Here is a 113,391-nt window from a genome sequence, read left to right as displayed (position 1 = left end):
CAGCCTCAGGCGCTGCCAAGCTGTCTGGTGGATCAGTTGGGCGCGCTGGATTACCTCTTCGTCGGTTCAAAAGCCTTTGCCGAGCGCTATTTCCCGAACGGTGTGACCCGCGCCGCGCTGCTAAAAGCCCCTGCCGTCGCGTTCGACCATCTGGACGATATGCATCAGGCCTTCCTGCAGCAAAACTTCGATCTGCCGCCGGGCAGCGTGCCGTGTCATATCGTTAACTCGTCCGAAGCCTTTGTGCAGCTTGCACGTCAGGGAACCACCTGCTGCATGATCCCGCATCTGCAGATTGAGAAAGAGTTGAAAAGCGGTGAGCTGATTGATTTAACTCCGGGGCTGTATCAGCGCCGGATGCTGTACTGGCACCGTTTTGCGCCGGAAAGCCGCATGATGCGCAACGTCACCGACGCGCTGCTGGCGTTTGGGCATAAGGTGTTAAGACAGGATTGAAAAACAAGCCGGGTGGCGGCTTCGCCTTACCCGGCCTACGGGTTACTGAGCTGGCTTTTCAGTCGGCTCCAGCTGGAACACCACATCAACCTGATCGTCGAACTGAATGGTTGGCTGCTCGTAGGTTTCCTGAGCAGAAACCGGCGCGGCATCCGCTTTCATCATCCGCACCATCGGGCTTGGCTGGTAGTTTGAGACGTGGTAACGCACGCTGTAAACCGGACCGAGCTTGCTCTTGAAGCCGGATGCCAGCTGCTGCGCCTGATGAATGGCATCATCAATCGCCGCTTTACGCGCTTCGTCTTTATACTTCTCCGGTTGCGCAACGCCCAGCGAGACGGAACGAATTTCGTTCAGCCCTGCCTTCAGCGCACCATCCAGCAATCCGTTGAGCTTATCAAGCTGGCGCACGGTCACTTCTACAGTACGCACGGCGCGATAGCCTTTCAGGATGCTTTTGCCGTTCTGGTAATCGTAATCCGGTTGAGTACGCAGGTTCGCAGAGCTGATGTCTTTTTTCGCGACACCGTTCTGTTCCAGGAAAGAGAGGTATTGCGCAACACGATCGTCTGCCTGTTTCTTGGCGGAAGCAGCATCTTTCGCCGCCACGTTCACTTCAATTGCCAGGGTTGCAACATCCGGTACCGCATCCACGCTTGCCGTACCTGAAGTGACAATGTGCGGGCCGTTTGGCAGTTCATTCGCCTGCACCGACACCGCACCTAAACTTACTAATGCCGCCAGGGCCATCACCTTAAACTTCACTGTCATTCCTCCATGTTGCGAAGAGTGCCCTGTTAACAGGGCTCATGCCAGCAAGCTTAGCGGGTCTTGTTCAGATGTCCATAAGACAACGCTTAGTTGAACAATCCCTGTACGTGATGAATGCCCTCTTTCGCCAGCTGGAAGGCAATAAACCACATCACCAGCCCCACCAGGGTATTGATAATGCGCTGCGCTTTGGCGGTACGCAGTCGTGGCGCCAGCCATGCCGCCAGGATCGCAAGACCAAAGAACCAGAGGAAGGAGGCGCTGACCGTACCGAGCGCAAACCAGCGTTTGGGCTCAACGTCCAGCTGTCCACCCAGGCTGCCGAGCACCACGAACGTATCAAGATAAACGTGCGGGTTAAGCCATGTCACGGCGAGCATGGTGACGATAATCTTCCAGCGCCCTTGCTTCATCACTTCGGCGCTCGCCAGCTCAAGATTGCTGCTCATGGCCGTTTTCAGGGCGCCAAACCCGTACCACAGCAGAAACGCTACGCCGCCCCAGGTAACCAGTGCCAGCAGCCACGGCGACTGCATCAACAGGGCGCTGCCGCCAAAGATCCCGGCGCAAATCAGCAGCAGATCGCTCACCGCGCACAGCAGGGCAATCATCAGATGGTACTGACGGCGGATGCCCTGATTCATCACGAACGCATTTTGTGGACCAAGGGGAAGGATCATGGCCGCACCTAACGCAAGCCCTTGAAAATAGTAAGATAACATAACGTAATTCTCGCAGAGTTGTCCTGGGGCAGACTATACTGCGGGAACGACATTAGAGGAAATGGATAATATTAATTGGGGATTAGCGAGGCTAATAAAAGAAAAGCCCGGTGTCGCTGATGCTTACCGGGCCTACGGAGACGTTACTCTGCTTCTTTGACTTTTTTGACGTTTACATCCATCTGCGGGTACGGGAAGCTGATGCCGTTGGCATCGAAGTCACGCTTAATGCGCTCCAGCACATCCCAGTAAACGTTTTGCAGATCGCTGCTTTTGCTCCAGATGCGCACCACAAAATTAATGGATGATGCGCCCAGTTCATTCAGACGAACGGTCTGCTCGCGGTCCTTCAGAATACGGTCATCTGAAGCAATGATGTTGGTAATCAGAGACTTCACCTGATCGATATCGGAATCGTACGCCACGCTGATGATCAGCTCGTTACGACGCACCGGCTCGCGGGAGAAGTTAATGATATTGCCGGCAATGATTTTCCCGTTCGGTACCACCACAATACGACCGTCGACAGTACGCAGAGTGGTAGAGAAAATCTGTACCTGCAACACGGTACCCGCGATCCCGCCTAAATCCACGTATTCACCGGAACGGAACGGACGGAAGGTTACCAGCAGTACGCCCGCCGCCAGGTTCGACAGCGAACCCTGTAATGCCAGACCAATGGCCAGACCGGCAGCACCGAGCACAGCGATGACGGATGCCGTCTGCACGCCGACACGCCCCAGCGCCGCAATCAGCGTAAAGGCGATGATGCCGTAACGCACCAGCGCGGAGAGGAAATCGGCGACCGTGGCGTCAATGTGTCGTGCAACCATCACCCGGTTGACCGCGTTCGATACGATACGCGCCACGATCATCCCGACAATGATGATGGCAATAGCGGCAACAATATTCACAGCGTAGCTCAGCAGTAGCGCCTGGTTGCGCACCAGCCAGTTACCCGCGTGATTGATGCTGTCTACAACATCAAGTTGTTCCATTTATTCTTCCTTTTGCTAAACCAAAACACAAAATCTATCCCTTAAGGGGACAGGCAGGTCAGTAAAGGGTAAACAAAAAGAGCGGGTAATGCCAAACAGATCACAAAATCAGGTATTGCAGGATATTGAAAAAGCATAAAAAAAGGCCCGCATTTGCGGGCCTTCTGATGTGCTGTCAGCAGTTCAAATTACAGAACGTCAACCGCGTTCAGTTCTTTGAAAGCCTGCTCCAGACGAGTAATCATAGAAGTCTGGGCAGCGCGCAGCCATACGCGTGGATCGTAGTATTTCTTGTTCGGCTGGTCTTCGCCTTTCGGGTTGCCCAGCTGACCTTGCAGGTAAGCTTCGTTGGTTTTGTAGTATTGCAGGATACCGTCCCAGGTTGCCCACTGGGTGTCGGTATCGATGTTCATTTTCACTACGCCGTAGCTTACGGAATCTTTGATTTCCTGAGCAGAAGAACCGGAACCGCCGTGGAAGACGAAGTTCAGGCTGTTGTGCGGCAGGTTGTGTTTCTTAGACACATATTCCTGAGAATCACGCAGGATGGTCGGGGTCAGAACCACGTTACCTGGCTTGTACACGCCGTGCACGTTACCGAAGGATGCTGCGATGGTGAAGCGTGGGCTGATTTTGCTCAGCTCGGTGTAAGCGTAATCAACGTCTTCTGGCTGAGTGTACAGAGCAGAAGCGTCCATGTGGCTGTTGTCCACACCGTCTTCTTCACCGCCGGTGCAACCCAGTTCGATTTCCAGGGTCATGCCCATTTTGGACATACGCGCCAGGTACTTAGAGCAGATCTCGATGTTTTCTTCCAGAGACTCTTCGGACAGGTCGATCATGTGAGAAGAGAACAGTGGCTTACCGGTTGCTGCGAAGTGTTTTTCACCTGCGTCCAGCAGACCGTCGATCCATGGCAGCAGTTTTTTCGCGCAGTGGTCAGTGTGCAGGATAACCGGAACACCGTAATGCTCAGCCATCTGGTGAACATGATGTGCGCCAGAGATAGCACCCAGGATAGCAGCGCCCTGAGGAACGTCAGTTTTCACGCCTTTACCTGCGATGAACGCAGCGCCGCCGTTAGAGAACTGAACGATAACCGGTGCTTTAACTTTTGCAGCGGTTTCCAGTACGGCGTTGATGGAGTCGGTACCTACGCAGTTAACTGCTGGCAGAGCGAAGTTGTTTTCTTTAGCTACCTGGAACACTTTCTGTACGTCATCACCAGTGATAACGCCAGGTTTTACGAAATCAAAAATTTTAGACATGTTGCTTAGTCCTGTATCTTCGGCCGTTAGAAAAGGTGCGAGCTCTGATAAGCGCGCTGAAAATTGGGCAGGTTTCCCTGCCCCTGAATGGCTTACTTCTTAGCGCGCTCTTCGAGCATTGCTACTGCTGGCAGGACTTTGCCTTCCACGAATTCGAGGAATGCGCCGCCACCAGTGGAGATGTAGGAGATCTTGTCAGCGATACCGAACAGGTCGATAGCTGCCAGGGTGTCACCACCGCCTGCGATAGAGAACGCTTCGCTGTCTGCGATAGCGTTTGCAACGATTTCAGTCCCTTTGCGGAAGTTCGGGAATTCGAACACGCCGACAGGACCGTTCCACAGGATAGTTTTTGCGTTTTTCAGGATTTCAGCCAGTTTCTGTGCAGAAACGTCGCCCAGGTCCAGAATCTGCTCTTCATCTTTGATGTCATTAACAGATTTAAGGGTTGCGGTAGCAGTTTCGGAGAACTCGGTCGCCACGCGAACGTCAGTTGGAACCGGGATATCACAGGTGCTCAGCAGGCGTTTGGCTTCGTCAACCAGATCCGCTTCGTAAAGGGATTTACCCACGTTGTGGCCTTGCGCAGCAACGAAGGTGTTCGCGATACCACCGCCAACGATCAGCTGGTCAGCGATTTTGGACAGGGAATCCAGAACGGTCAGTTTGGTAGAAACTTTAGAACCACCAACGATAGCGACCATCGGACGAGCAGGTTCTTTCAGTGCTTTACCCAGAGCTTCCAGTTCGTCAGCCAGCAGTGGACCTGCACAGGCGACGTCTGCGAATTTACCGATACCGTGGGTAGAAGCCTGCGCACGGTGAGCCGTACCGAATGCATCCATCACGAATACGTCGCACAGCGCAGCGTATTTTTTGGACAGGGTTTCGTCGTCTTTCTTTTCGCCTTTGTTGAAGCGAACGTTTTCCAGAACAACCAGCTCACCTTCGGCAACTTCCACGCCGTCCAGGTAATCTTTCACCAGGCGAACCGGGCTGGACAGTTTGTCTTTCAGGTAATTAACAACCGGCAGCAGAGAGAACTCTTCGTTGTACTCGCCTTCAGTTGGACGGCCCAGGTGGGAGGTGACCATCACTTTAGCGCCCTGCTTCAGAGCCAGTTCAATGGTTGGCAGAGATGCACGGATACGCGCGTCGCTGGTCACTTTGCCATCTTTAACCGGTACGTTCAGATCGGCACGGATGAAAACGCGTTTACCTGCCAGATCCAGATCGGTCATCTTAATTACAGACATGGTGAATCCTCTCGTTGATTCTTAAAGTTTTGCAAGCGCAAGGTGCGCTCTACCTGAAACCTTTTGCGGCCATGGCTAACGTGGTGTCGAGCATTCGGTTAGCAAAGCCCCATTCGTTATCACACCAGACCAGCGTCTTGATGAGGTGCGCACCACTGACTCGCGTCTGCGTGCCATCCACGATGGCGCTGTGCGGGTCGTGGTTAAAATCTACTGAGACCAACGGTAATTCCGTATAGTCAACTATACCATGAAATGCTCCCTGTGCCGCTTTTTGCAGCAACAGGTTGACTTCACAGGCTTTTACCGGTTTTTTCACCGTCACGCTAAGATCGATTGCGGTGACGTTTATCGTCGGGACGCGCACGGCAATCGCTTCGAAACGGTCGTTAAACTGCGGGAAAATACGCGTGATCCCGGCAGCCAGTTTCGTATCCACCGGAATGATGGACTGGCTCGCCGCGCGAGTGCGTCGTAAATCCGGATGGTAGGCGTCGATAACCTGCTGATCATGCATGGCGGAGTGAATCGTGGTCACGGTACCGGATTCAATGCCATACGCATCGTCTAACAGTTTAATGACCGGAATAATGCAGTTGGTGGTACAGGAGGCGTTGGAGACAATGCGGTGTTCAGCCTGCAGCTCGTGCTGGTTGACACCAAACACGACGGTGGCGTCGAGGTCGTGACTGCCGGGATGGGAGAACAGCACTTTTTTCGCGCCAGCATTCAGATGCGCTTCGCCATGTTCACGGTTACCGTACACGCCGGTACAGTCCAGCACCACATCCACACCCAGTTCGCGCCAGGGCAGCTCTTCAATACTGTTCTCATGCAGCACGCGGATGGCATCGTCACCGACGAACAGCTGTTCCCTTTCCTGGCGAACGTCCCAGGCAAAGCGACCGTGGCTGGTGTCATATTTCAATAAATGCACCATGCCCGCAGCATCCGCCAGTTCATTGATTGCCACCACGGTGATTTCCGCACGACGCCCGGATTCATATAAAGCACGAACCACGTTGCGCCCGATGCGACCGAAGCCATTAATCGCTACGCGTACGGTCATAGATCTCCTGCAAAGCTATCCCTGAGTTTGAGGTGGCTGAAAGAGTAATCCAGCGACGCCCGAAGGGGAATCCTTGCTGTCACAAACTGCGATTGATTGGTCAATTGTCGAACATTTAATCGACTGAAACGCTTCAGCAAGAATAAGCGAATCGGGGAATAAAAGGAATCTCTGTCCAGATTAAGAGCGATTTTATCTGATCTCCATCACATTTTTCCGGAATAATCCCTTTTCTTCCCGCCACGTAAAACGCGGCGGGTTGACCGCTGCACCCATGGAACGCCGCGAAAGATCAGACGAGTCGGTATTCGCCATTTGCCGACATCATCAGTTCCACATTGGCAGAACGGCTGTGACGCAAAACACGCTCCACGTTTGGCCCGTCGGTGCGCGCATAAAACGCGTCGGCGTCGGCCTGAGAGAGTCCCCCGGCCAGCTTACGCCCTACCAGGCGCGTACGTAACGCTTCAGCGGGCGCGCGAATGAACAATGAAAAATCGCAGTATTCCATCAGCGTTCGCCATCGTTCGTCATCAAGCAGCAGCCAGTTACCCTCAACAATCACGACAGGGGCCGTTACCACAATAGCCTCTTCGACAGGATCGTGCGTTTGTCGGTCATACTGCGGCCAGGTACTGTCGCCTTCTTTTATCTGCCGCAGATGTTGCGCAAGCCTGTCGACATCAAAGGTCTCGGGCGCGCCTTTGTACGCACGCAGGTTATGGGCCTCAAGCCACGCGTTGTAGTGATGAAAACCATCCATCGGCAACGTCTGGATCGGCGGCATCCCCTCCATCTGACGAGAGAGGAATTCCCAGAAGGCGGTCAACGTGGATTTGCCCGTCCCGGGCGGCGCGCTGAGAAAAACAATCGTACGTTTGCTGGCGCTGGCAGAATGCAGTTTCGCCAGTTGCCGCAGCAAAGGCTTATGAACATTTTCGATTTCGTCATCAGGGTAATGTGCTTCTACATGTAGCCCGTTAACCGTTAGCCCAATTTTCACGGCGTCAGTTCCTTTAAAATTGTCGTTACCGCCAGGGTGAGCGCCGTCTTGATCATTGCGGTAAAGCGCACCTCAGACCATGCGGCAAAGTCAGCAAATTTCATCGACTCCAGCGCGCTGAATAACGTCGCGTTACGGGTGATGCAATTAACGTTGCTGATAAAATCCCAGGTGATGTCATCGGCGAAGTCAGGGATCGTATCCTGCTCTTTCAGATACTGATAAAACTGCGAAAAATGCGTAATGTCGGCGTAGAGCCATTTTTCCATTTTCCCCAGCGCATAGATCAGTCGTAACGCCACATCAATGTCATCAAGCGGCCCACTCCGGGCGAGTAACGGCTTCACTGCATATTCCACGATCTCTTCATCGTTATCGACAAACAGCGACGGCAGAAAACATTTAATGCCCTGGAGCAAAAAAGACTGTGCCGTCGTCATGAATGCGAGGAGGTTATTCTGAGCATCCAGTTGCTCAAGCACATCGTCTTCTGTCAGCGTCGTCATTTGTATCTCGATAAATCACCGTGAATGCAGAGAGTCTATTATATTACACGTTCGATCTGCGCCGCCGATCAGTAAAGTTTGCGTGCGCACACCCTTCGCAACCTGTTGAATACCTTTAACCAGTTCGCCGCCCGTCACGCCCGTCGCGCTGAACAGGATGTCATTGCCCTTTACCAGTTCGCTAAGGGTATAGATACGATTGACTTCCACTTTCATCTCCGCACAGCGGCGGTGCTCCTGCATGGCGACCCGACGGTTCTCAGGACTCTCCCCTTTCGCTTCACAGAAATCGATCAGTTCCGCCTGCATATCGCCGCCCAGCGCTTTCACCGCGCAGGCGGAGATCACCCCTTCCGGCGCGCCGCCTGTGGTGTACATCAGATCATAAGGATTATCCTGTAAGCAGGTCAGTACGCTGGCAGCGACATCGCCATCGGGCAGCGCAAACACTTTCACGCCCAGCTGCGTCGCCTCGGCAATTGCATTTTGCAGGCGCGGTTTGTCCAGCGTCACCATCCGCAGATGCTCCAGCGGCTTGCCCAGCGCCCGGGCAACGTTGCGAAGGTTTTCTGCCAGCGGGAGATCGAGGCTGATTGCCCCGGCGGCCGCTGCGTTAACCACCAGTTTTTTCATGTACATATCAGGGGCATGAAACAGGCTGCCCTCAGGCGCAAACGCCATCACTGCCAGAGCATTGCTTTGCCCCATCGCCACCATGCGGGTGCCCTCTATGGGGTCGACGGCAATATCTACCGCCGGGCCGACGCCGCTTCCAACCTCCTCACCAATCCACAGCATTGGCGCATGGTCAATCTCACCTTCGCCGATGACGATACGCCCGCGAATCGCTATCGCGTTTAGCGCCTCGCGCATGGCGGTTACCGCCAGCCCGTCGATTTGGTTTTTATCGCCGCATCCGGTTTGCGGCCAGGCGGCCAGCGCCGCCTGTTCCGTAACGCGAAAGAGCGGCCATGCCAGAGACATCATGCTGCCGCCTCCCCAATATCCACCCCAAACTTCGCCAGCAAATAGCGCTCTGCTTTTTCATTCCAGATGCCGTGAGTCTCTTCCACAAGCCTTGCCAGCTCCCGGAAAAGCGGATCGGTTTTACCCTTTTCGGCAAAATCGGCAATGGCCGTTAACGGCATGGTGACACCGTTATAGATAAGCTTCTTGCCTCCAGGAATGTCCGGCAGGTTGAGTACCGTATGCGGCACCGCATCAAGGCCGCCGATGTGGGTCACCATAAACGACGGCTGAAGCTGGCCCGTCGCACTCAGCGCAATCGCCTCTTTCATGTCCTCCGTCGAGCCGCCGGAGGTGCCCACCACGTGGGTACTGTTGTAATGGACGTTGTAAAAATTAAACGGCACCTTGAAATTGCTGTCCGTTGGTCCGGCGAAGAAATTCAGGCACCCGTCCTCGGCGAGAAGATCGTCTGCCAGTTCAATGACCGCCGGAACCGCGGCATAGACAAACACGTCGTCAAAGCCTGCATTGTCAGTTAATGCGCGTAACGTAGCGGCCGGGTTCTCCAGTTCAGAGGTATTGACATAGATAAGCTCAATACCCTTTTGTGCCGCCAGCTCAACCGGCAGGAGTTTTTCCGCCTGCGCAAGGCGGGCCTCATCAATATCTACCACCACAACGCGCGACGGCTGAATCCCGCCGTTAATCGCATAATCAATAGCGCCAATTCCCATCGGCCCGGCGCAGGCCAGAAGCGCAATCTTACCTCCCGGTTTCACACCCATCCGGTGCTCATAAACATATTGCGTCGTATGATAATTGGCGTTATACGCGCCGATAATGCAGCACATGGGTTCCGCCAGCGAAGCTGCCGCAAAATAGGAGCCGTGATAAGGTAAAACGCAGCCCAGATTAATCGCGACCTCTGGAATAATCATATACGTCGCATTGCCGCCAAAATATTCGTAGCTGTATCCAGCGGAATAACCGCTTGGCAATCCCATTGCCGGTTGTAAAACAAAGCGCTGACCTTTTTTATATTTCCCGGTAAGGTTTTTTCCGACCTCAACAATCACCCCGGCGCATTCATGTCCGGTAATGACCGGATGATTTTCCAGATCGTCCGGCACACGTTTATGTTCACTGCCTAATTTGGCTGCCTTCCAGGTGGATAAACAAACGCTGTCGGAAATTACGCTCACCAGCAGTTCATTGTCGCTTATTTCGGGCAGTTCAAATTCGCGGATACGAACATCCTGCTTGCCATAAATGGCAGCCACTTTCGTTTTCATAATGACTCCAGGAACCAGATAGATTAATTCGCCGTTAGATGCTTAAATAATTCGTCAAGCTTCGGATCGCCGAGATAGTTTTTTATCAACACTAACGGTTTGTCACTGACCCGTTTAGCGCGCCCCTCCAGGCTGGCATGGGTAACAATAATGTCCGCGTCGTCAGGCACATTTTCGATGGCATAATGTTTTACTTCGATATTTTGTCCGGCTTTTTCCAGGCGCTTCCGGAATGTCGTCGCGCCCATAGCGCTAGAGCCCATTCCGGCATCGCAGACAAAAGCGATATGCTTAACATCCTGGTAAGAAAACTTGCCTTCCTGCTTCATGGCTTTTACGGCGTTGGCAGAATAATTGAAAGTATCTTCCGTTTCAGCTTCGCTATTTTTATCCATCTTCAGGATAAAAGAGGCGACCGCAAAGGTGACCAACGTGCCTGCCGTTACGCCAGCAATCGTGGCGAGGAATGCGCCTTTAGGCGTTAACGCGAGGTAGGCGAAAATCGAACCCGGACTTGGGCCAGCCACCAGTCCACCGCCTAACAGGTTAAATACCCACGTCCCGCTCATGCCGCCAGCAATCATCGCAATCAGCGTCAGTGGTTTCATCAGTACGTAAGGGAAATAGAGCTCATGAATGCCGCCCAGGAAGTGAATGATCATCGCGCCGGGGGCTGACTTTTTCGCCATTCCTTTGCCGAAAAAAGCAAAAGCCAGCAGCAGGCCTAAACCCGGCCCGGGGTTGGAGGCCACCATAAAGAAGATGGATTTACCCGTCTCGGAAGCCTGCTGCATCCCCAGCGGATAATAAACCCCCTGATCGATAGCGTTATTTAAAAACAGGATTTTTGCCGGTTCGTTAATCAACGACAGCAGCGGCAAGTAGCCTGCATGTACCAGTGATTCAATACACTCTTTGATAAAGTTATTGGCAATCGACACCGCAGGACCGATGACTTCAAACCCCAGCAGGCAGAGGATCATGCCCGCAATACCCAGCGAGAAGTTGTTGATGACCATCTCAAAACCCGCTGGAATGCGTTTATCCAGCATTCGGTCGATATGCTTAATCACCAGGCCGCCGAGTGGCCCCATGATCATTGAGCCGAGGAACATAGGAATATCCGCGCCGATGATCACGCCGATAGTGCCGATCCCCCCCATCACCGCCCCACGTTTGCCGCCAACCAGGTGTCCACCGGTAGAGCCAATCATCACCGGCAGTAAATAGGTGATCATCGGTCCGACAATTTTGGCGAAATGCTCATTTGGCATCCATCCGGTTGGTATAAATAATGCGGTAATAAATCCCCAGGCAATAAAAGCGCCAATATTCGGGATGACCATTGCAGTCAAAAAGCCCCCAAAAGCCTGGACCTTTGCACGAGCAGACTTGTGTTCCATAATAATATCCTGTTAAGGAGAGAATAATTATGCGCGAGCGATAATATCCGCCAGTTGCTTTTCTGACTTAGCGGTTAACAACGCTGACAGCATATCTTCTTCACATAATAATTCGCTTAATACCTGGATAGCGTCGATATGTGAATCCGCATCCGCCGCAGATAAACCAATGAGTAATTTTACTGGCTCATCGTCGTCGGCAAACTGCACTTCCTGTTTAAGAAGCGTTAATGACATACCTGTTTTTAAGGCACCGCACTCCGGACGGGCATGAGGCATTGCTACACCCGGAGCGAGAATGTAATAAGGACCATTAGTGAGCGTCGAGGTTTTAATTGCTTCAATATAATCAGCATTAATATAATGATTTTGCAGCAAAGACGACATGGAAAAATCAATGGCTTCCTGCCAGTCCTTTGCTGCGGATTTTATTGATATTGAGGATTCAGGGAAATAATCAATTAACCGCATATATCATCCTTATTTTATTTTTAAGGTACAACGTATCGCTAAAAACAAAATACGCCTGCGGTAAAATGAAATCAAACGGAGAGAAAATAGCGAGCATGTCAGAGTGGATTTTAATAAAACGAATAAAAACAGATCGTTAAAAACAAGAAATTAAAAAGCAAGTCTATATATGTGATATCCATTGCAAATTAAACATATTATAACTTTTCGTATTTGTGATGGAAATCACCAAATATATGTTGTTAACACCAAAGAAAATACCACCAAAATAAAAACGGGCCGCCTGAGCGACCCGTTTTGCCTCACTGGGAGAGTTACAGCAGTTCTTTCGCTTTAGCGACAACGTTCTCAACGGTGAAGCCGAACTCTTCGAACAGCAGCTCTGCCGGAGCAGATTCACCGAAGGTGGTCATACCGACGATAGCGCCGTTCAGGCCCACGTATTTGAACCAGTAATCAGCAATACCCGCTTCCACTGCCACGCGAGCGGAGACCGCTTTAGGCAGTACAGATTCGCGGTACGCGGCATCCTGCTTGTCGAACGCATCGGTAGACGGCATGGAAACCACGCGCCCTTTCACGCCTTCAGCAGTCAGTTTTTCCCATGCTGCAACGGCCAGTTCAACTTCTGAACCGGTCGCGATGAAGATCAGCTCAGGCTGGCCCGCGCAATCTTTCAGCACGTAACCACCGCGGGCGATGTTTGCCAGCTGCTCTGGGGTACGTTCCTGCTGCGCCAGGTTCTGACGGGAGAGGATCAGCGCGGTCGGGCCGTCCTGACGCTCAACGCCGTATTTCCACGCCACCGCAGATTCAACCTGGTCACATGGACGCCATGTGCTCATGTTCGGGGTCACGCGCAGGGAAGCTACCTGCTCTACTGGCTGGTGAGTTGGACCGTCTTCGCCCAGACCGATGGAGTCGTGGGTGTAGACCATCACCTGACGCTGTTTCATCAGCGCAGCCATACGCACGGCGTTACGTGCATATTCCACAAACATCAGGAAGGTAGAGGTGTACGGCAGGAAACCACCGTGCAGAGCGATACCGTTGGCAATCGCGGTCATCCCGAATTCACGTACACCATAATGGATGTAGTTACCGGCAGTGTCTTCGTTGATTGGCTTAGAGCCAGACCACAGGGTCAGGTTAGATGGCGCCAGGTCAGCGGAGCCGCCGAGGAATTCTGGAAGCAGAGGACCAAACGCTTCGATCGCATTCTGAGACGCTTTACGGCTGGCGATTTTAGACGGGTTCGCCTGCAACTTCGCGATGAACTCGTTCGCTTTCGCGTCGAAGTCAGACGGCATGTCGCCTTTCATACGACGGGTGAATTCAGCCGCTTCCTGTGGGAAGGCTTTCGCGTAAGCCGCGAACTTCTCGTTCCAGGCTGCTTCTTTCGCCTGGCCCACTTCTTTCGCATCCCACTGCGCGTAGATTTCAGATGGGATTTCGAAGGCAGGGTGTTTCCAGCCAAGCGCTTCACGGGTCAGTGCGATTTCCGCGTCGCCCAGTGGTGCGCCGTGGGAGTCGTGAGTGCCCGCTTTGTTCGGAGAACCGAAGCCGATGATGGTTTTGCACATCAGCAGGGACGGTTTGTCGGTCACGGCGCGCGCTTCTTCTACGGCACGTTTAATCGAGTCAGCATCGTGGCCATCAACGCCGCGCACAACGTGCCAGCCGTAGGCTTCGAAACGTGCGGCGGTGTCGTCAGTGAACCAGCCTTCAACGTGACCGTCGATGGAGATGCCGTTGTCGTCGTAGAACGCAACCAGTTTACCCAGCTTCAGGGTGCCTGCCAGGGAGCACACTTCGTGAGAAATGCCTTCCATCATGCAGCCGTCGCCCAGGAACGCATAGGTGAAGTGGTCAACGATGTCGTGGCCAGGACGGTTGAACTGTGCCGCCAGGGTCTTCTCAGCAATCGCCATACCCACGGCATTCGCAATGCCCTGACCCAGCGGACCGGTAGTGGTTTCAACGCCAGCGGTGTAGCCCACTTCCGGGTGACCTGGAGTTTTGGAGTGCAGCTGACGGAAGTTTTTCAGCTCTTCGATTGGCAGATCGTAGCCAGTGAGGTGCAGCAGGCTGTAGATCAGCATAGAGCCATGGCCGTTAGACAGCACGAAACGGTCGCGGTCTGCCCATGCCGGGTTCTGCGGGTTGTGGTTAAGGAAATCACGCCACAGGACTTCGGCGATGTCAGCCATGCCCATAGGGGCGCCCGGGTGGCCGGATTTGGCTTTCTGTACTGCGTCCATGCTCAGCGCACGAATAGCATTAGCAAGCTCTTTACGTGAGGACATTTTAACTCCAGATCGGACTGTTAAAGGCCATGCCCTTGACGACAGCGCGTTTTGGGCTACGCCGGAAAAAAGTGCCAACAATGTAACCCAAGCCGCAGGGCATGTACATGGACCATTCTTTTGCAGCTTAAGAAATCTCTGGATCATGCTCGCATGTTGCGCAATCTACTCGCCCGCCCCTGTAGATATTCCTTATACTTAGCCCGACACCGGCTTCGTTGACGGTGCATTTTTCGGAATTAATTCAGATTAACGAGTACGGAAGCAACATCATGAAAATGCGTGCAATTGGGCTGGCTGTGGGAACAACGCTCCTGCTAAGCGGCTGTCAGAATATGGATTCTAACGGCCTGATGACCTCAGGCGCAGAAGCTTTTCAGGCCTACTCATTGAGCGATGCGCAGGTGAAAGCGCTGAGCGACGAGGCCTGTAAGGATATGGATGGAAAAGCTACGCTTGCCCCGGCAAACAGCACCTACACGCAGCGTCTGAACAAGATTGCTTCCGCGCTGGGCGACAACATTAACGGTCAGCCGGTGAACTACAAGGTGTATATGGCGAAAGACGTAAACGCCTTCGCGATGGCTAACGGCTGTATCCGCGTTTACAGCGGCCTGATGGACATGATGACCGACAACGAAGTGGAAGCGGTGATCGGCCATGAAATGGGTCACGTTGCTCTCGGTCACGTGAAGAAAGGGATGCAGGTTGCGCTGGGCACCAATGCCGTGCGTGCTGCGGCGGCCTCTGCGGGCGGCATTGTCGGCAGCCTGTCCCAGTCGCAGCTGGGCGACGTGGGTGAGAAACTGGTTAACTCCCAGTTCTCCCAGCGTCAGGAGTCGGAAGCGGATGACTACTCTTACGATCTGTTGCGCAAACGCGGCATCAATCCATCGGGTTTAGCCACCAGCTTCGAAAAACTGGCGAAACTGGAGGAAGGCCGTCAAAGCTCCATGTTTGACGATCACCCGGCCTCCGTTGAACGCGCGCAGCATATCCGTGACCGCATGGCGGCAGACGGAATTAAATAAAACTTCGGCCCGGTGCGCGCCGCGCTACCGGGCAACAAGGCTCAATCAGTACAGCGTTTTCTGTGGCGGCCCGGCAAACTTCAGGGCGCCAATCTGCCCCATCCGCACTTCCACCACCGACGGCCCCGGCATCGCCAGCGCTTCCGTCATCACCGCATCAAAGTCCTCAGCCCGCTCAACGCTCCAGGCCTGTAGGCCAATCGCCTGCGCCAGCAGGGTAAAGTCCGGTGTATGCAGTTCGTTATAATACTGACGCCCGCCAAAATATTTATCCTGAATACCGCGCATTACGCCGTAGCCCCCGTCGTTCATGATGAGCAGCGTCACGTTGGCTTTCTCCTGCGCCAGCGTCGCCAGCTCGCCTAAATTCAGGCTCAGGCCGCCGTCGCCCACCAGTCCCACCACCCTGCGCTGCGGGTTAGCAATCGCGGTGCCGATGGCCATCGGCAGTCCCATACCAATCGCCCCGGCGAGGGAGTGAATGTTCAGCAGCGGACCGTTAGCCCTGAACAGACGGCTACCCCACAGGCTGCCGGACACGGTGATATCGCGCACCAGCAGGCCGTCTTTCGGCAGGGCTTTTTCTATGGCGTCGTTAAGCTTCGCATAGGCGCCGCACTGCTCGCGCAGCCCCTGCTCAGCTTGCCCGACCGCCTGCTGCACCTGCATATCCCACTGGGCGTTGCCCCACTCGCGGCTCTGCACTTTTTTAGCCAGCGCGCCAAGCAGCGCTGAACAATCTGCTATCAACGTGCTATCCATCAGGTAGTTACGGCTGGCCGCCGCCGGGTCGATATCAATCTGCACGCACGGGGACGGCAGCTCAAGCGTCCAGGAGCGGGTTTCGTTGCTGCGCAGACGTGAACCGGCCACCAGCGTAAAATCACACTGCGCAATCAGCGCCTCCACCGACGGCGAGTTGTGGAACGCCCGCAGGCTGGCGCGGTGGTCGTCCGGCAGCACGCCGCGCGCGTGGGTGCTGGAAATCACGGTGATGCCCGCATCCGCCAGTTTTTTCACCGCCTCAGCGCTTCCCAGCGCCCCGCCGCCCAGCCACAGCAGCGGCTGTTTCGCCTGTTTGAGCTGCGCCCACAGCGCGTCAACCATCCCGGTATCCACGGCTGGAACCGATGCCGGTTTGACCGGGGCGGTTACCAGCGACAGCGGAATTTTGGCGCCCTGAATATCAATCGGGATTTCCACCGAAACCGGTCCGCACGGCGGGGTCTGCGCGTCCTGGATGGCTTTATGCAGAATGGCTATCGCCTGATTCGCATTGCTGATACGGTACGCCCGTTTTGAGCTGGCCTTCAGGAAGGTCAGCTGATCGCGGGTTTCATGGATAAACCCGGTGTCGGCGTCCAGCCAGGCTTTCTCTACCTGCCCGGTTAAATGCAGCAGCGGCGTGCAGGCATTCATCGCTTCCACCAGCGCGCCTACCGCGTTCCCGGCCCCCGCGCCGGTGCTGGTCAGCGCCACGCCGAGGCCGGAAAAGCGCCCGTGAGCATCGGCCATGGTGACGGAACCGGCTTCACCGCGCGCGGGTACAAAGCGGATATTGCCCCGCTGCCCAACCGCATCCGCTATCGGCAGGTTGTGAATGGAGATGACGCCGTAGATGGCCTCAACCTGATACTGCTCCAGCGTTCTGGCGATGGCGTCGCCGACGGTTATCATTTCGCTCATTGCTCACCCTTTCTCAGTCGCACCAGTGGTTGACGCTGTTACCCGTCGCCAGATAAATGCTCTTTTGTTGCATCCAGGCTTTCAGCCCCTGGATACCCTTCTCGCGGCCCAGACCGCTCTCTTTAAAGCCCCCGAACGGGGTCGAAATCGCAAAAACCTTGTAGGTGTTGATCCACACCGTGCCTGCCTCCAGCTGCTCGCTGAGACGCAGGGCGCGCCCGGTATCGCGCGTCCAGATCCCCGCCGCCAGGCCGTAAACCGAGTCGTTCGCCTCGCGAATAAGCGCCGCTTCATCGCCAAACGGCATCGCCACCAGCACCGGGCCGAAGATCTCTTCCTGACATGCGCGGGCGCTGTTGTGTAGCCCTTCGATAATGGTTGGCTGGAAGAAGCTACCGTTTGCCAGAGCGGGATCGGCGGGGATCTCGCCGCCGCACAGCACGCGGCCCCCTTCCCGCTTCGCCAGTTCGACGTACTCGATCACGCTCTGGCGATGTTTCTCGCCGATCAGCGGTCCGACATGCACGCCGTCGGTAAACGGATGCCCGACGCGCAGCCCGCGAGTTAATTCCAGCAGCCTCGCCATCAGCGGGGCGTAAATACTCTCGTGGATAAACAGCCGCGATCCGGCGATGCACGCCTGCCCTGCCGAGCTGAAAATGCCGTAGCAGATCCCACGCACCGCCTGTTCGATATCGGCATCCTCCAGCACGATAGTCGGCGATTTGCCGCCCAGCTCCAGCGAGGCCGGGATCAGTTTTTCCGCCGCCACGTGCGCCAGATGACGGCCCGTAGTGGTTCCGCCGGTAAAGGAAATTTTGCGCACGCGAGGATGACGCGCCAGCGCATCACCAATCACCGAGCCTTTGCCCGGCAGCACGCTCAGCAGCCCGGCGGGCAGCCCGGCCTGTTCAAAAATCCGCGCCAACTCCAGCGCCATCAGCGGCGTGGCTTCGGCGGGCTTGAGGATCACCGCGTTCCCGGCGGCAATCGCCGGTGCGACCTTCTGCATTTCGCTGGCAATCGGCGAGTTCCACGGCGTGATGGCCGCTACCACGCCAAGGGGCTCGTAGCGGCTCAGCGTCAGCAGATCCGGCTGGCGCGGTGTCGGAAGTTCCCCTTCCAGCAGCTCGCAGGCGGCGGCAAAGTAGCGCGCCGTTCCCGCCGCGCTCATCACCAGCCCGCACGCTTCCGCCAGCGGCTTGCCGTTATCCCGGCTCTGCATCTGCGCCAGTTCATCCACACGGGATTCAATAAGATCCGCCACCTTGTGCAGGATCTTCGCCCGCACGTGCGGAAGGCTGTTACGCCAGGCGGGATCGCGCCACGCGCGCTCTCCGGCGTCTACCGCCTCCTCCAGGTCATCCAGACTGGCGGCGTTCAGCGTCGCGTTGATCGACCCGTCTGCCGGGAAGTGGCTCTGCATCGGGTTACCTCCGCCGTGTCGCCACTGGCCGCCGATAAAAATCTTCAGATCGTCCATCGTCACTCCTCAGCTCAGGGCCAGCTCGCGGCAGGCGCGCACCGCGCTCAGTGCCGCCAGGGTGGAGGTTTTAGGGTTAGACGCCAGCGGCAGCCCGCTCAGCTCCAGATGGAATTCGCCAAACAGCCCTTCGACGTGCAGCGTGTGGGTGTTACGTTTCGTTGCCGGGTCAACCATCAGCTGCACGCGGGTGTCATCCATCCCGACGCCGCCGAGCGCCACGGTCGCCGCTACGTTGGCGTTCGCCGGGAACAGCCGCGCCGCCTCGCGAGCGCTGCCTTCAAAAAAGACCTTTGCCTCAGCCACTGAATTCAGATCGATAAGCTGCTCGGCATAGCTGCCGCGCCAGCTGGCCGGGCTTTTGCGCGACTGATAGGTGACGCGTTCAAGCCCACCCTCTTTCGCTGCCGCCAGCCCGTCGATACCGGCCACTGCACCGGAAAGCAGAGTCAGTTTTCCGCCCGCGGCGAGCAGACGCTGCTCCAGCGCGCTGTCCGCCAGCGCGCCGGTGGAAATGACGGCCAGATGCCAGCCGCGACGCAGGATCTCTTCCCCGTACTGGGCCACCGCCTGCTGGCTGGCGCATTCCAGCACCAGATCCGGCGTTTGCGCGCACGCCATTGGCGACGACAGCGCCTCGACCGCATCGCCAAACTGGTCGTGAATGGCGGCATGGTGAGACGCGCGCGCCACGATCCAGCCGATAGCCACACCGGCGGGCAGGCGCTCAATCACCGCCTGCGCCATGGCACCAAAACCAATCAACATTACCTTTTTCATGATGCGTCCTTACAGATGGCGACAGAAGCCGCCGGAAACGTCCAGCGCGGCGCCGGTGGTAAACGAGGCCAGCGGCGAGGCGAGGAACAGCAGCGCCTGCGCGGGCTCCTGCGGCTTGCCGAGGCGCGCCATTGGAATGCCGCGCTTGCGCGCGATATCCGCCGTCCACTCCTGCCAGCTCTGGCTTTTGTCCGCCCGGTTTTCAAAGCGGCGCTGCCACTGGCCGGACTCCACCATGCCGAGCAAAATGGAATTGACGCGAATGCCTTTACCCACCAGTTCTTTCGAGAGCGTCAGCGTCATGTTCAGCAGCGCGGCACGAGCAGCGGAGGTAGCGATCATGTGCTCCTCCGGCTGTAGCGCCAGCAGGGAGTTGACGCAGGTAACAGAGGCAATGTCTGACTGCTCCAGCAGCGGCTGAAACGCCTGCACCGGATTGATGACGCCAAACAGCTTCAGCTCTGCCTCGTGCAGCCACGCCTCGCGCGGGGTGTCATGGAAGTGCGCCACGTAGCCCTGCCCGGCGTTGTTGATCAGCAGATCAGCCGCGCCAAAGCGCGCCTGCACCGCATCCGCAAAGGCCTGAACCTCGTCGGCGTTCAGCACGTCGCAGCGGTAAGAAAAAATCTCCCCGTGGGGGAATTCGTTTTGCAGCGTCGCATGGGCGCTGGCGAGCCGATCCGGGTCACGGCCGCAGAAGGCGACTTTCGCCCCTTCACCCAGCAGCAGGCGCAGCGTTTCAAAGCCAATGCCAGAAGAACCGCCGGTGACTACCGCTACGCGCCCGTCAATTTGTGCATTCATCGCGCACCTCTTCGTTAATGCGTAAAAGCTGTTGGTTGAAAAACACGTCGTTATCGAGATAGCTGGCGTGCCCGGCCTGCGGAATGGCGGTAAACGGCATGCCGTAGCGCAGCGCCAGCCCCTGCACCAGTTCGGGCTGCGTTATCGCGTCCTGCTCGCCGCACCAGACTTCAAACGTGCCGGAGTATCGTTTAAGCCAGCCGTGAATGTCGTCATGCGCCAGCATCCACGCGGCGGCAAGGTAGCCTTCCGGGCGCAGCGTGCGCATGCCCGCCGCGACGGTGGCGATATCTTCCGCGCGCGCGCCGGGGCGCAGCAGCTTCGCGGCACGGGTCTGGGCGAGGATTTCGCCGCCCAACGCCATCTGCTGCTCGCGGTTGCGCCAGACCTGCTCCCGCTGCTCCGGCGCGGCATTGCCGTAGCCCTGCGCAGCGTCGGCCAGTACAAGATGAATGACGCGATCCGGGAACTTCGCCGCAAAGGCACTTGCGACCAGTGCCCCCAGGGAATGGCCCACCAGCACCGCCTGCCAGACACCGGCGCGATCCAGCATCGCCGCCAGCACGTCGGCGTAATCCCCCGCGTTTGCCCGCGCGACGGCCAGCATCGGGCTTTCGCCATAACCGGGCATGTCCCACGCCAGCACGCGAAAACCGTTCAGCGCCATCTGCTTGTGCCAGGACGCAGCGCCAGAGCTGATCCCGTGTAGCAGCATCAGCGGAATGCCGCTTCCCTGTTCACGAAAACCCGTCATGGCGCCCCCTTAGTTCCGCTTCACTTTCGAGAGCGGATGGTCGGACGGATAGGTCGGGATTTCCGGCTTGTTGGTTCCCAGCATGACGCACATCAGCGCCTCCTCTTCCCCGTGGTTAAACAGGCCGCGATAGATGCCCGGCGGGACGGAGATCAGGTCACGCTCGCGCAGCACGGTTTCGGTGTAGTTGTCGCCGTCCTGGATCATCAGCGTGATCTGCCCCTTGAGCATGAAGAACACCTCTTCCACGTCGTCGTGCAGGTGCAGCGGCCCTTCGCACTTCGACGGCAGTACCATGGTGGAGAAGGTAAAATGGTCCGCCTGCACGGTATTGGTGTCGTTCGCCACGCCGGTTGCGCCGGTGCCGATGTAGCGCATCTGCGCCCGGCGGTATTTCGGGTCAAAATCGGCCTGGAACTTCAGCGCGTTCCAGTCGTATTTACGGCCTTCGAAGCGCGCGATGCGCGACTCGACCCACTCTTCCATCGTCAGATGGTCAGGTTTGATGCCCGTTTTGTGGGTTACGGTTGAATCAGTCATGACACTCTCCTCAGTAACGTCTCAGCAGCGGCAGTAACAGGACGCAGCCCACCGCCGCCATCACCGCCAGAAAAATCAGCCCGGAATCCATGCTGTGGGTGAAGGCGATAAGCGCGCCCATCACCGCCGGCGACAGCGCGCCTGCAAAGTTTCCCAGCCCGTTGAAAATGCCGCCCGCCGTGGCGCTCACCCGGGGATGGGTGGCCTTCGCCAGCAGGGCGAAAATGTTGGGCGCGCCGGTGCCCCACATAAAGGTGCTGAAGCTCATCGCCGCGATGACGGCGAGCGGGGTATCGAGGTGCATCACCGCCGCCAGCCCCACCGCCGCCCCCGCCATCGAGATAAAGCAGGCCGCCGCGCGCTTATCGACCCTGTCCGAGAGCCACGCGCCAATCACTTCCCCCGCCAGCATGGCGATGAACGGCATCGACGACAGCCAGCCTGCATGCTCAAGGTGAATGCCTTTGCCTTTGATCAGGTAGCCCGGCAGCCAGCCGTTGATGCCCCACAGGTAGGTCAGGAACGCGATGTTAAAGATGCAGATGATCCAGAAGTGCGGGCTGACGAACAGCTCGCGCCGCGCGGCACGCCGCTCGTCCTGTGACGCCTGCGAAGTGCCGGGTTTAGCCTCCAGACGGATCCCGCGCAGGCCGATGCGTACAAAGATAAGCACCGGCACGGTAAGCATGGCCATGACAAAGAAGGTGCTCTGCCAGCCGAAGGTGTTCAGCAGCCAGAGGGAGAGCGGGAAGCCAATTGCCGCCCCTACCGGTGTGCCCAGCAGCCACAGCATGGTGGCGCGCGCCTGCAGATGCTGCGGGAAGTTGTGGCGCACGATGGCGAAAGCCAGCGGGAACAGCGGCCCTTCCGCCACGCCCAGCAGGATGCGCAGGACGATCATCAGCGTGTAGTTATGGGTAAAGCCCATCGTCACCATCAGCACGCACCACACAGCCATCATCCCGGTGAGCAGGCGCAGCGGCGCGATTTTGTCGCCTAAACCGCTCAAAAATACCGACGAAAAGCCGTAGCTCAGCAGGAAGGCGCTCATCAATATGCCGAGGCGCGTGGTGTCGAAATCAATGCCCATCGCCTGCTGGAAATGGGTATCCGAAAAGAGCGCCGCGATGCTGATTTTGTCGAAAAACGCCAGCAGCACGCAGGCCAGCAGCGACAGCGGGATGGCCCAGCGCACCGCTTTTTCGGGCGTGCGGGTCCCCTCACCGCTCGCCTCAACCGGCGCGGTGTTCGTCTCTAGTGTGGTCATCTCTCCCCCTACGGGTGCGGGTTAGCTATCGCAGTGACATCAGTGAAAATGTCGGGTCGGCAAGCGGTACGTTCGACAGATCCCGCCCCGCCGCCATCCAGCGCTTCGCCAGCTTGACGGTGCGCGCATCGTTGAACGCCACCAGCTGCGTCAGCCGCCCGTTTTCATCCAGCGAGAAGAACAGCGCATCTTCACGCACTATCGTTTTACTCTCCGGCTGCGGAATACCGAGGATCTGAATATTGTGCTGATATTGATCCGACCACAGCCACGGCGCGTCGTCATAACCTGGCGCATCGCGGTTGAGCATCGCTTTCGCCGTCGCCACCGCCTGATTCTGGGCGAAGGCCCAGGACTGGATGCACAGGCCGTAGTGATGGTGCTGGGCGACATCTCCTGCGGCAAAGATGAATGGATCCGAGGTGCGTCCATGGGCATCCACCACGATCCCGCGCCCGGTTTTCAGCCCCGCATCAAGCGCCAGCTCCAGATTGAGATCGACGCCGATCCCGACCACGACCGCATCAAAGGTTTCACGGTTGCCGTCGCAGTGGATGACCGGCAGTCCGCCGTCGTCCTCCAGCTCCAGCGCGCCGCAACCGGTACGGATCTCCACCCCCTGCTCGCGGTGGATGGCCTCCAGGCGCTGGGACACCTCGCCGCTCACCGAGCGCATGCAGAGCGCAGGCTGCTGCTCGAACAGGGTGACCGCCACGCCGCTTTTCCGCGCGGAAGCGGCAATCTCAAGGCCAATCCAGCCGCCGCCGATAATCGCCAGTTTGTGACTTTCCGACAGGCGACTTTTCAGGCGCTGCGCGTCCTGCCAGTGGCGCAGGGTGTAGACCTGCGGATGGCTGGCCCACGCCTGCGAAGGCAGGCGCGCCCGCCCGCCGGTAGCGATTAAAAGGATGTTGTAACTAAGACGTTCGCCGTTGCTTAAACGCACGATTTTCTCTTCACGATCGACTGATTCAGCACGCAGCGGGCGGTACCAGATCAGGTTCAGCGCCTGCTGCGCTTCTTCGCTAAACAGCCGCGGAAGCGCCGCGTCCGGCTCCAGCAGAGACGCTTTTGACAGCGGCGGCCGCTCGTAGAAATCCCATTCCTCTTCCGCTACCACGCAAATCTCGCCGTCGAAGCCCTCGTCACGCAGGGTTTTCGCCGCCCAGCCGCCCGCCTGGCCGCCGCCGATAATGACAATGCGCGATGTCATACCGCCTCCGGCTTTTTCTGCTGACGGCGCGTGTCGTGGTCAATCCCGCCCTCCACCGCCCATTCGGTAAAGGAGACCAGGGAGTGCTCCAGCTCACGCGGCTGCCAGTTTTCGGTCAGGTAGTCGTCGTTGGTGTAATACTCAAACGCGCCGCCGGTCGGGCTGTTGACGTACCAGAAGTACGCCGACGACACCGGATGACGGCCCGGCCCGATAAAGGTGCTCCAGTCATGTTTATTCATCGCGATACCGCCGCCGATCACCTCGTGGATGTCGCGCACGGTGAAGGCCACATGGTTGAGGCCGCGCTTGCGGTTCGGCAGTTGCAGCAAGAACAGGTTGTGATGGCCGCCACGCGCCCCGCAGCGCAGGAACACGGCGCGGTTGATATAGCGATCCGAGACCTGGAAGCCGAGCACCTCGCGGTAGAATTTCTCTACTGCCGCCAACTCTTCCACGAAGAACACCACATGCCCCGCGTTGATCGGCTGGGCGCGATCGTAAACCGGGCTGGGCGTGTCGATACGGCGGGCGTCGCCCCACTGGTTTATTGGCTCGACGTTAAGCTCCACGTCGGTCTGCTGGGTCACCTGCACGCGCAGCGTCATGCCGTTCGGATCCAGGCATTCCAGCGCGTCGCCCACTTCACGAAAACCTGGCTGTTGCGCCAGCTTCGGGCGCAGCGCGTCCAGCTCAGACTGTCTGGCAACCGCCCAGGTCATGCGGCGCAGAGTGTTGCCCGCTTCAAACGCGGGCGGCAGGTCGGGGCTGTCGATCGGGTTAAGCTCCACGCGCGCGCCGCTCAGGGTGGTGAAACGCTGGCCGCTGGCATCGCCCGTCAGGCCAAAATCACGCATAAATTTGGCGCAGTGCGTCAGATCTTCCACACCAAATTCCAGCTTTTCAATTCCGGTTATACTCATCGTTCGTTGCCTCATCTGGCCCAGATTGGGCGTAAAACATGCCCGACGCAGTCAAGCGCCTGACGTTAACTCACTGATTTAACTGGCCTGTGACAGATACCCTAAGAAGCCAGAAATTTTATCCGCCGCAAGGCGAACCTCGTTTTGCAGGCGCTCGCGGTCGCTCAGTGGGATCTCCTCCGACGGCACCAGAATGCTGACCACCGCCGCCACGCGGCCGCTTCGGTCATACACCGGGTAGACGATGGAAGAGATGCCGTGGCGGAAGAAGGATTCGCCAATGACATACCCGCGGGCTTTGTCCTGCTGCACCATCTGCCACAGGGCTTCGCGGTCGTGAAGCTGCCCCGGCGTGTTGCCCGGCAGGCGCTCATGCGGGAACAGCTGTTCGAAATCAGCGCGGGAAATATCGGTCAACAGCATGCGGCCCAGCGAGGTGCAGTGCACCGGCAGACGGGTACCAATGCTGACCTGGTTGATACGCGACCCGGCGGCGCTGACGCGGGCGATATAGATAATGTCGCGCCCGTCGCGGATCGCCAGATGGCTGCTGCACTGGCTCACGTCGCGCAATTGCTCGATCACCGGCTGGCCGACCTGCGCCACGTCCAGCGAGGCGATGTACTCAAAGCCAAGACGCAGCACGTTCATGCCCAGCGAAAAGGTATTGGTGCGCGTGTTGCGCTCCAGAAATCCCATGTACTCCAGCGTCTGTACCACGCGATAGGCGGTGGCCTTCGGCATATCCACCAGCCGATGCAGTTCGGCAAAGGTCAGATCGCGATGCTGCTCGCCAAAGGCCAACAGCAGCTGTAAACCGCGCTCCAGCCCCGGCACCAGATACTTCACTTCCTGATCGTTTGCCATCATCGCCCTACCTTAGTTAAAGACAAAACCGCCGTTGACCGGGATCAGCTGTCCGGTGATGAACCGCGACAGATCGCTTAACAGCCAGACCACGCTGCCGGTGACGTCTTCCGGCTGCTGTGCCCCGGTTAACGCGCGGCCGTTTTCGTAGAGTTGATGCCGTTCGGCGGGGACATATTCCGTCGCCTCGACGCGGGTTAGCCCCGGCGCGATGGCGTTAATGCGTATACGCTTTTCACCCAGTTCGCGCGCCATTGAGCGGGTCATGGCAATCACGGCGCCCTTGCTGGCGACGTAGGCCATCAGGCGCGGCGCGCCCCACAGTGCGGTGTCGGACGCGACGTTCACGATGCCCGCCCCCTCGCGCAGCAGCGGCACCGCGGCGCGCGTCACCAGCCAGGTGCCTTTGACATTGACGCTCATCACCCGATCCCAGAGATCCGGATCGTAATCGAGCATATTTTTGCCGCCGACGCCCGTCGCCATCGCCGCGTTGTTCACCAGGCCGTCAATCAGCCCCTGCTCGCCAATCGCGCTGAACACCTGCTCAATGGACTGCGGATCGGCCAGATCGATAACGTGCGATTCGATCGCATATCCCCGCTCGCTCAGCCGGTGGGCGCTCTCGGCCAGCTCGCCTTTGAGGATGTCGCACATCACCACCGCCGCGCCCTGCTCCGCGCAGGCCTGGGAAAAGTGGTAGCCCAGCCCGCGCGCGGCGCCGGTTATGACGATGCGCTTACCGCTCAGCAGCCCGTTCATCAGGCGGCCCCCTGCTGTGCTTCACGCATCGCCAGCTGCTCTTTGGCGGCCTTTTGCATCATGCGACGCAGGCGCGAGAGGCCAACGTCGTGCTGATACAGGTATTCATGATCGCGGGCGTTTGGCGCCAGGCTCTCCAGCACCACGCGGTCCTGCTCCAGCACTTCCCAGTGCAGTTTTTCCAGCCGGTTGCGGTACATGAAGCGCCACATATCGCGCTGCCAGCCCTGCACCCGGCGAATGCGCCAGAAGAAGACGCGGCAGTTGTCGTTATCTTCCGGCACCACCATGCCGACGATAAAGAAGTGGCCGCCCGGCCCGAAACGCTTCTTGTACGGAATGGAGAGACGCATCCAGCAGGTGCCGCTGTTGCCCAGCTCCACCCAGTCGAAGTTGACGCCGCTCTGCCCTTTCTTCTCAAAGATAAAGCCGGTTTTGGTCGGCTGGAGCACCATGTCGGCCTTGCGATCCCCTTCCGCCATCGAGTGCGAGGAGGAGTGCAGATAGGTGCCGTGCATCGGGTCCATCACGTTTTCCAGCGCGTACTGGTAATTGCATTTCCACGCGGCGGTGCAGAGGAAGTTGCTGAAGTTTTCCGTGTCGGCGAGTTCATCCGGGAAGGTCAGTTCGTCCGGCTGCTGATCCGCGGTGACGCCAAACCAGAGGAAGATGGCGCCGTGCGCCTCCTGCACGTTATAGCTGCGCACGCACTGCTGGCCGACCAGCGGACATTTATCCACAGCGGGCACGTCTTTCACCTCGCCGTTGCCCGCCACCTCTACGCCGTGATACCAGCAGGCGATGCGGTCGCCGAGGTTCCAGCCCATAGACAGGCGCGCGCCGCGGTGCGGACAACGGTCCTCCAGCGCCTGCACCTGGCCGTCTTTGTTGCGCCAGACCACAATCTGCTCGCCCAGGCGGGTGATGCCCACAGGAGCAGACTGCACTTCCCAGCTCGCCAGCACCGGATACCAGAGGCCGCGCAGGCCTTTATCCAGATAGTGTTGTACGGTCGTTGTCATCGCATTGCCCTCAGTAGCCGTTAACCTGTAAGAATGCCTGGAAGCTGGCGTCGCTCCACGGCTCGCCCTGCTGGTCGTGCATGCGCACCGCGTTCAGCCCGTTTACCAGCTCCGGCAGGGTTTCAACGCCCTGTTCGAAAAGCTCTTCCAGCGTCGCAATCAGCTTCACCTCCCAGCTTTCCGGCTCACGGCTGCGGGTCTGCCAGATCAGGTTCTGGTACTCGCCCGGCTTGTGAATGGCGCCATTACCGCCCTCTGCCGGCGGGGTAAACTGGCGGCTTTCCGGCAGCGCCGGGTTGTAGTTCAGCGTGTCGCTCATGCCACGGTCTCCTCAACAAAGGTAATCTGAATCTGGTTTTCAAAGACCCGAACCGGGTAACGGTTGAGGTTGCGTCCTCCGGGGCCGTGCAGACACTGGCCGGTTTTGACGTCGAACACCGCCTCGTGCAGCGGGCATTCCACCTTGCCGTCTTCTACGAAGCCCTGACTCAGCAGGGCATAGGCGTGGGGGCATACGTCTTCCAGCGCGTAATATTCACCGTCGATCAGGTAAACGCCGATCTCTTTCCCGTCGACGTTGCCGCTAAAAGGGAAATCTTCCTGTACTTGTTCTGCGTCACATACGCCTATCCAGCTCATCACGATCCTCCAGGCTTTTGTTTCATATATGAAACTCTGTTTCTTATTTAATACGGTCAATATAAAAGCGATGAATGTTTCGTCAAGCGACAATGTGACGAATTTGTTAATCGATCGGCAATTAATTAACTAAGTGTGCAAGGGATCACGAAAAAATGCAGCGATATGAAATTTTCATTATTACAGCGTGAGAAATACGTTTTTTTAATGGTCTCTTATTTTGAATAAAAGATATTGACTTCCTTTCTTTTTACTCTTTAAAAATAAATTAACGTCACCTCTTTCGCGTTTCACCGGTGAAACTCATTTTTAATTTATCTTTAATAAACAATGAGTTTCACAGGTGAATCATTTTAGCTCCGTGACAATCACATTGATGAAAAATATAAGTTACAAAAAACGTAAGGCGGACATGATGACGGCAAGATGGCAAGGCACGATTGCGCTTTTATTACTCATTATTATTTCGTACGTCGATCGGGTAAATATCTCGGTAATGATTTTAAACCCGGAATTTGCCGAACATTTTCAGTTAAATGAAAACAGAATGTTACAGGGTCTACTCATGACCTGCTTTCTTCTGGGTTATGGTTTTTCCGCTCTATTATTAACGTCGGTTATTGAAAGCAAACTTCATTATCGGCAGGGATTATTAAGCAGCATTGCGCTTTGGGCCGCGGTCTGCGCGGTTTCGCCTTTGTTAGGCTCGCTGACCGGAATGGTCATCGCCCGCGAAATAACCGGGGTTTGTCCACACCTTCACGCTGGCCTGGGGAATGTTGCTGCTGCGCATGCGGCGCGCAGCAGCAATCAGCGCGTAAGGCTTATTCGCCTTTTTTCGCTGCCTGGATGTAGAGCATTTCCAGCGCCAGGGTCGCCGCGGCCAGCGCGGTGATCTCGGACTGGTCATAGGCCGGAGCCACTTCCACCACGTCCATCCCGACAATGTTCAGATCCTTCAGGCCGCGCACCAGCTTGATGGCGCGGTCTGAGGTCAGGCCGCCGATCACCGGCGTACCGGTGCCCGGCGCAAATGCCGGATCCAGGCAGTCGATGTCGAAGGTCAGGTAGACAGGCATATCGCCGACGATCTGCTTAACCTGAGCCAGAATATCGTCCACGCCGCGATCGTTCACCTGGCCCGCGTCGAGTACGGTGAAGCCGTTGTCTTTGTCGAACTCGGTGCGGATGCCGATCTGCACGGAGTGGTTCGGATCGATCAGGCCTTCTTTCGGCGCGGTGTAGAACATGGTGCCGTGGTCGAATTCGCAGCCGTTCGCGTAGGTGTCGGTATGCGCGTCAAAGTGCACCAGCGCCATTTTACCGAAGTGCTTCGCGTGAGCGCGCAGCAGCGGCAGGGTCACGAAGTGGTCACCGCCGAAGGAGAGCATGCGTTTACCGGCCGCCAGCAGCTTCTCGGCGTGCGCCTGCAATTTTTCGCTCATTTCGCGCGCGTCACCGAAGGCGTACACCAGATCACCGCAGTCCACCACGTTCAGGCGCTCGCGCATGTCGAAGTTCCACGGGAAGCGGTTGTGCTCCCAGGCCAGGTTGGTGGAAACCTGACGGATTGCCGCCGGGCCATGACGTCCACCCGCACGACCGGACGTTGCCATGTCGAACGGTACGCCGGTGATCACCCAGTCAGCATCGCTGTCGTAAGGCTGGAAGTTCATCGGAAGGCGTAAAAAACCAAACGCGTTAGATACCAGAGAGTTATCGTACTGATGACCTAAAGTGCTCATGTCCTGACCTCTTATAAAGTCGATACATTAAAACAGATGAAAAAAAATCCCCTCCGCGTCGTTAAACCCGACGAGGAAGGGATTGATTCGTAAATCGCATAGTGGGGCGAATTATCGCCGTTAATTCATACGGGTTCAAGTGAGTATAGGGCATCGTGCGGTCTGATGCCCTCACCCCAACCCTCTCCCACCGGGAGAGGGAGGTTTTACTACTCGTCTTCCAGATACGTATACCCGTACAGACCCGCTTCAAACTCTTCCAGGAACTGCTGCTGCAGCGCATCGTCCAGACCGGTGTTTTTGACCTGATCGCGGAACTGGGTGAGCAGTTTTTTCGGATCCAGCTGAACGTATTCGAGCATATCCGCCACGGTGTCCCCTTCGTCGGACAGCTCAACCTCCACGCTGCCGTCAGGGAAGACAAACACGTCAACCGCTTCGGTATCACCGAACAGGTTGTGCATGTTGCCGAGGATCTCCTGATACGCACCCACCATAAAGAAGCCCAGCATTGGCGGGTTCTCCGGATCGTACTCCGGCATTGGCATGGTCGTTGCGATACCGTCACCGTCGACGTAGTGGTCAATCGCGCCGTCTGAGTCACAGGTAATGTCCAGCAGCACCGCGCGGCGTTCCGGCGCATGATTCAACCCTTCCAGCGGCAGAACCGGGAACAGCTGGTCGATACCCCAGGCATCCGGCATCGACTGGAACAGGGAGAAGTTGACGTACATTTTGTCCGCCATACGTTCCTGCAACTCGTCGATAATCGGACGGTGTGCGCGGTTGCTCGGATCGAGCTGCTTCTGCACTTCATGACACATGTTCAGATAGAGCTGCTCCGCCCACGCGCGTTCCTGCAGGCTAAAGGTGCCTGAAGAATAACCGACGTGAATGTCGTGCAGATCCATCTGGCTGTCGTGCAGCCATTCGCGCAGAGAACGACGCGTGCCCGGCTCGTGCATCTCCTGCCAGGTTTCCCACATGCTTTGCAGGGAACGTGGGGCATCGTCTGCCGGAGGCGTGGCTTCAGTGATTTCGCTGCGCTCAACGCCGATGATGTTAGAGACCAGCACCGTATGGTGCGCAGTGACCGCGCGGCCGGATTCGGTGATCACCGTCGGGTGCGGCAGGCCGTGCTCTTCGCAGGCATCGCCAATCGCCCAGATAATGTTGTTGGCGTATTCGTTCAGGCCGTAGTTGACCGAGCAGTCAGACTGCGAGCGTGTCCCTTCGTAATCCACGCCCAGGCCACCGCCCACGTCAAAGCACTGAATATTTACGCCAAGCTTGTGCAGCTCAACGTAGAAACGTGCCGATTCACGCACGCCGGTGGCAATGTCGCGAATGTTGGCCATCTGCGAGCCAAGGTGGAAGTGCAGCAGCTGAATGCTGTCCAGACGACCGCGCTCGCGCAGAATTTCCACCAGCTGAAGCACCTGGTTCGCCGCGAGGCCGAACTTGGATTTTTCACCGCCGGAAGACTGCCATTTACCGGAACCCTGCGACGCCAGTCGCGCACGCACGCCAAGCCGTGGGATCACGTTCAGACGCTCGGCCTCTTCCAGCACGATCGCGATTTCGGTCATCTTCTCGATCACCAGATAGACCTTGTGGCCCATCTTCTCGCCAATCAGCGCCAGACGAATGTATTCGCGGTCTTTATAGCCGTTACAGACGATCACCGACCGGGTCATGCCCGCGTGCGCCAGAACCGCCATCAGCTCCGCTTTGGAGCCAGCTTCCAGGCCCAGCGGTTCGCCGGAGTGGATCAGGGACTCAATCACGCGACGGTGCTGGTTTACCTTGATCGGGTAAACAAGGAAATAGTCGCCGTTATAACCATACGATTCCCGCGCGCGTTTGAACGCGGCGTTAATAGAACGCAGGCGATGTTGCAGGATCTGCGGGAAGCAGAACAGTGCAGGCAAGCGCTGACCCTGGGCTTCACGGGCTTTCACCAGCTTAGCGAGATCGACGCGCGCTTCCGGGACGTCCGGATCCGGGCAGACACTGATGTGGCCCAGCTCGTTAACGTCGTAGTAGTTATTGCCCCACCAGGCAATATTGTAAGTGCGCAGCATCTTGCTGGCTTCCTGGGAGCTCATCGCAACCTCCTGCATAGAACGTAGTACACCCTGTTCGCCTGCTGACGAAGGCGAAAGCGAAGACATGTCGTCAGACATAGCGAACCTCAACTCTTTGTATTAAGTGTAAAACAGTTGACTACTATCGCAGCGTTATACGGCGATAACAACCCATTAACGGCTCCATTTCCCAGCAGAGTATGCTGAAATCCAGACCGTGCGACCGGTTTCTTATTCATATCATTGTAAAACACGTATCCGAACTCTGTATGACAAGGTTCGGCGAAACCACGAGAAAACTCCTGTATTAACAAGAGCGCCCTTGTTCAGTTTTCACAAAGCGTGACCGGCTCTGGAATCCTGAGAAGCACCGAGATGGGTATAACATCGGCAGGTGTTTAGACCAGAAGTGCGGGTGGGAATCAAATGCGCGCCAGAACGGCTGCGCTGAATGAGCGGAAAACAATGGTTCATTATCTCGTATCACCTCCACGGCCGCCTCTGCTGAAACGGACCACAAGCCAAAGCTAAAAGTTCACTGCTTAACCCGGCTGGAAGTGGCGACACGATGTGTTCATCGAGCGCTTATTTTATATGAGCCGCGCGCCGCGTTTTATACCGAGAAGGTCGCTAAAAAGCAAAACAAAAATGCGCAGGTTGCCAGCGCCGTCAGGAAAAATTTCCAGCCGTGTTTTCAACGCAGTGAGAGGTGAGTCAAAAAAAACTGGAAATCGGGTGAAGAAGTGACCTAAAATAGACGTCCAGATGTTAATCCATCCATACCGATTAACACTCAGACTGCCAGTGTCAAAATCCTGCAGGCCTTGGTAGAATTATCTCCTTTGGCTATTCCACACAGCAGTTCGAGCTAACCAAATTCCTTTTAGGTGAAATAAAACATGGCAAAACACCTGTTTACGTCCGAGTCCGTATCAGAAGGACATCCTGATAAAATTGCTGACCAAATCTCCGATGCGGTGCTGGATGCGATCCTCGCGCAGGATCCAAAAGCGCGCGTAGCGTGTGAAACCTATGTCAAAACCGGCATGGTTCTGGTTGGCGGTGAGATCACCACCAGCGCATGGGTTGATATCGAAGAGATCACCCGTAACACGGTGCGTGAGATCGGTTATGTACATTCTGATATGGGCTTTGATGCCAACTCCTGCGCCGTACTGAGCGCTATCGGCAAACAGTCCCCGGACATCAACCAGGGCGTTGACCGTGCCGATCCGCTGGAACAGGGCGCGGGCGACCAGGGCCTGATGTTCGGCTACGCGACCAACGAAACCGACGTGCTGATGCCAGCGCCGGTGACTTACGCACACCGTCTGGTGCAGCGTCAGGCTGAAGTGCGTAAAAACGGCACCCTGCCGTGGCTGCGTCCGGATGCGAAAAGCCAGGTGACCTTCCAGTATGACGACGGGAAAATCGTCGGCATTGATGCCGTGGTTCTTTCCACGCAGCATGCTGAAGATATTGACCAGAAATCCCTGCAGGAAGCGGTGATGGAAGAGATCATCAAGCCGGTTCTGCCAACTGAATGGCTGAGCTCTGCGACCAAATTCTTCATCAACCCAACCGGACGCTTCGTTATCGGCGGCCCAATGGGTGACTGCGGTCTGACCGGTCGTAAAATCATCGTAGATACCTACGGCGGCATGGCGCGCCACGGTGGCGGCGCGTTCTCCGGTAAAGACCCGTCTAAAGTGGACCGTTCTGCGGCGTACGCTGCACGTTATGTGGCGAAAAACATCGTTGCTGCGGGCCTGGCTGACCGCTGTGAAATTCAGGTTTCCTACGCCATCGGCGTGGCTGAGCCAACCTCCATCATGGTGGAAACCTTCGGTACTGAAAAAGTGCCTTCTGAACAGCTAACCCTGCTGGTGCGTGAGTTCTTCGACCTGCGTCCATACGGTCTGATTCAGATGCTGGATCTGCTGCACCCAATCTACCAGGAAACCGCAGCGTACGGTCACTTTGGTCGCGAACATTTCCCTTGGGAAAAAACCGACAAAGCCGCCCTGCTGCGTGATGCTGCCGGTCTGAAATAATCGACTGCCAGCAGCTTAAACAGGCCAGCCTTTGTGCTGGCCTTTTTTATGTCGGGTGGCGGCTATGCCTTACCCGACCTACGGGTAGTGAATTTTGGTAGGCCGGGTAAGGCGCAGCCGCCACCCGGCAATGTTTGGAACCGTTTACACCTCACTCTCTATACCCCGCTTTCAGAATATTCTCTTTGCATGATCGCATTTCTTCTGCTGTTACATTCCCTTTCAGTTAAGTCTGAAATTTGTGCAAACGCGATGCATATCAATTAATTTACCTCTATATTTTCAAAGCTTTAATTATTTTTACGGTTACAAACTAGTGTAACCGATTACACCGTTGTGATTTGACTCACATATTTTTATGAGCCGCTCACCTACTCTTAATATCGTAAAAACTGATAACCCAACTGGAGGGCATAATGCCTGACAATAATAAACAGGGGCGTACGTCCAATAAGGCAATGACGTTCTTCGTCTGCTTCCTCGCCGCTCTGGCAGGATTACTCTTTGGCCTGGATATTGGCGTAATTGCCGGTGCATTACCTTTCATCACCGATGAGTTCCAGATTAGCGCACACACTCAGGAATGGGTGGTCAGCTCCATGATGTTCGGTGCCGCCGTCGGCGCGGTCGGCAGCGGCTGGCTCTCCTTTAAGCTCGGGCGTAAAAAGAGCCTGATGATCGGCGCGATCCTGTTCGTTGCCGGCTCACTGTTCTCTGCCGCTGCGCCTAACGTTGAAGTGCTGATCCTCTCCCGCGTGCTGCTAGGTCTGGCAGTGGGCGTGGCGTCTTATACTGCCCCGCTGTACCTGTCTGAAATCGCACCGGAAAAAATCCGCGGCAGCATGATTTCCATGTACCAGCTGATGATCACCATCGGTATTCTGGGGGCTTATCTTTCCGATACCGCCTTCAGCTACAGCGGCGCATGGCGCTGGATGCTGGGCGTCATCATCATTCCGGCCATTCTGCTGCTGATTGGTGTCTTCTTCCTGCCGGACAGCCCGCGCTGGTTCGCCGCCAAACGCCGCTTCCACGATGCCGAACGCGTGCTCTTACGCCTGCGTGATACCAGCGCCGAAGCCAAAAACGAGCTGGAAGAGATCCGCGAAAGCCTTAAGGTCAAACAGTCCGGCTGGGCGCTGTTCAAAGAGAACAGCAACTTCCGCCGCGCGGTGTTCCTCGGTGTGCTGTTACAGATCATGCAACAGTTCACCGGGATGAACGTCATCATGTATTACGCGCCGAAAATCTTCGAACTGGCGGGCTACACCAACACCACCGAACAGATGTGGGGCACCGTGATCGTCGGCCTGACCAACGTGCTGGCGACCTTTATCGCTATCGGTCTGGTGGACCGCTGGGGGCGTAAACCAACCCTGACGCTGGGCTTCCTGGTCATGGCCGTCGGGATGGGCGTGCTGGGTACCATGATGCACATGGGCATTCACTCCCCAACGGCACAGTACTTCGCCGTGGCGATGCTGCTGATGTTTATTATTGGGTTTGCGATGAGCGCCGGTCCGCTGATTTGGGTACTGTGTTCTGAGATCCAGCCGCTGAAAGGGCGTGATTTTGGTATCACCTGCTCTACCGCAACCAACTGGATTGCCAACATGATCGTCGGCGCAACGTTCCTGACCATGCTCAATACCCTGGGTAATGCCAATACCTTCTGGGTCTACGCCGGTCTGAACCTGTTCTTTATTGTTCTCACTATCTGGCTGGTTCCTGAAACCAAACATGTTTCACTGGAACACATTGAACGTAACCTGATGAAAGGTCGTCCTCTGCGCGAAATCGGCGCACACGACTGATCCTCCTGCGGGGAGGCGCCTCTTGCGCCTCCCCGCTTCCCGCTTTATGCTCTGCCCCTATGAAATCTCCCCGTCTCCCCATCGCCATTCAGCAAGCCGTTATGCGCAGCCTGCGGGAAAAACTCGCCCAGGCCAACCTGAAGCTCGGCCGCAATTATCCTGAACCGAAGCTGGTCTATCAGCAGCGTGGCACCGCGGCAGGCACCGCCTGGCTGGAATCGTATGAGATCCGCCTGAATCCGGTGTTGATGATGGAAAATCAGCAGGCGTTTATCGAAGAAGTGGTGCCGCACGAGCTGGCCCACCTTCTGGTGTGGAAACACTTTGGCCGCGTCGCGCCGCACGGCAAAGAGTGGAAATGGATGATGGAGGCGGTGCTCGGCGTTCCGGCTCGCCGCACCCACCAGTTCGAGCTGGAATCGGTACGCCGCAATACGTTTCCCTACCGCTGCCAGTGCCAGCAGCACCAGCTTACCGTCCGCCGTCACAACCGCGTGGTGCGCGGCGAGGCTACCTATCGCTGCGTAAAGTGCGGCGAACCACTGGTGGCGGAATAATCACTCGAACTTTCAGGAACTTTCCTGATCTGAATGATTGCATACGGGAACAACATTCGTTACGTTGCGGGCTCGTTTTGACACGGAGTGTAAGATGTCCCGTAATGTTTCTCTCGCAGTCGCTTTTCTGGCGGCGGCGCTCTCCGGCCATGCTCTGGCCGACGGTATTCACAGTTTCTCACAGGCAAAAACCGCAGGCGTAAAGATTAACGCCGACGTACCGGGTGATTTCTACTGCGGCTGTAAAATTAACTGGCAGGGTAAGAAAGGGGTCGTGGATCTGGGATCCTGCGGCTATAAGGTGCGCAAGAACGAGAACCGCGCCAGCCGAATCGAATGGGAACACGTTGTTCCGGCCTGGCAGTTTGGCCACCAGCGCCAGTGCTGGCAGGACGGTGGACGTAAAAATTGCGCAAAAGATCCGGTCTACCGCCAGATGGAAAGCGATATGCACAACCTGCAACCCGCCGTGGGTGAAGTCAATGGCGACCGCGGAAACTTCATGTACAGCCAGTGGAACGGTGGCGAAGGCCAGTACGGTCAGTGCGCCATGAAGGTCGATTTCAAAGAGAAACTCGCCGAACCGCCTGCCCGCGCGCGCGGCAGCATCGCCCGCACTTACTTCTATATGCGCGACCGCTACGATCTCAACCTTTCCCGCCAGCAGACGCAGCTCTTCAATGCCTGGGACAAGCTCTACCCGGTGACGGACTGGGAATGCCAGCGCGACGAACGTATCGCCAAAGTCCAGGGGAATCACAACCCTTACGTCCAGCGGGCTTGCCAGGCGCAAAAGAGCTAACCTACACTACGGCAATTCGCTTATATCGCATGACACATGGAATTTCTGACTATGCGCATCCCTCGCATCTATCACCCTGAACTGATTACCCCAGGCGGCGAAATCGCCCTGTCTGATGATGCCGCAAACCACGTAGGCCGCGTGCTGCGCATGGGCGCAGGCCAGGCGATTCAGCTCTTTGACGGCTCTAATCAGATTTTTGACGCTGAAATTACGCGCGCCGATAAAAAAAGCGTGCACGTGAAGGTGCTGCGTGGCGATGTGGACGACCGGGAATCCCCGCTGCACATTCACCTTGGCCAGGTGATGTCGCGCGGGGAAAAGATGGAGTTCACCATTCAGAAATCCATTGAACTGGGTGTAAGCCTCATTACGCCACTTTTTTCTGAGCGCTGCGGCGTTAAACTGGATGCGGAACGTCTGAACAAAAAGATCCAGCAGTGGCAGAAAATTGCCATTGCAGCCTGTGAACAGAGTGGCCGCAACCGCATCCCGGAGATCCGCCCGGCGATGGATCTGGAGGACTGGTGTGCAGAAGAGGAAAGCGGGCTTAAGCTTAATCTTCATCCGCGCGCCAGCGCCAGCATCAATACGCTGCCGCTGCCCGTTGAGCGCGTACGCCTGCTGATTGGCCCGGAAGGCGGCCTGTCGGCTGACGAAATCGCCATGACGGCGCGTTACCAGTTTACTGATATTCTGTTGGGACCTCGCGTTCTGCGCACTGAGACAACGGCACTCACCGCCATTACCGCCCTACAGGTGCGATTTGGCGATCTGGGTTGAAGCAAAGCCTGACCCATAACCGGAGAAGAACATGATTAAGCTCGGCATCGTGATGGACCCCATCGCAAACATTAACATTAAGAAAGATTCCAGCTTCGCTATGCTGCTGGAAGCGCAGCGTCGCGGCTATGAACTCCACTATATGGAGATGAACGATCTGTACCTGATCAACGGTGAAGCCCGCGCACGTACCCGCATCGTTAACGTCGAGCAGAACTACGAAAAATGGTACGAATTCGGCACCGAGCAGGATATTGCCCTGGCCGACCTTAACGTGATCCTGATGCGTAAAGATCCGCCGTTCGACACCGAATACATTTACTCCACCTATATCCTTGAGCGTGCCGAAGAGAAAGGCACGCTGATCGTCAACAAGCCGCAGAGCCTGCGCGACTGCAACGAGAAGCTCTATACCGCATGGTTCTCTGACCTGACGCCGGAAACGCTGGTCACCCGCAGCAAAACGCAGCTGAAAGAATTCTGGCAGAAGCACGGCGACATCATCATGAAGCCGCTGGACGGCATGGGCGGCGCATCGATCTTCCGCGTGAAAGAGGGCGACCCGAACATTGGCGTGATTGCCGAAACGCTGACCGAGCTGGGAACCCGCTACTGCATGGCGCAAAACTATCTGCCGGCCATTAAAGACGGCGACAAGCGTGTGCTGGTTGTAGACGGCGAGCCGGTGCCTTACTGCCTGGCGCGTATCCCGCAGGGTGGTGAAACCCGTGGCAACCTGGCGGCCGGAGGCCGTGGCGAACCGCGTCCGTTAAGCGAAAGCGACTGGGAAATTGCCCGCCGCGTCGGCCCTACGCTGAAAGCCAAAGGCCTGATCTTCGTTGGCCTCGATATCATCGGCGATCGTCTGACCGAAGTGAACGTCACCAGCCCGACCTGCATTCGTGAAATCGAAGCGGAATTCCCGATCTCGATCACCGGAATGCTGATGGACGCTATCGAAAAACGTTTACAGAAATAACCTGTGACAGCGCCTGTGTTTATCCCCATACTGGGCGCTGTCGCTTTTTAAACCAGGAAACAGTACCTCTGACAATGAATTTACAGCATCACTTTCTTATTGCCATGCCTGCTCTCCAGGATCCGATTTTCCGCCGCGCCGTGGTCTATATTTGCGAATACAACGAAGACGGCGCAATGGGGATTATCATCAATAAGCCGCTGGAAAACCTTCAGGTCGAAGGCATTCTGGACAAGCTGAAAATCCCTGCTGAAGCGCGGCTGCCGGAAATCCGTCTTGATAAACCTGTGATGCTCGGCGGACCGCTTGCAGAAGATCGTGGCTTTATCCTGCATACCCCGCCGGTTTTCTCGTCCAGCATTCGTATCTCCGATAACACCGTCGTCACCACCTCTCGCGATGTGCTCGAAACACTGGGCACGGCAAATCAGCCTTCTGAGGTGCTGGTTGCGCTCGGCTACGCTTCCTGGGAAAAAGGGCAGCTGGAACAAGAAATTCTGGACAACGCCTGGCTGACGGCCCCTGCGGATATGAATATCCTGTTTAAAACCCCTATCGCCGATCGCTGGCGTGACGCGGCAAAACTGATTGGCATTGATATTCTGACCATGCCTGGCGTTGCGGGGCACGCGTAATGAGCGGCACCCTTCTCGCCTTTGACTTCGGCACCAAAAGCATCGGCGTCGCTGTGGGTCAACGGATCACCGGCACCGCCCGCCCGCTCACAGCGCTGAAAGCTAACGACGGCACGCCGGACTGGAACCTTATTGAGCGCTTGCTCAAAGAGTGGCAGCCGGACGACGTGATTGTCGGTCTGCCGCTGAACATGGACGGCACCGAGCAGCCGCTTACCGCCCGCGCACGCAAGTTCGCGAACAAAATCCATGGCCGCTTTGGCGTCTCCGTTAAGCTGCACGATGAACGTTTGAGCACCGTCGAGGCACGCGCTGGCCTGTTCGAGCACGGTGGCTTCCGGGCGTTGAACAAAGGCAGCGTGGATTCAGCTTCAGCCGTCATTATCCTCGAAAGCTATTTCGAACAGGGTTACTGAGCGCCGGGGCCTACAGCCGCCCCTGCGCCCGTCGCTCCGCCAGACTCTGCTCAAAGTTCTGCATCCCCGCCTGCTGCCCCGTTTGAATAATGCCCGGCAGTTGCCAGGTTTTGCCTTCGCGGATCAGGTTTGCCGCCGCCGACGTATTCACCAGTAGCTCATACAGCGCCACGCGCCCGCCCTGGACATCCTGACGCAGCTTCTGCGCCAGTACCGCACGCAGGCTTCCCGCCAGCTGATTACGAACCGGATCTTTCTCCTGCGCCGGGAAGGTATCGACCAGGCGCTCGATCGCCTGCGCCGCGCCGCGCGTGTGCAGCGTGGCCAACACCAGATGGCCAGTCTCAGCCGCCGTCAGCGCCAGGCGTATCGTCTCGCTGTCGCGCAGCTCACCAAGCAGAATCACATCCGGATCTTCACGCAGCGCACTGCGCAGGGCCTCGGCAAAGGACGGGCTATGCTGGCCTATCTCCCGCTGCCGGATGAGGCAACGTTCACTCTGGTACATAAACTCCACCGGATCTTCCAGGGTCAGAATGTGCCCGTCCGTATGGTGATTGAGAAAATCGACCATCGCGGCCAGGGTGGTCGATTTCCCGCTGCCGGTGGCGCCGGTGACCAGAATCAGGCCATTGTCATTGGACAAAAGCTCCGGGATCGCGCGCGGCACGCCTAACGCAGAGAGCTGCGGACACGTTAGCGGCAACAGGCGTAGCGCGATCGAAACGCCGTGCATATGCTTAAACGCACTGCCGCGCAGCCGCTGACCGCCTGTGAGGGTAACGGCAAAATCTACCTGCCCGTTTGCCCACCAGGCACCCTGCTGCTCGTCGTTGAGCCACGCTTTTAATAACGCCTCCACATCGGGGGGCGGAAACGGCGCAGGTTCAAGACGGCCTGACCTGCGCCAGCGCGGTGGTGAATCACTGCACAGGTGTAGATCGGAGACGTTATGCTTTACACTAAGGGCCACAATTTCTTCCACATCCATAGACAACTCCTCGGAAAATGAACGACATTGCGCATAACCTGGCACAGGTCCGGGACAAAATCTCAGCCGCGGCAACGCGTTGCGGCCGTGCTTCAGAAGAAATTACGTTGCTTGCAGTCAGCAAAACCAAGCCTGCGAGCGCCATCGCAGAAGCGATAGCCGCCGGTCATCGTGCCTTTGGTGAAAACTATGTGCAGGAAGGCGTAGATAAGATTCGCGCTTTCCGGGAGCGGGGAAATACAGACCTGCAGTGGCACTTTATCGGTCCGCTACAGTCGAACAAAAGCCGTCTGGTAGCAGAGCACTTCGACTGGTGTCACACCATCGATCGTCTGCGTATCGCTACCCGTTTGAGCGACCAGCGCCCTATGGAGATGCCAGCGCTTAACGTGCTGATTCAAATCAACATCAGTGATGAAAACAGCAAGTCCGGCATTACGCTGAGCGAACTGGATGCGCTGGCGGCGGACGTGGCGGCGCTGCCGCGCTTAACCCTGCGCGGACTGATGGCCATTCCGGCACCAGAGTCAAGTTATGAAAGGCAGTTTGCCGTAGCACAGCAAATGGCTGTAGCATTTGAGGCGCTTAAAGCGCGCTATGACACGGTAGACACGCTTTCTCTGGGCATGTCGGACGATATGGAAGCCGCCATCGCGGCAGGCAGCACCATGGTGCGCATCGGCACAGCAATTTTCGGTGCGCGCGATTACACCCAATAATAAGGAAACCTGAGGAACGCCATGAAGACGTTGACTTTCCTGCTTTCAACGGTCATTGAACTGTATACGATGGCGCTGCTACTGCGCGTCTGGATGCAGTGGGCCCGTTGTGATTTTTACAATCCATTCTCACAATTTATCGTGAAAATCACGCAGCCCATTGTGGGGCCGCTTCGCCGCATCATTCCGGCAATGGGGCCGATTGACAGTTCATCTCTGCTGATGGCGTTTATTCTGAGCGTTATCAAAGCGATCGTGCTGTTTATGGTCATCACTTTCCAGCCGATTATCTGGATTTCAGCCGTTCTGATCCTGGTTAAAACCGTCGGCTCGCTGATCTTCTGGGTCCTGCTGGTGATGGCGATTATGAGCTGGGTAAGCCGGGGCCGTAGCCCGGTGGAGTACGCGTTGATTCAGCTGACTGAACCGTTACTGCGTCCGATCCGTAGCCTGCTGCCTGCGATGGGCGGAATCGACTTCTCCCCGATGCTTCTCGTTTTGCTGCTGTACGTGCTGAATATGGGTATCGCGGAACTGTTACAGGCGACGGGTAATATGCTGCTGCCGGGGCTGTGGATGGCGTTATGAGTGCAGTTAGCCCCTGCGCCGACGGGCTGGTTTTACGGCTGTACATTCAGCCGAAAGCCAGCCGCGACAGCATTGTTGGGCTGCATGGCGACGAGCTAAAAGTCGCCATCACTGCCCCGCCCGTTGACGGCCAGGCGAATGCGCATCTGACTAAATATCTGGCAAAACAGTTTCGCGTCGCTAAAAGCCAGGTCATCATTGAGAAAGGTGAACTTGGCCGGCATAAACAGGTAAAAATCCTTAACCCGCAATCTATCCCGACGGAAGTCGCGGCTCTGACAAAACAGGACTAAACCATGCAGAAAGTTGTTCTCGCCACCGGTAACGCCGGTAAAGTGCGCGAGCTGGCCTCGCTATTACATGATTTTGGGCTGGACGTGGTGGCTCAGACCGAGCTGGGCGTGGACTCCGCCGAAGAAACCGGCCTGACGTTTATCGAAAACGCCATTCTGAAAGCGCGCCATGCGGCGCAGATCACCGGGCTGCCCGCGATTGCCGATGACTCCGGTCTGGCCGTGGATTTTCTGGGCGGTGCGCCGGGGATTTACTCCGCCCGCTATTCCGGGGTGGACGCCACCGACCAGCAGAACCTGGAAAAGCTGCTTGTGGCCCTGAACGACGTCCCTGACGAACAGCGTACCGCGCAGTTCCACTGCGTGCTGGTCTACATGCGTCACGCGGAAGATCCCACGCCGATTGTCTGTCACGGCAGCTGGCCGGGCGTGATCACCCGTGAAGCGGCGGGCAACGGCGGCTTTGGTTACGACCCGATTTTCTTTGTCCCGACCGAGGGCAAAACCGCTGCGGAACTCACCCGCGAAGAGAAAAGCGCGATCTCCCACCGTGGACGCGCCCTGAAACTGTTACTGGAAGCACTGCGTAATGGCTAATTTGCCACCTCTGAGTCTTTATATTCACATCCCATGGTGCGTGCAGAAATGCCCGTACTGCGATTTCAACTCGCACGCGCTGAAGGGCGAAGTGCCGCACGATGATTACGTCGCGCATCTGCTGGCCGATCTGGATGCCGATGTACCGTACGCACAGGGACGTGAAGTGAAGACCATTTTTATTGGTGGCGGTACGCCGAGCCTGCTTTCAGGCCCGGCGATGCAGACGCTGCTGGACGGTGTGCGCACACGCCTGAAGCTGGCAGCGGATGCTGAAATTACGATGGAAGCCAACCCGGGCACCGTTGAGGCCGACCGTTTTGTCGAGTATCAGCGCGCGGGCGTGAACCGTATCTCCATCGGCGTGCAGAGCTTTAGCGAGCCAAAGCTGAAGCGTCTGGGGCGCATTCATGGCCCGGAAGAGGCAAAGCGCGCGGCGAACCTGGCAACGGGGCTTGGGCTGCGCAGTTTTAACCTCGATTTGATGCACGGCCTGCCGGATCAGTCGCTGGAAGAAGCGCTGGACGATTTGCGTCAGGCAATTGAACTGAACCCGCCGCATCTGTCGTGGTATCAGTTGACCATTGAACCGAACACCCTGTTTGGTTCCCGTCCTCCGGTGCTGCCGGACGATGACGCGCTGTGGGATATCTTCGAGCAGGGCCACCAGCTTTTGACCGCGGCGGGGTATCAGCAATACGAAACCTCGGCGTATGCGAAGCCGGGCTATCAGTGTCAGCACAACCTGAACTACTGGCGCTTTGGTGATTATCTGGGGATTGGCTGCGGGGCACACGGCAAAGTGACCTTCCCGGACGGGCGCATTCTGCGCACTGCAAAAACGCGTCATCCGCGCGGGTTTATGGAAGGCCGCTACCTGGAGCGTCAGCATGACGTCGAGGCGGTGGATAAGCCGTTTGAGTTCTTTATGAACCGCTTCCGTCTGCTGGAAGCCGCACCGCGCGCGGAGTTTGCGCTCTACACCGGGTTGTCAGAGTCGGTGATTCGTCCGCAGATTGACGAGGCGTTGGCGCAGGGGTATCTGACCGAGTGTAATGAGTACTGGCAGATCACCGAGCACGGTAAGCTGTTCCTAAACTCCCTTCTTGAGCTGTTCCTCGCTGAAAATCCTGAAGGCTGATTCAGGATTTTACATCCCGTTCTGCTGGTTGAGGGAAAGGCTGGCAGAGTGTGGGGATGGAAAAATCAAAACAACTCCGCAAACAAATGACACCCGAAGAATTACGCCTCTGGTATCTGCTCAGAGGTCGCCGCTTCTTTGGGTATAAGTTTCGCCGACAGATGCCGGTTGGGCCGTACATCGTGGATTTTGCCTGCTTTAAGGCGAAACTGATTGTTGAGCTGGACGGGGGGCAACATCAGGATAAAGAGGCCTATGACTCTCGTCGCACCGAGTTTTTGAATGCGAACGGCTGGGAAGTCGTACGGTTCTGGAATCATGAATTCAGGGCTAATGAGGAGGAGATGCTGATGGCTATTCTGCAACGATTGCAATGCCTGATGCCCTCACCCTAACCCTCTCCCACAGGGAGAGGGAACTGGTTACTCCCTCTCCCCTGGGGAGAGGGCCGGGGTGAGGGGCCCTACGCGCAGAGGCGTTACTTCAGCGTCCCCACCAGCGCCTTCCGGCTGTCTTCCAGGGACACCACGCGTTTACACACGTCTTTGCCGAACTGCTGGAAATCGGCTTCCTGATTCTTCCACTCGTTCTGAATCGAGGTTTGCAGTCCGCCCAGGCTACCCAGTACACCCTGCAACGGATTACCGCCGCCTTTCAGCACCGCTTTGGCGCCCATCTCGTTGATGCTGTCCTGGAGAATGCCGCCCATCGCCTGGTTCACCAGCTGCTGACCGTCGGCTCGCACCTGATCGATCGCCTTATAGTGGAACGTCAGGCCATCAGAGCGCGTCTCAATAATGCGGTTCATCTGTTCTTTCAGCTGTTTATCCAGCTTCGTCAGGCGGGTGCGCATATTGCTGCTCTCCCCCACCTCTTTGGTGATGATTTTATCCAGCGCCACGCGGCCCTTCTCAACGCGGGTCAGCGCGCCATCGTTTATCCATGGCAGCGCGGTACGCAACTCGGCCTGGTAGTCCATCGCCTGCTCGCGCTGGGCGGCCGTCAGGTTTTGCTGTTTGCCGTTAAACGTCACGTTGCCATCCGGCGTGATCACCAGATTGCCATTCTCGCCCTTAACCTGCACGGTTTGCGGGCTTAATACCACGTCGTCACGCGGGGTGACGCTACATTTATACTCCGCATGGGCGGTGGTTCCGATTGCCAGTAAAGCAACCGCCAGCAACGTTTTACGCATCTTCAACACTCCCTCAGACAAAATGGGCCAGCTAATGCTGGCCCCGTTCTTGCTTTATTAGTCCCACCAAACGTCGAAAAGTTCGCTGACGCGGACATCTTCCAGTTTGTGGTCTTCAAGCCATTTGCGTACCAGCGCCTGATGTTCTTCGGTGCATTTCCCCACTTCCTGGGTGCAAATCAGACCTTCCCACGCCAGATAGCCGCTACCGTCGAAGGCCAGCTTGTTGGGTTCGATCACCTCGTTGATGAACGCATCAACGTCCTGATCGATCTGCTCAACGCTGGTGCCTTCCGGGAAACGCCAGGCAACGGAGAAACCCACTTCCTGGAATTCTTCGATGTGCATCTTTTTACGCAGACGACGGCTACGATTCTTTGCCATTATTTCACCCTCTCGAACATTAAGTCCCATACGCCGTGACCAAGACGATGGCCACGCTGTTCAAATTTTGTCACCGGACGTGAATCCGGACGCGGTACGTAGTCGTTGCTTTCAGACTGGTTTTTATACCCGTCCAGCGACGACATCACTTCCAGCATGTGTTCCGCATAAGGTTCCCAGTCGGTCGCCATGTGGAAGACGCCGCCCAGCTTAAGCTTACTTTTCACCAGCTCGGCAAACGGCGCCTGAACGATACGGCGTTTATTATGACGCGCTTTGTGCCACGGGTCAGGGAAAAAGAGCTGAACCATGTTCAAAGAATTGTCAGGAATCATTTTGTGCAGCACTTCCACCGCGTCGTGACACATAACGCGCAGGTTCTCAACGCCCTCTTCATGGGCCGTTGCCAGACACGCACCGACGCCTGGCGAGTGCACTTCAATACCGAGGAAGTTCTGCTCCGGTCGCGCTTTCGCCATAGTGACCAGCGAGGTGCCCATACCGAAACCGATCTCCAGCGTCACTGGCGCATCGCGGCCAAACAGCTCGGTAAAGTCGAGCGGCTGCTCGCTGAACTCAACGCCCATCACCGGCCAGTAGTTGTCCAGCGCGTGTTGCTGCCCTTTTGTCAGGCGGCCCTGACGGCGGACAAAGCTGCGAATACGGCGCAGCGGGCGACCGTTTTCATCAAATTCCGGTGAAATGACGTCGTTTTTCATAAAAGAGTTGTCTGCTTGTGAGAGTGTACGGGAAACGGGCATTATCCAAAGTTAAGGCTTCTATGCAAGCATGGGAAAGATCCGGTTTACAGCAGATTGACGCTGTGCTGCAATCTGCCTCCCTGATTAAGCGAATCGATGACCATGCAAGCCTCTCAATTTTCAGCCCAGGTGCTGGACTGGTACGACAAATACGGGCGTAAAACCCTGCCCTGGCAAATTGAAAAAACGCCTTACAAAGTATGGCTCTCCGAGGTGATGTTGCAACAAACGCAGGTCGCGACGGTCATTCCTTATTTCGAGCGTTTTATGGCGCGCTTCCCGACAATCACCGATCTGGCCAATGCGCCGTTAGACGAGGTACTGCACTTGTGGACAGGCCTCGGCTATTACGCCCGTGCGCGCAACCTGCACAAAGCCGCACAGCAGGTCGCCACCCGCCACAACGGTAAATTCCCGGAGACCTTTGACGAGGTGGCGGATTTGCCCGGCGTCGGGCGTTCAACCGCAGGCGCAATTCTCTCCCTGTCTTTAGGCAAGCATTTCCCTATTCTCGACGGCAACGTCAAGCGCGTGCTGGCACGCTGCTACGCCGTAGAAGGCTGGCCGGGCAAGAAAGAGGTTGAGAAGCGCCTGTGGGAGATCAGTGAAGCGGTCACTCCGGCGAAAGGGGTGGAGCGTTTTAACCAGGCGATGATGGATCTGGGCGCGATGGTCTGCACCCGTTCAAAACCGAAGTGCGAACTCTGCCCGGTAAATAACCTCTGCGTGGCCTATGCGAACCACTCCTGGGCGCAGTATCCGGGGAAAAAACCGAAGCAGACGCTGCCTGAACGCACCGGGTACATGCTGCTGATGCAGCATGGCGACGAGGTGTTTCTCGCCCAGCGCCCGCCGAGTGGCCTGTGGGGTGGTCTATACTGCTTCCCACAGTTTGAGGATGAAGCTTCGCTTCGGGCATGGCTTGAACAGCGCGGCATTGCGGCCGATACCCTGACGCAACTCAACGCGTTCCGTCATACCTTCAGCCATTTCCATCTGGATATTGTGCCTATGTGGCTTCCCGTGTCCTCATTCACCTCCTGCATGGATGAAGGCACCGCTCTCTGGTATAACTTAGCGCAACCGCCATCAGTCGGGCTGGCGGCTCCCGTGGAGCGCCTGTTACAGCAATTACGTGTCGGTGCAATGGTTTAGCATCGGCAAGACAAAGAGGAATGAGTATGGCCAGAACCATTTTTTGTACTTTCCTGCAGCGCGACGCTGAAGGCCAGGATTTCCAGCTCTACCCGGGCGACCTGGGTAAACGCATTTACAACGAGATCTCCAAAGAAGCCTGGGGACAGTGGCAGAAAAAACAGACCATGCTGATCAACGAGAAAAAGCTCAGCATGATGAACCCGGAACACCGCAAGCTGCTGGAGCAGGAGATGGTGAACTTCCTGTTCGAGGGTAAAGACGTCCACATCGAAGGCTATACGCCACCGGAAAAATAATACTCTGCGGCTGCTGCCCGGCGGCGCTGCGCTTGCACGGGCCTACGGTTATGTAGGCCGGGTAAGCGCAGCGCCACCCGGCAACAGCAACCTCAAAGCAAACACAACACGCACTCCCGGAATGATGAAAAAACTATTAGCGCTAGCACTTGTTGCGCCGTTGCTTGTGTCTTGTTCTTCCAAAAAGGGCGATAGCTATAACGAAGCCTGGGTTAAGGACACCAACGGTTTTGACATTTTGATGGGGCAGTTTGCCCATAACATCGAGAACATATGGGGATTTAACGAAGTTCTTATTGCCGGACCGAAGGACTACGTTAAGTATACCGACGCCTATCAGACCCGTAGCCACATCAACTTCGATGACGGTACGATTACGATTGAAACCATCGCGGGGACTGAACCTGCGGCGCATTTACGTCAGGCCATCATCAAAACCCTGCTGATGGGCGACGATCCGGGATCTATCGATCTCTACTCTGATGCCGATGACATTACAATCTCCAAAGAGCCATTCCTGTATGGGCAGGTCGTTGATCAGACCGGTCAGCCGATTCGCTGGGAAGGTCGCGCGACGAATTTCGCAGACTATTTGCTGCAAACGCGCCTGAAAAGCCGCACCAATGGCCTGAAGGTGATCTATAGCGTTACGATCAACCTGGTGCCGAACCACCTCGACAAGCGTGCGCATAAGTATCTGGGCATGGTGCGTCAGGCGTCGCGTAAGTATGGCGTGGATGAGTCGCTGATCCTGGCGATTATGCAGACCGAATCCTCGTTCAACCCGTATGCGGTGAGCCGTTCCGACGCGCTGGGGCTGATGCAGGTTGTGCAGCACAGCGCCGGTAAAGACGTGTTCCGCGCGCAGGGGAAATCCGGTACGCCGAGCCGCAGCTACCTGTTTGACCCGCAAAGCAACATTGATACCGGTACCGCATATCTGGCGATGCTGAACAATGTTTATCTCGGCGGGATTGATAACCCGACTTCACGTCGCTATGCGGTGATCACCGCCTACAACGGCGGAGCGGGCAGCGTCCTGCGCGTCTTCTCGAACGATAAAGTTCAGGCCGCGAACATCATCAACAGCATGGCGCCGGGGGACGTGTACTCCACGCTGACCACTCGCCACCCGTCTGCGGAATCCCGCCGCTATCTGTATAAGGTGAATACGGCGCAGAAGAACTACCGTCGCCGCTAGAAACCAACACCACCCCTCACCCTGCCCTCTCCCCAAAGGGGAGAGGGTTAGGGTGAGGGGGCATCAGACCGCACCCATCTCATCCCACCCATACAAAAATGCTATTTGCATCACAATCCAAACTGCAAATTAATGTGGATTGCATTTTTTTGCGGGAGGTAACAAAACATATCGTTGCCAACTGATAGAATTGCATCAAATAACAACCCTGAATGTTCCTATAACAACATATCTCCCGCTCACTTGTGAGGAAAGTAACATGAACCTTAAGCTGCAGCTTAAAATCTTGTCGTTTCTGCAGTTCTGCCTGTGGGGTAGCTGGCTGACTACACTCGGCTCCTATATGTTTGTGACGCTCAAGTTCGATGGTGCGTCAATCGGTGCCGTCTACAGCTCGCTGGGTATTGCGGCTGTTTTCATGCCAACGCTGCTCGGTATCGTGGCGGATAAATGGTTAAGTGCGAAATGGCTGTATATGCTTTGCCATCTGATGGGTGCGGGGACGCTGTTTATGGCGGCCGAAGTGACCACGCCGGGGGCGATGTTTATGGTGATCCTGCTTAACTCGCTGGCGTATATGCCAACGCTTGGCCTGATCAACACCATCTCCTACTACCGCCTGAAATCTGCCGGTCTGGATATCGTCACCGACTTCCCGCCAATCCGTATCTGGGGCACCATCGGCTTTATCATGGCAATGTGGGGCGTGAGCTTCGCGGGCTTCGAGCTGAGCCACATGCAGCTGTATATTGGTGCCGCGCTCTCCGTGCTGCTGGCGCTGTTCACCCTGACGCTGCCCACCATTCCGGTTTCTAACCAGCAGAAAAACCAGAGCTGGAGCACCATGCTTGGCCTGGACGCCTTCGCCCTGTTCAAAAACAAGCGCATGGCGATCTTCTTTATTTTCTCCATGCTGCTGGGGGCGGAACTGCAAATCACCAACATGTTCGGTAATACCTTCCTGCACAGCTTCGATAACGATCCGCTGTTTGCCGGGAGCTTTATCGTTGAACACGCGTCGGTGATGATGTCCATCTCGCAGATCTCTGAGACGCTGTTCATCCTGACCATCCCGTTCTTCCTGAGCCGCTACGGCATCAAGAACGTCATGCTGATCAGTATCGCTGCCTGGATGTTGCGCTTCGGTCTGTTCGCCTACGGCGACCCAAGCGCGTTCGGTACCGTGCTGCTGGTTCTGTCGATGATTGTTTACGGCTGCGCCTTCGACTTCTTCAACATCTCCGGCTCGGTGTTTGTAGAAAAAGAGGTGAAACCTGAAATTCGCGCCAGCGCGCAGGGCATGTTCCTGATGATGACCAACGGCTTCGGCTGTATTCTGGGCGGCGTGGTGAGCGGTAAAGTGGTTGAGATGTATACCACCAACGGCATCACCAACTGGCAGCCAGTGTGGCTGATCTTCGCCGGGTACTCACTGGTGCTGTTCTTCGCGTTCATCGTGCTGTTCAAGTACAAGCACGTACGCGAACCACACGGTGCGCAGCCGATCGCGCATTGATTGTTGTGCCCGGTGGCGCTGCGCTTACCGGGCCTACAAAACCAGACCGTAGGCCGGGTAAGGCGTAGCCGCCACCCGGCTATTTTATTCCAGAAAGCACCCACCCCACCGACAGCAAATCCGCGCTGCCGCCCGGGCTCAGATTGCGTTCAATCAATGCCTTATCCATCTTCAGCAACGCCTCGCAGTCCCAGCCGTTAGCCAGTAATTCCCGCGCGTAGCCCTGAACGTAGCGCAGCCCCTCAATGCCGCCGCGCGAAACGAGATTGCTGTCCTGATTTACCGCCATCAGGCGCAACAGCAGGGCGTGAAGCGACTGACCGTTCCACGCATCCAAAGCCTTACGCACCGTGGCAAAGCCGCTTTCTGCCTCACCGCGCGCGCCGGTTAAACCGTACTGTTGAAACTGTCGCTCTCCCGCCGTTGCCTGCCCGCTGCGCCCGCCCAGTTCCCGCGCCACCAGCCCACGACAGATGTTACTTACCTCACAACAGAGGCTATCCGCAGAGATATTTTTTACACGTCCGGCGGCGAAGCAGAGCAAACCAAGGGCAAAAATCCCGCCCTTGTGCGTGTTCACCCCGCCCGTGGCGGCGTACATTGCCTGCTCACAGGCCATTCCCATCGGGCGGATAATCCGCAACTGCTGATCGGCAGGTTTTTCCGCATGTGCTTCACCCAGTTCCGCAAAACGGGCAAACCACGGCGTAATCGCCGCAATGCTGCGGAGGAATAAGGTATGGTCCATATCGCGATGGGAGCCGTTATTGAGCCTGTCCACCAGCCCCGGTTTGGGCGTCAGCTCCAGCTCCTGCCACAGCGCCTCTGCGGCAAGCGCAGGGACATCAACCGGGCGCGGTTTAGTCGCGAGCAAACCAGTCATCTATCATCTTCTCCACGCGGGAAACCACCTGCTCAACGGGATGGTGCCGAGAACGGGAACAAGCGTGGGCAGGCTCGTCGCAAATCAGACAGCGCCTGAGGTGTGAACCCAACGACTGACGGCCAACGTGGCCGTTTTCAGGGCAGATCACATCCAGATCCCACAGTCTGCCGAGCGGGTGCGTCTGCTCCAGTTCAGCACAGTGCGCTTTAATTTCCGCCGCCGGATGCGCGACGCACCACAGCGCTTCAGGTCCGGTGGGTAGCCAGAGCACCTGGCGATCCAGCACCTGCCAGCGGTTTTCCCACAGCAGCTGGTCGCACATCTGTAACGCCACGCCCATGGTGTTGCGATAGCGCAGGCTGTCTTTGATTTGCCCGGGCGTGACCAGCGTTAGGGAGATCACCGGTTGTTGATGGTGCGTAAGCCAGTCAGCCTGACGGGCTGCGCGGCGCTCTTTCGCCGCCAGCAGCGCGTCCAGGCTGACACCCGTCCGCACGGGTGTCGCAATAGTCATATTCACTCCTTTACCTGTCGAACGGTGTCGATCACGCTGCCGTCGCGGTAGCGGATCACCCCGACAATTTTGTCGGTAAACTCAATCGGTTTCGGTACGCCGGTCAGGGAAATCGCCCGCTCATAGAGCGCGTTGATATCTACAACCTTCAGGCCTGCTTCCATGAGTCGTTCGCGGATCTCCGGGCGCGCCGGGTTGACCGCAATACCGTGGTCGGTGACCAGCACGTCAATGCTCTCCCCCGGCGTGAGGCGCGTGGTAACGCGCTTCACAACGGTCGGGATGCGGCTTCGCAGCAGCGGCGCGACCACAATGGTCAGGTTGGCTGCCGACGCCACGTCGCAGTGCCCGCCGGATGCGCCGCGCATCACGCCGTCGGATCCGGTGATGACGTTGACGTTAAAATCGACGTCGATTTCCAGCGCGCTGAGGATCACCACGTCGAGCTGGTCGCAGCTTGCCGCCTTGCTGCCGGGGTTGGCGTAGACGTTGGTGGAGATCTCCACGTGGTTCGGGTTGCGCGCCAGCGAGGCCGCCGCCTGGCCGTCAAAGCACTGGGTGTCGAGCAGCTTTTCGATGAGCCCCTTCTCGTGCAAATCCACCAGGCTGCCGGTGATACCGCCAAGGGCGAAGCGCGCCTTCACGCCGCTGCGCTCCATCTTCTCTTCCATAAAGCGGGTGCAGGCGGTCGCCGCCGCGCCGGAGCCGGTCTGCATCGAGAAGCCCGGTTTAAAGTAACCAGAGTGTTCAATCACGTCCGCCGCATAGCGGGCAATCATCAGCTCGCGCGGGTTGCTGGTGACGCGCGCCGCACCGACGCTGATTTTCGCCGGGTCGCCCACGCTCTCCACCTGCACGATGTAGTCCACCTGATCCTGCACCAGGCTGGCGGGCATATTCGGGAACGGCACCAGCTCTTCGGTCAGCAGCACCACCTTACGGGCAAAGTGTGCGTCCACCATGGCGTAGCCCAGCGAACCGCAGCACGATTTGCCCTGCGTGCCGTTGGCGTTGCCAAACTCATCGCTGCACGGCACGCCAAGAAATGCCACGTCGATATTCAGCTCGCCATCCTGGAGCAGCTTCACGCGCCCCCCGTGGGAGTGAATTTGTACCGGCTCGTCCATCAGCCCGTGGGAGATGGCCTCCGCCAGCCTGCCGCGCATACCGGAGGTATAAATTCGGGCGATCACGCCGCTTTGAATATGCTCGATCAGCGCGTCGTTGCAGGTCATCAGCGAGCTGGAGGCCAGGGTCAAATTTTTAAAACCCATCCGCGCCAGCAGCGCCACAACGGTGTTGATCACCCGGTCGCCTTCGCGAAAGGCATGGTGGAAAGAGATGGTCATCCCGTCCTGCAAGCCGCTGCGCATGACGGCTTCTTCGAGGGAGGCGCAAAGCTTACGGTTGTGTTTCGCCTCGCTGTCCGCCAGCCACGGCGTCGCGCTGTGGGCGGTATCAAAAGGCTTCAGATCCCGCAGATGGGGGAAATTCACATGGAGAAGTTCTGTCTGATTCATTATGTCATCCTTACCGACGCACGCCGGAGGCCGCCGCGCGCTCCAGCACCACCTGCGCGTGGTTAATAATCGGTGCATCCACCATTTTGCCGTTGAGCGAGACCACGCCCAGGCCGTTACGCTCGCCCTCTTCTGCCGCTTCAATCACCCGTTTGGCGTGCTCCACCTCTTCCTGAGTCGGGGCGTAGGCGTTGTGCAGCAGGTCAATCTGGCGCGGGTTAATCAGCGATTTGCCGTTAAAGCCCATCTTGCGGATCAGATCGACCTCGCGCAGGAACCCGGCTTCGTCGTTAACGTCTGACCACACCACGTCGAAGGCGTCGATGCCTGCCGCGCGGGCGGCGTGCAGCACGGCGCAGCGGGCGTAGAACAGCTCGGTGCCGTCGCCGCGCTCGGTCTGCATGTCCATTACGTAGTCAAAGGCGGCCAGCGCGATGCCGATCAGGCGCGGGGAGCTGCGGGCAATCGCCACGGCGTTGATGACGCCAATGGCCGATTCAATCGCCGCCATCACGCGGGTGGAACCTACTTCACGCCCGCACTCCTGCTCAATGCGCTCGAGGTGGCCTTCCAGCTCGTAGATATCGTCCGGGGTGTCGGTTTTCGGCAGGCGAATCACGTCTACGCCCGCGCGCACGGCGGCCTCCAGATCCAGCAGGCCAAACGGCGTGCTCAGCGGGTTAATACGCACCACGGTTTCGATATCCTGATACATCGGGTGCTGCAACGCGTGGAACACCAGCATGCGTGCGGTGTCTTTCTCGCGCAGGGCCACGGCGTCCTCAAGGTCAAACATGATGGAGTCGGGGCGGTAGATAAAGGCGGTGGAGAGCATGGCGGCATTGGCGCCCGGCAGGAACAGCATACTGCGGCGGAGTTTGCTCATTTCAGCGCCCCCCAGTTGATGGCCTGTTCATCGGCGGCACGCAGAAGCGCGCTTTGCAGGCGGGCGCGGATCACACAGTCCAGCGCCCCTTTGTCTTCAATAATGATTAATCCCTGGTGCACGTTCATGGCGCGCAATGTGTCGTTGACCACCTGGCGTATTTGCTCGCCAAACTGCTTAATCACTTCACTGTGGATGACAATCTCCAGCTCACCGTGAGCGGGGGCGATTTTCACCATCAGGTCGCTGGACTCCTGCGTTCCGGCCAGCGCCTCCCTTACAATATTCATGATAAATTCCTGATAGTTATGCGACTTCCGCACTCGCACGATAATGTGCTTCGAGGTGCGCGAAGGTGGAGTCCGGGACAATCTCCCGGATCCGGGAAAACTGCTGTGTCTTGAGTAAACGGCGCACTTCCGAGGCCGAAATGGCGTTGCCGGTGGCTTTGATGCGCGGCATTTCCACCACGTCGATGTGCGAGGCCAGCAGATCGTGCAGCGTCTGGTTGTACTGGCGGGTGATATCGCAGAACGGTTCCGAACCAATAAAACGGTGCGTGATGCCCAGCGCCGGGGCGATAAAGTCCCGGAAGATCAGCACGTCGATCTCGCTCCACGCCTGCTGCACTTTGCCGGTCTCCTTCAGGAAGTAGGCCGGAAACGTGGCGCGGGAGATGATGTACTGCGAGCCTTCATGCACCACCACGTTCGGCAGATGCGCCACGCCCGCACGCACCATCTCAAGGCGCGCGCTGAACGGGAAGAACGAGGCGTCTTCACGCACCACGAACAGATGTAGGGCATCGCACTGCGCCGCCGCCTGCTCCACCAGATGACGGTGACCGAGGGTGAACGGGTTGGCGTTCATCACGATGGCACCAATCTTCTCCCCACACTTGCGGCTAGCGCGCAGGGATCGGCAGTAGCGCACGATCCCTTGCGGAGTGTTCTCCATTAGCACCGCGTTGTTCCCGCTCTGGGCAACCGGCCAGAAACCGCTGCGGCCAAAGCGCTCCTTATTACACGGACGGGTGCAGAGGAAGAGGTGAAAATGGCCGCGCTCCAGCGCCGCATTTTCCACCTCTGCCAGCAGACGCGCGCTGAGGTTTTCCCCACGAAGCTGCTCGTTGACCGCCACGCACTTGATGACGTTGGCAGCAAGCCCGGCGCAACCCACCAGCTGCGCGCCGGACCAGGCTTCAACAAACAGCGTGATGTCGTTGTCCAGGCCAAGGCCGCTGTCTGCCAGCAGGTAGCGGATCTGGCTTAAGCGTTCCGGGTGTTTCGCCACAACGGTGTGGCGAAAATCAATGGGTTGCGATTGCATGCTGCCGCCTTACTCAGTGCGCTGCCGCGAGCCCGACGGCTGGCGCTTCCACGATCACGTTGCTCAGATGACCGATATGTTCGATCTCCACCTCAATGCGATCCCCCTCCTTCATAAACAGTGGCGGGTTGCGCTTTTTACCCACCCCGCCAGGCGAGCCGGTGATGATCACGTCGCCCGGGCTGAGACGGGTGAAGGTGCTGATGTACTCGATCAACTCCGCCACCTTGTGGATCATGCTGCTGGTGTTGTCCTCCTGCACCATGCGGCCGTTCAGCCAGGTGCGGATCGCCAGGCTGTGCGGGTCCGGGATCTCATCCGCCGTCGCCATCCACGGGCCGAACGCCCCGGTCTGCCGCCAGTTTTTCCCGGCGGTGAACCAGGTGTGCTGCCAGTCGCGGGCGGAGCCGTCCATGTAGCAGCTGTAGCCCGCCACGTGGCGCAGGGCGTCGTCGCGGCTGATGTTCTCCCCGCCTTTGCCGATGATCACCGCCAGCTCGCCTTCGTAGTCGAACTCGCTGGAGTGGCGCGGCTTCAGCACCGGCTCGTTGTGGCCGGTCTGTGAATCCGGGAAGCGGACAAACAGGGTCGGGGCCGGGTTATGCTGATCAAACTCCTTGCGCTTGTCGGCATAGTTCATGCCCACGCAGAGAATTTTTTCCGGCTGGACAATCACCGGTAAGAAGGTGATGGCGTTCAGCGGTACATCCACCGCGTCGTTCAGAAAACGGGTGGCCTGCGCCAGCCCGTTCCCCTGCAACAGCGCTTTAAGGTCGCCATAGCGGTCGCCCAGGCGGCGGCCTAAATCAATCACGCCCTCGGCCTGAACGATGCCGTAGCTGCGTTTACCCTGGTATAAAAAGCTTGCGAGTTTCATTGTTCTTTCCTGAAAACTTAAACGAGGAAGTTGCCCAGAATCAGCAGTGAGACAGAGACGTTAATCGCCCCGCCGATACGGGTAGCAATCTGGGCGAATGGCATCAGGCTCATGCGGTTGCCTGCGGTCAGGATCGCCACGTCACCGGTACCGCCCTGCCCGCTCTGACAGCAGGAGACGATGGCGACATCAATCGGGTGCATACCAATCTTTTTGCCAACGAAGAATCCGGTTGCCACCAGCGCGGAAACGGTGCTGATAATCACCAGCAGGTTGCTGACGGTGAACGCCGCCACCAGTTCATGCCATGGGGTAATCGCCACGCCAACGGCGAAGAGAATCGGGTAGGTCACGGAGGTCTGGAAGAATTTGTACACCACCTGAGAACCCTCCAGCAGACGCGGAGAGGCGCCATTGCAGAGCTTCACCAGCACCGCCATAAACAGCATACCGACCGGCGCTGGCAGACCAATCAGCTTGTGGCCGAGCATGCCCAGCATGTACAGCAGCACCGCCAGCAGCGCGCCGGAGGCGATGGTGGTCACATCCGCTTTGCCGGAGAACGCGGGTTGAGAGACGGTGGCATCGGCGTTGGCGCGGTTAGGCATCAGCTGGCCTTCACCGGTCAGGTGCGGGTAGCGTTTCCCGAGCTGGTTGAGGCAACCGGAGATGATGATCGCCGTCAGGCCGCCGAGCATTACCATCGGCAGCACGCGGCCGAGCGCCACGCCCTGATCCATGTGCAGCAGGGTGGCATAGCCGATAGAGAGCGGGATCGCCCCTTCCCCGACGCCGCCCGCCATGATCGGCAGAATGATAAAGAAGAAGATCTGGAACGGCTCAAGGCCCAGCGCCAGTCCAACGCCCATGCCGACAATCATGCCGACGATTTCACCGCACAGCATCGGGAAGAAGATGCGCAGGAAGCCCTGGATCAGCACGGTGCGGTTCATGCTCATGATGCTGCCGACAATAATGCAGCAGATATAGAGGTAGAGAATATTGGTGGATTTATAGAATTTGGTCGTGGACTCAACCACCACGTCCGGCAGCAGGCCGTAATAGACCAACGCGGAAGGGATAAAGGTGGCGCAAATTGCCGCCGCGCCGAGCTTGCCGACAATCGGCAGGCGTTTGCCGAACTCACCGCAGGCAAAGCCGAAGAAGGCCAGCGTGGCCACCATGACCACGATGTCGCTCGGCAGTTTTCCGCCCAGGCAATCTATCGCAATCAGCGCGCCCGCCAGAACGAACAGTGGCAGAGGAATAATGCCGATTTTCCAGGTATCCATAATATGCCACCAGCGCTCTTTGAGCGATGGCCGCTGAATATCAATCGGGTCGTGGGTAACAGAGAATGAATCGTCAGTTGTGCTCATAATAAGCCCCTTAGTTATTTTGTGCGTCCAGCTTAGAGTCACAAAGGCTTACTTTATGTGAGGAATGGCATATTAAAAGCGAAGTTTTAATGGCCGCTATGGTTTTAATGGTTTCTTTTATTTAATGTGATTTATGCCTTATTTATTACCGTGGTTTTTATGGTTTCTTTTCTTAACTGAACAAAGAAATAACATTTATTCATTTAACCTTAAGAGGATGAGACTTTCGGAAAAATCTTTTACAGGCTGCGCTGTGCAAGGGATCACAAGTTTTCGGCAAAGCGGGCATCCTGGCCTTAAAAGATGATATATTCAGCCGACCTGTTGATATCTCGCGTGATAGTTATGAAAGTATCGTTTCAGATCAAGCTGTTTATTTCGCTGGTCGCCTTTTTCTCAGTGCTGTTCGCATTACTGGGCGGATATTATTATGTCGATGTCGGCAGGCAGCTTTATCAGGAAATGAGCGCGCGCGCAAAAATACAGGCCGAAGAAATTGCGCTTATTCCTTCTCTGCGAAAAGAAGTCGAACAAAAGGATATCCAGGGCATCCATGACTTTATGCAGAAAATAGCCGCCCGCAGCGACGCCAGTTTTATTGTGATTGGTGACAATAAAGGGCTGCATCTTTTCCATTCCGTGTTTGCCGACCGGGTAGGCAAAACGCTGGTTGGCGGAGACAACGACGAGGTATTACACGGCAAAAGCACCATCACCATCCGCAAGGGCGGGTTAGGCATTTCGCTGCGCAGCAAAGCGCCCATTTTTAATGATGCCGGGCAGGTGGTGGGGATTGTTTCGGTAGGCTATCTCACAAGCTATCTGGACACCATCACCGTCAGCAAGGTGGTTAATATCCTGATTGCCGCCGTGCTGCTGCTTATCGCCCTGTTTATTTTCTCCTGGTTCTTCACCCGCAGCATCAAGAAGCAGATATTCTCTCTGGAGCCGCGCGAAATCGGCCTGCTGGTGCGTCAGCAAAAGGCGATGATGGAATCCATTTATGAAGGGGTGATTGCCATCGACGACGATCTCCGCATTGAGGTGATTAACCAGGCGGCGCGTAAATTATTAGGCTTACGCCAGCCCGCCCGCGAACTGCGGGGTCAACTCATCAGCCAGGTGATCGCGCCCGTCCCGTTCTTTAACGCGCAAACCATGCTTGCGAAAGACACCCACGATGAGATCTGTCGCTTTAACGATCTCACGGTCATTGCCAGCCGGGTGCGGATCATGCTGGAAGATGCGTTGCAGGGCTGGGTGATCACCTTTCGCGATCGCAACGAGATCGACTCGCTCAGCGCCCAGCTCAGCCAGGTGAAGCGCTATGTTGATAACCTGCGCATCATGCGCCATGAACAGCTGAACCGCATGACCACGCTGTCCGGCCTGCTGCATATGGGCCGTTATGACGAGGCGATCCGCTACATACAGGCGCAGTCGGAACACGCTCAGGAGCTGCTGGACTTTATCTCGTCCCGCTTTAGCTCCCCGACGCTGTGCGGTTTGCTGCTTGGAAAGGCCGCCCGCGCGCGTGAAAAAGGCGTTGAGCTGAGCTTCGATCCGGCCTGCCGGGTGGACAAACCCTTCCTGCCGCTGCTCGAATCGGAACTAGTCTCGATCATCGGGAACTTGCTGGATAACGCCATCGAAGCGACCCAGCGCGCCCCGCTCCCGCATGCCCCGGTAGACGTGCTAATAAAGTTGAACGAGCAGGAACTGATTATTGAAGTCGCCGACCAGGGCGTCGGCATCACACCGGAGATCCGCGACCGGATCTTTGAGCGCGGCATCACTACCAAAACGCGCGGCGATCACGGTATTGGCCTGTATCTGATTGAAAGCTACGTCACGCAGGCTGGCGGTGCAATTGAAGTTGCCGATAACACCCCACGCGGTGCCATTTTCTCACTGTTTATTCCCGCCACGGGAACGGTCCGGCACCCCGTACAGGAACTGGAAGATACCGACTATGCAACATGAACTTATCGACGTACTGATTGTTGAAGACGAGAACGAACTGGCGCAACTGCACGCGGAGCTTATCGGTAAACATCCGCGCCTGAGGCTGGTGGGGATTGCCGCGTCACTGGCCGACGCGCAGGTACAACTGGAGAGCAAACAGCCGAAGCTGATGCTGCTGGATAACTATCTGCCGGACGGCAAAGGCATCACCCTTATCAGCAACCCGATGCTCACCCGCGCCAACTGCTCGGTGATTTTCATCACCGCCGCCAGCGATATGGACACCTGTAGCCAGGCCATTCGTAACGGCGCGTTCGACTACATCCTCAAGCCAGTTTCCTGGAAACGCCTGAGCCAGTCGCTGGAACGTTTTGTGCAGTTTGCCGAACAGCAGCGCGTCTGGAAGATTGTCGACCAGCAGAACGTGGATTCACTCTATCAGCTACAGGCGAAAAATTATCGACTGGACAACGGCAGCAAAGGGATAGAGGAGAACACGCTGGCGCGGGTGCAAACGCTGTTTAACAACAAGGCGGCGCACTGCTTTACGGTGGATGAGGTGGTGAGCGAGACGGGACTGAGTAAAACCACCACCCGGCGCTATCTGGAACACTGCGTGGAGGTGGGTTTTCTGACGGTGGAGATGCTGTACGGGAAGATTGGGCATCCGAGAAGGATGTACCGGCGTAGTGCGACTTAACTCCCCTCACCCCGGCCCTCTCCCCAAAGGGGCGAGGGTGAAAAGACGGCTCCGTGCAATCCCTCTCCCCTTTGGGGAGAGGGTTAGGGTGAGGGGCCCTACTTTAACACGTACCCATACAGTCGCTTGATCCCGTCGGCATCCTTCTCGCTGTAAACGCCCTGCAACTCTGGCGAGAAACCCGGCAGCATATTAATGCCCTCTTCCAGCGCCAGGAAGTAGCGCTGTACTGCTCCACCCCAGACTTCCCCCGGTACCACGCACAGCACGCCCGGCGGGTATGGCAGCGCACCTTCGGCGGCAATGCGTCCTTCGGCGTCACGAATACGCACCAGTTCGACATTCCCGCGAATGTACTCCTGGTTGGCATCCTGCGGGTTCATCACCACGGCAGGCAGGCTCTCCTGGCGGAACATCGCCTTCTGTAAATCCTTCACGTTAAAGCTGACGTAGAGATCGTGCATCTCCTGGCACAGCTGACGGATCGTATAGTCGCGGTAACGCACCGGGTATTTCTGATAGATGGTCGGCAGCACATCCACGAGCGGCGTATCGTCTTCAATATGCTGTTCAAACTGCCCCAGCATCGCCACCAGCTGCATTAGCTTCTCCGCGCTCTCGGCTGGCGTCAGCAGGAACAGGATGGAGTTGAGATCGCACTTCTCCGGCACAATGCCGTTTTCGCGCAGGTAGTGGGCGAGAATGGTCGCCGGAATGCCGAAATCGGTATAGTGCCCTGTTTCAGCATCAATGCCCGGCGTGGTCAGCAGCAGCTTGCACGGATCGACGAAATACTGCTCGCGGGCATAGCCTTCAAAACCGTGCCATTTTGCACCCGGTTCAAAACTAAAGAAGCGACGCTCGCTGGCGATAGCCTGCGTGGGGTGATCCTGCCATGGCCGCCCCGCCACCACCGGTGGGATAAAGGGTTTGATCATATTGCAGTTGGCGATGATGGCCTTGCGCGCTTCAATGCCCAGCTCGACGCATTCAGCCCACAACCTGCGTCCGCTCTCACCCTCGTGGATCTTGGCGTTCACGTCCAGCGCCGCAAACAGCGGGTAAAACGGGCTGGTGGAGGCATGCAGCATGAACGCATTGTTCAGCCGCTTGTGCGGGCAGAAGCGCGACTGACCGCGAATATGGTTATCCTTTTTATGGATCTGTGAGGTTTGCGAGAACCCGGCCTGCTGTTTGTGGACCGACTGGGTCACGAAAATTCCCGGATCGTTCTCGTTAAGTTCCAGCAGAAGCGGAGACGTTTCCACCATCATCGGGATAAATTGCTCGTAGCCGACCCAGGCGGAGTCAAAGAGAATGTAGTCGCAAAGGTGACCGATCTTGTCGATCACCTGACGGGCGTTGTAGATCGTGCCGTCGTAGGTGCCGAGCTGAATGATCGCCAGACGGAACGGGCGCGCCTCGGCGGCTTTCTGCGGCGCGACGTCACGGATCAGTTCCCGCAGCCAGGCCTCATCAAAGCAGTGTTCATCGATCCCGCCGATAAAACCAAACGGATTACGGGCTGCCTCAAGATAGACAGGCGTTGCCCCGGCCTGGATCAGCGCCCCATGATGGTTGGACTTATGGTTGTTACGATCGAACAGCACCAGATCGCCACGGGTCAGAAGCGCATTGGTCACCACTTTATTGGCCGCCGACGTGCCGTTCAGCACGAAGTAGGTTTTATCCGCGTTGAACACTTTCGCCGCGAACTTTTGCGCGTGCTTGGCAGAACCTTCGTGGATCAGCAAATCACCGAGCTTCACGTCGGCATTGCACATATCGGCACGAAACACGTTTTCACCGAAGAAGTCGTAAAACTGCCGACCGGCGGGATGTTTTTTAAAAAAGGCGCCGTGCTGGTGACCCGGACAGGCAAAGGTGCTGTTTCCCATCGCCACATACTGGCTCAGGGTGTCAAAAAAGGGTGGCAGCAGGTTCTCTTCATACCGGCAGGCGGCAGATTCCAGTTCCAGCAATTCCTGTGCTTTACCCGAGATGATCGCCGTGACACCCTCTGGCACCTCTCCTGGCTCTGTTGAGAACATAAATACTGGTAGCTGAAAGCCCGTACGCTTCAGCAACGCAAGAATGCCGCTGTAGCTTTCAACAACCGTAATGACGACTGCCGCCACATCGGTGAAATCGGTGTTATCCAGCATAACCTTTTCGCGATGCGTAGAAACTTTGGATACCAGCTCACGGCTGACGGCAATTTTCATGGTTTTCATAAGCGCAAATACCCTCACCGAACGGTGAGACAGGAAGGAGAAAATTCGCGCAATCATGTCACCTTTTATTTTCAGGTGCAAGAAGGAATCAGTATGCGTTACGCCTCCCAAAGCTAAGCATAATCAGGGACGGACGTGCCATAATCATGCAATGCCAGTGCTTAAATAACAGGAGTTAAACGTGGTGATTGGACCCTTTATCAATGCGGGAGCCGTATTGCTGGGCGGTGTACTTGGGGCAGTATTAAGTCAGCGGTTGCCGGAGCGTATTCGCGTCTCCATGCCCTCCATTTTTGGCCTGGCGTCGTTAGGGATTGGTATCCTTTTAGTGGTGAAATGCGCCAACCTGCCGGTGATGGTACTGGCGACACTGCTCGGCGCGCTGATCGGCGAGTTTTGCTATCTGGAAAAAGGCATTAATCACGCGGTAGGTAAAGCCAAAAATCTGATTGCCCGACCGGGCAAGGCAAAGCACGGCACGCACGAGTCGTTTATTCAGAACTACGTTGCGATCATTATTCTGTTCTGCGCCAGCGGCACGGGGATATTCGGTTCGATGCAGGAAGGGATGACCGGCGATCCCAGCATATTGATTGCGAAAGCGTTTCTGGATTTCTTTACTGCCACCATCTTTGCCACCACCCTCGGCATCGCCGTGGCGGCGATTTGTGTACCGATGCTGCTTATTCAGCTGGCGCTGGCCACCTGCGCCACGCTGATCCTGCCGCTGACGACGCCTGCGATGATGGCGGACTTTACCGCCGTCGGCGGCCTGCTGCTGCTGGCGACAGGGCTGCGCATCTGTGGCATCAAGATGTTTGCAGTGGTGAACATGCTCCCTGCCCTGCTGCTCGCGATGCCGCTATCCGCGCTCTGGACGCACTTTTTCGCTTAAGTTTGCGACGAAATGGTGAGAGAGTGTGCAGTCTGCACCGAAAGCAACAAATTTCGTTGACGCCGGAGGGAGGATCGGGTTTAATGCGCCCCGTTGCCCGGATAGCTCAGTCGGTAGAGCAGGGGATTGAAAATCCCCGTGTCCTTGGTTCGATTCCGAGTCCGGGCACCACTTATTTATAACCCTCGCTTCGGCGGGGGTTTTTGCTTTCTGAGTCAGCAACTCGTTGTTTGAACAGTAGTTACCGCCCTTATCTCTCCTCAGGCCCCGCTTCCCGGTGGTACAACTGGCGTTGTTTACCGCCTTTACCGCCACACAGAAGCAGAAAAACCTGACCTTCACCGATCTATTTGAGCATTACAAATGCACATATCAATTGGACAGAGCCCGACAGAGCGGCATCACGTATCCGTGATTACCCCCATCGGCTAACTGTTTTATTAGATTCATCGGTGGTAAATCCATCCGGGACATCCTGAAAAGTGACCTTTCGGCGTTCCGTACACTGCTGGAACAGGCCCTGGCTAACCGCAGTAAAGTAGGCCGAGGAACGAAGCTGTAAAAAGCGACTTCTACTTCAGACACCGTAACCACATTGCTACTATATTGTGTGTGCGTTGGCACGCATGGCTGTCATGGGGGCATTTATCAGTCTAAGCAGAGGCCGGTAAAGCAATTGAGAGGAACTACAATGGATGCAGCATTACTTAACATGATGCGCTCAGATGGAAGAAATAAAACCTGTCGGCTTTTCATCTCAGCGATAGTTTGACTCGAATGAAGTTTGTTCAGGAAATTCGGGACCTCATAGAACATCAGTTTACGTTAGCTCGTCGGGCTAAATCAGATGAAGAATGCATGGAATGCGTTAAAATTCTCAGAGAAGAAAACAGTAACCTGCTGGAACAAGCGCGTTTATTAAGAACGAAGGCAGCGAAGCTTTACGCTAAAGTCGAGTTTATCCGAGAGAATAACAAAATTGTTGGGTATGTGATCTCGGCTGTTAGTGTTGTCCTGGCCGGTGCTGAAATAGCCGCAGGATTTACCCTCATAGGCACTATGACCCCTCTCGGGGTTCTTGCTGGTGCGATTCTGGTTACTGACGGGACAAACAGCATCAGTAAAGAAGTGGCTCGCTACGCAACTAACAACACTACCAGTGAAGGGCTGGTCGCGAATGCCGCGATGTCTACAGCTGAGTTTATGGGCTTTAGTCGTGAGAATGGGTTAGGTGTCTACAAATCAATTTCACTGGCCGCTAATGCGTACACCATTTTTGGCTTGTTACGGCGACCTGGTACCTGGCGACTGTTTCGTTATCTCCCTGCTGACTATTACCGAAAGGTGAGCACACTGAGCCGCCCGCAGCTTACAATGAAAATAGCGGGTTATGGCGTGAAAGCTAAGATTATTTTTGATCTGTTGTCCGTCAGCGACCCGTCCCAGAATTAGTCAGCATTTTACGATAACGCCAGGATTTGTAGCCAAGTTTTGCTGGCGTTATATACCAGATGAAAGGTAGTACAATCAATAATGTGAGCGCAAGTGTCAGGCTTGTATCCTTGGATGCAAGTAAAAGAGTTAAAGCCAGTATGATGAAGGCAATAATAGTTATCCACTTCATAGCCTTAAAACGATTGGCCAGATCATGAGTTACGCTATCAAACGAACCACCGTAATTTTCAATATTGTTTTTTAACTTTTGAAGATCTCGTTTGCTAAAACCTGATTTTAAAAGTGCCTCTTCGCTGGTCATTCTATTATCCGTCCCATAACTCACTGAAACCTGTGACGAAGTTTAACTTAATTTTGCGGATAAATCGCTACCTGACGATATTCGTCAAATTTATATATATCAACGAGTTGAAGATATCTTAGAGTATACGCTCGAAAACTGACATTATTGCCCACTGCGGAACTTCGCTGGTAGCAACTCTAATGACTCCTTCGGGGCCGTTTCCAACATCTCCCGCCCTGCCCGGTAGAAGCAACATGCAGATCACCACAGGAGGCTGAATCATGCACGATGAAATCATTAATCAGGCCCGCGAAATCCTCCCTCAGCGGCTCAACCATACCGACACATTGGCATCACAGCAGGACACCGCGTACTATCTGGCCCTACAGTGAAGCGCAATGCTGCTATTATCTATTCCCGTATCCACGACACCCCGACCACTGCGTCAGCAGCGCATACAGATTAGCTGGCTCGAGAGGCTTGCGGAGCACCAGATACCCCTCCTGCTCCGCCTCCAGCAGAACCGGTGAATTAAATTCGCCACTGACTATCGCGCCGCTCATATCCGGCAGACGGTCAAAAAGCGCTTTCAGGATATCGAAGCCGCTTTCGCCGGATCGCAGACGCTGGTCGCACAGCACGGCGAACGGCGTAAAGCCGTCGTCGATTATGGCAAACGCTTCTTCAGCCGAGGCCGCACAGCGTACGTCGATTCCCCAGATGTTCATCAGGCTCTCCCAGGCAGACGTCACCAGCGGGTCGTCATCGACGACCAGGCAGGAACCGTGCAGGGGCGCATAGCGTACCGGCGTGGCGGTGTTGTCAGCGGCGGGCGGGATATCCGGCGCAATGTCTTCACCAACGTATTGGGTAAAGCGCATCCAGAAGCGTGAGCCTTTACCTTCAATGGATTGCATCCCGTATTTCACCTTCATCAGCTTGGCACAGCGGGCCACTACGGCCAGTCCCAGCCCGTGTCCGGCGCTGTCGATCTTCCATGCCAGCTCGGGGCGGTAGTAAGGTGAGAAGATTTTGCCCTTCTCTTCATCGGCGATACCGACTCCCGTGTCCCACACCTCCACCATACACTCGTCACCGCGCGGTCGGATGGCGACCAGCACCCCGCCCTGGAGCGTGTAACGAAGGGCGTTTTGAATCAGGTTAATCAGGGACTGTCGCACCAGCAGCGAATCGCCCATCACGTAGATACGGCGTTTAGGCCGCCGGATGCACAGCCTAAGCGCGCGGCTGTTGGCCTCTTCGCGAAACAGCGTGATGACCGAGTCGAGCAGAGCACCGATATCCACTTTGGTCGGGACAGAGAGGACATTCCCGGATTCTATTTTGCTGAGATCGAGCAGAGAGTTGAGCATTAAATGTACCGAGCGAACGCTCTGCTGCAGGTCAAGAAGCTGTGGCGTCAGGCTGTCGTCCCGGTTTCGGTGAAGGATGGCTTCGATCAGAAAGCCCATAGCGTGTACGGGCTGGCGCAGATCGTGGCTGGCGGTGGTCAGAAACTGATTTTTATCCAGCAGTGCCTGCTCCGCGTCCTCTTTGGCCTGACGAAACTGTTCCGCCAGGCGTGAGCTTTTTTCCTCAAGCAGTGCCTGCTGAATAAAGAACGCATGGGAAGTTAACGCATGGCGGTAAATTGCGAAGCCGTAAAGCAGATTCAGCATGAGCACGATGAACATCAACTCATCCAGCCGCCAGATAATACCGAGGTTCAGCACCCCCCAGGAGGCGAAGAAAAAGCGCGTAAAGGTGCTGATGACCGGCGTCAGATGCGTCGCATTGGCGGCGACGATAGCGGCGATGCTGATATTAAGTAACAGGAAAAAGTCAAAATTCTGCGTCTGTGGAGTAATTAAATAGAGCGAAGAAATGCCCAGCCCGTGAATAAAGGCGATATTATTAATACGCGGAAGCCAGCGTCGCAGGACGTCCCTATCACCGTTTTCTTTCGCTTCACGCTGATAGCGTCGGTGCAATAGTCGTATCGCCACGGCACATAGCAGATAAATAATTATCCAAATAATCGTTGGGCCGAGGTCGTCCCCAAGCATATAAATCCAGATGGCGAAAGGAATACCCACAAAGGGCACAGCACTAAAGCTAAATACCAGCCGCAGAAAGGTGTTGTTTAGCAAACGGATCTGCGCCGGAGCAGAGATACCTTCGTTTTGTAAGCTCTGGAAAAACCTCATTCCGACGGTTCCTGCTTGCCGTGCAGAAGCGTGATGGCTTCGACCCGGCTGTTAACACCTATCTTTTTCAATATATTGCTGATGTGTTCTTTGACCGTGGGCTCAGAAATTGAAAGCTGTGCGGCGATTCGTTTATTTGGCAGGCCGCGCATAATCATATTTAATACGTCTATTTGTCGCGGCGTTAAGTTAAATTTACTTAACTTCTCATTATTTGCCTTAACGGAAATTTCGTTTCCCTCAGGAAACCAGGTCTGATTATCAGTGAGTGCGAAAACGGCCCGCGAGAACATCTCAGGTGGCTCGCTTTTCAATACAAAACCGTGTCCCCCGGCGGCATTTACTTTGCGCCAGATGTCATTATTGTCATCCCCGCTGACCACCAGGAGTCGTACCTGTGGGTAAAGTTGTTTTACTTCTTTGAGTAATTTCAGGGCCGTTCCGGAAGAGAGCCAAAAATCGATTACCAGCAAACGTGGCGGGCCATGATCCCTAATTTGGCGGTAGCAATCATCCTCATTCGTCACCACACACGCCTGTTTAAACTGGCAATGTGTAATCAGAAAATTGGCGATGCCGCTTGCTACCAATGGATGGTCATCAACGACTAACGCATAATTCTGTCCCAAAGGAGCCTCCTTTTACCTTCGCATATCTTAGAGTACAGATGAATTATTATCTACCCACCCTACTTTAGGAGGGTTTTTTCGATTAGGAAAGAGAAATATATTATTCGCTGATTTGGGTAAAAGAAAACATAAATACAATCAGTGAAATTAACTGGTTGGATATCAAGGATAATTTATGAAAAAACCACTAATCGTTTTAACCGTTACGTTGATGCTAGCCGGTTGTTCCACGTTGAAAACCGATCAGGCTATTCCACTCCTGCAAGCGGAGACCGCTAAAATGCTGGGACTGGGCTCATCGGATGAAATAACCGTGACCAACGTTAATGGCGCCCAGCCGGACGCACTGGGAGGACATAAACTGTCTTATCGCGCCACGACAGAAAAAGGGCGTATTTTCGATTGTTCATCAATGATGATGCCGGGGATTTTAGGATCCGCACCGACGCTAAGCGCGCCAACCTGTACACCTGTTGTCACACATAAATAATTAACGCCGCATCAAAAGGCGTACATAAATAACGCCTTTTACATTTTCTGACGTATCTGAGTTTTCATAAAAACGATTTTCCAGACATCACGCTAATGAGTACGGAGATAGCCCGTGAATAACTCTACATCGCATGCTTTAGCGGTTAAGACGCCGCTTTCCAGACTTTACCTCGCTCTATTTTCCGCGCCGCTGTTACTGTTTTTACCTGCCGATATCGCGCGTGCAGCCGATGCCTTTTTTGATGGCGACTCGCGTATTACCGAAACGCTGGGTTACACCGGAGATGTTTATGTTGGACGTAATCAACGCGGAAACCTGCTGATCGATAATGGCAAAATCACCGCCTATAACATCAATATCGGTCGGCTGTTCGACGGCAAAATTTATGAAAGCGTGGTCACGGTCCGTGGGCCAGACGCTGAGCTTAACGCGGTGAACGATCGGTACGTCCTGCGCGGCGACCTGAATCTTGGCCTCGGCACCCTGCGAGTCGAAGAGGGCGCGCTGGCGAGCGCAAAGGAGATTGTTGTCGGCACCACCCGGGGCTACGACAGCCACCTTATCGCCACGGGTGCCGGCTCTCGCGTGACCAGTAATTTTCTGAGCGTAGGCACCGATCTGGGCGCACGCTCCACGCTGGCGATTGAAGACGGCGCGGCGCTCAATACCGCCTACGATGCGCGCATCGGGAATGGTACCGGGCCGGGTGAAACCGACACGCTGAGCCCGAAAGCCACCGTCACGGGGAGTGGCTCACAGTGGAACGTTGGCCGTACGTTGACGCTTTATGGCGACCTGGACGTACTGGACGGCGGAGCGGTTAACGTTGGCGGCGTGCAGGTGGCAGGCGTCTCCGGCGCAGGGAAAACCGCCGAGTTGGTTATTGCGGGCAAGGACTCGCGCTTTACCAGCGGCAGCAGCGTGAGCGTGGGCGATTACGGCAATGGCGTGCTGTCTGTGATTGACGGCGGTTCATTTTCCGCTGGCAGCAATGCGCTGATCGTGGGGACATCGGGTTCCGGCTCGAACCGGGGTGCGCTCATCATCGGCAGCCGCGGCAATATGGACACCGGCACGGGTTTAACTGAGCCAACACCTGGCACGGCGGGCGGCGCAGGTACCCTCGATGCGAAGACGGCAATCAGCCTGCGTGGCGGACTGTTCGGCAGCTATGTCTACTTCAACCATACCGACGGAAATTACATCTTCAGCAACACGATGAGCGGTGAAGGTGATGTGATCAACACCTCCGGGCAAACGACGCTGAACGGCGATCTTTCCGCACTCAAGGCGAACGTAACCGCGCGGGGCGGTAAAGTTATCATTGCCAGCAATATTAATACCCAGCCAGAAGACGATATTTTTGATGTTCAGACGCTTAGCGCCGAGAACGGCGGTACGCTGATCCTCAACGCGACGGCGGGTTCAGACGTCAGCGACGGGGTCGGTTACAGCAGCGCCGCGTCAATCAAGTCCGGCGGCACGCTGGGCGGCAACGGCACGCTGGGCCAGACCGAGATCCTGTCTGGCGGGCATATCTCGCCTGGCGACGGCAATATCGGTACGTTGACGCTGAAACGCTATCTGAACTTTATCGGCGAATCCTTCTATGACGTGGATATCGCGGGCGATGGCAGCAGCGACCAGCTACTGGTATCGGGCAAAACCACCATCAGCGATCGGGCTAAGGTACAGGTCACCGCGCTGGATCCGCAAACCAGCTATAAAACGGGCCAAAGCTACCGCATTTTGACCTCCGACGGGGGAATTGACGGTGAGTTCGCCGGAGCGATTTCCAAATCCGCCTTCCTGGACGTGGCGCTTGAGCAAAGCACCAACGCCGTCGATCTGACCATCGCGCAGAAAGAAACCGGTGGCGAGAATCCTGGAGGAGAAAACCCCGGAGGCGAAAACCCTGGCGGTGAGAATCCCGGAGGCGAGAACCCGGGCGGTGAAAACCCCGGAGGTGAAAACCCGGGCGGTGAGAATCCTGGCGGCGAAAACCCGGGCAGCGGCAAGCCGGGCATTTTCCAGACCGTGGCCCAAAGCAGCAACCAGTGGAATACCGCTGGCGCGCTCTCCACGCTGACGCAAAGTGGCCCGTCGCTGGCGCTGTATAACTCGCTGTTGCTGCTGAGCGCGCCGGAAGCGCGCGAGGCGTTCAACCAGCTGTCTGGCGAAGTTTATCCATCAATGCAGTCCAACCTGATCGCTGGCAGCACGCAGGTGTTTAACGTGTTAAACCAGCGTATGCAGCGCGCGTTTGATAACGACAGCCTGCCGATCCCACCGTTAGCCATGTCGCTGGTGCAGCAGCCGGAGCCGCAAAACAATGGCGTCTGGGGCCAGACCTTCAGCTCCTGGAGCCGAAACAGCGGCGACGGAAACGTGGGCAAGCTGGACGGCAACACCACCGGCTTCCTGCTGGGGGCAGATCGCAAGCTGGCGGATCATAACGTGCGTGTCGGCGGCTACTTCGGCTACAGCCGGGGTGATTACGACGTCGACAGCCGTCGCTCCTCAACGGATACCGACAACTATCACCTTGGCCTGTATGCGGCGGGTCAACAGGATGCGTTCTCCCTTCGCGGCGCGCTGGGTTACACCTGGCACAAGATCGAGGGCGAGCGCAATGTTGATTTCAGCGGCTTCTCGGATCGGCTGAAGTCAGATTACGACGCTAACTCGCTGCTGGCGTTTACCGAAGCGGGCTACCGTTTCGGCCAGCCAGACAGGAATATTGAGCCGTTCGTCAATTTATCGTACATCCGGCTGCATACCGACAGCTTCAGGGAAGACGGCGGTGCCGCTGCGCTGAGCGTCCGTAACGAAACGATGAACACCTTCTATTCCACACTCGGGGTGCGCGGTGTGACCGAGCTGCCGAAGAACGTTAACCTCTACGGTTCATTGGGATGGCAGCACGCTTATGGCGATAAAAATACCTCTTCGCGCATGGCGTTTGCGGGCAGCGACGCGTTCATTACTCAGGGGCAAGCCGTGGATGAGGACGTAATGGTGGGTGATATCGGCGTGAGCGTACAGCTGTCGCGTGCTGCGACGCTGGATGTGGGTTATCAGGGACAATATGGTGCGGATACCCGCGTCAACTCGGTGAACGCCAATCTGCGCTGGTCGTTCTGAATTATTTCCATTAAAAGAACCCGCCCTCGTGGCGGGTTTGTGCTTTTGGCTTCTGACGAAGCTAGGGATCGTTCCCAGCCGCGTCCAGCAGTTTGTTTTTGAAGATAAACAAACACGCCTCGTTGAAGTTCCCTGCCCCTAACCGCTCCGATAGCGCCGTTCGCTTGCGATAGAGGCTTTTAACCGACATATTCAGCTTATCTGCAATCTCTTCCATTGACCTCCCTGCCTTCAGCAACCGGAGCATTATCGCTTCATGTCTACTCAGCCGTAAGTTAAGCAGCCATTTGGTTGTCAGACGCCAGCCTTTCATATCAAGCACCAGATTGAATAACGACGCCATATCCGGAGGCGTAAGCGACGTGTTCATAAACAGCTTCATACTGTGCAGATCCTCCTCTCGAGGGCGCATATCCAGCATAACGCAGCAGATGGTTTTTCTCGTTCTGGCCGGATGGCGTATCAGGTAATCATATAAACGGAGCGGCGTACGGCTATCAATCAGTACAGTATATTCATTTGCGTCGGTATCAAATATGTTTCTGTCTATCGAACAGAGGCAAATTATATCCGGGAAAAATAGCCGCATCCCCCTGACAAGGAAACAATCCTGAGTCACTAACACTATTGAAGTCGCCACTAATCATCCCTTTTAGATTAAAGCAAGCCCGCCTCTTAAGAAACAAGGACGCTTTCGTTTATAGCGCTTTACATTAACGGCAAATGTTTTCTGGCTTTGATCATCCCTCAATATGACATTGGTGAGCTAGACTTTTTGTAGACTATCACTCAATGCCTGGCGTTAATTATAAATAAAAAAGAATTTCAGAAAAGTCACTTCTCTGAACATTAAGAATTTTTGTCATGAAACTTCCCAAACATGCACCGGAAAGTACTTTAATTAACTCAGCAGAACTTCATTTCAAATATAAAAAAACTGCAAGCAGCAAAAGAAAAAACATTTAATATCAATCAGTTAAAAAGAATAATCCTGCACTGAATTATCTAAAAAACTTACTTCTTCCAGAATTATCTCAAAACCTCCCAGCCGCTTTTCAACTTATTTATCCCCCAACACATCGGGTGTACATTAAGCCCAATCAGACCACTGAGATGAGGGCGCATAATTACCTTTAAGTAAGTACCCCATAACGTAGCATCATTCAGATTTAATGTTCTCCTTTATGCCCTTTAACGCAGAGTTAAAAGGCGGCCGTGTTATGCAATGGATTCACGATAAACAAATGGCAAATAGATATGGAAAGATCGCTTAGCTTCACTACGTTATTCTTTTATCGCACCACAATATTATTGTTCCTGCTTTTACTCTTTCCTGTTCTGGTTCAGGCTGATGAATCCGTTTATGAGCATCAGATACAACAGGCACGTAACGGTAATTACGCTCTGTTTCTTGATTACCTACAGCGCTATGAGCAACAGCATGCCTTAACACCTGGACAGGTTGCGGACTGGTTACAGGTAGCCTCCTGGGCAGGACGCGATGATGAGGTTATTCGAGTCTGGCAGCGTTATGGTATTTATATGCCGCTGCCCGCTCGCGCCATCGCTGCTGTCGCCCAGTCCAGAAGAAACCAAAAAGCCTGGCCATCCGCCTTATCGCTGTGGAAAGAGGCGCTCAGCCTTGCGCCGGATAACGACGATTACCGCATCGGCTATGTTAAGACCCTGGCCGATGCCCGCAGAGATCGCCTCGCGCTTTCGAAAGCCCGGCAGCTGGTTAAGGACAATCCTTCTCCCGCGCACCTTGAGACGCTCTCCTATGTCTGGATGCGCCAGGGAAAAAACGGGGACCGGCTGCTGGCGGACATGCGCGCGCTAAACGCCGCACCAGGGAATAACGCCCTTCTTCGCGAGACGATCGATGCGTTAACGGATAACCGGGTAAGCACGCCCGCACTCTGGCTGTCGCAAAGCGCAGCAATGTCTCCCGCGGAGCGTCGCCGCCTTGAGCGTAACGCCGCGGCTGAAAAGGTACGCCTGGCGGATGTGCCTGGCAGAACGGAGAAAGAGCGGCTGCGGCTGGCACAAAACGCATTAGATCGCTATCACGTCCTGCTTTCCCGCTGGCAAAACGAACCGCAGGCGGCTGAAGACATCATCCTTGCCCGTATCGATCGGCTTGGCGCGCTGTATGCGCAGGGTGATTACCGGCAGGTTATTAGCGAATATGAGGCGCTGACGACCGCACAGCATCCGGTGCCGGACTGGGCCATCGGCTGGGTGATCTCTGCATATTTGCAGGAGAAAAACACCGTCGCCGCCTTCTCGCTTGTACAACGCTATCCACACTACGCCTCCGATCCGCAGGATGAGGAGCATGCGCTTTTCTACGCCTGGCTGGATACGGGGCAGTATCAGGCCGCCCGCCGCTACGTTGAGCGCGAGACCCGCAGCGTTCCCTGGACCCGCTACGATTTCGGATCCCCGACCGCTCAGCCGAACGATAGGTGGCTCACCGGACAGTCACTCAAACTTAACTATTTGCTGGCGACCAACGCCCTGTCGGAAGCCGAAAAGCTGTCGTATCGTCTGGCGTCAACGGCGCCGGGAAATCAGGGATTACAGATTGATTATGCCGCCCTTCTTCAGGCCAGGGGCCTGCCGCGCGCGGCCGAGCAAAAGCTTAAACGAGCAGAGGCGCTCGAACCCACGAATCTGGAGCTTGAAAAACAGCAGGCTTACGTCGCAATGGACCTTCAGGAGTGGCGCCAGATGGATTTACTGGCTGATGACGTAATTGCTCGCGCCCCCGCCGATCGCAGCGCCCGTCGCCTGGACAGGCTCAGAGCGGTCCACCATATGTCAGAGCTGCGTCTGAACGCGGGTAAAGGATTGCATTCAGATAACCCCGTCAGCGGTAGCCACGACATGAGCTGGGACGCCACGCTCTATGGCCCACCCGTGGCGGATAACTGGCGGCTATTTGCTGGCGCCCGCTATGCACAGGGGAATTTCGACGAAGGTAAAGGCATCAGCCGCCACCTGTTGGGCGGCGTTGAGTGGCGCCCACGTGACCTCACGCTCGAAGCCGAGCTCTCCAGCAACCGCTATCACGGCACAAACAGGCCGGGTGCACGGCTCTCAACAACCTACAGCCTGAGTGATAACTGGCAGGTCAGCGGTAGCCTCGAGCGCTTATCACGCGCGACACCCTTACGGGCATTACGCAATGGGATCAGCGCCAACCGGGGTGAAGGTGGGGTGCGCTGGTATCAAAACGAGCGACGTGAATACCAGTTCAACGCCGCCGTCAGCCGCTTCTCAGACCACAACCGCCGTCAGGAATACACCCTCTCTGGGAAAGAGCGTCTCTGGCAGACCCCGACCCTGACGCTGGATCTCGAACCGGGGATCGCCGCCAGTAAAAACAGCCTGCGGAATACGCTCTATTACAACCCGGCACGGGATCTGTCCGTGACGGCAGCCCTGTCCGTTGACCATGAGATGTACCGCCACTACGACACCCTCTGGAACCAGCAGTTCGTGGCAGGCGGCGGCAGCTACTGGCAGAAAAATCAGTCGCCTGGCGCCATTACCCTGCTGGGTTACGGGCAACGCATTCAGTGGAACAACGTTGTCGATACTGGCGTGATGCTGAACTGGGATAAACGCCCTTACGACGGCAAACGCGAGAGTAATCTCTCCGTCACGTTAGATGCGACTTTACGCTTTTAAGGATGAATATGCTGAATACACGTTTTTCTGTAAGCCTGATCGTCATCGGCTGGCTCTGCCTCAGCGCGAGTCTCTGCGCGCAGCCGCTCTCCTTTATGGCTCCTGAAGAGAGGCCGCAGCTGGAGGCCAGCAAACCCTGGCCGGAGAATCAGTTTCTGGTCCTGGCCTACCACGACGTCGAAGATGATGCTGCCGATCAGCGCTACCTCTCCGTTCGCACCAGCGCGTTAAACGAGCAGATAAGCTGGCTTTTGCACAACGGCTATCACGCCATCAGCGTGCAGGACATTCTGGATGCGCATGAAGGAAAAAAAACGCTGCCGCCGAAAGCCGTTTTGCTCAGCTTCGACGACGGCTACAGCAGCTTTTACACCCGCGTTTGGCCCCTGCTTCAGGCCTGGAACGTTCCTGCGCTGTGGGCGCCGGTGGGCAGCTGGGTGGATACGCCGGCAAATCAAAAAGTTAACTTCGGCGGTCTGATGACGCCCCGCGATCGGTTCGCGACATGGGACATGGTGCGCGAGTTAAGCCGCTCCCCGCTGGTTGAAATTGGCTCGCATACCTGGGCCTCGCATTACGGCATCCCGGCCAACCCGCAGGGAAGCCGTGAACCCGCTATCGCCAACCGTTTTTTCGATAACGCGACGGGGCATTACGAAACCGATGAACACTTCAACCAGCGGATCGCCGCAGACGTACGGAAAGTCACCGAAAAAATCACCCAGGTGACGGGAAAAGCGCCGCGTGCCTGGGTGTGGCCCTATGGGGCTGCCAACGGTACATCGCTCGCTATCGCCCAGAAACAGGGCTATCAGCTGGCCTTTACCCTGGAGGACGGGCTGGCAAACGTGCGCGACCTCGGCAACATCCCGCGCCTGCTGATTGCCGGAAATCCGTCGATAAAAACCTTTGCCAACACGGTTAGCCGCGTTCAGGAGTTTGACCCGGTGCGCGTCATGCATGTTGATCTCGATTATGTCTACGATCCCGATCCGACCCAGCAGACGAAAAACATCAACAAACTCGTCCAGCGGGTCTACGACATGAAAATCAGCCATGTGTTTCTCCAGGCGTTTTCGGATCCGCGGGGCGACGGCAGGATCGGCGCGCTCTATTTCCCCAACCGCCGGCTTCCGGTCCGGGCCGATCTCTTTAATTTTGTCGCCTGGCAGCTACAAACCCGCGCGGGAGTGAAAGTCTTTGCGTGGATGCCGGTCCTCTCTTTCGATCTCAGTCCAGCCCTGCCGCGCGTGCAGCGCCGGGATCGTCAAACGGGAGAGTTGACCGTGGCCGCCGAGCCCTATATCCGGCTCTCCCCCTGGAGTCCACAGGTTCGCCAACAGGTGACGGAGATCTATGAAGATCTGGCCCGCTATGCCAGCTTCAACGGGATCTTGTTCCATGACGACGCGGTGCTGACGGACGTTGATGATGCCGGACAGGAGACGACCCGGCAGAAGAGCCAGCAGCTTATCGGCTTTACCCGCACGCTGAGCCAGGCGGTGAAAAACATCCGTGGCCCGCAGATCAAGACCGCGCGCAATATGTTCGCCCTCCCCATTCTGCAGCCCGAAAGCGAAGCGTGGTTTGCGCAAAATCTGGATGATTTTCTGTCGGCCTACGACTGGACGGTGCCGATGGCAATGCCACTGATGGAGTCCGTCCCGGCAGAAGAGAGCAATGCCTGGCTGACGCGTTTAGTCAACGCCGTCGCCGCACGCCCCGGCGCGCTGAATAAAACGATTTTTGAGCTACAGGCCAGGGACTGGGCGCAGAAACCGCAGCGTGCCGTAGCCGATGAACGTCTGGTGGAGTGGATGCAGGTGCTCCAGCTGAACGGCATCAAAAATTACGGTTATTACCCCGACGACTTCCTCAACAACCAACCTGATATTTCGCGTATCAGGCCTGAATTTTCTTCGTACTGGTATCCTGACAATGACTGATCGCATTATCGCCTTCTCTATTTTGTGTCTGGTATTCGGGTTGCCGTTAGGCGTAGCCGCGCTGTTTACCGGCGAACTGATTCTGGACTTTGTCTTTTTCTGGCCGCTGTTTATGTCCGTGCTCTGGGTAACCGGCGGCCTCTATTTCTGGTTTCAGCTTGAACGGCACTGGTCGTGGGATAACGCAACACCCGCGCCCGCCTTAGCCGGTGAACCGTTAATCTCGATTCTTATTCCCTGCTTTAATGAGGAACGCAACGCACGGGAGACCATTAGCGCCGCGCTGGGTCAGCGGTACTGGAATGTTGAGGTTATCGCCATCAACGACGGTTCTTCTGATAACACGGCGGAGGTACTGCAACAGCTGGCGCGGGAGCAGCCGCGCCTGCGGGTAATTAATCTCGCGGAGAACCAGGGGAAAGCCGTGGCGCTCAAGGCCGGCGCTGCGGCGGCCAGGGGCGATCTGCTGGTCTGCATTGACGGCGACGCCCTGCTCGACCGCGACACCGCGGCGTATCTGGTGGCACCGCTGATTCAGTATCCCCACGTTGGGGCCGTCACCGGAAATCCGCGTATTCGCACGCGCTCAACGCTGATTGGTCGTATTCAGGTGGGCGAGTTTTCTTCCATTATTGGTCTTATCAAGCGAACGCAGCGGATCTATGGCCGGGTCTTTACGGTTTCCGGCGTCATCGCCGCCTTTCGCCGACAGGCGCTGGCGGATGTAGGGTACTGGAGCCCGGATATGATCACAGAGGACATTGACATAAGCTGGAAGCTTCAGCTGCGCCACTGGGATATTTTTTTCGAGCCGCGGGCGCTGTGCTGGATCCTGATGCCGGAGACGCTCAAGGGGCTGTGGAAACAGCGTCTGCGCTGGGCTCAGGGCGGTGCAGAGGTGTTTCTGGTTAACCTGCGCAAAATGGCCCGCTGGGAGCATCATCGGATGTGGCCCCTGTTTCTCGAGTACGCGCTGTCAACGCTGTGGGCGTTTGCCTATGGAGCGACCGTGGTGTTGTTCATTCTTAGCCATATTATCCCTCTTCCCACGAACCTGGCCGTTGCGAGCCTGTTTCCCCCGGCGTTTACCGGGCTGCTGCTGGGGGTGATGTGCCTGCTGCAATTCCTCGTCAGTTTGTATATCGAGCGGCGCTACGAGCGGAAAGTGGCAGGCTCGCTGTTCTGGGTGATTTGGTTCCCGATGGTGTACTGGATGATTGGCCTGTTTACCACCCTCGTGGCATTTCCGAAAGTCATGCTTAAACGTAAACGCGCCCGCGCGCGCTGGATCAGTCCGGACCGGGGAAAAGGGAGCATTCAATGAACGAGAATACGTTAATTTTGACTGAACATCGGCTGGCACCGCGTCTTTTCGATGCCGCATTAACGCTGATAGCCTGGGGAGGATTCCTGTTTTTCCTGTATGCCAGGCTGTGGATGCAGTTAACCGAGGCGAGCGATCACCGCTGGAGCGTGATTATCGCCTCCTTTAATACAGTGCTGGTTTATCTGCTGATTGCCGCGTTCAACGGCTGGCTGCTGATCCTGTGGTATCAGTACAATCGCCGCCGCGCGCATGTGAGGCGGTGTCATCCGCAAATGTTGCGCCATGACGAGCTTGCCCAAAGTTTTAACGTCACGCCGCAAATTATGTCCGAGATGAGCCAGTACAACCTGCTGACGGTCTATCATGACCAGATCGGCCGGATCATTGATCTGAAGATCAGCGAGCAGCAGGTCGAGGAAGAAGAGTAATAAAAAGCCCCCGCAGCATACCCTGCGGGGGCTTTTTTATAACAGGGAGACGTTATTTATCCTTCACCACAATCAGCGGTTCAATATCGCTCTCTTTCTTCACCACCAGCGAGTCATCCCCACGCAGACAGGTTCCGCCATAGTTTCCGCCCACGGTAAAGGTGCAGACCTGTATGTATCTGCCGTCAACCTTTGGCAGGCACCATAGCTGCTGGTAGATATTTTTGCGGTCAACAAACTTGCCGCTGGACTGGTCCAGCAGTTGATCCTGGGCGCCGATCAGATCGATATTGCTCCCGCAGCGTCCGGCTATCGGTTTAACGGCATAGCCTGTCCGTTTCAGCAGCGCATTCACCTCAAAATCGGTATCCAGCAGGTAACGGTGGTTCGGGAACAGCTGCCACAGCACCGGCAGGATCGCCTTGTTACCTGGGATCACCGTCCACAGCGGTTCAAAGACCAGCACTTCCGGGCGCAGCAGGACGTCAATCAGGCGCACTTCACCTTGCGGGTGACCGGTACGGATGGGCACGGCGGCGTACTCGGTTTCGCTCACCTCGCGGATCTGCTCGATCGCCGTTTCCCACGCCCAGGTTTTCCATACGCAGTTGACGTGACGGCCTTCATCATCAATCAGTTGCCCGGCGGCATCCCAGCTCAGCGCGCCCAGTCCATGCAGGATTTTGGTTTCAAACCCGGCCTGGATCAGCGAGCGCTGAATAAAGAGCGCGTGGTAATCCTCTTCGATATCGTTGTCCTGCATGATATGGACGAACGGCCGCGCGTGGCTGTGCTTCCAGGCGCCGGTCAGCTCCTCCAGCAAGCCTTCCGCCGGATTGTGGCCGGTGCCGCGATAGCCGTTTTTCACCCACTCTTCAAGAATCAGCCCGCCCTCGGTATGGCAGGAGGCGGAGTCCGCGTTGTACTCGTAAACCTTGATGCCGCGCTCATCCATGCAGAAATCCATACGACCGGTGATCATATGGTGACGACGCCACTGCCAGGAGAGGCGCAGACGCGGCCAGAGAATTTTCGGGATGTCGAAAAGCGCGAGTAAGCTGTCGTCTTTCAGCACCTTGTCGGTGGCATGAAGGTACATCAGGTGCAGTTCGTTGGTGGCTTTGATCAGCTCCTGCTCGGCACTTTCGGTAATGGTGAAGTACTGGCAGGGATCGTTGTTAATAACGTGGCCGTTCGCGCGAATGTACGCCTGTTGCAGGGCGTCGTTTTCATTGAGCCATTTTCCGTCGAACTGACGGTTGTTCTTCAACCGCGCGCCGCTGATTTTCAGCAGCTCACCGTCGATCTCCGGCTGAGGAATACTGTGTTCCGTCTCCTCCGTCTGGATCATCCAGCCGAGGATCTCGGTATCGCTGAACGTATCATGAAGCGTATAGCAACCGTTCTCAACGCTCAGACGCAGCTCGCGCGTCCACTGCTGCCCCATCGGCAGCGGAGAGTGAATAACGTTCTGCTCGGCAATGCGCACTCTGTCGTCCAGCAACTGGGTGATGACGGCGACGTGGCCGGTCTCTTGAAATTCACCGCCCTTTTGCCAGATGAGCAATGCACCGGCCTGCGGCGCGCGCTTCGAGCCATTAGCAAAGGCCTGTAGCGGCAGGATGTTGTCATTCACCACCTGGCGTAAAAAACGCAGGGAGAAGATCTCCCACGCCATCCCGACGTCGGTAAAGACAAACCCGTGGTTGAGAAACAGGAAACGGCGCGCAAACTCAACGCACTGCCATTTATGGCCCATGTATTCGTTGCCGATATAGCTGCGGAATTCCGCGTCTTCCGGATAGTGCCGCGGATCGAGACTGCCGTAATTTGAAGAGTAAATCGCCACGCCACCCGGCGCATAGCCTAATAACGTCCCGAAGGGTGCGTCACTGCTTAACGTTCCTTTACGCATGTGTCCAACCTAAAACAGGCAGGCGGCAATTTTTTTGTGGGGTTGTCGTCGTCTGCACGTTGTAATTAACTGACAGAGGTGGCGTTATCATACACCCGCCCTGCCCATTACGCTCGCATCGTTAAACGGTTCCCCTATCTCCTGCTACACTGCCTCAACACAACACCAAAAAGGCAGGCCAACATGTCAGATAACACCTATCAGCCACCGAAAGTGTGGGAATGGAAACAGAATAACGGCGGCGCGTTCGCCAATATCAACCGTCCCGTCTCGGGCGCTACGCACGAGAAAGAGCTGCCTGTGGGCGAGCACCCGCTCCAGCTGTACTCTCTGGGTACGCCGAATGGACAGAAAGTTACCATCATGCTGGAAGAGCTGCTGGCGCTGGGCGTGACGGGCGCGGAATACGACGCATGGTTAATCCGCATCGGTGAGGGCGATCAGTTCTCCAGCGGTTTTGTCGACGTGAACCCGAACTCGAAGATCCCGGCACTGCGTGACCACTCCACCACCCCGCCGACGCGCGTCTTTGAATCCGGCAATATCCTGCTCTATCTGGCCGAGAAATTTGGTCACTTCCTGCCAAAAGATCCGGCAGGACGAACGGAAACCCTGAACTGGCTGTTCTGGTTACAGGGCGCGGCCCCGTTCCTCGGCGGCGGTTTTGGCCACTTCTATAACTACGCGCCGGTGAAGATTGAGTACGCTATCGATCGCTTCACCATGGAAGCTAAACGCCTGTTCGACGTGCTGGACAAGCAGCTGGGGCGCGGTCGTTATGTAGCGGGTGAGGAATATACCATCGCCGATATGGCGATCTGGCCGTGGTTTGGCTGTGTGGCGCTGGGCAGCGTCTACAACGCCGCCGAATTCCTCGACGCCGGGAAGTACACCAACGTGCAGCGCTGGGCAAAAGATGTGGCGAATCGCCCGGCCGTTAAACGCGGGCGCATTGTTAACCGCACCAACGGCGAGCTGAACGAGCAGCTGCATGAGCGCCATTCAGCGAGCGACTTCGATACCCAGACGGAAGATAAACGTCAGGATTGACCCATGACCGGGCGGTTCGCCGCCCCTCTTCTGCGATGAGAAAAATGAGTCAGCACGCGTGAGCAAGGATCCTCGAATGTCAGACCAGACGCTAAAAGCGACCCGACAGCAGAGCATCATCACCCTGCTGAGTAAAAGTGACTGGCTGACCACCGATGCCCTGGCTGAAAAGCTCTCCGTCAGCAAAGAGACGATCCGCCGGGATCTGAAGTCGTTACAGCAGCAGGGGAAACTTCTGCGCCAGCACGGGCGTGCGCGTCTGATTCACCCGGACAGCCGCGACAGCGGTGAACCCTTTGGCGCACGCCTGAAAAGCCATTATGCCGACAAAGCCGATATTGCCCGACACGCGCTGGGCTGGATCAGCGAAGGGATGACCATCGCCCTCGACGCCAGCTCGACCTGCTTTCATCTGGCGCGCCAGCTTCCGGATATCGAACTCACCGTGTTTACCAATAGCCTGCCTGTCTGCCACGAGATGGCAAAGCGCGAGCGGATCACGCTTATCTGCTCCGGCGGAACGCTTGAGCGTAAGTATCGCTGCTATGTTAATCCGGCGCTGGTGACGCAGCTTAAAGGACTGGAGATCGATCTGTTTATCTTCTCGTGTGAAGGGGTTGATGAGCATGGCATCCTTTGGGATCCGTCCGAGCACAACGCGGGCTTTAAGGCGCTGCTGTTAAACCGGGCCAGCCAGTCGCTGCTGCTGATCGACAAAAGTAAATTTATGCGGGCAAGCGAAGTGAAAATCGGTCAGCTGTCGCAGGTGACACAGATTATTCAGAGCGATAAATGTCAGGCCGCCAGAGACGGCCTGACGCGATGATGTTACGCGGAGAGACGGAACTTCTGCACTGAGCGCTGGAGTTCTTCGGTCTGCCGTTCCAGTGCGGCCGCAGCGGCGGAAACCTGCTCCACCAGCGAGGCATTCTGCTGGGTCACGCCGTCCATCTGCGTGATGGCTACGCCGACCTGAGAAATACCTTTGCTCTGCTCCTCTGACGCGGTGGCGATCTGCTTCATAATGACGGTCACCTCCGTCACGTCGCGCAGGATAGCTTCCATCGTCGTGCCGGTATCGTTCACCAGCTGCGCCCCCTGCTCCACGCGGGCAACGGAATCCGCAATCAGCCCTTCGATCTCTTTTGCCGCATTCGCGCTGCGGCTGGCCAGATTACGCACCTCACCCGCCACGACCGCAAAACCGCGCCCCTGCTCCCCGGCCCGAGCCGCTTCCACCGCGGCGTTCAGCGCCAGAATATTGGTCTGGAAGGCGATGCTGTTGATAACGGTAGTGATTTCAGCAATTTTCTTCGAGCTGTCCGAAATGCCGCTCATGGTCGTGACCACATCGTCTACCAGCGACCCGCCGCGGCTGGCCGTACTGGAGGCGACATCCGCAAGCTGGCTGGCCTGGCGCGCGCTTTCGGCGTTCAGCTTCACCGTTGCGGTAAGCTGCTCCATGCTGGCCGCGGTCTCTTCCAGCGCAGCGGCCTGCTCTTCGGTACGCGAAGAGAGATCGTTATTCCCGCTGGAGATCTCCGTTGCCCCGCGCCAGATATTCTCGCTGCCGGAACGAATCGTGCTGACCGCCTCCCGCAGGCTGTCCTGCATGGCGCTTAGCAGCGGAACCAGTTGCCCCACGCAGTTGCGGCCAATGGGCTCAATCGGCTGGCTGAGATCGCCCTGCGCAATCTGGCGGAACTGCTGACGGATACGCTCCAGCGGTTTTACCAGCAGCGCCACCAGGTAGCGGTCGGTGAACAGCAGGATCAGCAGACCCACGATCGTGGCGGTAATAATCACCGTCCGGGTCATGCTGGTCAGGCTGTCGACCACAACGCGCGTACTGTCGAGCGCCTTCACCGCAGAATTGTTAAAGTTCTCAACCGCGGCGCCAAACGCGCGGCTTAGCGGCGGCGTAACGTTGTTGGCATGCTGACGATAGCCTTCGAGCGTCGCCTGCTTTGCCTGCACCATCTGAGGCGTAACGCCCCGATCGAGCAGCGCCTGCCAGGTGGAAATCACCTGCGCAGAGACCTTTTCATCCATCGGGCCCGGGGAGATAGCCTTCATCTCTGCCAGCTTTTTACTCATGTTATCCAGCGCCTGCTGAGCAGGAGCCAGGTCCGGCGTGCCGCCCGCTGCTTTAGCTTCCATCGCCCGGCTCAGGCGGGTGACGAAACGGAAATACTGATCGTTGCCCTGGCTCAGCACCGTCATTTGCCTGACCAGCTGGCGGTCAACGTCATTACCATCAGAAACACGAGACAGAGACCAGGTGCTATAAAGCCCCACGCCTGCCCACATGACACAAAAGATCCCCAGTACCGTCAGCATGACGAAACGGATGGTGAAATTACGAAGCATCTTCATTGAGTATTCCTTGCCGTGAGGGTGAATTCGCCCAGAGGCGAGTACTACCCTCGTTATCGGCAGGGACAGGGGAAAAGATAACCCTTTGTGATGATTTATTTAAGCAGGGCTTATCATTCCAGATATTTTTTAAACCAGCTTAACGTTCTTGACCAGGCCAGCTCGGCTGCGGGCTGGTCATAGCGTGGGGTAGAATCGTTGTGAAATCCATGGTTTACGCCGGGGTAGATATACGCTTCATAAACCTTATTATTTGATTTCAGCGCGGCTTCATAGGCAGGCCAGCCCTCGTTAATATTTTTGTCCAGCTCGGCATAATGAAGCAGGAGCGGCGCGCTAATTTTTGGCACATCCTCCACCCGCGGCTGACGACCATAGAAGGGCACCGCGCACTCGAGTTCCGGATACGCTACGGCGGCGGCATTCGACACGCCGCCGCCGTAGCAAAAACCGGTAATCCCCACCTTCCCGGTGGCTTCCGGATGATTTTTCATAAACTCTATGGCGGCAAAAAAGTCGTTCATCAGCCTTGTCGGGTCGACCTTCTGCTGCAAAACCTTTCCTTCGTCGTCGTTGCCGGGGTATCCCCCCACCGAGCTCAGGCCGTCGGGAGCCAGCGCGATATACCCCGCTTTCGCCACGCGTCGTGCCACGTCTTCAATATAGGGATTCAGCCCCCGGTTCTCATTTTCGCGGTAGCTTTGGCCGGCTTCACCAGGTAACCGCGCACTTCGCCGTGACCATTGGGCGAGGGATAAGTGATGTATTCCGGACGAATATCGGGATCGGTGAATTTAACCTGCTCCGCGAGGGCGTAGTTGGGTTTAAGCATATTAAACAGCATCAGCGCCGTTACGCCGCCTGCGGCATAGCGCGCCGCGAGATTCAGAAATTCGCGTTTGCTGATTTTACCGTGGGCGTAATAGTCATAGTAATCAAGCAGCTCTTGCGGAAAATCTTTGGCAGTCAGGCGCGTCATCGCTTATCTCCATGATTTATGATTTGATAAGCTTAGAATAAAAACGCTGTTTCGAAAATTCACCGATAAGAAAGGAGACATCATGTCCTGGCACCCTTACACCGGCCGATACGAAAACATGCAGTACCGATACTGCGGCAAAAGCGGCCTGCGCTTACCGGCGCTGTCGCTGGGTCTGTGGCACAGCTTTGGCCACATTCAGGCGCTCGATTCCCAGCGCGCGCTGCTGCGTAAGGCCTTCGATCTCGGCATTACCCATTTTGACCTTGCCAACAACTACGGCCCCCCTCCAGGCAGCGCTGAAGAAAATTTTGGCCGCCTGCTGCGAGAAGATTTTGCCGGGTATCGCGACGAGCTGATCATCTCCACCAAAGCGGGCTACGACATGTGGCCAGGACCGTATGGTTCGGGCGGTTCACGTAAGTATCTGCTCGCCAGCCTCGACCAGAGCCTGAAACGCATGGGCGTGGAGTATGTGGATATTTTCTATTCTCACCGCGTAGACGAAAACACGCCGATGGAAGAGACCGCCGCCGCGTTGGCACACGCGGTGCAGAGCGGAAAAGCGCTGTACGTCGGCATTTCGTCCTACTCCACGGAACGCACGACGGCGATGGCCGAATTGCTGCGCGAGTGGAAGATCCCGCTTTTGATCCACCAGCCGTCTTACAACCTGCTTAACCGCTGGGTCGACAAGACTGGTCTGCTGGACGCGCTGGAGAAAAACGGAACGGGCTGTATCGCCTTTACCCCGCTGGCGCAGGGCCTGCTGACCGGAAAATACCTGAACGGTATTCCGGACGGTTCACGTATGCAGCGCGAAGGGAAAAAAGTGCGCGGCCTGACGGAGAAAATGCTGACGGAAGCCAACCTGAGCAGCCTTCGTCTGCTGAACGAGATGGCGCATGCGCGCGGGCAGACGATGGCGCAGATGGCGCTAAGCTGGCTGTTGAAAGATACACGTGTAACGTCAGTGCTGATTGGCGCGAGCCGCCCGGAGCAACTGGAAGAGAACGTTCAGGCGCTGAATAACCTGTGCTTTACCGAAGATGAACTGACGCGGATTGACCAGCACGTGGCGGATGGTGAGCTGAATTTGTGGCAGGCGTCGTCGGATAAATAAATAGTGCGGTCCGATGCTTTCGCCCCTCACCCTAACCCTCTCCCCAGAGGGGAGAGGGAACTTGAACACCCTCTCCCCTCTGGGGAGAGGGCAGGGTGAGGGGCGCTGTAAAATTATTTCTTACTGATCTTATCCAGATACCCCATTACAAACGCCGACAGTACAAACGTCAGGTGGATAATCACATACCACATCAGCTTATTATCCGGGACGTTTTTAGCATCCATAAAGACACGTAACAGGTGAATAGACGAAATCGCCACAATCGACGCCGCGACTTTATTTTTCAGCGATGAGGCGTCCATTTTCCCCAGCCAGTTGAGCTTTTCTTTGTGCTCGGCGATATCAAGCTGAGAGACGAAATTCTCATAACCGGAGAACATCACCATCACCAGTAATCCTCCTACCAGCGTCATATCCACCAGCGACAGCAGAACCAGAATCAAATCGGCTTCTGCCACGGAGAAAATGTTTGGCAGGACGTGGAATATCTCCTGGAAGAACTTGATCGTCAGGGCGACCAGCGCCAGAGAGAGACCAAAATAGACGGGTGCGAGCAGCCAGCGAGAGGCATACATTGCGTTTTCAAAGAAGCGTTCCATAAAATCCTGTCTGCAAACGAAACCAGCGCTCAGTATATCTCAACTATACCTCGTTGGGATCCACATCCGGACGCGCATACTCCGGCCAGACCAGTGCGACCAGTTCCGGGTAGGCTTCCAGGCTAAACTCGCGAAAACACTGGCGCAGATTTAATACGTCTAAATCGGAATACGACACCTTCTCGCCATTCAAACAGCGCTTTTTGATATTGTCGTAATATTTATAGACCGCCGAATTAAGGTCGCTACAGCGGCGCTGCGCGTCGAACAGGCCGGGCGTATCATTAATTTCGGCCATTTTCATTCGCTTAATTGTCGCATGGAGAAAATCGATATATTCGTGATTCACCCGCCAGTACCAGACTGGCGTCACGGCGTTCATCAAGACGGAGAAATGATCTTCCCCCTCCTCTTTGGACATCAATTCAGGCTGCGGTGGTTCACTGGCGTCATTTGACACTTTCGTTTTATTGAACTCTTGCATCAATAAAAGCACGCCAGCGGTCAGTAATAGTAACGTTACGACCGTGAAGAAAATGCTGTTCATGGGTAGGCTCCATTTTTTTTGATTTTAAAATTGCCTCATGATATTGTCAACGAATCTCACCCTTTTTCCAACCCCACCCTTTTGAAATTAAAGGAAATTAAAATGCTGCCCGACAATCTTGTCCCGGCAAAGTACCACATTACGCCTGTGGAACAGCCTTCGACGGAAGCAGATAAAGAGGCGAATTTCACTCAAGGAAAAAGAAAACTCTCCGACTATGAAGCCGATATATTAATTGGTGTTTCACGCACCGGCAAATCCCGTAATATGGTGCTGGAAGAGCACGATCGCCATTTAAAAGAACGGTTATTTCGTGCCATCAAGATTGAAGCCTTAGTTCATCTGCTAAATGATTTACAGGCCGAAGGGGAAATAGATGCCCAGGCTCTAAGTCAAATAATGGCCGAGAAAACACAGCAAATAAATGAAGCTGGCAATGAAATTTGGCTTAACTTAATTACGCGTGAAAAAAACAATCCCATTTTTTATAACCTGGGGGATGATTAACGTGAATGATGATAGCGGTAATAACGTTTATTTGACTTTAGATGATAAGAAAAGCGATGAATTTATCTTAAAGCAGAATCTCGACGCCCTGAAAAAGATAAAAAATGACGAGATGACGCGAATAACGCAGGACTTGGTTTCGATTCCGGCCACGCTGGTGCGCCTGAAATGGCAGAACCGTCGGGAAATTTATGCCTTGCAGGCCAAAGAGGAGATTTACGGCGCGGTGATGAACGCTATTATTGAGCTGCGCCCTGAGCTTAAAGAGAAGATCCTTGGGCGACTGGAGACGAACTATCAGTACCTGCTGGCACGCGAGACAGCCACCCTGCGCCTGACCCGTAAACTCTCGGAAGGCAACTATCGCACATCAAACGTCACCTGCGTGGCGCTCGATGAAGAGGCGTCAACAACATCTTCTAACTGCTGACAACGTGGTTCGCCCGGCGGCGCTAGCCTGAGATTGTAGGCCGGGTAAGGCGAAGCCGCCACCCGGCACGGAAGGCGGCTTCGCCTTCGTTTTACTTCGCGGCCGCTTTCTCTTCGCCGACCAGACCAATCTTCAGGTATCCCGCCTGATGCAGCGTGTCCATTACCTTCATCATGGTTTCATAATCGACGGTTTTATCCGCGCGGAAGAAGACGGTGGTGTCTTTCTTGCCGCCGGTCAGCTGGTCCAGCGCCGGAATAACCGAGGCATCCGTCACCGGATCGTTGCCCAGGAACATGGACTTATCGGCCTTCACGGACAGGTAGACAGGCTTTTCCGGACGCGGCTGCGGCTGGCTGGAGGACGCTGGCAGATTCACCTTCACGTCCACCGTCGCCAGCGGCGCGGCAACCATAAAGATAATCAGCAGAACCAGCATGACGTCGATAAACGGCGTCACGTTGATCTCATGCATTTCACCGTTATCGTCCAGATTTTCATTAAGACGCATTGCCATACAATCAACCTACGCGCAGTTTGGACGCCGCATGCACCGGTTTAACGGCGCTGGCGTTCAGGTCCAGATCGCGGCTTTGCAGCAGCAGAACCTGCGCGGCAACGTCACCCAGTGTGGCTTTGTAACTGCCAATCATGCGCGCGAAGATGTTATAGATAACTACCGCAGGGATAGCGGCAACCAGACCGATAGCCGTTGCCAGCAGCGCTTCTGCGATACCCGGCGCGACGACCGCAAGGTTAGTGGTCTGCGTCTGGGCGATACCGATAAAGCTGTTCATGATGCCCCAGACGGTACCGAACAGGCCGACGAACGGGGAGATAGCGCCGATAGTCGCCAGGTAGCCGTTACCGCGGCCCATATGACGACCCACGGCCGCAACGCGACGCTCCAGACGGAAGCCGGTACGCTCTTTAATGCCTTCGTTATCTTCACTGCCTGCGGAGAGTTCCAGCTCGTTCTGCGCTTCGTTCACTAACAGGGTAGTCAGGCTTTTCGCATGGAAGGATGAGGTGATATCAGAAGCCTGATCCAGAGAGCGGGCTTCCGCCAGCTGCTTCTGCTCACGCTTGAGGCGGCGTTTTTGTGAAAGAAGTTCGGCGCTCTTGCTGAAGAAGATAGCCCAGGTGATCACGGACGCCAGAATCAGGCCGATCATCACAACCTTAACGACGATGTCAGCATGTTGATACATGCCCCAAACGGAGAGATCCGTCTGCATCAAATTATTACCCACTCTGTATCTCCAGGACGCAAATCACACAATCTGAACGTAATAATATCAAAACGTCGTCGAATTGATAGTAGTTCTCATTAGTATTTACATAGTGCCGTAATTTTCGCTCACTTTCCTTGCGCTTACGCAGTAAAAATTTCTTGTGCGAATATTTGATAATATTTTCTGCTTATTCGATAAGCATCCGGATGCACATTCTGACAATCGTGGTAGTCTGGACGTCCAGACGTATAAAAATAGGGTTAGCGAACATGACTAAAAAGCAGCTTGAGACCACGCTGGTGCAGGCAGGACGCAGTAAAAAATACACCCAGGGCTCGGTCAACAGCGTGATCCAGCGTGCCTCCTCGCTGGTGTTTGATACCGTCGAAGATAAAAAAATCGCCACGCGTAATCGCGCGAAGGGCGGGCTGTTTTACGGTCGCCGTGGCACGTTAACCCATTTCTCGTTGCAGGAAGCCATGTGCGAACTGGAGGGCGGCGCGGGCTGCGCGCTGTTCCCGTGCGGTGCGGCGGCGGTCGCCAATACCATTCTGGCGTTTGTTGAACAGGGTGACCACATCCTGATGACCAATACCGCCTACGAGCCAAGCCAGGACTTCTGCACCAAAATACTCAGCAAGCTCGGCGTCACCACCAGCTGGTTCGATCCGCTGATTGGGGCCGGTATTGCCGGGCTTATTCAGCCCAACACGCGCGTTGTGTTCCTGGAATCTCCCGGCTCCATCACCATGGAAGTGCATGACGTCCCGGCCATCGTGAAGGCGGTGCGCAGCATAGCGCCGGAAGCGATCATCATGATCGACAACACCTGGGCGGCAGGTGTGCTGTTTAAAGCCCTGGAATTTGACATCGATATCTCCATTCAGGCGGCGACCAAATACCTGATTGGCCACTCAGACGGCATGATCGGTACGGCGGTATCTAATGCCCGCTGCTGGGAGCAATTGCGTGAAAACGCCTACCTGATGGGCCAGATGGTGGATGCCGATACCGCCTACATGACCAGCCGGGGCATCCGTACGCTCGGCGTGCGTCTGCGTCAGCATCACGAAAGCAGCCTGCAAATTGCACAGTGGCTGGCGCTGCATCCACAGGTGGAGCGCGTTAACCATCCGGCGCTGCCGGGCAGCAAAGGCCATGAATACTGGCAACGTGACTTTACGGGCAGCAGCGGGTTGTTCTCATTTGTTCTTAAGAAGCGCCTGAATGACGCCGAGCTGGCAAGCTATCTGGATAACTTTACCCTCTTCAGCATGGCCTATTCATGGGGTGGATTTGAATCGTTGATCCTGCCCAATCAGCCGGAGCAGATTGCGGCCCTGCGCCCGGGCGGCGAGGTGGACTTCGAGGGGACCTTAATCCGCCTGCATATCGGGCTGGAAAATGTGGACGATTTAATTGCGGATTTATCGGCAGGATTTGAGCGCATCGTGTAAAGTGCTGGCTGACATGTACTCCCTGGACGCTATTCTGAACACCGCAAGCAGAAAAGTCTGTATGAGATGCGCCTGCGATCAACCCCGACAGGCAAAATTGGGAGTACAATAGCGTTATATCTGCTGTTCCACAGGAAAGTCCATGGCTGTTATTCAAAATATCATCACGGCGCTCTGGCAACACGATTTTGCCGCGCTGGCGGACCCACATGTCGTCGGGATTGTCTATTTCGTGATGTTCGCGACGCTGTTTCTGGAAAATGGATTACTGCCAGCCTCATTTTTACCCGGTGACAGCCTGCTCCTGCTCGCAGGTGCGTTAATCGGCAAGGGCGTGATGGACTTCGCACCGACAATGGTGATCCTCACCTCTGCGGCCAGTCTCGGCTGCTGGCTGAGCTACCTGCAAGGGCGCTGGCTTGGAAACACCCGCGTGGTGAAAGGCTGGCTGGCGCAGCTGCCGCATAAATATCATCAGCGCGCGACCTGCATGTTTGACCGTCACGGCCTGCTGGCGTTGCTTGCCGGGCGTTTTCTGGCGTTCGTTCGCACCCTGTTGCCTACCATGGCGGGTATTTCAGGCCTCTCTAACCGCCGCTTCCAGTTCTTCAACTGGCTGAGCGCCCTGCTCTGGGTGGGCGTGGTTACCACGCTCGGCTACGCGCTGAATATGATCCCCTTTGTTAAGCGCCATGAAGACCAGGTGATGACCTTCCTGATGATCCTGCCGATTTTCCTGCTGGTTGCAGGGCTGGTGGGGACCATTGCGGTGGTGATCAAGAAAAAGTATTGCAGCGCATAAATAAAAGCCGGGTGGCGCTACCGCTTACCCGGCCTCCGTTTCCCCTCACGCTCCCTGCATGGTTCTGATACGTGACGCATCTTCCCCCGGCGTGACGCCGAAGTAACGCTTAAACTCCCGACTAAACTGCGACGCGCTTTCATACCCGACCCGCATCGCCGCGGCGCTGGCCTTCATGCCATCGTGGATCATCAGCATCCGCGCCTTATGCAGACGGTAGGTTTTGAGGTACTGCAATGGCGACGTGCTGGTGACGGATTTAAAGTTATGGTGAAACGCCGAGACGCTCATATTGGCTTCCGCCGCCAGCTGATCAACGCTGAGGTTTTCCGTGTACTGGCTCTCGATGCGCTTCAGCACGCGGCTAATGAGGCTGAAGTGCGTTTGCCGGCTTACCAGCGCCAGCAGCGCCCCGCCGCCCGGTCCCAGCAGCACATGGTAAAGAATTTCGCGGATAATCTGCTTTCCGAGAATACGCGCGTCCAGAGGCCTTTCCATCACGTCTAGCAGGCGTTCAATCGCGCAGAGAATTTCCTCCGATAAGGTCGCGGAGTTGATACCGCTTGCCGCCATCGACGGCCGGAAAAGTTCGTCCTCCCCAATCTCCATCAGCAACTCCTGCAACTGGAGAATGTCGACGTTGACGCGGATCCCGGCCAGCGGTACCTCCTCTGTCGCGAAAGTTTCACATTCGAAGGGTAAAGGTACTGTCAGAAGCAGATATTCATTGGTGTCGTAACGGAACACGCGCTCATTGATATAGCCAATCTTATGGCCAGAAAAGAGAAACACGATGCCGGGCTGATACATCACCGGGGTGCGCGTTCCGGGCTGGGTACCGTAGAGCAATCGGATATCCGGCAACAGCTCAGCCGAATCATTTCCGTTATCTATCAGTCTTTTAATCTGCGACGTTAGCTGGCGGCAGATGGCATCACGGTTCATTTTCAGTTACTCCGGGTACGGTTTCCGACGCTAACAGTGTGCGCATTTTCTTACCGTTTCTCCAGAGCGCTGTAGAAATGGGCAAGACATCGGCAGGAATGTGCATTGAGAGGATAGCGCCTGCCCGCCACAATGTGCAGCATCAGGTTGCCTTCTGCGCCACCACGATTTTCTACCCACTACAGGGAACAAGCCATGAACAACTTTAATCTTCACACCCCAACCCGCATTCTGTTTGGTAAAGACGCTATCGCTGACCTGCGCGCGCAAATCCCGACGGACGCCCGCGTCCTGATTACCTACGGCGGCGGCAGCGTGAAAAAAACCGGCGTACTGGATCAGGTTTACAGCGCTCTGGAAGGGCTGGACGTACGCGAGTTCGGCGGTATCGAGCCTAACCCGTCTTATGAAACGCTGATGAACGCGGTAAAAATCGCCCGTGACGAGCAGATCACTTTCCTGCTGGCGGTGGGCGGCGGTTCCGTGCTGGACGGCACCAAATTCATCGCGGCGGCAGCGCATTACGCTGACGGCATCGACCCGTGGCATATTCTGGAAACGGGCGGCAGCGACATCAGCAGTGCGATCCCGATGGGCTCCGTGCTGACGCTGCCGGCCACCGGCTCTGAGTCCAACAAAGGCGCGGTCATCTCCCGTAAAACCACCGGTGACAAGCAGGCCTTTATGAACGAACACGTTCAGCCCGTGTTCGCGATCCTCGATCCGGTTTACACCTATACCCTGCCTGCGCGTCAGGTGGCGAACGGCGTGGTCGACGCCTTTGTTCACACCGTTGAGCAGTACGTCACTTACCCGGTGAACGCCAAAATTCAGGATCGTTTCGCGGAAGGCATTCTGCTGACGCTGATTGAAGAAGGTCCGAAAGCGCTGAAAGAACCTGAAAACTATGACGTGCGTGCTAACGTGATGTGGGCTGCAACACAGGCACTGAATGGCCTTATCGGTGCAGGCGTGCCACAGGACTGGGCGACCCATATGCTCGGTCACGAGCTGACGGCGATGCACGGCCTGGATCACGCCCAGACGCTGGCGGTGGTTCTGCCTGCGCTGTGGAATGAAAAACGTGACGCTAAACGCGCCAAACTGCTCCAGTACGCCGAACGCGTCTGGAACATCACCGAGGGTTCCGACGATGCGCGTATTGATGCCGCAATTGCAGCCACCCGTCACTTCTTTGAAAGCCTGGGCGTGCCAACGCGTCTCTCTGACTACGGCCTGGACGGCAGCTCCATCCCTGCCCTGCTGGCGAAGCTGGAAGCACACGGTATGACGCAGATCGGCGAGCACGGCGACATCACCCTGGACGTCAGCCGTCGTATTTACGAAGCGGCACGCTAAGCGTTTTTAGGATCCTGACTTTCGTTTTTTGACATTTCGTCCAGACTTAATGCACATCACATCGTCGGAGGTTCCCTCCGGCGATGAGCACCTGAAGGAGGAAAAATGGCAAACCAAACCGTAATCAAGCTACAGGACGGCAACGTGATGCCCCAGCTGGGGCTAGGTGTATGGAAAGCCGGTAACGACGAGGTCGTCTCCGCCATTCATAAAGCCCTGGAAGTCGGCTATCGGTCCATCGATACCGCCGCCGCCTATAAAAACGAGGACGGCGTGGGGACCGCGCTTGCCAGCGCTGGCATTCCCCGCGATGAGTTATTCATCACCACCAAGCTGTGGAACGACGATCAAAAGCGTCCCCGCGAAGCGTTGCAGGAGAGCCTGGAGAAACTCCAGCTCGATTTCGTCGATCTTTATCTCATGCACTGGCCGGTACCGGCTATCGACCATTACGTTGATGCCTGGAAAGGGATGATTGAGCTGCAAAAAGAGGGGCTGATAAAAAGCATCGGCGTCTGTAATTTCCAGGTTCATCACCTGCAACGCCTGATTGATGAAACGGGCGTCGCGCCGGTGATTAACCAGATTGAGCTACACCCGCTGATGCAGCAGCGCCAGCTTCATTCGTGGAACGCCACGCACAAGATCCAGACCGAATCCTGGAGCCCGCTGGCTCAGGGCGGCGAAGGGGTGTTTGACCAGAAAATTATCCGCGAGCTGGCGGATAAGTACGGCAAAACGCCGGCGCAGATCGTCATTCGCTGGCATTTGGATAGCGGTCTGGTGGTGATCCCGAAATCGGTCACGCCATCGCGTATCGCCGAGAACTTCGACGTCTGGGATTTCCGCCTGGATAAAGACGAGCTGGGTGAGATTGCGAAGCTGGATCAGGGCAAGCGTTTAGGGCCGGACCCGGATCAGTTCGGCGGGTAGTTTCCCCTCACCCTAACCCTCTCCCACAGGGAGAGGGAATGCTTTCCACCCTCTCCCTGTGGGAGAGGGCCGGGGTGAGGGCATCATCGTTATCCGATCTTACGTTTTCCCGTTTTTTTCGTCCCCGAAGCCCCACCGTTCGAACGCTGATGCACAATTGGCGTGTGCTTGGTCAGCGCCGGGCGCGTATTGCGGTTCTGGCGGCGCGCTTCGCGCATCTCTTCCAGCGTTGGCGCTGGCACCAGGCAATCACGACGCGAGCCGATCAGGTGCTTTTTCCCCATCTCTTCCAGCGCCTGACGGATCAGCGGCCAGTTTTTCGGGTCGTGATAGCGCAGCAGCGCTTTGTGCAGACGGCGCTGTTTATCCCCTTTCGGCACCACCACGTCTTCACTCTTATAGCCAATCTTACTTAGCGGGTTTTTGCCGGTGTAATACATGGTCGTCGAGTTAGCGAGCGGCGACGGGTAGAAGTTCTGCACCTGATCCAGACGGAATCGACGCTGCTTCAGCCACAGCGCCAGGTTCACCATGTCTTCATCACGGGTGCCGGGGTGCGCGGAGATGAAGTATGGGATCAGATACTGCTCTTTCCCCGCCTGTTTTGAAAAGGTATCAAACAGCTGTTTAAAGCGGTCATAGCTGCCCATGCCCGGCTTCATCATTTTGGACAGCGGGCCCTCTTCGGTGTGCTCCGGGGCGATCTTCAGATAACCGCCCACGTGGTGCGTCGCCAGCTCTTTGATGTAGCGCGGATCTTCCACCGCAATGTCGTAACGCACGCCGGAGGCGATCAGGATCTTCTTGATGCCTTTCAGGTCACGGGCGCGACGGTAAAGGTTGATCGTCGGCTCGTGGTTGGTGTCCATATGCTCGCAAATGCTCGGATAGACGCAGGAGAGACGACGACAGGTCTGCTCAGCGCGCGGCGATTTGCAGCGCAGCATGTACATGTTAGCCGTTGGGCCACCCAGATCGGAGATTACGCCGGTAAAGCCCGGGACCGTGTCGCGAATGGCTTCGATCTCGTTAACAATCGACTCTTCGGAACGGCTCTGAATAATACGACCTTCGTGTTCGGTGATCGAACAGAAGGAGCACCCGCCGAAGCAGCCGCGCATGATGTTGACCGAGAAGCGGATCATCTCGTACGCCGGAATACGGCTGTTGCCATATGACGGATGCGGCACACGCTTGTACGGCAGGGCAAAAACGCTGTCCATCTCTTCGGTAGAGAGCGGGATCGCCGGCGGGTTAACCCAGATATAACGCTCGCCGTGCTTTTGCATCAACGCGCGGGCACAGCCCGGGTTGGTTTCATGGTGCAGAATACGGGAGGCGTGTGCGTAGAGCACCTTGTCAGCTTTGACCTTCTCATATGACGGCAGCAGCACATAGGTCTTTTCCCACGGCTTCGGACGCGGCGGCTGCACCACCAAGGCCTTTGCTTCCGCTTTCTTCGGCTCAACTGGTTTGTTATCCGCGCACGGCAGATCGTCACCGTACGGATGCGGGATAGGGTCGATTTTGCCCGGCATATCGATAATGCGGGAATCCACCCCGCTCCAGCCCGGCAGCGCCTCTTTCACCATGATCGCGGTGTTGCGCACGTCGCGGATCTCGCTGACCGCTTCACCCTGCGCCAGGCGATGCGCCACTTCCACCAGCGGACGCTCGCCGTTGCCGAAGATCAGCATGTCGGCTTTCGAATCCACCAGCACCGAACGGCGCACGGTGTCAGACCAGTAGTCGTAGTGCGCGGTGCGGCGCAGGCTCGCCTCGATGCCGCCCAGGATCACCGGCACGTCTTTCCATGCTTCTTTGCATCGCTGGGTGTAGACGAGGGTCGCGCGATCGGGACGTTTACCCGCCACGTTATCTGCCGTATAAGCGTCGTCATGACGCAGCTTACGGTCCGCGGTATAGCGGTTGATCATCGAGTCCATGTTGCCCGCGGTCACGCCAAAGAACAGGTTAGGTTTACCCAGACGCATAAAGTCGTCTTTGCTGTTCCAGTCAGGCTGAGAAATAATCCCCACGCGGAAACCCTGAGCTTCCAGCATACGGCCGCAGATCGCCATGCCAAAGCTCGGGTGATCGACATACGCATCACCCGTCACCAGAATGATATCGCAGCTGTCCCAGCCCAGTTGATCCATCTCTTCCCGGGACATCGGCAGGAACGGCGCCGGTCCAAAGCAGGCTGCCCAGTACTGGGGCCAGGAGAAGAGGTCGCGATCCGGCTGGATCAGGGAAATTGCGCTCATAATGCTTCCGAAGAAAAAATAGACAAAAGGAGCGGGATTATACGCTGGTTTATCGGGGGAAATGAAGGGGTATTTATTGCCCGGTGACGCTACGCTTACCGGGCCTACGGGCCTGTAGGTCGGGTAAGGCGAAGCCGCCACCCGACTCGTTTTACGGTGCCGGATTCACCAGCATCTGCCCTACCGACCCCCTGTCCATCATCTCCAGCGTCTGGCTGTGGAACAGGAATGGGAAGTGCGGCCATGACGGCTGTCCATAGTAGACGAGCAGTTCTACCTGCCCATCCACCCAGACGGTGTCTTTCCAGCCCCTGTCTTCCGGGAACGGCATCGCCCCGTTGACGTTGCGGATCAGGAATGACACCCCTTCAATATGGAACGACTGCGGCATCTCCGAGCGGACGGTCCAGCGCTCCCAGGTTCCCTGCTGGGCGGTGATATCAATACGGTTTACGTCCCACAGCGCGCCGTTGATGCCCGGATCGTCGCCAAGGCTGATATCGCGACTGCGTACTGCAGGGCCGGTCACAATTTCCTGCGGCAGCAGGCGCATCGGCAGACTGTCGGTCACCAGCGGCAACAGGCCGGTCGGGCGCAGCGTCAGCACCAGCGTGGAGACCAGAACGCTCGACGGTTCAAAGAAGCCGCGTATGCGGTCAACAATGCTTGCCGCTTCGCCGCAGGTCACGGACACTTCATCCCCGTTGGTCATATCCACGAGGATTTCACGACGTTCGCCCGGCGCAAGCGCCAGCTGTTTCACCGACACCGGCGCAGGTAATAACCCCTGATCGCCTGAAATCACATGCAGGGCACGGCCGTCGCTCATTTGCAGCAGGTAGCGGCGCGAGTTAGAGGCATTCAACAGACGCAGGCGCACCCAGCCACGAGACACTTCGACATACGGGCTTTGCGCGCCGTTAACCAGCAGCGTATCGCCCACAAAGCCACCGCTGCCCGGCTCGCTGTACTCCGGCGTACCGAAGTTATCCAGACGCTTGTCCTGAATAATGATCGGGAAATCATCAACACCGTAGTGATTCGGGATCGGCAGCGTTTTACTGACCTCATCTTCAATCAGCCACATCCCGGCCAGGCCGTTATAGACCTGCTGGGCGGTGCGGTTCGGGGTGTTGGCGTGATACCACAATGTCGCCGCGCTCTGACGAATCGGGAGGACGGGCGCCCAGTCGGCATTCGGCGACATCATGCGCGCCGCGCCGCCCATCAGCGGCCCCGGCACCTGCAACCCACTGACGGTCATTGCGACATTTTCCGTCGTCCGGTTACTGTAGATGAGCTTGACGTCATCCCCATTCCACACGCGAATGGTCGGCCCGAGGTAGCGTCCGTTAATGCCCCATACCTGCGCGCGCGTTCCCTGGGTAAAGGACCAGTGGCTACGCTGAAGCGTGAGGAATAGCGGCTGTCCGCGACGGGATTCAATCAACGGCGGAATAGGCAGCGGCTGTTGCTGCCCGGCGGCGCTGGCTGTCCGCGGCATCGCACCCGCACAAAGGGCGATACCCGAAGCCTGAATAAACTGACGCCGACTGAGTGACATATAAGCTCCATCTGAAACGACTAACAACGCGGGAATTCGTTTTCCCTTGAACGAAACCGGGTTAAATCTTACCGGCGGCTTCTCGCTCTGCAACTTCTTTATCGAGCTGTGCAATGTGCTGAGCCATCAGCTCGCGGCAGTGCGTGGCCAGCTCGCGCACCTGGTCTTTACCGTATTTGGAGGTATCCACCGGCGGTAGCATTTCGACAATGACCAGTCCGTTTTTCAAACGGTTAAGATTAATCTTATTCGATGTATTGGAAACGCACACGGGAATAATTGGAACGCCTGCCGCAATTGCAGCATGAAACGCGCCGGTCTTGAACGGCAGCAGGCCGCGACCGCGGCTGCGCGTCCCTTCCGGGAACATCCAGATTGAGATCCGGCGCTTTTTAAACTGATCCACCACTTCCGCAATGGTGCCATGCGCTTTCGCACGGTTGTTGCGGTCAATCAGCAAGTTACCGGTGAGCCAGTACAGTTGGCCGAAAAGCGGGATCCACAGCAGGCTCTTTTTCCCGACGGTTACGGTCGGCGGAATAACAATATTTGAGGCCGTCACCATATCGTAGTTGTTCTGATGGTTAGCGATATAGATGGCGTTACCGAAATTCTCCGCCCCTTCAGGCAGACGCTTTTCAACCTTCAGGCCGAACAATGGCGCAAGGCGACCAAACATGTGCCCGAACGTCGCGACATGTTTTGGGTTACGCGGGCTGAACAGGCAATAAATCGATCCGAAAATACAGACCAGAATGCAGTAAATAACGGTAAGAATAAGACGAACAATGTATAGCATAGCGACCTCTGAAGCCCTGACAGCTGACAATTATACTTCACCTGTGGCCAGGTAAGGACTTTATTACGAGCGCGTATTGTTAATCGCAACGCACGAATTAACAACGTTTTTACGGGAAATTTTGTGGTAAGCCCCCTCCGGAAAGAGGGGGGATGAAACAGGTTACTCTTCGCTGTCGTCCGCTTTGCTGCGCGCCGGCGAGTCGATCTCCACGCGGTCGATGCGCTGCAGGCCACGCATCAGTGAGCCGCGACGTCCGCGCTCGCCAACCACCTTCTGCAGCTCTTCCGGACGCAGTTTGATCTTACGTTTGCCGACATGAATGGTCAGCGTGCTCTGCGGCGGCAGCAGGAAGAGATGCGCCAGGCTATCTTCGCCTTTTGCCGCTTCCGCTGACGGGATACTGATGATCTTGTTGCCCTTCCCTTTCGACAGCTCCGGCAGATCGCTGACCGGGAACATCAGCATGCGTCCGGCAGCGGTGATCGCCAGCAGCATATCGCTTTCGTTCTCGATGATCAGCGGCGGCATGACGTGGGCGTTATCCGGCAGGCTGATCAGCGCTTTACCGGCGCGGTTACGCGACACCAGATCGTTAAAGGTGCAGATAAAGCCGTAGCCAGCATCAGACGCCATCAGCAGTTTTTGATCGTCGGCTTCCATCAGCATATGGTCAACCGTGGCGCCCGGCGGCAGCGTCAGCTTGCCCGTCAGCGGTTCGCCCTGCCCGCGCGCGGATGGCAGCGTGATCGGATCAATGGCGTAGCTGCGGCCCGTGGAGTCGATAAACGCCACCGGCTGGTTGCTCTTGCCCTTCACCGCCGCCTTGAAGCTGTCACCGGATTTGTAGCTCAGACCCGGCGCGTCGATATCGTGGCCTTTGGCGCTACGCACCCAGCCGCTCTGGGAAAGCACGATGGTCACCGGCTCGGACGGCAGCATGTCGTGCTCGTTCATCGCCTTCGCTTCTTCGCGCTCATGCAGCGGAGAACGACGGTCGTCGCCAAAGGCGTCGGCATCGGCCTGCAACTCTTTCTTCAGCAGGGTGTTCATCTTGCGCTCGGACGCCAGAATCGCCTGAAGCTGATCGCGCTCTTTTTCCAGCTCGTTCTGCTCGCCGCGGATCTTCATCTCTTCCAGCTTAGCGAGATGGCGCAGCTTCAGTTCGAGGATCGCTTCAGCCTGGGTTTCGCTGATGCCAAAGCGCGACATCAGGGCAGGCTTAGGTTCGTCCTCGGTACGAATGATCTCAATCACTTCGTCAATGTTGAGGAACGCCACCAGCAAACCTTCGAGGATATGCAGGCGCTTAAGCACTTTCTCCAGCCGATGGTTCAGACGGCGGCGCACCGTATCGCGGCGGAAGGCCAGCCATTCGGTGAGGATCTCCAGCAGGTTTTTCACCGCCGGGCGACCGTCCAGACCAATCATGTTCAGGTTGATGCGGTAGCTTTTTTCCAGATCGGTAGTGGCGAACAGGTGGTTCATCACCTGCTCCATATCCACGCGGTTAGAACGCGGCACAATCACCAGACGGGTCGGGTTTTCGTGGTCCGATTCGTCACGCAGGTCGTCCACCATCGGCAGCTTTTTATTGCGCATCTGGGAGGCAATCTGCTCCAGCACCTTCGCGCCGGAGACCTGGTGCGGCAGCGCGGTGATCACCACGGCGCCATCCTCTTTGGTCCATACCGCGCGCATGCGCACGGAGCCGCGGCCGTTCTGGTAGATTTTACGGATTTCCGCACGCGAGGTGATGATCTCGGCTTCGGTCGGATAGTCCGGCCCCTGCACGATATCCAGCAGATCGTCCAGCGAGGTTTTTGGCTGCTCAATCAGGGTGATGGCGGCTTTCGCCACTTCACGCAGGTTGTGCGGCGGAATGTCCGTCGCCATGCCCACGGCGATACCGGTCGTGCCGTTCAGCAGGATGTTCGGCAGACGCGCAGGCAGCATTTTCGGCTCCTGCATCGTACCGTCGAAGTTTGGCACCCAGTCGACCGTACCCTGCCCCAGCTCGCCCAACAGCACTTCGGCATATTTAGACAGGCGGGATTCGGTATAACGCATCGCCGCGAAGGATTTCGGATCGTCCGGCGCCCCCCAGTTCCCCTGACCATCCACCAGCGGATAGCGGTAAGAGAACGGCTGGGCCATCAGCACCATCGCTTCATAGCAGGCGCTGTCACCGTGCGGATGGTATTTCCCCAGCACGTCACCGACGGTACGGGCGGATTTCTTGAACTTGGCGGTCGCATTCAGCCCCAGTTCGGACATCGCATAGACGATGCGGCGCTGAACGGGCTTCAGGCCATCCCCGATAAACGGCAACGCCCTGTCCATGATGACGTACATGGAGTAGTTCAGGTAGGCGTTTTCCGTGAATTCATGTAGCGCGAGGCGCTCTGCCATATCGCTCATTACGTGTGATTCCTCAACTCAGAAACCGATGGGTTTCAGGCAATATTGCCGCAGATACTACCTCATCTGGCGAGTTGAGTCACAAAGAAAAAGGGCCGCTCATGCGGCCCTTTCCGGGTTATTTGTTCAGCTTGATAACCTGCTTCACGTCGATTTCAAACTCGTTCCAGTCTTTATCGATTTTACCCTGGAGTTCGACTTTATCCTGTGGCGTCACCGTCACGCCGTTCCAGCGCTTGTGGTCGATCTCCACCACCACCGTGCCGCTTTCATCGCGGAAGGTGTAACGGTCATCGGACAGGCGCTCGGTAATATTACCGCGCAGCTTCACCCAGCTGTCGTCCTTCATATCTTTGACTTTAGCCGCGGTAGTGAGGTTGGCGTTATTATCGACAAAGCCACCCTGCTGGGTTTGCGTCTGGGTCTGTGTCGCAGATGGGCCAGAGAAGCCACCCTGTGCAGCAAAAACAGGGGCAGTGGTCATCATCATGATGGCAGCAATTGCAGCGTATTTTTTCATCTTAATCTCTCCCTTTAATGTCGTTTCACAATCCATTAAACAGGGTAAACCTTAACAACTTCTTAAGGGGAAAATTTATTTATTTTTACTGTACAGCAGGCGCTTGCAGAAGGTTTACTGACGGCATCAAGGAGGAAATATGCGCATTTTACTGGTAGAAGACGACAAGCTCATCGGCGATGGCATCAAAGCGGGCTTAAGCAAAATGGGCTTTAACGTGGACTGGTTTACCGACGGTAAAACCGGGCAGGCGGCCCTGTACACCGCGCCGTACGATGCCGTGGTGCTGGACCTGACGCTGCCGGAAATCGACGGGCTTGAGATCCTGCGCGCCTGGCGCGAAAGCGGTAAGAGCGAACCGGTGCTGATCCTCACCGCGCGGGATGCGCTGAATCAGCGCGTCGAAGGGTTACGCCTGGGGGCGGATGATTACCTGTGTAAGCCGTTCGCGCTGATTGAAGTGGCAGCCCGCCTCGAAGCGCTGGTGCGCCGCAGCCACGGGCAGGCGCGCAGCGAGCTGCGTCACGGCAAGGTCACGCTCGATCCGGCAAGTCTTGTCGCCACGCTGGAGGGCGAAACGCTGGTGCTCAAACCCAAAGAGTTCGCCCTGCTGGAACTGCTGATGCGCAACGCGGGCCGCGTGCTGCCGCGCAAGGCCATCGAAGAGAAACTCTACAACTGGGATGATGACGTCTCCAGCAACGCCGTCGAAGTCCACGTTCATCATTTACGCCGCAAGCTCGGCAGCGAATTTATCCGCACCGTGCACGGCATCGGTTATACCCTGGGTGACGCATGAAACTGACCCAACGCCTGAGCCTGAAGCTGCGCCTGACGCTCCTCTTTTTGCTGCTGTCCCTGGCGGCCTGGTTTGCCGCAAGCGTGGTGGCCTGGCACCAGACGACCGACAAGCTCGATAAGCTTTTCGATACCCAGCAGATGCTGTTTGCCAAACGGCTGCTGACGATGGACGTGGACGAACTCCGCGCCCCGGAACGCATGCGCGAGGTGCCGAAAAAAGCCAAACACGGCCATCTTGACGACGATGCGCTGGCCTTCGCAATCTTCACCGCAGACGGCAGCATGGTGCTTAACGACGGTGAGAACGGGCGCGACATACCTTATCACTACCGCCGGGACGGATTTGATGACGGTCGGTTGCAGGATGACAACGACGAATGGCGTTTCCTGTGGCTGACCTCCCCGGACGGGAAATACCGCGTGGTGGTTGGCCAGGAGTGGGAGTACCGACAGGATATGGCGCTGGACGTGGTCAGCTCACAGCTGACGCCGTGGCTGGTGGCGCTGCCCGTAATGCTGATGTTGCTGATTGTCCTGCTGAGCCGGGAACTGAAACCGCTGAAAAACCTGGCGCAGACCCTGCGTTCACGCTCGCCGGATGCGACCGATACGCTGCCCACCCACGGCGTGCCGACGGAGGTTCGCCCGCTGCTTGATGCGCTTAACCATCTTTTCGCCCGTACGCAGGAGATGATGGCCCGCGAGCGCCGCTTCACCTCGGATGCCGCTCATGAGTTGCGCAGCCCGCTGGCCGCGCTGAAGGTGCAAACCGACGTGGCGCAGCTTTCCCTTGACGATCCCGGGGCGCAGTCTAAAGCGCTGGGGCAATTGCATGCGGGCATCGACCGCGCCTCCCGGCTGGTGGATCAGCTTCTCACCCTGTCGCGCCTGGATTCACTGGATAATCTTGATGACGTCGAACCCGTGATGATGGCCGATTTGCTGCAATCCGCGGTGCTGGATATCTGGCATCCGGCGCAGCAGGCGGGCATTGATATTCGGCTCAACGTCAACGCGCCCGAGGTGATGCGTCACGGACAGCCGCTATTGCTGAGCCTGCTGGCGCGTAACCTGCTGGACAACGCCGTTCGTTACAGCCCGCGCGGCAGCGTGGTGGACGTGACGCTGAACACCCAAAGCTTTACCGTGCGCGACAACGGCCCGGGCATTTCAACCGATGCGCTGGCGCGTCTCGGCGAGCGCTTTTATCGTCCACCGGGCCAGGACGCCACCGGCAGCGGTCTGGGGTTGTCTATCGTGAAGCGCATCGCGGCGTTACACGGGATGCGCGTCTCGCTGGGCAATGCGCCTGAAGGGGGCTTTGAGGTGACCGTCAGCTGGTAGCCATTATTGCGATGAGCGCAAAAGACTTTGCACATTTTGCTTATTTTTCCGCTCCGTCCTCGCGCGTAGAATACCTGGCATACTCTCAGCATCGAGGACAAATAATGAGCAACATTCTGATTATCAACGGCGCGAAAGAATTTGCGCACTCTAAAGGCCAGCTCAATGACACCCTGACCGAGGTCGCGGATGGTTTCCTGCGCGACGCCGGACATGATGTTAAGGTTGTGCGCGCGGACAGCGATTACGACGTGAAGGCCGCAGTGCAGAACTTCCTGTGGGCCGACGTGGTTATCTGGCAGATGCCGGGCTGGTGGATGGGCGCACCGTGGACCGTGAAAAAATACATGGACGATGTGTTTACCGAAGGTCACGGTTCGCTGTATGCCAGCGACGGCCGCACCCGCTCAGACGCGTCTAAAAAATACGGTTCCGGCGGCCTGTTGCAGGGCAAGAAATACATGCTCTCCCTGACCTGGAATGCCCCGCTTGAAGCGTTCACCGAGCAAGATCAGTTCTTTGAAGGCGTAGGCGTAGACGGCGCGTATCTGCCATTCCACAAGGCGAATCAGTTCCTGGCTATGGAGCCGCTGCCGACCTTTATCGTCAATGACGTAATTAAAATGCCGGACGTCCCACGCTATATCGCAGAATATCGCAAGCATCTCGCGGAAATTTTTGCTTAACTGGTAGCCTGGAATTAGAAGGAGTTAATTATGCTTACCGTTATTGCTGAAATCCGTACGCGTCCTGGCCAACATCACCGCCAGGCGGTGCTGGATGAGTTCGCAAAGATCATCCCGACCGTACTGAAAGAAGAAGGCTGCCACGGCTACGCGCCAATGGTGGACGCCGCCACCAGCGCAAGCTTCCAGGCGACCGCGCCAGACTCGATCATCATGGTTGAGCAGTGGGAAACCGTCGCGCACCTTGAAGCGCATTTGCAGACCGCGCATATGAAAGCGTGGAGCGACGCGGTGAAAGGGGACGTTCTGGAAACCCATATCCGTATTCTGGAGCAAGGGGTTTAAGTTCTGTGAAATTTGCCGGGTGGCACTGCGTTTACCCGGCCTACAACTTCCCTCCCAGGCCCGGTAAGCGTTAACGCCACCGGGCTTTTTTTATCACCTTAACACTCAACTGCTATGCTTATTCTGACTTCATGTTAAACAGGAGGATGGAATGGGTCTTTTTAATTTCGTAAAAGAAGCAGGCGAAAAGCTGTGGGACAATCTGACCGATCATAAGGGTCAGAGCGATAAAATCACCGAGCACCTCAAGAAACTCAACATTCCCGGTTCCGATAAGGTTCAGGTTGACGTCACCGACGGCAAAGCCAGCGTGACGGGCGACGGGCTGACGCAGGAGCAGAAAGAAAAAATCCAGGTCGCCGTCGGCAACATCGCAGGCGTCAGCGAGGTGGAGAACAACATCACCGCGACAGATGCCAAAGATGAAGCTACTTACTATACGGTGAAATCCGGCGATACCCTGAGCGCGATCTCTAAAACCGTGTACGGCGATGCTAACCAGTACAACAAGATTTTTGAGGCTAACCGCCCTATGCTCTCCAGCCCCGATAAAATCTATCCCGGCCAGACGCTGCGTATTCCTAAAGCATAACGTCTAAAACAGTCGGTTCACGTCGCGCAGAGGAACAGAATGAAAATAGCTTGTCTTGGCTGGGGTTCGTTAATCTGGAAAAGCGGCGCGTTACCGGTAGCCGGTGAGTGGCAGACCGACGGGCCTTCTTTGCCCGTCGAGTTCTGTCGGGTCAGCGATGGCGGTGAACTGGCGACCGCCATCTGTATGAATGCCCCTGCCGTGCCGGTGCTTTGGGCATGGCTGGAGGCCACAACGTTGAGCGTGGCCTGCCGCGCTTTGCGTGAGCGCGAAGCCATTCCCGAGGATCGCTGCGATGGCATTGGCTCGCTGCTAATCACCGGACGCGACACGGGTATCCTGACAACATGGGCCAGGGAGAAAGGTATTGAAGCGATCATCTGGACCGGGCTCCCGCCGAGAAGCGCGTCACAGGAAGGCAGGGTTCCTGCCGTGGACGAAGCCATCGCTTATCTCGACGGCCTCAGCGGAGAGACCCGCAGCCATGCGCGGGACTATATTTGCCGCGTGCCTGCCCAGCTTGATACGCCCTACCGGCGCGTCATTAAAGACGTGCTTGGATGGTAATCCCCCGGCCAGTTACCAGTACAGTTTCCAGCTCCGGGTGAAACGCACCAGCGCCTCAACGTAGAAGTAATCTCCCCAGCTTGCGCACTCATCCACGCCTTTGTTGCTCCCGAGGTGGTAAACCGAGTGTTTAAGCAGCCCGTTGCCCTTTTCTTCTCTCCCCATCAGATAGTGTTTCGTCAGTGACGACATAATGCCTTTAGCCCACTCCATATAGCGCTCGCGATCCGGATCCGTGACCGGCAGGTGTTTCACCAGCTCCAGCAGCCCACACACCGCAATCGCCGACGAGGAAGAGTCACGCAGCGCGTCGGTGCCCACCAGCGCCAGATCCCAGTGGCAGACGTAGTCGTCGGGCAGGCGATTGAGGAAGTAGTTCGCCAGCCGTTTTGACAGGGCGATCATCGTCTCGTCGCCGGTATAGATATAGCTCAGCAGGAAGCCGTAAATTCCCCACGCCTGCCCGCGTGACCAGCAGGAGTCGTCGGCGTAGCCCTGCTGGGTGTTGCCGTAGCGCGGTGCGCCGGTTGTCACATCCATATAGTAGGTGTGGAAGGTGGAGGCATCGTCACGAATGAGGTACGTCGCCGCCTGCATGACGTGCGCTTTTGCGGCGTCGGCAAAGCGCGGATCGCCCGTCTGCTCCGTTGCCCAGTAGAGCAGCGGCAGGTTCATGTTGCAGTCGATGATCATCCGCCCGGCCTGGTCCGGATCGGAGAGATCGCCCCACGCCTGGATGATCTTCGCCTTCTCGTGGAAGCGTTCCAGCAGAGCTTCCGCCGCCAGCAGCGAGAAGCCGCGCGCCTCGCGGTGTCCGGTCAGCCGCCACGCGGCTACGCAGGAGAGCGTGTAGAGGAAGCCTAAATCGTGGGTGTTGGTGTCGTTGCGCCCGGCGATGCGCAGGCCAAACGAGCGCACGTGTTTTTCCGCCATCGCGCGGAATTTTTCCTCGCCGCTCATCTCCCATGCCAGCCATAGCTGCCCGGTCCAGAAGCTGGTGGTCCACTCCACGTTGTCAGTCAGCGGATAAAAACCGTTCTGGCAGGTTTCCGCCGGGAATTTGTCGCCGAACTCCGTTAAATGACGGCTAATCAGGTCCAGAACGTGGCTGCGCGCCGAATTCAGTTCATCGCTGAATGCGCGGGAGTCAACGGGCGCAGCGATAACAGGCAGACGTTCTTCTTTGATACGACTTAACATATTTCGGTTCCTTCTTTGACGGCGTAATTTATCGTGTTGACGTTTCTGCTACGTTCAGCGCACGAGCCCCGCGCCATTTGCTCTGACAGGCGGATAACGTAAAAGCAGAAATAAGGGTAAAGGTCAGCGCCGTTGCGCCCATGATGATATAGGTGTGCTCAAAGCCAATACGGTCATACATATAGCCAGCAGGGGAAGAGACCACCACGTTGCCAACGTAGAGCATCGCCTGATAGCCGAGTAAATACATGGTGGCATTGACGCGCTTGTCGAAATGCTCGGCGATATATTTAAATACCGACACCAGCAGGAGACAAATTTCCAGACCGTACAGCGGCTTAAGCACTGAAATTAACAGGTGAGAATCACACATGCCGGAAATAATCAGACGCGCCCCGACCACCAGCCCGACAATTAATAGCCCGCGTTTGGCGCCAATAAAGTTCACAAACAGCGGGACCACCATATACATGACAAATTCCATGCCCGACTGCACGGTCCCGAGATAACCGAATACCGCGTTGCCCTCATGAATATCATCGAAGAAGGTGACGAAATAGCGCGAGAACTGCTGTTCGGCGATAAACATCATCCACGCCACGCCCGCCACGTACAGGCAGAAGGCCCAGAATTTGCGGTTTCGCAGCAGGGCGTAAACGTCTGACGGGGCGATTTTCTCTTTCGTCAGCACCTCGCCCGCGTGAATGGAGTTAGTGTTCACTTTCAGGCTCAGCAGGACGATCAGCATCACCACCGACGCCACGCTGCCGAGAATAAAGTTATACGCCGGTGAGAGGTTAAACAGCAGGCCGGAGAAGGACGATGCCACCGCCCAGCCGAGCGAACCCCACATGCGAATTTGCCCGAACTCCATGCCGTTTAAGCGGCTAAAGCGGTCAGAATACGATTCGCACGCCGCCACACCCGCGTACCAGGCAAAGCTTAAATAGAGCGCGCCGATAATAATCCCCAGCAGGGTATTAGACATTAACAGCGGCTGGTATACGTAAATAAAGAACGGCGCCATCAGGGCCGACATGATCACCACAAAATAGAGCAGGTATTTGCTCATGCCGATCTTATCGAGAATATAGCCGTAGATCGGTTTAAGAATAACGGAGAATATCCCGTTCACCGCAAAAACGGTTCCAATCACCGAGCCGCTGAGATTGGCTTTCTGGCCAAGCCAGATCGCCAGCAGTCCAATACTGGCAGACCAGGTAAAGAAATAGAGAAAGATAAAGCTACTGATTTTGTAATATTCAGTTCTGTTAGTTGTCGATGTGCTTTTCATATCATCCTCGCCGACGTGTAGGGCCAGATTTTTATAATGTGAACGACAGCTTACGTTCGCTTCCGGGTTCGCTAATGACGACCCGGCTATGGGTTATATTCAGCTGCGGCGTCGCCGCAACGGGCTGTTTTCCGTCAGCCAGAACGGCGCAACAGAGCCAGCTTTCCCCTTGCGGGAGGTCGGCCTTTAACAACGGAATGGAAGCGCACTCCGCAAACATAATGCTGCTGTTCGGCGGCGTGACGATGCTGTCTGGCTGGCGGTGAATGACCGGCGAAAGATCGACAATGACGCTGCTGCCGTTTTCAGCCATCAGATAACAACCGCGATCGCGCACCTGGTGGGCGGTTTTCATCACCGCAAAGCCGCCCTCGACGGTTTGCAGAGTGCGCGCGCTGTTGATGCGGTGCAGGCGCAGGTGCCACTCCCCGAACGGGATCTGCCAGGTCGCAATCTGCACGTCGCGCCACGGCGACCAGCGCGAGAAAATGTAATGTTCATCCACCCGAACCTCTTCGCACTCGCGACGACCGCGGAAATAGTCATCTTCGTCCGCCAGCAGCAGCATGGAATCGCAGGCGGCATGCTTCAGGCCAAATCGTCCACGCTCAATGGTGAATCCGAAGCGGCTGGAGTAGGCAAATTTGGTGTATTTCGCTTCGGTGTTGACGTAGTTATTCAGCTCCAGCTGACCAGCGGTGAGCATGACGACGTGCTGCGAAGCTTTCGAATGCATCAGGATCTGCTGCGCATGCGGGATCACATGTTTTTCAGCAAGCGCGGGCAGCGGCTGCTCGTCGGCCTGCCAGAACGGATGCGCCTCCGGCAGCGCCAGGATCAGGTAGGTTTTCAGCGCCCAGTACGGTGAACCGGGGGAGTTGTAATCCTCGCACATCGCCAGGTTCGGATACGCAAACCCCAGGGTAAGAATACCGTCGCGATCGACAATCGACTGCTGCTGCCACCAGCGCAGATGCCGCAGCACAATGCCCTTCACGATACCCGGGGTGAAGACGTCCAGCTGAGAAAAGGCCACCGCGCTCCAGAAGGCAACCATGGCAAAGCGGTAGGTCAGGCTGCGGCCAAACGGCACCGAGGCACCATCGGCGGCGGACCAGTAGATAAAGTCTTCCGCGAACAGACGCGAGCGCTCGCGCAGCACCTTTGCCCTCGCCTCGTTGTCACTCAGGGTGGCGTAAATCAGGCCGTAAAAATGGAAAGCCATGGAGATGTAATAGTCTTTCGGGCGGCCGGGACCGTCGGAGTACCAGCCGTCGCCGAGATAGTAGGCATCCATCAGCGCAAAGCGGTGGTCAATGGCGGCCTGATCGTACGGCAGGCCGGCGCGCTTAAAGCCGAGCTGGACCATAATGGCAAAATAGTTCCAGTTGCTGTCCGGCATCTGCGCGTCGGTGATTTGGTTGAGCCACGCGTGCAGGTTAATCACCTCGCGCCCGGTAAAGTGCGCGGTGAGTTTATCTCCCAGCAGAGCGAGCCCCAGACCGTAGGCCGCCATCTCTACCAGACGCTGATCGTACGGGCCGGTTTCACCCCAGTAGCCGGTGCTTTGCGGGTCGGTACCAAGCTTAATGGCAGTAAGGTACTTCTCGCTGAACGGCGTGCTTTCGCCGGATGCCATCAGCGGGAACAGCCCCCACAGCGCGCGGGAAAGTCCCTCCATCTGCGCAATATCCGCTGTGTAATGGGCGCAGGTATCACCCAGCGAGAATCGTGAACGGTTCGCCGGAAATTGCGTATCCAGCGCCTGTAAAAGTGCATTCAACGACGCCACTACCTCCTGGCGTGAAGACAACGGATTTGATTTTTCTTTGTTTGCCGCCCACATCGGTTCGCCCTCGTAATCAACTGCGGCAAAGCATAGTGAATCCGCAAGGGGCAGAAATGTTAGCCGTGTCACAGGCATGAACGATGAATAAACCTCCAGTTGAGAAAATTTAAAAAGGTGGTTTATAAAGACGGTCAGACGGGAAAAAGTTGAGTTTTATTGCACTATGCGCGACACGCCGACATCCGATCTTCTGGAACTGATCGCCCTGAACGATACCGTGGCCTCGTTCAGCCGCCTGTTTGCCAATACCGTGCGCTACCATCACTGGCACCAGTGTCTGGAGATCCTCTATGTGGAAGAGGGCTTTGGCGTGGCGATTGTCGATAATCGTCACTACACCATGCGCCCCGGACGGCTGTTTTTCTTCCCGCCTTTTACGCTGCACAAGGTCATGGTGGACGAACAGGCGGAGGCAATTTACCGCCGCACCATTATTCATCTCGACCAGCACGCGGTGCTGAAGATCCTGCGGGATTTTCCCCAGACCCGGCAGCGTCTGGAGCGGCTGTCACGCCGTGGCGGCGAAGCGTGGGTCGCCGATTTAGCCCACTTCCATCACCATATCGACCATCTGTTTAGCTGCTATAAACCGCCGATGAACGGCGAGAGCATCGCCAGCCTGCTGATCGGCCTGTTCGCGATGCTGCCCGACGATCGCGACGGCGAGCCGGGAAACAGCCAGGGGATCGCCAGCCAGGTGATGTTTTGGCTCGACGAGCATTATCAGGAGAAATTTCGTCTGGATGCGCTGGCCAATGAGCTGGGAAAATCCCGCAGCTACGTATCGCGAAAATTCCATGCGGAAACGGGCGAAAAAATTCACGACTACCTGAATACGCTAAGGTTGCGTAAGGCGTGTGAGTGTTTACTCCACACTGATTCGAGCGTGCGTGACATTGCCGCACAGACGGGTTTTTCCGACGTGACGTGGTTTATCAGCGCGTTTAAAAAAGGGATTGGCGAGACGCCGCTGCAGTACCGGAAGAACCATCGTGCGGTTTGACGCCCGCACCCACGGGGCTGAGGGTTCCCCACAAATTAATGCGAGCACTGAGCAATCCCCTCGCCCCTCCGGGGAGAGGGTTAGGGTGAGGGGAACATACGGCGGTGGTGGTC

General features: G+C 56.4%; 108 protein-coding genes, 1 tRNA gene and 2 pseudogenes (1 of these 111 only partly in view). 48 read left to right on the top strand and 63 right to left on the bottom strand.

What is annotated here, in order from left to right; translation table 11 throughout:
- Positions 1-456 carry the 3' portion of a DNA-binding transcriptional regulator ArgP gene (gene argP / locus ACNQ0T_RS04550; RefSeq protein ID WP_003860089.1) on the top strand. 438 nt of this gene lie to the left of the window's left edge, so 456 of the gene's 894 nt are visible here — the last part of the coding sequence; the start codon falls outside the window, past its left edge; it ends in the stop codon at positions 454-456.
- A gap of 42 nt (positions 457-498) precedes the next feature.
- Here argP and ACNQ0T_RS04545 read toward each other — a convergent pair whose 3' ends face one another.
- The 13 genes from ACNQ0T_RS04545 to tkt form a co-directional block, all read right to left on the bottom strand.
- Positions 499-1,221 carry an oxidative stress defense protein gene (locus ACNQ0T_RS04545; protein ID WP_022649323.1) on the bottom strand — a complete coding sequence of 241 codons (723 nt, stop codon included), beginning with the start codon at positions 1,219-1,221 and terminating at the stop codon, positions 499-501.
- A 92-nt stretch (positions 1,222-1,313) separates the two neighbouring features.
- Positions 1,314-1,949, bottom strand: a complete 636-nt coding sequence (gene argO, locus ACNQ0T_RS04540; RefSeq protein ID WP_003860085.1) for an arginine exporter ArgO — start codon at positions 1,947-1,949, stop codon at positions 1,314-1,316.
- A 143-nt stretch (positions 1,950-2,092) separates the two neighbouring features.
- Positions 2,093-2,947 carry a small-conductance mechanosensitive channel MscS gene (locus ACNQ0T_RS04535; RefSeq protein WP_022649325.1) on the bottom strand — a complete coding sequence of 285 codons (855 nt, stop codon included), beginning with the start codon at positions 2,945-2,947 and terminating at the stop codon, positions 2,093-2,095.
- Positions 2,948-3,135: 188 nt separating this feature from the next.
- Complete coding sequence (gene fbaA / locus ACNQ0T_RS04530) at positions 3,136-4,215, bottom strand: class II fructose-bisphosphate aldolase (RefSeq protein ID WP_017692704.1); 1,080 nt, start codon at positions 4,213-4,215, stop codon at positions 3,136-3,138.
- 92 nt (positions 4,216-4,307) lie between these two features.
- On the bottom strand, positions 4,308-5,471 hold the full coding sequence (pgk, locus tag ACNQ0T_RS04525; RefSeq protein WP_015571809.1) for a phosphoglycerate kinase: 1,164 nt from the start codon (positions 5,469-5,471) through the stop codon (positions 4,308-4,310).
- A 49-nt stretch (positions 5,472-5,520) separates the two neighbouring features.
- Positions 5,521-6,540, bottom strand: a complete 1,020-nt coding sequence (epd, locus tag ACNQ0T_RS04520; RefSeq protein ID WP_063853797.1) for an erythrose-4-phosphate dehydrogenase — start codon at positions 6,538-6,540, stop codon at positions 5,521-5,523.
- A 292-nt stretch (positions 6,541-6,832) separates the two neighbouring features.
- Positions 6,833-7,543, bottom strand: coding sequence for a nucleoside/nucleotide kinase family protein (locus ACNQ0T_RS04515; RefSeq protein ID WP_022649327.1), 711 nt, complete (start codon positions 7,541-7,543; stop codon positions 6,833-6,835).
- Entirely contained in the window at positions 7,540-8,049 is a 510-nt protein-coding gene (locus ACNQ0T_RS04510) for an MltR family transcriptional regulator (RefSeq protein ID WP_023306897.1), read from the bottom strand. The genes ACNQ0T_RS04515 and ACNQ0T_RS04510 overlap by 4 nt, the downstream gene beginning before the upstream one ends.
- Positions 8,050-8,064: 15 nt before the next feature.
- Complete coding sequence (glpX, locus tag ACNQ0T_RS04505) at positions 8,065-9,036, bottom strand: class II fructose-bisphosphatase (RefSeq protein WP_284097934.1); 972 nt, start codon at positions 9,034-9,036, stop codon at positions 8,065-8,067.
- Complete coding sequence (locus ACNQ0T_RS04500; protein WP_417929671.1) at positions 9,033-10,310, bottom strand: zinc-binding dehydrogenase; 1,278 nt, start codon at positions 10,308-10,310, stop codon at positions 9,033-9,035. Before ACNQ0T_RS04500 ends, glpX begins: the two co-directional genes overlap by 4 nt.
- Positions 10,311-10,333: 23 nt before the next feature.
- On the bottom strand, positions 10,334-11,713 hold the full coding sequence (locus ACNQ0T_RS04495; RefSeq protein ID WP_023306900.1) for a PTS mannitol transporter subunit IICB: 1,380 nt from the start codon (positions 11,711-11,713) through the stop codon (positions 10,334-10,336).
- Between the two features lie 27 nt (positions 11,714-11,740).
- A complete protein-coding gene (cmtB, locus tag ACNQ0T_RS04490) occupies positions 11,741-12,184 on the bottom strand; it encodes a PTS mannitol transporter subunit IIA (RefSeq protein WP_417929669.1) in 444 nt (147 codons plus the stop codon).
- 314 nt (positions 12,185-12,498) lie between these two features.
- A complete protein-coding gene (gene tkt, locus ACNQ0T_RS04485) occupies positions 12,499-14,490 on the bottom strand; it encodes a transketolase (protein WP_417929667.1) in 1,992 nt (663 codons plus the stop codon).
- Positions 14,491-14,762: 272 nt separating this feature from the next.
- On the opposite strand from tkt, the gene ACNQ0T_RS04480 reads away from it, so the two are divergent.
- Positions 14,763-15,521: a M48 family metallopeptidase gene (locus ACNQ0T_RS04480; protein ID WP_003860073.1), complete on the top strand. Its 759-nt coding sequence runs from the start codon at positions 14,763-14,765 to the stop codon at positions 15,519-15,521.
- Between the two features lie 45 nt (positions 15,522-15,566).
- Here the strand turns inward: ACNQ0T_RS04480 and ACNQ0T_RS04475 are convergent, their stop codons facing one another.
- The 14 genes from ACNQ0T_RS04475 to ACNQ0T_RS04410 all read right to left on the bottom strand — a co-directional run bounded on the left by ACNQ0T_RS04475 (position 15,567) and on the right by ACNQ0T_RS04410 (position 28,261).
- On the bottom strand, positions 15,567-17,207 hold the full coding sequence (locus ACNQ0T_RS04475; RefSeq protein WP_417929665.1) for a thiamine pyrophosphate-binding protein: 1,641 nt from the start codon (positions 17,205-17,207) through the stop codon (positions 15,567-15,569).
- A gap of 13 nt (positions 17,208-17,220) precedes the next feature.
- On the bottom strand, positions 17,221-18,690 hold the full coding sequence (locus ACNQ0T_RS04470; RefSeq protein ID WP_063150138.1) for an aldehyde dehydrogenase: 1,470 nt from the start codon (positions 18,688-18,690) through the stop codon (positions 17,221-17,223).
- Positions 18,691-18,699: 9 nt separating this feature from the next.
- Positions 18,700-19,470: an aspartate dehydrogenase gene (locus ACNQ0T_RS04465; protein ID WP_324285985.1), complete on the bottom strand. Its 771-nt coding sequence runs from the start codon at positions 19,468-19,470 to the stop codon at positions 18,700-18,702.
- A 9-nt stretch (positions 19,471-19,479) separates the two neighbouring features.
- Positions 19,480-20,274: an SDR family oxidoreductase gene (locus ACNQ0T_RS04460; protein ID WP_417929664.1), complete on the bottom strand. Its 795-nt coding sequence runs from the start codon at positions 20,272-20,274 to the stop codon at positions 19,480-19,482.
- The gene (locus tag ACNQ0T_RS04455) at positions 20,258-21,028 is read right to left on the bottom strand and encodes an alpha/beta fold hydrolase (RefSeq protein WP_038416704.1); all 771 of its coding nucleotides are present in this window, start codon (positions 21,026-21,028) and stop codon (positions 20,258-20,260) included. Before ACNQ0T_RS04455 ends, ACNQ0T_RS04460 begins: the two co-directional genes overlap by 17 nt.
- A gap of 9 nt (positions 21,029-21,037) precedes the next feature.
- Positions 21,038-21,568: a cupin domain-containing protein gene (locus tag ACNQ0T_RS04450; RefSeq protein ID WP_022649339.1), complete on the bottom strand. Its 531-nt coding sequence runs from the start codon at positions 21,566-21,568 to the stop codon at positions 21,038-21,040.
- 10 nt (positions 21,569-21,578) lie between these two features.
- Positions 21,579-22,835, bottom strand: a complete 1,257-nt coding sequence (locus ACNQ0T_RS04445) for an MFS transporter (protein WP_417929663.1) — start codon at positions 22,833-22,835, stop codon at positions 21,579-21,581.
- 25 nt (positions 22,836-22,860) lie between these two features.
- Positions 22,861-24,048 carry an NAD(P)/FAD-dependent oxidoreductase gene (locus ACNQ0T_RS04440; protein ID WP_417929662.1) on the bottom strand — a complete coding sequence of 396 codons (1,188 nt, stop codon included), beginning with the start codon at positions 24,046-24,048 and terminating at the stop codon, positions 22,861-22,863.
- Positions 24,045-24,971 (bottom strand): VOC family protein, encoded by a 927-nt coding sequence (locus ACNQ0T_RS04435; protein WP_417929661.1) that lies wholly within the window; start codon positions 24,969-24,971, stop codon positions 24,045-24,047. Before ACNQ0T_RS04435 ends, ACNQ0T_RS04440 begins: the two co-directional genes overlap by 4 nt.
- Before the next feature lie 78 nt (positions 24,972-25,049).
- On the bottom strand, positions 25,050-25,838 hold the full coding sequence (locus ACNQ0T_RS04430) for an IclR family transcriptional regulator (protein ID WP_032671673.1): 789 nt from the start codon (positions 25,836-25,838) through the stop codon (positions 25,050-25,052).
- Between the two features lie 12 nt (positions 25,839-25,850).
- Positions 25,851-26,600, bottom strand: coding sequence for an SDR family oxidoreductase (locus ACNQ0T_RS04425; protein WP_063147405.1), 750 nt, complete (start codon positions 26,598-26,600; stop codon positions 25,851-25,853).
- Positions 26,600-27,622, bottom strand: a complete 1,023-nt coding sequence (locus ACNQ0T_RS04420; protein ID WP_017692695.1) for an aromatic ring-hydroxylating oxygenase subunit alpha — start codon at positions 27,620-27,622, stop codon at positions 26,600-26,602. The genes ACNQ0T_RS04425 and ACNQ0T_RS04420 overlap by 1 nt, the downstream gene beginning before the upstream one ends.
- Positions 27,623-27,632: 10 nt before the next feature.
- The gene (locus ACNQ0T_RS04415) at positions 27,633-27,941 is read right to left on the bottom strand and encodes a recombinase-like helix-turn-helix domain-containing protein (protein ID WP_022649346.1); all 309 of its coding nucleotides are present in this window, start codon (positions 27,939-27,941) and stop codon (positions 27,633-27,635) included.
- Positions 27,938-28,261, bottom strand: a complete 324-nt coding sequence (locus tag ACNQ0T_RS04410) for a Rieske (2Fe-2S) protein (RefSeq protein WP_003860044.1) — start codon at positions 28,259-28,261, stop codon at positions 27,938-27,940. The genes ACNQ0T_RS04415 and ACNQ0T_RS04410 overlap by 4 nt, the downstream gene beginning before the upstream one ends.
- Before the next feature lie 415 nt (positions 28,262-28,676).
- Here ACNQ0T_RS04410 and ACNQ0T_RS04405 point away from each other — a divergent pair.
- Positions 28,677-29,009 (top strand): annotated as a pseudogene (locus tag ACNQ0T_RS04405) (MFS transporter); the annotation flags it as partial.
- Between the two features lie 76 nt (positions 29,010-29,085).
- On the opposite strand, the gene speB reads toward ACNQ0T_RS04405, so the two are convergent.
- From speB to yqgB, 3 genes are all read right to left on the bottom strand, one after another.
- A complete protein-coding gene (gene speB, locus ACNQ0T_RS04400) occupies positions 29,086-30,006 on the bottom strand; it encodes an agmatinase (protein WP_017382921.1) in 921 nt (306 codons plus the stop codon).
- 209 nt (positions 30,007-30,215) lie between these two features.
- The gene (speA, locus tag ACNQ0T_RS04395) at positions 30,216-32,192 is read right to left on the bottom strand and encodes a biosynthetic arginine decarboxylase (protein ID WP_022649348.1); all 1,977 of its coding nucleotides are present in this window, start codon (positions 32,190-32,192) and stop codon (positions 30,216-30,218) included.
- A gap of 8 nt (positions 32,193-32,200) precedes the next feature.
- On the bottom strand, positions 32,201-32,332 hold the full coding sequence (yqgB, locus tag ACNQ0T_RS04390) for an acid stress response protein YqgB (protein WP_057979949.1): 132 nt from the start codon (positions 32,330-32,332) through the stop codon (positions 32,201-32,203).
- Between the two features lie 660 nt (positions 32,333-32,992).
- Here yqgB and metK point away from each other — a divergent pair.
- The 8 genes from metK (at position 32,993) to ruvX (ending at position 40,133) form a co-directional block, all read left to right on the top strand.
- Positions 32,993-34,147 (top strand): methionine adenosyltransferase, encoded by a 1,155-nt coding sequence (gene metK / locus ACNQ0T_RS04385; protein WP_022649349.1) that lies wholly within the window; start codon positions 32,993-32,995, stop codon positions 34,145-34,147.
- Positions 34,148-34,563: 416 nt separating this feature from the next.
- Positions 34,564-35,961, top strand: a complete 1,398-nt coding sequence (gene galP / locus ACNQ0T_RS04380) for a galactose/proton symporter (RefSeq protein WP_023298566.1) — start codon at positions 34,564-34,566, stop codon at positions 35,959-35,961.
- Between the two features lie 59 nt (positions 35,962-36,020).
- Positions 36,021-36,518, top strand: coding sequence for a SprT family zinc-dependent metalloprotease (locus ACNQ0T_RS04375; RefSeq protein WP_032626162.1), 498 nt, complete (start codon positions 36,021-36,023; stop codon positions 36,516-36,518).
- Between the two features lie 94 nt (positions 36,519-36,612).
- A complete protein-coding gene (endA, locus tag ACNQ0T_RS04370) occupies positions 36,613-37,320 on the top strand; it encodes a deoxyribonuclease I (RefSeq protein ID WP_023306912.1) in 708 nt (235 codons plus the stop codon).
- A 51-nt stretch (positions 37,321-37,371) separates the two neighbouring features.
- Positions 37,372-38,103: a 16S rRNA (uracil(1498)-N(3))-methyltransferase gene (rsmE, locus tag ACNQ0T_RS04365; protein WP_003860033.1), complete on the top strand. Its 732-nt coding sequence runs from the start codon at positions 37,372-37,374 to the stop codon at positions 38,101-38,103.
- A 31-nt stretch (positions 38,104-38,134) separates the two neighbouring features.
- The gene (gene gshB, locus ACNQ0T_RS04360) at positions 38,135-39,082 is read left to right on the top strand and encodes a glutathione synthase (RefSeq protein ID WP_003860032.1); all 948 of its coding nucleotides are present in this window, start codon (positions 38,135-38,137) and stop codon (positions 39,080-39,082) included.
- Positions 39,083-39,156: 74 nt separating this feature from the next.
- Positions 39,157-39,717 (top strand): YqgE/AlgH family protein, encoded by a 561-nt coding sequence (locus ACNQ0T_RS04355; protein ID WP_022649353.1) that lies wholly within the window; start codon positions 39,157-39,159, stop codon positions 39,715-39,717.
- Positions 39,717-40,133: a Holliday junction resolvase RuvX gene (ruvX, locus tag ACNQ0T_RS04350; RefSeq protein ID WP_006811925.1), complete on the top strand. Its 417-nt coding sequence runs from the start codon at positions 39,717-39,719 to the stop codon at positions 40,131-40,133. The genes ACNQ0T_RS04355 and ruvX overlap by 1 nt, the downstream gene beginning before the upstream one ends.
- Positions 40,134-40,143: 10 nt before the next feature.
- On the opposite strand, the gene ACNQ0T_RS04345 is transcribed toward ruvX, so the two are convergent.
- The gene (locus ACNQ0T_RS04345; RefSeq protein WP_022649354.1) at positions 40,144-41,124 is read right to left on the bottom strand and encodes a type IV pilus twitching motility protein PilT; all 981 of its coding nucleotides are present in this window, start codon (positions 41,122-41,124) and stop codon (positions 40,144-40,146) included.
- A 17-nt stretch (positions 41,125-41,141) separates the two neighbouring features.
- Between ACNQ0T_RS04345 and ACNQ0T_RS04340 the strand changes: the two genes are divergently transcribed.
- The 6 genes from ACNQ0T_RS04340 to ACNQ0T_RS04315 are packed head-to-tail and all read left to right on the top strand — an operon-like array spanning position 41,142 to position 44,857.
- Positions 41,142-41,843 (top strand): YggS family pyridoxal phosphate-dependent enzyme, encoded by a 702-nt coding sequence (locus ACNQ0T_RS04340; RefSeq protein ID WP_023298569.1) that lies wholly within the window; start codon positions 41,142-41,144, stop codon positions 41,841-41,843.
- 21 nt (positions 41,844-41,864) lie between these two features.
- Complete coding sequence (locus tag ACNQ0T_RS04335; RefSeq protein ID WP_003860024.1) at positions 41,865-42,431, top strand: YggT family protein; 567 nt, start codon at positions 41,865-41,867, stop codon at positions 42,429-42,431.
- On the top strand, positions 42,428-42,724 hold the full coding sequence (gene yggU, locus ACNQ0T_RS04330) for a DUF167 family protein YggU (RefSeq protein WP_022649356.1): 297 nt from the start codon (positions 42,428-42,430) through the stop codon (positions 42,722-42,724). Before ACNQ0T_RS04335 ends, yggU begins: the two co-directional genes overlap by 4 nt.
- Before the next feature lie 3 nt (positions 42,725-42,727).
- The gene (locus ACNQ0T_RS04325; RefSeq protein WP_022649357.1) at positions 42,728-43,321 is read left to right on the top strand and encodes an XTP/dITP diphosphatase; all 594 of its coding nucleotides are present in this window, start codon (positions 42,728-42,730) and stop codon (positions 43,319-43,321) included.
- Positions 43,314-44,462 (top strand): radical SAM family heme chaperone HemW, encoded by a 1,149-nt coding sequence (gene hemW, locus ACNQ0T_RS04320; RefSeq protein ID WP_417929658.1) that lies wholly within the window; start codon positions 43,314-43,316, stop codon positions 44,460-44,462. The genes ACNQ0T_RS04325 and hemW overlap by 8 nt, the downstream gene beginning before the upstream one ends.
- Before the next feature lie 56 nt (positions 44,463-44,518).
- Positions 44,519-44,857, top strand: coding sequence for an endonuclease domain-containing protein (locus ACNQ0T_RS04315; RefSeq protein WP_023298571.1), 339 nt, complete (start codon positions 44,519-44,521; stop codon positions 44,855-44,857).
- 83 nt (positions 44,858-44,940) lie between these two features.
- On the opposite strand, the gene ACNQ0T_RS04310 is transcribed toward ACNQ0T_RS04315, so the two are convergent.
- From ACNQ0T_RS04310 to trmB, 3 genes are read right to left on the bottom strand one after another with little or no spacing between them, the layout of a single operon-like run.
- Positions 44,941-45,657 carry a DUF2884 domain-containing protein gene (locus tag ACNQ0T_RS04310; protein WP_022649360.1) on the bottom strand — a complete coding sequence of 239 codons (717 nt, stop codon included), beginning with the start codon at positions 45,655-45,657 and terminating at the stop codon, positions 44,941-44,943.
- A 57-nt stretch (positions 45,658-45,714) separates the two neighbouring features.
- The gene (locus ACNQ0T_RS04305; protein WP_003862421.1) at positions 45,715-46,041 is read right to left on the bottom strand and encodes a YggL family protein; all 327 of its coding nucleotides are present in this window, start codon (positions 46,039-46,041) and stop codon (positions 45,715-45,717) included.
- Positions 46,041-46,760, bottom strand: coding sequence for a tRNA (guanosine(46)-N7)-methyltransferase TrmB (gene trmB, locus ACNQ0T_RS04300; RefSeq protein WP_022649361.1), 720 nt, complete (start codon positions 46,758-46,760; stop codon positions 46,041-46,043). Before trmB ends, ACNQ0T_RS04305 begins: the two co-directional genes overlap by 1 nt.
- A gap of 144 nt (positions 46,761-46,904) precedes the next feature.
- Between trmB and mutY the strand changes: the two genes are divergently transcribed.
- The 4 genes from mutY to ACNQ0T_RS04280 all read left to right on the top strand — a co-directional run bounded on the left by mutY (position 46,905) and on the right by ACNQ0T_RS04280 (position 50,973).
- Positions 46,905-47,957 (top strand): A/G-specific adenine glycosylase, encoded by a 1,053-nt coding sequence (gene mutY, locus ACNQ0T_RS04295; protein WP_023306917.1) that lies wholly within the window; start codon positions 46,905-46,907, stop codon positions 47,955-47,957.
- A gap of 26 nt (positions 47,958-47,983) precedes the next feature.
- Positions 47,984-48,256 (top strand): oxidative damage protection protein, encoded by a 273-nt coding sequence (locus ACNQ0T_RS04290; RefSeq protein WP_003862425.1) that lies wholly within the window; start codon positions 47,984-47,986, stop codon positions 48,254-48,256.
- A gap of 124 nt (positions 48,257-48,380) precedes the next feature.
- Complete coding sequence (gene mltC, locus ACNQ0T_RS04285) at positions 48,381-49,457, top strand: membrane-bound lytic murein transglycosylase MltC (protein ID WP_032621902.1); 1,077 nt, start codon at positions 48,381-48,383, stop codon at positions 49,455-49,457.
- Between the two features lie 259 nt (positions 49,458-49,716).
- Positions 49,717-50,973 carry a nucleoside permease gene (locus ACNQ0T_RS04280; protein WP_417929656.1) on the top strand — a complete coding sequence of 419 codons (1,257 nt, stop codon included), beginning with the start codon at positions 49,717-49,719 and terminating at the stop codon, positions 50,971-50,973.
- A gap of 79 nt (positions 50,974-51,052) precedes the next feature.
- Here the strand turns inward: ACNQ0T_RS04280 and citG are convergent, their stop codons facing one another.
- Genes citG through ACNQ0T_RS04240 form a run of 8 tightly spaced genes read right to left on the bottom strand, consistent with a single transcriptional unit; the run spans position 51,053 to position 58,364 of the window.
- Entirely contained in the window at positions 51,053-51,856 is an 804-nt protein-coding gene (citG, locus tag ACNQ0T_RS04275; protein WP_063163582.1) for a triphosphoribosyl-dephospho-CoA synthase CitG, read from the bottom strand.
- Complete coding sequence (gene citX, locus ACNQ0T_RS04270; RefSeq protein WP_022649366.1) at positions 51,834-52,373, bottom strand: citrate lyase holo-[acyl-carrier protein] synthase; 540 nt, start codon at positions 52,371-52,373, stop codon at positions 51,834-51,836. The genes citG and citX overlap by 23 nt, the downstream gene beginning before the upstream one ends.
- Positions 52,374-52,375: 2 nt before the next feature.
- Positions 52,376-53,893 carry a citrate lyase subunit alpha gene (citF, locus tag ACNQ0T_RS04265; RefSeq protein ID WP_045308348.1) on the bottom strand — a complete coding sequence of 506 codons (1,518 nt, stop codon included), beginning with the start codon at positions 53,891-53,893 and terminating at the stop codon, positions 52,376-52,378.
- Between the two features lie 10 nt (positions 53,894-53,903).
- Complete coding sequence (gene citE / locus ACNQ0T_RS04260; protein WP_023298576.1) at positions 53,904-54,779, bottom strand: citrate (pro-3S)-lyase subunit beta; 876 nt, start codon at positions 54,777-54,779, stop codon at positions 53,904-53,906.
- Positions 54,776-55,069 (bottom strand): citrate lyase acyl carrier protein, encoded by a 294-nt coding sequence (citD, locus tag ACNQ0T_RS04255; RefSeq protein ID WP_017382935.1) that lies wholly within the window; start codon positions 55,067-55,069, stop codon positions 54,776-54,778. Before citD ends, citE begins: the two co-directional genes overlap by 4 nt.
- Positions 55,070-55,085: 16 nt before the next feature.
- Entirely contained in the window at positions 55,086-56,108 is a 1,023-nt protein-coding gene (gene citC / locus ACNQ0T_RS04250; RefSeq protein WP_022649369.1) for a [citrate (pro-3S)-lyase] ligase, read from the bottom strand.
- Positions 56,109-56,121: 13 nt separating this feature from the next.
- Positions 56,122-56,985, bottom strand: coding sequence for a fumarylacetoacetate hydrolase family protein (locus ACNQ0T_RS04245; RefSeq protein WP_015571851.1), 864 nt, complete (start codon positions 56,983-56,985; stop codon positions 56,122-56,124).
- Positions 56,986-57,002: 17 nt separating this feature from the next.
- Positions 57,003-58,364, bottom strand: a complete 1,362-nt coding sequence (locus ACNQ0T_RS04240) for a 2-hydroxycarboxylate transporter family protein (protein ID WP_022649371.1) — start codon at positions 58,362-58,364, stop codon at positions 57,003-57,005.
- A gap of 345 nt (positions 58,365-58,709) precedes the next feature.
- Here ACNQ0T_RS04240 and ACNQ0T_RS04235 point away from each other — a divergent pair, with 345 nt between their 5' ends.
- Together ACNQ0T_RS04235 and ACNQ0T_RS04230 are read left to right on the top strand one after the other, a co-directional pair.
- A complete protein-coding gene (locus tag ACNQ0T_RS04235; protein WP_022649372.1) occupies positions 58,710-60,347 on the top strand; it encodes an ATP-binding protein in 1,638 nt (545 codons plus the stop codon).
- Positions 60,337-61,029, top strand: coding sequence for a response regulator (locus ACNQ0T_RS04230; RefSeq protein ID WP_022649373.1), 693 nt, complete (start codon positions 60,337-60,339; stop codon positions 61,027-61,029). Before ACNQ0T_RS04235 ends, ACNQ0T_RS04230 begins: the two co-directional genes overlap by 11 nt.
- Before the next feature lie 98 nt (positions 61,030-61,127).
- Here the strand turns inward: ACNQ0T_RS04230 and ACNQ0T_RS04225 are convergent, their stop codons facing one another.
- Positions 61,128-63,263 (bottom strand): ornithine decarboxylase, encoded by a 2,136-nt coding sequence (locus tag ACNQ0T_RS04225; protein WP_023298579.1) that lies wholly within the window; start codon positions 63,261-63,263, stop codon positions 61,128-61,130.
- 181 nt (positions 63,264-63,444) lie between these two features.
- On the opposite strand from ACNQ0T_RS04225, the gene ACNQ0T_RS04220 reads away from it, so the two are divergent.
- The 3 genes from ACNQ0T_RS04220 to ACNQ0T_RS04210 all read left to right on the top strand — a co-directional run bounded on the left by ACNQ0T_RS04220 (position 63,445) and on the right by ACNQ0T_RS04210 (position 65,610).
- Positions 63,445-64,158 (top strand): DUF554 domain-containing protein, encoded by a 714-nt coding sequence (locus tag ACNQ0T_RS04220; protein WP_003862452.1) that lies wholly within the window; start codon positions 63,445-63,447, stop codon positions 64,156-64,158.
- A 95-nt stretch (positions 64,159-64,253) separates the two neighbouring features.
- Positions 64,254-64,329, top strand: a tRNA-Phe gene (locus ACNQ0T_RS04215).
- Between the two features lie 687 nt (positions 64,330-65,016).
- Positions 65,017-65,610: a DUF4225 domain-containing protein gene (locus ACNQ0T_RS04210; protein ID WP_417929655.1), complete on the top strand. Its 594-nt coding sequence runs from the start codon at positions 65,017-65,019 to the stop codon at positions 65,608-65,610.
- Here ACNQ0T_RS04210 and ACNQ0T_RS04205 read toward each other — a convergent pair.
- The 3 genes from ACNQ0T_RS04205 to ACNQ0T_RS04195 form a co-directional block, all read right to left on the bottom strand.
- Complete coding sequence (locus ACNQ0T_RS04205; protein WP_023298582.1) at positions 65,588-65,914, bottom strand: hypothetical protein; 327 nt, start codon at positions 65,912-65,914, stop codon at positions 65,588-65,590. The genes ACNQ0T_RS04210 and ACNQ0T_RS04205 overlap by 23 nt on opposite strands.
- A gap of 389 nt (positions 65,915-66,303) precedes the next feature.
- Positions 66,304-68,103 carry an ATP-binding protein gene (locus ACNQ0T_RS04200; RefSeq protein ID WP_275062100.1) on the bottom strand — a complete coding sequence of 600 codons (1,800 nt, stop codon included), beginning with the start codon at positions 68,101-68,103 and terminating at the stop codon, positions 66,304-66,306.
- Positions 68,100-68,732: a response regulator transcription factor gene (locus ACNQ0T_RS04195; protein ID WP_003862456.1), complete on the bottom strand. Its 633-nt coding sequence runs from the start codon at positions 68,730-68,732 to the stop codon at positions 68,100-68,102. The genes ACNQ0T_RS04200 and ACNQ0T_RS04195 overlap by 4 nt, the downstream gene beginning before the upstream one ends.
- A gap of 175 nt (positions 68,733-68,907) precedes the next feature.
- Between ACNQ0T_RS04195 and ACNQ0T_RS04190 the strand changes: the two genes are divergently transcribed.
- The gene (locus ACNQ0T_RS04190; RefSeq protein ID WP_417929654.1) at positions 68,908-69,222 is read left to right on the top strand and encodes a lipoprotein; all 315 of its coding nucleotides are present in this window, start codon (positions 68,908-68,910) and stop codon (positions 69,220-69,222) included.
- A 114-nt stretch (positions 69,223-69,336) separates the two neighbouring features.
- Positions 69,337-72,369 carry an autotransporter domain-containing protein gene (locus ACNQ0T_RS04185; RefSeq protein ID WP_417929652.1) on the top strand — a complete coding sequence of 1,011 codons (3,033 nt, stop codon included), beginning with the start codon at positions 69,337-69,339 and terminating at the stop codon, positions 72,367-72,369.
- A 61-nt stretch (positions 72,370-72,430) separates the two neighbouring features.
- On the opposite strand, the gene ACNQ0T_RS04180 is transcribed toward ACNQ0T_RS04185, so the two are convergent.
- Positions 72,431-72,958, bottom strand: a complete 528-nt coding sequence (locus tag ACNQ0T_RS04180; RefSeq protein WP_045308383.1) for a helix-turn-helix transcriptional regulator — start codon at positions 72,956-72,958, stop codon at positions 72,431-72,433.
- Positions 72,959-73,626: 668 nt separating this feature from the next.
- On the opposite strand from ACNQ0T_RS04180, the gene pgaA reads away from it, so the two are divergent.
- Genes pgaA through pgaD form a run of 4 tightly spaced genes read left to right on the top strand, consistent with a single transcriptional unit; the run spans position 73,627 to position 79,766 of the window.
- Complete coding sequence (pgaA, locus tag ACNQ0T_RS04175; protein ID WP_417929649.1) at positions 73,627-76,065, top strand: poly-beta-1,6 N-acetyl-D-glucosamine export porin PgaA; 2,439 nt, start codon at positions 73,627-73,629, stop codon at positions 76,063-76,065.
- 8 nt (positions 76,066-76,073) lie between these two features.
- On the top strand, positions 76,074-78,011 hold the full coding sequence (pgaB, locus tag ACNQ0T_RS04170) for a poly-beta-1,6-N-acetyl-D-glucosamine N-deacetylase PgaB (protein ID WP_154051593.1): 1,938 nt from the start codon (positions 76,074-76,076) through the stop codon (positions 78,009-78,011).
- Positions 78,004-79,335, top strand: a complete 1,332-nt coding sequence (gene pgaC / locus ACNQ0T_RS04165) for a poly-beta-1,6-N-acetyl-D-glucosamine synthase (protein ID WP_417929647.1) — start codon at positions 78,004-78,006, stop codon at positions 79,333-79,335. The genes pgaB and pgaC overlap by 8 nt, the downstream gene beginning before the upstream one ends.
- Entirely contained in the window at positions 79,332-79,766 is a 435-nt protein-coding gene (pgaD, locus tag ACNQ0T_RS04160; RefSeq protein WP_417929645.1) for a poly-beta-1,6-N-acetyl-D-glucosamine biosynthesis protein PgaD, read from the top strand. Before pgaC ends, pgaD begins: the two co-directional genes overlap by 4 nt.
- 52 nt (positions 79,767-79,818) lie before the next feature.
- Here the strand turns inward: pgaD and gss are convergent, their stop codons facing one another.
- Positions 79,819-81,681 carry a bifunctional glutathionylspermidine amidase/synthase gene (gene gss, locus ACNQ0T_RS04155; RefSeq protein ID WP_063850065.1) on the bottom strand — a complete coding sequence of 621 codons (1,863 nt, stop codon included), beginning with the start codon at positions 81,679-81,681 and terminating at the stop codon, positions 79,819-79,821.
- A 183-nt stretch (positions 81,682-81,864) separates the two neighbouring features.
- Here gss and yghU point away from each other — a divergent pair, with 183 nt between their 5' ends.
- Both yghU and fucR read left to right on the top strand, forming a co-directional pair.
- Complete coding sequence (gene yghU, locus ACNQ0T_RS04150; protein ID WP_023298592.1) at positions 81,865-82,731, top strand: glutathione-dependent disulfide-bond oxidoreductase; 867 nt, start codon at positions 81,865-81,867, stop codon at positions 82,729-82,731.
- A 76-nt stretch (positions 82,732-82,807) separates the two neighbouring features.
- Positions 82,808-83,557: an L-fucose operon activator gene (gene fucR, locus ACNQ0T_RS04145; protein WP_038416725.1), complete on the top strand. Its 750-nt coding sequence runs from the start codon at positions 82,808-82,810 to the stop codon at positions 83,555-83,557.
- A gap of 2 nt (positions 83,558-83,559) precedes the next feature.
- On the opposite strand, the gene ACNQ0T_RS04140 is transcribed toward fucR, so the two are convergent.
- Both ACNQ0T_RS04140 and yghX read right to left on the bottom strand, forming a co-directional pair.
- Positions 83,560-85,107 carry a methyl-accepting chemotaxis protein gene (locus tag ACNQ0T_RS04140; RefSeq protein WP_022649391.1) on the bottom strand — a complete coding sequence of 516 codons (1,548 nt, stop codon included), beginning with the start codon at positions 85,105-85,107 and terminating at the stop codon, positions 83,560-83,562.
- A 113-nt stretch (positions 85,108-85,220) separates the two neighbouring features.
- Positions 85,221-86,086, bottom strand: a pseudogene (gene yghX / locus ACNQ0T_RS04135) (YghX family hydrolase).
- 82 nt (positions 86,087-86,168) lie between these two features.
- Here yghX and ACNQ0T_RS04130 point away from each other — a divergent pair.
- Entirely contained in the window at positions 86,169-87,209 is a 1,041-nt protein-coding gene (locus ACNQ0T_RS04130) for an aldo/keto reductase (protein ID WP_023298596.1), read from the top strand.
- 113 nt (positions 87,210-87,322) lie between these two features.
- Here ACNQ0T_RS04130 and ACNQ0T_RS04125 read toward each other — a convergent pair whose 3' ends face one another.
- On the bottom strand, positions 87,323-87,811 hold the full coding sequence (locus tag ACNQ0T_RS04125) for a TIGR00645 family protein (RefSeq protein WP_006811956.1): 489 nt from the start codon (positions 87,809-87,811) through the stop codon (positions 87,323-87,325).
- Positions 87,812-87,854: 43 nt separating this feature from the next.
- Complete coding sequence (locus ACNQ0T_RS04120) at positions 87,855-88,358, bottom strand: ESA_00282 family adhesion-associated protein (RefSeq protein ID WP_023298598.1); 504 nt, start codon at positions 88,356-88,358, stop codon at positions 87,855-87,857.
- 102 nt (positions 88,359-88,460) lie between these two features.
- Between ACNQ0T_RS04120 and ACNQ0T_RS04115 the strand changes: the two genes are divergently transcribed.
- Entirely contained in the window at positions 88,461-88,865 is a 405-nt protein-coding gene (locus ACNQ0T_RS04115) for a hypothetical protein (RefSeq protein WP_023298599.1), read from the top strand.
- Complete coding sequence (locus ACNQ0T_RS04110; RefSeq protein ID WP_023298600.1) at positions 88,858-89,295, top strand: hypothetical protein; 438 nt, start codon at positions 88,858-88,860, stop codon at positions 89,293-89,295. The genes ACNQ0T_RS04115 and ACNQ0T_RS04110 overlap by 8 nt, the downstream gene beginning before the upstream one ends.
- 91 nt (positions 89,296-89,386) lie before the next feature.
- Here the strand turns inward: ACNQ0T_RS04110 and exbD are convergent, their stop codons facing one another.
- A complete protein-coding gene (gene exbD, locus ACNQ0T_RS04105; RefSeq protein WP_023298601.1) occupies positions 89,387-89,812 on the bottom strand; it encodes a TonB system transport protein ExbD in 426 nt (141 codons plus the stop codon).
- Between the two features lie 4 nt (positions 89,813-89,816).
- Positions 89,817-90,548, bottom strand: a complete 732-nt coding sequence (gene exbB, locus ACNQ0T_RS04100; RefSeq protein ID WP_023298602.1) for a tol-pal system-associated acyl-CoA thioesterase — start codon at positions 90,546-90,548, stop codon at positions 89,817-89,819.
- Between the two features lie 251 nt (positions 90,549-90,799).
- On the opposite strand from exbB, the gene metC reads away from it, so the two are divergent.
- Together metC and yghB are read left to right on the top strand one after the other, a co-directional pair.
- Entirely contained in the window at positions 90,800-91,987 is a 1,188-nt protein-coding gene (metC, locus tag ACNQ0T_RS04095; RefSeq protein ID WP_023306940.1) for a cystathionine beta-lyase, read from the top strand.
- Between the two features lie 142 nt (positions 91,988-92,129).
- A complete protein-coding gene (gene yghB, locus ACNQ0T_RS04090; RefSeq protein ID WP_015571869.1) occupies positions 92,130-92,789 on the top strand; it encodes a DedA family general envelope maintenance protein YghB in 660 nt (219 codons plus the stop codon).
- Positions 92,790-92,834: 45 nt separating this feature from the next.
- Here yghB and ACNQ0T_RS04085 read toward each other — a convergent pair whose 3' ends face one another.
- Positions 92,835-93,734, bottom strand: coding sequence for an AraC family transcriptional regulator (locus ACNQ0T_RS04085; RefSeq protein ID WP_017382749.1), 900 nt, complete (start codon positions 93,732-93,734; stop codon positions 92,835-92,837).
- Between the two features lie 195 nt (positions 93,735-93,929).
- Here ACNQ0T_RS04085 and yqhD point away from each other — a divergent pair, with 195 nt between their 5' ends.
- Entirely contained in the window at positions 93,930-95,093 is a 1,164-nt protein-coding gene (gene yqhD / locus ACNQ0T_RS04080) for an alcohol dehydrogenase (protein WP_063152153.1), read from the top strand.
- 105 nt (positions 95,094-95,198) lie between these two features.
- Positions 95,199-96,026 carry a 2,5-didehydrogluconate reductase DkgA gene (gene dkgA, locus ACNQ0T_RS04075; RefSeq protein ID WP_023306942.1) on the top strand — a complete coding sequence of 276 codons (828 nt, stop codon included), beginning with the start codon at positions 95,199-95,201 and terminating at the stop codon, positions 96,024-96,026.
- 89 nt (positions 96,027-96,115) lie between these two features.
- On the opposite strand, the gene ACNQ0T_RS04070 is transcribed toward dkgA, so the two are convergent.
- The 5 genes from ACNQ0T_RS04070 to ACNQ0T_RS04050 all read right to left on the bottom strand — a co-directional run bounded on the left by ACNQ0T_RS04070 (position 96,116) and on the right by ACNQ0T_RS04050 (position 103,597).
- Positions 96,116-98,293 (bottom strand): YgiQ family radical SAM protein, encoded by a 2,178-nt coding sequence (locus ACNQ0T_RS04070; RefSeq protein ID WP_417929641.1) that lies wholly within the window; start codon positions 98,291-98,293, stop codon positions 96,116-96,118.
- Positions 98,294-98,444: 151 nt separating this feature from the next.
- Positions 98,445-99,857 carry a cell division protein FtsP gene (ftsP, locus tag ACNQ0T_RS04065; protein WP_023298607.1) on the bottom strand — a complete coding sequence of 471 codons (1,413 nt, stop codon included), beginning with the start codon at positions 99,855-99,857 and terminating at the stop codon, positions 98,445-98,447.
- 61 nt (positions 99,858-99,918) lie between these two features.
- Positions 99,919-100,656: a 1-acylglycerol-3-phosphate O-acyltransferase gene (plsC, locus tag ACNQ0T_RS04060; protein WP_022649406.1), complete on the bottom strand. Its 738-nt coding sequence runs from the start codon at positions 100,654-100,656 to the stop codon at positions 99,919-99,921.
- A gap of 162 nt (positions 100,657-100,818) precedes the next feature.
- Entirely contained in the window at positions 100,819-103,077 is a 2,259-nt protein-coding gene (gene parC, locus ACNQ0T_RS04055) for a DNA topoisomerase IV subunit A (RefSeq protein WP_023298608.1), read from the bottom strand.
- Positions 103,078-103,195: 118 nt separating this feature from the next.
- Complete coding sequence (locus ACNQ0T_RS04050; RefSeq protein WP_022649408.1) at positions 103,196-103,597, bottom strand: YgiW/YdeI family stress tolerance OB fold protein; 402 nt, start codon at positions 103,595-103,597, stop codon at positions 103,196-103,198.
- 139 nt (positions 103,598-103,736) lie between these two features.
- Here ACNQ0T_RS04050 and qseB point away from each other — a divergent pair, with 139 nt between their 5' ends.
- From qseB to ACNQ0T_RS04020, 6 genes are all read left to right on the top strand, one after another.
- Positions 103,737-104,396: a quorum sensing response regulator transcription factor QseB gene (gene qseB, locus ACNQ0T_RS04045; RefSeq protein ID WP_022649409.1), complete on the top strand. Its 660-nt coding sequence runs from the start codon at positions 103,737-103,739 to the stop codon at positions 104,394-104,396.
- On the top strand, positions 104,393-105,742 hold the full coding sequence (gene qseC / locus ACNQ0T_RS04040; RefSeq protein WP_108367917.1) for a quorum sensing histidine kinase QseC: 1,350 nt from the start codon (positions 104,393-104,395) through the stop codon (positions 105,740-105,742). The genes qseB and qseC overlap by 4 nt, the downstream gene beginning before the upstream one ends.
- 104 nt (positions 105,743-105,846) lie before the next feature.
- The gene (locus tag ACNQ0T_RS04035) at positions 105,847-106,428 is read left to right on the top strand and encodes an NAD(P)H-dependent oxidoreductase (RefSeq protein WP_417929639.1); all 582 of its coding nucleotides are present in this window, start codon (positions 105,847-105,849) and stop codon (positions 106,426-106,428) included.
- A gap of 30 nt (positions 106,429-106,458) precedes the next feature.
- Positions 106,459-106,773 (top strand): putative quinol monooxygenase, encoded by a 315-nt coding sequence (locus ACNQ0T_RS04030; RefSeq protein ID WP_003862506.1) that lies wholly within the window; start codon positions 106,459-106,461, stop codon positions 106,771-106,773.
- Positions 106,774-106,924: 151 nt separating this feature from the next.
- Complete coding sequence (gene lysM, locus ACNQ0T_RS04025) at positions 106,925-107,365, top strand: peptidoglycan-binding protein LysM (RefSeq protein ID WP_022649412.1); 441 nt, start codon at positions 106,925-106,927, stop codon at positions 107,363-107,365.
- Between the two features lie 39 nt (positions 107,366-107,404).
- Positions 107,405-107,932 (top strand): hypothetical protein, encoded by a 528-nt coding sequence (locus tag ACNQ0T_RS04020; RefSeq protein WP_023298611.1) that lies wholly within the window; start codon positions 107,405-107,407, stop codon positions 107,930-107,932.
- Positions 107,933-107,944: 12 nt separating this feature from the next.
- Here ACNQ0T_RS04020 and ACNQ0T_RS04015 read toward each other — a convergent pair whose 3' ends face one another.
- From ACNQ0T_RS04015 to ACNQ0T_RS04005, 3 genes are read right to left on the bottom strand one after another with little or no spacing between them, the layout of a single operon-like run.
- Positions 107,945-109,132, bottom strand: coding sequence for a glycoside hydrolase family 88 protein (locus tag ACNQ0T_RS04015; RefSeq protein ID WP_417929638.1), 1,188 nt, complete (start codon positions 109,130-109,132; stop codon positions 107,945-107,947).
- Positions 109,133-109,160: 28 nt separating this feature from the next.
- Positions 109,161-110,426 carry an oligosaccharide MFS transporter gene (locus ACNQ0T_RS04010; RefSeq protein ID WP_022649415.1) on the bottom strand — a complete coding sequence of 422 codons (1,266 nt, stop codon included), beginning with the start codon at positions 110,424-110,426 and terminating at the stop codon, positions 109,161-109,163.
- A 31-nt stretch (positions 110,427-110,457) separates the two neighbouring features.
- Positions 110,458-112,272, bottom strand: a complete 1,815-nt coding sequence (locus ACNQ0T_RS04005) for a DUF2264 domain-containing protein (protein WP_417929636.1) — start codon at positions 112,270-112,272, stop codon at positions 110,458-110,460.
- Positions 112,273-112,438: 166 nt separating this feature from the next.
- Here ACNQ0T_RS04005 and ACNQ0T_RS04000 point away from each other — a divergent pair, with 166 nt between their 5' ends.
- Entirely contained in the window at positions 112,439-113,278 is an 840-nt protein-coding gene (locus tag ACNQ0T_RS04000; RefSeq protein ID WP_022649417.1) for an AraC family transcriptional regulator, read from the top strand.
- Positions 113,279-113,391: the final 113 nt, after the last annotated feature.

The sequence above is a fragment of the Enterobacter cloacae complex sp.6700776 genome (assembly GCF_048284255.1).
Lineage (GTDB): Bacteria > Pseudomonadota > Gammaproteobacteria > Enterobacterales > Enterobacteriaceae > Enterobacter > Enterobacter intestinihominis.
Note: the sequence above shows the minus strand (reverse complement) of the source record. Positions and strands in the feature narration are given on the sequence as shown.

Bases quoted from the DNA above. Each gene is read 5' to 3' on its own strand.
- argO (WP_003860085.1), bottom strand. From the start codon at position 1,949: ATGTTATCTTACTATTTTCAAGGGCTTGCGTTAGGTGCGGCCATGATC.
- ACNQ0T_RS04535 (WP_022649325.1), bottom strand. From the start codon at position 2,947: ATGGAACAACTTGATGTTGTAGACAGCATCAATCACGCGGGTAACTGG.
- fbaA (WP_017692704.1), bottom strand. From the start codon at position 4,215: ATGTCTAAAATTTTTGATTTCGTAAAACCTGGCGTTATCACTGGTGAT.
- pgk (WP_015571809.1), bottom strand. From the start codon at position 5,471: ATGTCTGTAATTAAGATGACCGATCTGGATCTGGCAGGTAAACGCGTT.
- epd (WP_063853797.1), bottom strand. From the start codon at position 6,540: ATGACCGTACGCGTAGCGATTAATGGCTTCGGTCGCATCGGGCGCAAC.
- ACNQ0T_RS04510 (WP_023306897.1), bottom strand. From the start codon at position 8,049: ATGACGACGCTGACAGAAGACGATGTGCTTGAGCAACTGGATGCTCAG.
- glpX (WP_284097934.1), bottom strand. From the start codon at position 9,036: ATGATGTCTCTGGCATGGCCGCTCTTTCGCGTTACGGAACAGGCGGCG.
- ACNQ0T_RS04500 (WP_417929671.1), bottom strand. From the start codon at position 10,310: ATGAAAACGAAAGTGGCTGCCATTTATGGCAAGCAGGATGTTCGTATC.
- ACNQ0T_RS04495 (WP_023306900.1), bottom strand. From the start codon at position 11,713: ATGGAACACAAGTCTGCTCGTGCAAAGGTCCAGGCTTTTGGGGGCTTT.
- cmtB (WP_417929669.1), bottom strand. From the start codon at position 12,184: ATGCGGTTAATTGATTATTTCCCTGAATCCTCAATATCAATAAAATCC.
- tkt (WP_417929667.1), bottom strand. From the start codon at position 14,490: ATGTCCTCACGTAAAGAGCTTGCTAATGCTATTCGTGCGCTGAGCATG.
- ACNQ0T_RS04480 (WP_003860073.1), top strand. From the start codon at position 14,763: ATGAAAATGCGTGCAATTGGGCTGGCTGTGGGAACAACGCTCCTGCTA.
- ACNQ0T_RS04475 (WP_417929665.1), bottom strand. From the start codon at position 17,207: ATGAGCGAAATGATAACCGTCGGCGACGCCATCGCCAGAACGCTGGAG.
- ACNQ0T_RS04470 (WP_063150138.1), bottom strand. From the start codon at position 18,690: ATGGACGATCTGAAGATTTTTATCGGCGGCCAGTGGCGACACGGCGGA.
- ACNQ0T_RS04465 (WP_324285985.1), bottom strand. From the start codon at position 19,470: ATGAAAAAGGTAATGTTGATTGGTTTTGGTGCCATGGCGCAGGCGGTG.
- ACNQ0T_RS04460 (WP_417929664.1), bottom strand. From the start codon at position 20,274: ATGAATGCACAAATTGACGGGCGCGTAGCGGTAGTCACCGGCGGTTCT.
- ACNQ0T_RS04455 (WP_038416704.1), bottom strand. From the start codon at position 21,028: ATGACGGGTTTTCGTGAACAGGGAAGCGGCATTCCGCTGATGCTGCTA.
- ACNQ0T_RS04450 (WP_022649339.1), bottom strand. From the start codon at position 21,568: ATGACTGATTCAACCGTAACCCACAAAACGGGCATCAAACCTGACCAT.
- ACNQ0T_RS04445 (WP_417929663.1), bottom strand. From the start codon at position 22,835: ATGACCACACTAGAGACGAACACCGCGCCGGTTGAGGCGAGCGGTGAG.
- ACNQ0T_RS04440 (WP_417929662.1), bottom strand. From the start codon at position 24,048: ATGACATCGCGCATTGTCATTATCGGCGGCGGCCAGGCGGGCGGCTGG.
- ACNQ0T_RS04435 (WP_417929661.1), bottom strand. From the start codon at position 24,971: ATGAGTATAACCGGAATTGAAAAGCTGGAATTTGGTGTGGAAGATCTG.
- ACNQ0T_RS04430 (WP_032671673.1), bottom strand. From the start codon at position 25,838: ATGGCAAACGATCAGGAAGTGAAGTATCTGGTGCCGGGGCTGGAGCGC.
- ACNQ0T_RS04425 (WP_063147405.1), bottom strand. From the start codon at position 26,600: ATGAACGGGCTGCTGAGCGGTAAGCGCATCGTCATAACCGGCGCCGCG.
- ACNQ0T_RS04420 (WP_017692695.1), bottom strand. From the start codon at position 27,622: ATGACAACGACCGTACAACACTATCTGGATAAAGGCCTGCGCGGCCTC.
- ACNQ0T_RS04415 (WP_022649346.1), bottom strand. From the start codon at position 27,941: ATGAGCGACACGCTGAACTACAACCCGGCGCTGCCGGAAAGCCGCCAG.
- ACNQ0T_RS04410 (WP_003860044.1), bottom strand. From the start codon at position 28,261: ATGAGCTGGATAGGCGTATGTGACGCAGAACAAGTACAGGAAGATTTC.
- speB (WP_017382921.1), bottom strand. From the start codon at position 30,006: ATGAGCACTTTAGGTCATCAGTACGATAACTCTCTGGTATCTAACGCG.
- speA (WP_022649348.1), bottom strand. From the start codon at position 32,192: ATGTCTGACGACATGTCTTCGCTTTCGCCTTCGTCAGCAGGCGAACAG.
- yqgB (WP_057979949.1), bottom strand. From the start codon at position 32,332: ATGAATAAGAAACCGGTCGCACGGTCTGGATTTCAGCATACTCTGCTG.
- metK (WP_022649349.1), top strand. From the start codon at position 32,993: ATGGCAAAACACCTGTTTACGTCCGAGTCCGTATCAGAAGGACATCCT.
- galP (WP_023298566.1), top strand. From the start codon at position 34,564: ATGCCTGACAATAATAAACAGGGGCGTACGTCCAATAAGGCAATGACG.
- ACNQ0T_RS04375 (WP_032626162.1), top strand. From the start codon at position 36,021: ATGAAATCTCCCCGTCTCCCCATCGCCATTCAGCAAGCCGTTATGCGC.
- endA (WP_023306912.1), top strand. From the start codon at position 36,613: ATGTCCCGTAATGTTTCTCTCGCAGTCGCTTTTCTGGCGGCGGCGCTC.
- rsmE (WP_003860033.1), top strand. From the start codon at position 37,372: ATGCGCATCCCTCGCATCTATCACCCTGAACTGATTACCCCAGGCGGC.
- gshB (WP_003860032.1), top strand. From the start codon at position 38,135: ATGATTAAGCTCGGCATCGTGATGGACCCCATCGCAAACATTAACATT.
- ACNQ0T_RS04355 (WP_022649353.1), top strand. From the start codon at position 39,157: ATGAATTTACAGCATCACTTTCTTATTGCCATGCCTGCTCTCCAGGAT.
- ruvX (WP_006811925.1), top strand. From the start codon at position 39,717: ATGAGCGGCACCCTTCTCGCCTTTGACTTCGGCACCAAAAGCATCGGC.
- ACNQ0T_RS04345 (WP_022649354.1), bottom strand. From the start codon at position 41,124: ATGGATGTGGAAGAAATTGTGGCCCTTAGTGTAAAGCATAACGTCTCC.
- ACNQ0T_RS04340 (WP_023298569.1), top strand. From the start codon at position 41,142: ATGAACGACATTGCGCATAACCTGGCACAGGTCCGGGACAAAATCTCA.
- ACNQ0T_RS04335 (WP_003860024.1), top strand. From the start codon at position 41,865: ATGAAGACGTTGACTTTCCTGCTTTCAACGGTCATTGAACTGTATACG.
- yggU (WP_022649356.1), top strand. From the start codon at position 42,428: ATGAGTGCAGTTAGCCCCTGCGCCGACGGGCTGGTTTTACGGCTGTAC.
- ACNQ0T_RS04325 (WP_022649357.1), top strand. From the start codon at position 42,728: ATGCAGAAAGTTGTTCTCGCCACCGGTAACGCCGGTAAAGTGCGCGAG.
- hemW (WP_417929658.1), top strand. From the start codon at position 43,314: ATGGCTAATTTGCCACCTCTGAGTCTTTATATTCACATCCCATGGTGC.
- ACNQ0T_RS04315 (WP_023298571.1), top strand. From the start codon at position 44,519: ATGGAAAAATCAAAACAACTCCGCAAACAAATGACACCCGAAGAATTA.
- ACNQ0T_RS04310 (WP_022649360.1), bottom strand. From the start codon at position 45,657: ATGCGTAAAACGTTGCTGGCGGTTGCTTTACTGGCAATCGGAACCACC.
- ACNQ0T_RS04305 (WP_003862421.1), bottom strand. From the start codon at position 46,041: ATGGCAAAGAATCGTAGCCGTCGTCTGCGTAAAAAGATGCACATCGAA.
- trmB (WP_022649361.1), bottom strand. From the start codon at position 46,760: ATGAAAAACGACGTCATTTCACCGGAATTTGATGAAAACGGTCGCCCG.
- mutY (WP_023306917.1), top strand. From the start codon at position 46,905: ATGCAAGCCTCTCAATTTTCAGCCCAGGTGCTGGACTGGTACGACAAA.
- ACNQ0T_RS04290 (WP_003862425.1), top strand. From the start codon at position 47,984: ATGGCCAGAACCATTTTTTGTACTTTCCTGCAGCGCGACGCTGAAGGC.
- mltC (WP_032621902.1), top strand. From the start codon at position 48,381: ATGAAAAAACTATTAGCGCTAGCACTTGTTGCGCCGTTGCTTGTGTCT.
- ACNQ0T_RS04280 (WP_417929656.1), top strand. From the start codon at position 49,717: ATGAACCTTAAGCTGCAGCTTAAAATCTTGTCGTTTCTGCAGTTCTGC.
- citG (WP_063163582.1), bottom strand. From the start codon at position 51,856: ATGACTGGTTTGCTCGCGACTAAACCGCGCCCGGTTGATGTCCCTGCG.
- citX (WP_022649366.1), bottom strand. From the start codon at position 52,373: ATGACTATTGCGACACCCGTGCGGACGGGTGTCAGCCTGGACGCGCTG.
- citF (WP_045308348.1), bottom strand. From the start codon at position 53,893: ATGAATCAGACAGAACTTCTCCATGTGAATTTCCCCCATCTGCGGGAT.
- citE (WP_023298576.1), bottom strand. From the start codon at position 54,779: ATGAGCAAACTCCGCCGCAGTATGCTGTTCCTGCCGGGCGCCAATGCC.
- citD (WP_017382935.1), bottom strand. From the start codon at position 55,069: ATGAATATTGTAAGGGAGGCGCTGGCCGGAACGCAGGAGTCCAGCGAC.
- citC (WP_022649369.1), bottom strand. From the start codon at position 56,108: ATGCAATCGCAACCCATTGATTTTCGCCACACCGTTGTGGCGAAACAC.
- ACNQ0T_RS04245 (WP_015571851.1), bottom strand. From the start codon at position 56,985: ATGAAACTCGCAAGCTTTTTATACCAGGGTAAACGCAGCTACGGCATC.
- ACNQ0T_RS04240 (WP_022649371.1), bottom strand. From the start codon at position 58,364: ATGAGCACAACTGACGATTCATTCTCTGTTACCCACGACCCGATTGAT.
- ACNQ0T_RS04235 (WP_022649372.1), top strand. From the start codon at position 58,710: ATGAAAGTATCGTTTCAGATCAAGCTGTTTATTTCGCTGGTCGCCTTT.
- ACNQ0T_RS04230 (WP_022649373.1), top strand. From the start codon at position 60,337: ATGCAACATGAACTTATCGACGTACTGATTGTTGAAGACGAGAACGAA.
- ACNQ0T_RS04225 (WP_023298579.1), bottom strand. From the start codon at position 63,263: ATGAAAACCATGAAAATTGCCGTCAGCCGTGAGCTGGTATCCAAAGTT.
- ACNQ0T_RS04210 (WP_417929655.1), top strand. From the start codon at position 65,017: ATGGAATGCGTTAAAATTCTCAGAGAAGAAAACAGTAACCTGCTGGAA.
- ACNQ0T_RS04205 (WP_023298582.1), bottom strand. From the start codon at position 65,914: ATGACCAGCGAAGAGGCACTTTTAAAATCAGGTTTTAGCAAACGAGAT.
- ACNQ0T_RS04200 (WP_275062100.1), bottom strand. From the start codon at position 68,103: ATGAGGTTTTTCCAGAGCTTACAAAACGAAGGTATCTCTGCTCCGGCG.
- ACNQ0T_RS04190 (WP_417929654.1), top strand. From the start codon at position 68,908: ATGAAAAAACCACTAATCGTTTTAACCGTTACGTTGATGCTAGCCGGT.
- ACNQ0T_RS04180 (WP_045308383.1), bottom strand. From the start codon at position 72,958: ATGCGGCTATTTTTCCCGGATATAATTTGCCTCTGTTCGATAGACAGA.
- pgaA (WP_417929649.1), top strand. From the start codon at position 73,627: ATGGAAAGATCGCTTAGCTTCACTACGTTATTCTTTTATCGCACCACA.
- pgaB (WP_154051593.1), top strand. From the start codon at position 76,074: ATGCTGAATACACGTTTTTCTGTAAGCCTGATCGTCATCGGCTGGCTC.
- pgaC (WP_417929647.1), top strand. From the start codon at position 78,004: ATGACTGATCGCATTATCGCCTTCTCTATTTTGTGTCTGGTATTCGGG.
- pgaD (WP_417929645.1), top strand. From the start codon at position 79,332: ATGAACGAGAATACGTTAATTTTGACTGAACATCGGCTGGCACCGCGT.
- gss (WP_063850065.1), bottom strand. From the start codon at position 81,681: ATGCGTAAAGGAACGTTAAGCAGTGACGCACCCTTCGGGACGTTATTA.
- yghU (WP_023298592.1), top strand. From the start codon at position 81,865: ATGTCAGATAACACCTATCAGCCACCGAAAGTGTGGGAATGGAAACAG.
- fucR (WP_038416725.1), top strand. From the start codon at position 82,808: ATGTCAGACCAGACGCTAAAAGCGACCCGACAGCAGAGCATCATCACC.
- ACNQ0T_RS04140 (WP_022649391.1), bottom strand. From the start codon at position 85,107: ATGAAGATGCTTCGTAATTTCACCATCCGTTTCGTCATGCTGACGGTA.
- ACNQ0T_RS04130 (WP_023298596.1), top strand. From the start codon at position 86,169: ATGTCCTGGCACCCTTACACCGGCCGATACGAAAACATGCAGTACCGA.
- ACNQ0T_RS04125 (WP_006811956.1), bottom strand. From the start codon at position 87,811: ATGGAACGCTTCTTTGAAAACGCAATGTATGCCTCTCGCTGGCTGCTC.
- ACNQ0T_RS04120 (WP_023298598.1), bottom strand. From the start codon at position 88,358: ATGAACAGCATTTTCTTCACGGTCGTAACGTTACTATTACTGACCGCT.
- ACNQ0T_RS04115 (WP_023298599.1), top strand. From the start codon at position 88,461: ATGCTGCCCGACAATCTTGTCCCGGCAAAGTACCACATTACGCCTGTG.
- ACNQ0T_RS04110 (WP_023298600.1), top strand. From the start codon at position 88,858: ATGATTAACGTGAATGATGATAGCGGTAATAACGTTTATTTGACTTTA.
- exbD (WP_023298601.1), bottom strand. From the start codon at position 89,812: ATGGCAATGCGTCTTAATGAAAATCTGGACGATAACGGTGAAATGCAT.
- metC (WP_023306940.1), top strand. From the start codon at position 90,800: ATGACTAAAAAGCAGCTTGAGACCACGCTGGTGCAGGCAGGACGCAGT.
- yghB (WP_015571869.1), top strand. From the start codon at position 92,130: ATGGCTGTTATTCAAAATATCATCACGGCGCTCTGGCAACACGATTTT.
- ACNQ0T_RS04085 (WP_017382749.1), bottom strand. From the start codon at position 93,734: ATGAACCGTGATGCCATCTGCCGCCAGCTAACGTCGCAGATTAAAAGA.
- yqhD (WP_063152153.1), top strand. From the start codon at position 93,930: ATGAACAACTTTAATCTTCACACCCCAACCCGCATTCTGTTTGGTAAA.
- dkgA (WP_023306942.1), top strand. From the start codon at position 95,199: ATGGCAAACCAAACCGTAATCAAGCTACAGGACGGCAACGTGATGCCC.
- ACNQ0T_RS04070 (WP_417929641.1), bottom strand. From the start codon at position 98,293: ATGAGCGCAATTTCCCTGATCCAGCCGGATCGCGACCTCTTCTCCTGG.
- ftsP (WP_023298607.1), bottom strand. From the start codon at position 99,857: ATGTCACTCAGTCGGCGTCAGTTTATTCAGGCTTCGGGTATCGCCCTT.
- plsC (WP_022649406.1), bottom strand. From the start codon at position 100,656: ATGCTATACATTGTTCGTCTTATTCTTACCGTTATTTACTGCATTCTG.
- parC (WP_023298608.1), bottom strand. From the start codon at position 103,077: ATGAGCGATATGGCAGAGCGCCTCGCGCTACATGAATTCACGGAAAAC.
- ACNQ0T_RS04050 (WP_022649408.1), bottom strand. From the start codon at position 103,597: ATGAAAAAATACGCTGCAATTGCTGCCATCATGATGATGACCACTGCC.
- qseB (WP_022649409.1), top strand. From the start codon at position 103,737: ATGCGCATTTTACTGGTAGAAGACGACAAGCTCATCGGCGATGGCATC.
- qseC (WP_108367917.1), top strand. From the start codon at position 104,393: ATGAAACTGACCCAACGCCTGAGCCTGAAGCTGCGCCTGACGCTCCTC.
- ACNQ0T_RS04035 (WP_417929639.1), top strand. From the start codon at position 105,847: ATGAGCAACATTCTGATTATCAACGGCGCGAAAGAATTTGCGCACTCT.
- ACNQ0T_RS04030 (WP_003862506.1), top strand. From the start codon at position 106,459: ATGCTTACCGTTATTGCTGAAATCCGTACGCGTCCTGGCCAACATCAC.
- lysM (WP_022649412.1), top strand. From the start codon at position 106,925: ATGGGTCTTTTTAATTTCGTAAAAGAAGCAGGCGAAAAGCTGTGGGAC.
- ACNQ0T_RS04020 (WP_023298611.1), top strand. From the start codon at position 107,405: ATGAAAATAGCTTGTCTTGGCTGGGGTTCGTTAATCTGGAAAAGCGGC.
- ACNQ0T_RS04015 (WP_417929638.1), bottom strand. From the start codon at position 109,132: ATGTTAAGTCGTATCAAAGAAGAACGTCTGCCTGTTATCGCTGCGCCC.
- ACNQ0T_RS04010 (WP_022649415.1), bottom strand. From the start codon at position 110,426: ATGAAAAGCACATCGACAACTAACAGAACTGAATATTACAAAATCAGT.
- ACNQ0T_RS04005 (WP_417929636.1), bottom strand. From the start codon at position 112,272: ATGTGGGCGGCAAACAAAGAAAAATCAAATCCGTTGTCTTCACGCCAG.
- ACNQ0T_RS04000 (WP_022649417.1), top strand. From the start codon at position 112,439: ATGCGCGACACGCCGACATCCGATCTTCTGGAACTGATCGCCCTGAAC.